The organism is Nonomuraea thailandensis, assembly GCF_024172165.1.
GTDB lineage: Bacteria > Actinomycetota > Actinomycetes > Streptosporangiales > Streptosporangiaceae > Nonomuraea > Nonomuraea thailandensis.
This window is the reverse complement of the sequence record NZ_JAMZEB010000002.1, coordinates 7700168-7815510: the sequence shown is the minus strand read 5'-3', so window position 1 is coordinate 7815510 and position 115343 is coordinate 7700168. Positions and strand designations below refer to the sequence as shown.

99 protein-coding genes and 3 pseudogenes (2 of these 102 running past the window's edge) are annotated in these 115343 nt (G+C 70.6%); 59 read left to right on the top strand and 43 right to left on the bottom strand.

The annotated features are described in order from the left end of the window. From HD597_RS39595 to HD597_RS39570, 6 genes are all read right to left on the bottom strand, one after another. Window positions 1-472: the start of a DUF2252 domain-containing protein gene (locus tag HD597_RS39595; protein ID WP_253749363.1), read on the bottom strand. It extends 824 nt beyond the left edge of the window; only the first 472 of its 1296 coding nucleotides appear in the window; its start codon is at window positions 470-472; the stop codon falls past the left edge of the window. A 63-nt stretch (window positions 473-535) separates the two neighbouring features. Next, window positions 536-1636 (bottom strand): hypothetical protein, encoded by a 1101-nt coding sequence (locus HD597_RS39590; RefSeq protein WP_253749362.1) that lies wholly within the window; start codon window positions 1634-1636, stop codon window positions 536-538. Further along, complete coding sequence (locus tag HD597_RS39585; RefSeq protein ID WP_308210786.1) at window positions 1633-1962, bottom strand: PadR family transcriptional regulator; 330 nt, start codon at window positions 1960-1962, stop codon at window positions 1633-1635. Before HD597_RS39585 ends, HD597_RS39590 begins: the two co-directional genes overlap by 4 nt. 32 nt (window positions 1963-1994) lie before the next feature. Continuing rightward, window positions 1995-2768 (bottom strand): SDR family oxidoreductase, encoded by a 774-nt coding sequence (locus HD597_RS39580; RefSeq protein ID WP_253759658.1) that lies wholly within the window; start codon window positions 2766-2768, stop codon window positions 1995-1997. Between the two features lie 72 nt (window positions 2769-2840). After that, window positions 2841-3968, bottom strand: coding sequence for an acyl-CoA dehydrogenase family protein (locus tag HD597_RS39575; RefSeq protein ID WP_253749360.1), 1128 nt, complete (start codon window positions 3966-3968; stop codon window positions 2841-2843). Further along, the gene (locus HD597_RS39570) at window positions 3955-4476 is read right to left on the bottom strand and encodes a flavin reductase family protein (protein WP_253749358.1); all 522 of its coding nucleotides are present in this window, start codon (window positions 4474-4476) and stop codon (window positions 3955-3957) included. The genes HD597_RS39575 and HD597_RS39570 overlap by 14 nt, the downstream gene beginning before the upstream one ends. 233 nt (window positions 4477-4709) lie before the next feature. Between HD597_RS39570 and HD597_RS39565 the strand changes: the two genes are divergently transcribed. From HD597_RS39565 to HD597_RS39530, 8 genes are all read left to right on the top strand, one after another. Further along, on the top strand, window positions 4710-5873 hold the full coding sequence (locus HD597_RS39565) for a thiolase C-terminal domain-containing protein (RefSeq protein WP_253749356.1): 1164 nt from the start codon (window positions 4710-4712) through the stop codon (window positions 5871-5873). Continuing rightward, entirely contained in the window at window positions 5873-6307 is a 435-nt protein-coding gene (locus HD597_RS39560) for a Zn-ribbon domain-containing OB-fold protein (RefSeq protein ID WP_253749354.1), read from the top strand. Before HD597_RS39565 ends, HD597_RS39560 begins: the two co-directional genes overlap by 1 nt. A gap of 821 nt (window positions 6308-7128) precedes the next feature. Then, complete coding sequence (locus tag HD597_RS39555; RefSeq protein WP_253749353.1) at window positions 7129-7866, top strand: GntR family transcriptional regulator; 738 nt, start codon at window positions 7129-7131, stop codon at window positions 7864-7866. 203 nt (window positions 7867-8069) lie between these two features. After that, complete coding sequence (locus HD597_RS39550; RefSeq protein WP_253749351.1) at window positions 8070-8672, top strand: GNAT family N-acetyltransferase; 603 nt, start codon at window positions 8070-8072, stop codon at window positions 8670-8672. A 185-nt stretch (window positions 8673-8857) separates the two neighbouring features. Further along, on the top strand, window positions 8858-9832 hold the full coding sequence (locus HD597_RS39545; protein WP_253749349.1) for a hypothetical protein: 975 nt from the start codon (window positions 8858-8860) through the stop codon (window positions 9830-9832). Window positions 9833-9979: 147 nt separating this feature from the next. After that, window positions 9980-12895, top strand: coding sequence for a peroxidase family protein (locus tag HD597_RS39540; protein ID WP_253749347.1), 2916 nt, complete (start codon window positions 9980-9982; stop codon window positions 12893-12895). Between the two features lie 14 nt (window positions 12896-12909). Next, on the top strand, window positions 12910-14298 hold the full coding sequence (locus HD597_RS39535) for a hypothetical protein (RefSeq protein ID WP_253749345.1): 1389 nt from the start codon (window positions 12910-12912) through the stop codon (window positions 14296-14298). Next, window positions 14295-16022: a thiamine pyrophosphate-binding protein gene (locus tag HD597_RS39530; protein ID WP_253749344.1), complete on the top strand. Its 1728-nt coding sequence runs from the start codon at window positions 14295-14297 to the stop codon at window positions 16020-16022. The genes HD597_RS39535 and HD597_RS39530 overlap by 4 nt, the downstream gene beginning before the upstream one ends. Before the next feature lie 53 nt (window positions 16023-16075). Here HD597_RS39530 and HD597_RS39525 read toward each other — a convergent pair whose 3' ends face one another. Beyond that, a complete protein-coding gene (locus HD597_RS39525) occupies window positions 16076-18136 on the bottom strand; it encodes a trypsin-like serine peptidase (RefSeq protein WP_253749342.1) in 2061 nt (686 codons plus the stop codon). A gap of 248 nt (window positions 18137-18384) precedes the next feature. On the opposite strand from HD597_RS39525, the gene HD597_RS65090 reads away from it, so the two are divergent. From HD597_RS65090 to HD597_RS39505, 5 genes are all read left to right on the top strand, one after another. Then, complete coding sequence (locus tag HD597_RS65090) at window positions 18385-18507, top strand: hypothetical protein (protein ID WP_276083135.1); 123 nt, start codon at window positions 18385-18387, stop codon at window positions 18505-18507. A 37-nt stretch (window positions 18508-18544) separates the two neighbouring features. Next, entirely contained in the window at window positions 18545-19819 is a 1275-nt protein-coding gene (locus HD597_RS39520; protein ID WP_253749341.1) for a YcaO-like family protein, read from the top strand. A gap of 72 nt (window positions 19820-19891) precedes the next feature. After that, window positions 19892-22033 carry an NACHT domain-containing protein gene (locus tag HD597_RS39515; RefSeq protein WP_253749339.1) on the top strand — a complete coding sequence of 714 codons (2142 nt, stop codon included), beginning with the start codon at window positions 19892-19894 and terminating at the stop codon, window positions 22031-22033. A gap of 147 nt (window positions 22034-22180) precedes the next feature. Continuing rightward, complete coding sequence (locus HD597_RS39510; protein WP_253749337.1) at window positions 22181-23398, top strand: S8 family peptidase; 1218 nt, start codon at window positions 22181-22183, stop codon at window positions 23396-23398. A gap of 177 nt (window positions 23399-23575) precedes the next feature. Further along, on the top strand, window positions 23576-24256 hold the full coding sequence (locus HD597_RS39505) for a copper homeostasis protein CutC (RefSeq protein ID WP_253749335.1): 681 nt from the start codon (window positions 23576-23578) through the stop codon (window positions 24254-24256). 8 nt (window positions 24257-24264) lie between these two features. Here HD597_RS39505 and HD597_RS39500 read toward each other — a convergent pair whose 3' ends face one another. The 6 genes from HD597_RS39500 to HD597_RS39475 are packed head-to-tail and all read right to left on the bottom strand — an operon-like array spanning window position 24265 to window position 31575. After that, on the bottom strand, window positions 24265-25407 hold the full coding sequence (locus tag HD597_RS39500) for a DUF6986 family protein (protein WP_253749333.1): 1143 nt from the start codon (window positions 25405-25407) through the stop codon (window positions 24265-24267). Further along, entirely contained in the window at window positions 25391-26692 is a 1302-nt protein-coding gene (locus tag HD597_RS39495; RefSeq protein WP_253749332.1) for an FAD-dependent oxidoreductase, read from the bottom strand. The genes HD597_RS39500 and HD597_RS39495 overlap by 17 nt, the downstream gene beginning before the upstream one ends. A 9-nt stretch (window positions 26693-26701) precedes the next feature. Next, complete coding sequence (locus tag HD597_RS39490) at window positions 26702-27913, bottom strand: class I adenylate-forming enzyme family protein (protein ID WP_253749330.1); 1212 nt, start codon at window positions 27911-27913, stop codon at window positions 26702-26704. 9 nt (window positions 27914-27922) lie between these two features. Then, window positions 27923-29431, bottom strand: coding sequence for an AMP-binding protein (locus HD597_RS39485; RefSeq protein WP_253749328.1), 1509 nt, complete (start codon window positions 29429-29431; stop codon window positions 27923-27925). Window positions 29432-29443: 12 nt separating this feature from the next. Further along, window positions 29444-30505 (bottom strand): phenylacetate--CoA ligase family protein, encoded by a 1062-nt coding sequence (locus HD597_RS39480; protein WP_253749326.1) that lies wholly within the window; start codon window positions 30503-30505, stop codon window positions 29444-29446. Beyond that, a complete protein-coding gene (locus HD597_RS39475; protein WP_253749324.1) occupies window positions 30505-31575 on the bottom strand; it encodes an LLM class flavin-dependent oxidoreductase in 1071 nt (356 codons plus the stop codon). The genes HD597_RS39480 and HD597_RS39475 overlap by 1 nt, the downstream gene beginning before the upstream one ends. A gap of 94 nt (window positions 31576-31669) precedes the next feature. Here HD597_RS39475 and HD597_RS39470 point away from each other — a divergent pair, with 94 nt between their 5' ends. Next, window positions 31670-32152 (top strand): hypothetical protein, encoded by a 483-nt coding sequence (locus HD597_RS39470; RefSeq protein WP_253749322.1) that lies wholly within the window; start codon window positions 31670-31672, stop codon window positions 32150-32152. Between the two features lie 92 nt (window positions 32153-32244). Here the strand turns inward: HD597_RS39470 and HD597_RS39465 are convergent, their stop codons facing one another. After that, on the bottom strand, window positions 32245-33189 hold the full coding sequence (locus HD597_RS39465) for an acyl-CoA dehydrogenase family protein (RefSeq protein WP_253749320.1): 945 nt from the start codon (window positions 33187-33189) through the stop codon (window positions 32245-32247). Window positions 33190-33324: 135 nt separating this feature from the next. On the opposite strand from HD597_RS39465, the gene HD597_RS39460 reads away from it, so the two are divergent. Together HD597_RS39460 and HD597_RS39455 are read left to right on the top strand one after the other, a co-directional pair. After that, on the top strand, window positions 33325-33996 hold the full coding sequence (locus HD597_RS39460) for a hypothetical protein (RefSeq protein ID WP_253749318.1): 672 nt from the start codon (window positions 33325-33327) through the stop codon (window positions 33994-33996). 105 nt (window positions 33997-34101) lie between these two features. Next, complete coding sequence (locus HD597_RS39455) at window positions 34102-35847, top strand: proline--tRNA ligase (protein WP_253749316.1); 1746 nt, start codon at window positions 34102-34104, stop codon at window positions 35845-35847. Window positions 35848-36179: 332 nt separating this feature from the next. On the opposite strand, the gene HD597_RS39450 is transcribed toward HD597_RS39455, so the two are convergent. Together HD597_RS39450 and HD597_RS39445 are read right to left on the bottom strand one after the other, a co-directional pair. Then, window positions 36180-36650 (bottom strand): ferritin-like domain-containing protein, encoded by a 471-nt coding sequence (locus tag HD597_RS39450; protein WP_253749314.1) that lies wholly within the window; start codon window positions 36648-36650, stop codon window positions 36180-36182. Between the two features lie 17 nt (window positions 36651-36667). Further along, window positions 36668-37159, bottom strand: coding sequence for a hypothetical protein (locus HD597_RS39445; RefSeq protein WP_253749312.1), 492 nt, complete (start codon window positions 37157-37159; stop codon window positions 36668-36670). A gap of 232 nt (window positions 37160-37391) precedes the next feature. On the opposite strand from HD597_RS39445, the gene rimP reads away from it, so the two are divergent. The 8 genes from rimP (at window position 37392) to truB (ending at window position 45324) form a co-directional block, all read left to right on the top strand. Continuing rightward, the gene (gene rimP, locus HD597_RS39440) at window positions 37392-37877 is read left to right on the top strand and encodes a ribosome maturation factor RimP (protein ID WP_253749310.1); all 486 of its coding nucleotides are present in this window, start codon (window positions 37392-37394) and stop codon (window positions 37875-37877) included. A 12-nt stretch (window positions 37878-37889) separates the two neighbouring features. Beyond that, complete coding sequence (gene nusA, locus HD597_RS39435; RefSeq protein ID WP_253749308.1) at window positions 37890-38894, top strand: transcription termination factor NusA; 1005 nt, start codon at window positions 37890-37892, stop codon at window positions 38892-38894. Further along, entirely contained in the window at window positions 38878-39189 is a 312-nt protein-coding gene (locus HD597_RS39430) for a YlxR family protein (protein ID WP_253749306.1), read from the top strand. The genes nusA and HD597_RS39430 overlap by 17 nt, the downstream gene beginning before the upstream one ends. Before the next feature lie 112 nt (window positions 39190-39301). Further along, window positions 39302-42502, top strand: a complete 3201-nt coding sequence (gene infB / locus HD597_RS39425) for a translation initiation factor IF-2 (RefSeq protein WP_253749304.1) — start codon at window positions 39302-39304, stop codon at window positions 42500-42502. Between the two features lie 117 nt (window positions 42503-42619). Further along, complete coding sequence (locus HD597_RS39420) at window positions 42620-42916, top strand: DUF503 domain-containing protein (protein WP_253749303.1); 297 nt, start codon at window positions 42620-42622, stop codon at window positions 42914-42916. Between the two features lie 39 nt (window positions 42917-42955). After that, complete coding sequence (gene rbfA / locus HD597_RS39415) at window positions 42956-43414, top strand: 30S ribosome-binding factor RbfA (protein ID WP_253749301.1); 459 nt, start codon at window positions 42956-42958, stop codon at window positions 43412-43414. Next, on the top strand, window positions 43411-44451 hold the full coding sequence (locus HD597_RS39410) for a DHH family phosphoesterase (RefSeq protein WP_253749299.1): 1041 nt from the start codon (window positions 43411-43413) through the stop codon (window positions 44449-44451). Before rbfA ends, HD597_RS39410 begins: the two co-directional genes overlap by 4 nt. Further along, entirely contained in the window at window positions 44452-45324 is an 873-nt protein-coding gene (gene truB, locus HD597_RS39405; RefSeq protein ID WP_253749297.1) for a tRNA pseudouridine(55) synthase TruB, read from the top strand. Window positions 45325-45330: 6 nt separating this feature from the next. Here truB and HD597_RS39400 read toward each other — a convergent pair whose 3' ends face one another. Then, window positions 45331-46350 carry a TRM11 family SAM-dependent methyltransferase gene (locus HD597_RS39400; RefSeq protein WP_253749295.1) on the bottom strand — a complete coding sequence of 340 codons (1020 nt, stop codon included), beginning with the start codon at window positions 46348-46350 and terminating at the stop codon, window positions 45331-45333. A 93-nt stretch (window positions 46351-46443) separates the two neighbouring features. Between HD597_RS39400 and HD597_RS39395 the strand changes: the two genes are divergently transcribed. After that, window positions 46444-47370, top strand: coding sequence for a bifunctional riboflavin kinase/FAD synthetase (locus HD597_RS39395; RefSeq protein WP_253759656.1), 927 nt, complete (start codon window positions 46444-46446; stop codon window positions 47368-47370). On the opposite strand, the gene HD597_RS39390 is transcribed toward HD597_RS39395, so the two are convergent. Next, window positions 47360-47959 (bottom strand): TetR/AcrR family transcriptional regulator, encoded by a 600-nt coding sequence (locus HD597_RS39390; protein WP_253749293.1) that lies wholly within the window; start codon window positions 47957-47959, stop codon window positions 47360-47362. The two genes, HD597_RS39395 and HD597_RS39390, sit on opposite strands and share 11 nt — an antisense overlap. A 79-nt stretch (window positions 47960-48038) precedes the next feature. On the opposite strand from HD597_RS39390, the gene HD597_RS39385 reads away from it, so the two are divergent. The 11 genes from HD597_RS39385 (at window position 48039) to HD597_RS39335 (ending at window position 61288) form a co-directional block, all read left to right on the top strand. Then, window positions 48039-48446, top strand: coding sequence for a VOC family protein (locus HD597_RS39385; protein ID WP_253749291.1), 408 nt, complete (start codon window positions 48039-48041; stop codon window positions 48444-48446). A gap of 158 nt (window positions 48447-48604) precedes the next feature. After that, entirely contained in the window at window positions 48605-48874 is a 270-nt protein-coding gene (rpsO, locus tag HD597_RS39380; protein WP_090945762.1) for a 30S ribosomal protein S15, read from the top strand. Window positions 48875-49171: 297 nt separating this feature from the next. Further along, window positions 49172-51505 carry a polyribonucleotide nucleotidyltransferase gene (locus tag HD597_RS39375; protein WP_253749289.1) on the top strand — a complete coding sequence of 778 codons (2334 nt, stop codon included), beginning with the start codon at window positions 49172-49174 and terminating at the stop codon, window positions 51503-51505. Further along, entirely contained in the window at window positions 51502-52812 is a 1311-nt protein-coding gene (locus HD597_RS39370; protein WP_253749287.1) for a M16 family metallopeptidase, read from the top strand. Before HD597_RS39375 ends, HD597_RS39370 begins: the two co-directional genes overlap by 4 nt. A 51-nt stretch (window positions 52813-52863) precedes the next feature. Beyond that, window positions 52864-53601: a 4-hydroxy-tetrahydrodipicolinate reductase gene (dapB, locus tag HD597_RS39365; protein ID WP_253749285.1), complete on the top strand. Its 738-nt coding sequence runs from the start codon at window positions 52864-52866 to the stop codon at window positions 53599-53601. Window positions 53602-53741: 140 nt separating this feature from the next. After that, window positions 53742-54224, top strand: coding sequence for a GNAT family N-acetyltransferase (locus HD597_RS39360; RefSeq protein WP_253749282.1), 483 nt, complete (start codon window positions 53742-53744; stop codon window positions 54222-54224). A gap of 139 nt (window positions 54225-54363) precedes the next feature. Continuing rightward, window positions 54364-55977: an ABC transporter substrate-binding protein gene (locus tag HD597_RS39355; RefSeq protein ID WP_253749280.1), complete on the top strand. Its 1614-nt coding sequence runs from the start codon at window positions 54364-54366 to the stop codon at window positions 55975-55977. Continuing rightward, a complete protein-coding gene (locus HD597_RS39350; protein ID WP_253749267.1) occupies window positions 55977-57800 on the top strand; it encodes an alpha/beta hydrolase family protein in 1824 nt (607 codons plus the stop codon). The genes HD597_RS39355 and HD597_RS39350 overlap by 1 nt, the downstream gene beginning before the upstream one ends. Further along, window positions 57797-58711: an ABC transporter permease gene (locus HD597_RS39345; RefSeq protein ID WP_253749264.1), complete on the top strand. Its 915-nt coding sequence runs from the start codon at window positions 57797-57799 to the stop codon at window positions 58709-58711. Before HD597_RS39350 ends, HD597_RS39345 begins: the two co-directional genes overlap by 4 nt. Next, entirely contained in the window at window positions 58708-59511 is an 804-nt protein-coding gene (locus HD597_RS39340; RefSeq protein WP_253749262.1) for an ABC transporter permease, read from the top strand. Before HD597_RS39345 ends, HD597_RS39340 begins: the two co-directional genes overlap by 4 nt. A gap of 1 nt (window position 59512) precedes the next feature. Further along, window positions 59513-61288 (top strand): ABC transporter ATP-binding protein, encoded by a 1776-nt coding sequence (locus HD597_RS39335; RefSeq protein ID WP_253749260.1) that lies wholly within the window; start codon window positions 59513-59515, stop codon window positions 61286-61288. Here the strand turns inward: HD597_RS39335 and HD597_RS39330 are convergent. The 7 genes from HD597_RS39330 to HD597_RS39300 form a co-directional block, all read right to left on the bottom strand. Further along, the gene (locus HD597_RS39330) at window positions 61285-61878 is read right to left on the bottom strand and encodes a helix-turn-helix domain-containing protein (RefSeq protein ID WP_253749258.1); all 594 of its coding nucleotides are present in this window, start codon (window positions 61876-61878) and stop codon (window positions 61285-61287) included. The two genes, HD597_RS39335 and HD597_RS39330, sit on opposite strands and share 4 nt — an antisense overlap. 132 nt (window positions 61879-62010) lie before the next feature. Continuing rightward, window positions 62011-62730 (bottom strand): GAF and ANTAR domain-containing protein, encoded by a 720-nt coding sequence (locus HD597_RS39325; protein WP_253749256.1) that lies wholly within the window; start codon window positions 62728-62730, stop codon window positions 62011-62013. Between the two features lie 57 nt (window positions 62731-62787). Beyond that, window positions 62788-63786 carry an adenosine deaminase gene (locus tag HD597_RS39320; protein WP_253749254.1) on the bottom strand — a complete coding sequence of 333 codons (999 nt, stop codon included), beginning with the start codon at window positions 63784-63786 and terminating at the stop codon, window positions 62788-62790. A gap of 9 nt (window positions 63787-63795) precedes the next feature. Then, window positions 63796-64671, bottom strand: coding sequence for a 1,4-dihydroxy-2-naphthoate polyprenyltransferase (locus HD597_RS39315; RefSeq protein WP_253749252.1), 876 nt, complete (start codon window positions 64669-64671; stop codon window positions 63796-63798). 15 nt (window positions 64672-64686) lie between these two features. Further along, a complete protein-coding gene (locus HD597_RS39310) occupies window positions 64687-65175 on the bottom strand; it encodes a GNAT family N-acetyltransferase (RefSeq protein ID WP_080042081.1) in 489 nt (162 codons plus the stop codon). A gap of 164 nt (window positions 65176-65339) precedes the next feature. Continuing rightward, entirely contained in the window at window positions 65340-65852 is a 513-nt protein-coding gene (locus tag HD597_RS39305; RefSeq protein ID WP_253749250.1) for a CGNR zinc finger domain-containing protein, read from the bottom strand. A 9-nt stretch (window positions 65853-65861) separates the two neighbouring features. Further along, window positions 65862-67262 carry an aminotransferase-like domain-containing protein gene (locus tag HD597_RS39300; protein WP_253749248.1) on the bottom strand — a complete coding sequence of 467 codons (1401 nt, stop codon included), beginning with the start codon at window positions 67260-67262 and terminating at the stop codon, window positions 65862-65864. Here HD597_RS39300 and HD597_RS65085 point away from each other — a divergent pair. From HD597_RS65085 to HD597_RS39285, 3 genes are read left to right on the top strand one after another with little or no spacing between them, the layout of a single operon-like run. Continuing rightward, window positions 67162-68541: a DMT family transporter gene (locus HD597_RS65085; protein ID WP_308210782.1), complete on the top strand. Its 1380-nt coding sequence runs from the start codon at window positions 67162-67164 to the stop codon at window positions 68539-68541. The genes HD597_RS39300 and HD597_RS65085 overlap by 101 nt on opposite strands. A gap of 46 nt (window positions 68542-68587) precedes the next feature. Next, window positions 68588-69610 (top strand): hypothetical protein, encoded by a 1023-nt coding sequence (locus HD597_RS39290; RefSeq protein WP_253749244.1) that lies wholly within the window; start codon window positions 68588-68590, stop codon window positions 69608-69610. A gap of 9 nt (window positions 69611-69619) precedes the next feature. Then, on the top strand, window positions 69620-70033 hold the full coding sequence (locus HD597_RS39285) for an ASCH domain-containing protein (RefSeq protein ID WP_253749242.1): 414 nt from the start codon (window positions 69620-69622) through the stop codon (window positions 70031-70033). Window positions 70034-70614: 581 nt separating this feature from the next. Here HD597_RS39285 and HD597_RS39280 read toward each other — a convergent pair. From HD597_RS39280 to HD597_RS39265, 4 genes are all read right to left on the bottom strand, one after another. Further along, window positions 70615-71091, bottom strand: a complete 477-nt coding sequence (locus HD597_RS39280) for a GntR family transcriptional regulator (protein WP_253749240.1) — start codon at window positions 71089-71091, stop codon at window positions 70615-70617. A gap of 40 nt (window positions 71092-71131) precedes the next feature. Then, on the bottom strand, window positions 71132-71599 hold the full coding sequence (locus tag HD597_RS39275) for a winged helix-turn-helix domain-containing protein (RefSeq protein WP_253749238.1): 468 nt from the start codon (window positions 71597-71599) through the stop codon (window positions 71132-71134). A gap of 1886 nt (window positions 71600-73485) precedes the next feature. Further along, a complete protein-coding gene (gene radC, locus HD597_RS39270) occupies window positions 73486-74142 on the bottom strand; it encodes a RadC family protein (RefSeq protein ID WP_276083131.1) in 657 nt (218 codons plus the stop codon). A gap of 1086 nt (window positions 74143-75228) precedes the next feature. Next, complete coding sequence (locus HD597_RS39265) at window positions 75229-75945, bottom strand: GntR family transcriptional regulator (protein WP_253749234.1); 717 nt, start codon at window positions 75943-75945, stop codon at window positions 75229-75231. A gap of 1208 nt (window positions 75946-77153) precedes the next feature. Here HD597_RS39265 and HD597_RS39260 point away from each other — a divergent pair. From HD597_RS39260 to HD597_RS39250, 3 genes are all read left to right on the top strand, one after another. Continuing rightward, window positions 77154-77597: a GNAT family N-acetyltransferase gene (locus tag HD597_RS39260; RefSeq protein ID WP_253749232.1), complete on the top strand. Its 444-nt coding sequence runs from the start codon at window positions 77154-77156 to the stop codon at window positions 77595-77597. 325 nt (window positions 77598-77922) lie between these two features. Beyond that, window positions 77923-78840, top strand: coding sequence for a 4-hydroxy-tetrahydrodipicolinate synthase (dapA, locus tag HD597_RS39255; RefSeq protein WP_253749230.1), 918 nt, complete (start codon window positions 77923-77925; stop codon window positions 78838-78840). Between the two features lie 54 nt (window positions 78841-78894). Then, window positions 78895-80580: a ribonuclease J gene (locus tag HD597_RS39250; protein ID WP_253749228.1), complete on the top strand. Its 1686-nt coding sequence runs from the start codon at window positions 78895-78897 to the stop codon at window positions 80578-80580. A gap of 456 nt (window positions 80581-81036) precedes the next feature. On the opposite strand, the gene HD597_RS39245 is transcribed toward HD597_RS39250, so the two are convergent. From HD597_RS39245 to HD597_RS39235, 3 genes and pseudogenes are all read right to left on the bottom strand, one after another. After that, window positions 81037-81813, bottom strand: a complete 777-nt coding sequence (locus HD597_RS39245; protein WP_253749226.1) for an ABC transporter permease subunit — start codon at window positions 81811-81813, stop codon at window positions 81037-81039. Between the two features lie 278 nt (window positions 81814-82091). Continuing rightward, complete coding sequence (locus HD597_RS39240) at window positions 82092-82856, bottom strand: ABC transporter permease subunit (protein WP_253749224.1); 765 nt, start codon at window positions 82854-82856, stop codon at window positions 82092-82094. Window positions 82857-82879: 23 nt separating this feature from the next. After that, window positions 82880-83572: pseudogene (locus HD597_RS39235) on the bottom strand (ABC transporter ATP-binding protein); the annotation flags it as partial. A gap of 145 nt (window positions 83573-83717) precedes the next feature. On the opposite strand from HD597_RS39235, the pseudogene HD597_RS67035 reads away from it, so the two are divergent. Beyond that, window positions 83718-84419: pseudogene (locus HD597_RS67035) on the top strand (sensor histidine kinase); the annotation flags it as partial. 432 nt (window positions 84420-84851) lie between these two features. Here HD597_RS67035 and HD597_RS67030 read toward each other — a convergent pair. Beyond that, a pseudogene (locus HD597_RS67030) lies at window positions 84852-84911 on the bottom strand (hypothetical protein); the annotation flags it as partial. Between the two features lie 36 nt (window positions 84912-84947). Between HD597_RS67030 and HD597_RS67025 the strand changes: the two are divergent. Further along, on the top strand, window positions 84948-85412 hold the full coding sequence (locus HD597_RS67025; protein WP_372513640.1) for a sensor histidine kinase: 465 nt from the start codon (window positions 84948-84950) through the stop codon (window positions 85410-85412). Next, the gene (locus HD597_RS39225) at window positions 85409-86050 is read left to right on the top strand and encodes a response regulator (RefSeq protein ID WP_253749218.1); all 642 of its coding nucleotides are present in this window, start codon (window positions 85409-85411) and stop codon (window positions 86048-86050) included. The genes HD597_RS67025 and HD597_RS39225 overlap by 4 nt, the downstream gene beginning before the upstream one ends. Window positions 86051-86107: 57 nt before the next feature. Here the strand turns inward: HD597_RS39225 and HD597_RS39220 are convergent, their stop codons facing one another. The 3 genes from HD597_RS39220 to HD597_RS39210 form a co-directional block, all read right to left on the bottom strand. Next, on the bottom strand, window positions 86108-86605 hold the full coding sequence (locus tag HD597_RS39220) for a DUF402 domain-containing protein (protein WP_253749216.1): 498 nt from the start codon (window positions 86603-86605) through the stop codon (window positions 86108-86110). A 571-nt stretch (window positions 86606-87176) separates the two neighbouring features. Further along, a complete protein-coding gene (locus HD597_RS39215) occupies window positions 87177-88349 on the bottom strand; it encodes a glycoside hydrolase family protein (protein WP_253749214.1) in 1173 nt (390 codons plus the stop codon). Window positions 88350-88649: 300 nt separating this feature from the next. Continuing rightward, the gene (locus HD597_RS39210) at window positions 88650-89906 is read right to left on the bottom strand and encodes a glucarate dehydratase family protein (protein WP_276083130.1); all 1257 of its coding nucleotides are present in this window, start codon (window positions 89904-89906) and stop codon (window positions 88650-88652) included. Between the two features lie 103 nt (window positions 89907-90009). On the opposite strand from HD597_RS39210, the gene HD597_RS39205 reads away from it, so the two are divergent. Beyond that, window positions 90010-91479, top strand: coding sequence for an aldehyde dehydrogenase (NADP(+)) (locus HD597_RS39205; RefSeq protein ID WP_253749210.1), 1470 nt, complete (start codon window positions 90010-90012; stop codon window positions 91477-91479). Between the two features lie 535 nt (window positions 91480-92014). On the opposite strand, the gene HD597_RS39200 is transcribed toward HD597_RS39205, so the two are convergent. Next, window positions 92015-92761: an NADPH-dependent F420 reductase gene (locus tag HD597_RS39200; RefSeq protein ID WP_253749208.1), complete on the bottom strand. Its 747-nt coding sequence runs from the start codon at window positions 92759-92761 to the stop codon at window positions 92015-92017. A gap of 361 nt (window positions 92762-93122) precedes the next feature. On the opposite strand from HD597_RS39200, the gene HD597_RS39195 reads away from it, so the two are divergent. Together HD597_RS39195 and HD597_RS39190 are read left to right on the top strand one after the other, a co-directional pair. Further along, window positions 93123-93281, top strand: coding sequence for a hypothetical protein (locus tag HD597_RS39195; protein ID WP_253749206.1), 159 nt, complete (start codon window positions 93123-93125; stop codon window positions 93279-93281). Continuing rightward, window positions 93281-93799, top strand: a complete 519-nt coding sequence (locus HD597_RS39190; protein WP_276084603.1) for an MmyB family transcriptional regulator — start codon at window positions 93281-93283, stop codon at window positions 93797-93799. The genes HD597_RS39195 and HD597_RS39190 overlap by 1 nt, the downstream gene beginning before the upstream one ends. A gap of 315 nt (window positions 93800-94114) precedes the next feature. Here the strand turns inward: HD597_RS39190 and HD597_RS39185 are convergent, their stop codons facing one another. The 5 genes from HD597_RS39185 to HD597_RS39165 all read right to left on the bottom strand — a co-directional run bounded on the left by HD597_RS39185 (window position 94115) and on the right by HD597_RS39165 (window position 98938). Beyond that, entirely contained in the window at window positions 94115-95023 is a 909-nt protein-coding gene (locus HD597_RS39185) for a 5-dehydro-4-deoxyglucarate dehydratase (protein WP_253749202.1), read from the bottom strand. 13 nt (window positions 95024-95036) lie between these two features. Further along, complete coding sequence (locus HD597_RS39180; protein WP_253749200.1) at window positions 95037-95807, bottom strand: IclR family transcriptional regulator; 771 nt, start codon at window positions 95805-95807, stop codon at window positions 95037-95039. Between the two features lie 67 nt (window positions 95808-95874). Then, window positions 95875-96735 (bottom strand): carbohydrate ABC transporter permease, encoded by an 861-nt coding sequence (locus HD597_RS39175; protein ID WP_253749198.1) that lies wholly within the window; start codon window positions 96733-96735, stop codon window positions 95875-95877. Beyond that, entirely contained in the window at window positions 96732-97661 is a 930-nt protein-coding gene (locus tag HD597_RS39170) for a carbohydrate ABC transporter permease (protein ID WP_253749196.1), read from the bottom strand. The genes HD597_RS39175 and HD597_RS39170 overlap by 4 nt, the downstream gene beginning before the upstream one ends. Beyond that, window positions 97658-98938, bottom strand: coding sequence for an ABC transporter substrate-binding protein (locus HD597_RS39165; RefSeq protein ID WP_253749194.1), 1281 nt, complete (start codon window positions 98936-98938; stop codon window positions 97658-97660). Before HD597_RS39165 ends, HD597_RS39170 begins: the two co-directional genes overlap by 4 nt. A gap of 165 nt (window positions 98939-99103) precedes the next feature. Here HD597_RS39165 and HD597_RS39160 point away from each other — a divergent pair, with 165 nt between their 5' ends. The 3 genes from HD597_RS39160 to HD597_RS39150 all read left to right on the top strand — a co-directional run bounded on the left by HD597_RS39160 (window position 99104) and on the right by HD597_RS39150 (window position 101887). Further along, window positions 99104-99898: an NAD-dependent epimerase/dehydratase family protein gene (locus HD597_RS39160; RefSeq protein ID WP_253749192.1), complete on the top strand. Its 795-nt coding sequence runs from the start codon at window positions 99104-99106 to the stop codon at window positions 99896-99898. 94 nt (window positions 99899-99992) lie between these two features. Next, the gene (locus HD597_RS39155) at window positions 99993-100955 is read left to right on the top strand and encodes a LacI family DNA-binding transcriptional regulator (RefSeq protein WP_253749190.1); all 963 of its coding nucleotides are present in this window, start codon (window positions 99993-99995) and stop codon (window positions 100953-100955) included. Then, window positions 100952-101887 carry an aldose epimerase family protein gene (locus HD597_RS39150; RefSeq protein ID WP_253749188.1) on the top strand — a complete coding sequence of 312 codons (936 nt, stop codon included), beginning with the start codon at window positions 100952-100954 and terminating at the stop codon, window positions 101885-101887. Before HD597_RS39155 ends, HD597_RS39150 begins: the two co-directional genes overlap by 4 nt. On the opposite strand, the gene HD597_RS39145 is transcribed toward HD597_RS39150, so the two are convergent. After that, the gene (locus tag HD597_RS39145; RefSeq protein WP_253749186.1) at window positions 101880-104342 is read right to left on the bottom strand and encodes a SpoIIE family protein phosphatase; all 2463 of its coding nucleotides are present in this window, start codon (window positions 104340-104342) and stop codon (window positions 101880-101882) included. The two genes, HD597_RS39150 and HD597_RS39145, sit on opposite strands and share 8 nt — an antisense overlap. A 95-nt stretch (window positions 104343-104437) precedes the next feature. Here HD597_RS39145 and HD597_RS39140 point away from each other — a divergent pair, with 95 nt between their 5' ends. The 8 genes from HD597_RS39140 to HD597_RS39105 all read left to right on the top strand — a co-directional run. After that, window positions 104438-108457 (top strand): HAMP domain-containing protein, encoded by a 4020-nt coding sequence (locus tag HD597_RS39140; RefSeq protein WP_253749184.1) that lies wholly within the window; start codon window positions 104438-104440, stop codon window positions 108455-108457. After that, the gene (locus HD597_RS39135; RefSeq protein WP_253749182.1) at window positions 108454-109068 is read left to right on the top strand and encodes a response regulator; all 615 of its coding nucleotides are present in this window, start codon (window positions 108454-108456) and stop codon (window positions 109066-109068) included. The genes HD597_RS39140 and HD597_RS39135 overlap by 4 nt, the downstream gene beginning before the upstream one ends. 70 nt (window positions 109069-109138) lie before the next feature. Then, window positions 109139-111646, top strand: a complete 2508-nt coding sequence (locus HD597_RS39130) for a DNA translocase FtsK (protein WP_253749180.1) — start codon at window positions 109139-109141, stop codon at window positions 111644-111646. Between the two features lie 83 nt (window positions 111647-111729). After that, window positions 111730-112491, top strand: coding sequence for a helix-turn-helix domain-containing protein (locus tag HD597_RS39125; protein ID WP_253749178.1), 762 nt, complete (start codon window positions 111730-111732; stop codon window positions 112489-112491). A gap of 60 nt (window positions 112492-112551) precedes the next feature. Further along, on the top strand, window positions 112552-113964 hold the full coding sequence (gene rimO / locus HD597_RS39120) for a 30S ribosomal protein S12 methylthiotransferase RimO (RefSeq protein ID WP_253749176.1): 1413 nt from the start codon (window positions 112552-112554) through the stop codon (window positions 113962-113964). Continuing rightward, the gene (pgsA, locus tag HD597_RS39115) at window positions 113961-114533 is read left to right on the top strand and encodes a CDP-diacylglycerol--glycerol-3-phosphate 3-phosphatidyltransferase (protein ID WP_253749173.1); all 573 of its coding nucleotides are present in this window, start codon (window positions 113961-113963) and stop codon (window positions 114531-114533) included. The genes rimO and pgsA overlap by 4 nt, the downstream gene beginning before the upstream one ends. Window positions 114534-114536: 3 nt before the next feature. After that, on the top strand, window positions 114537-115028 hold the full coding sequence (locus HD597_RS39110; protein ID WP_253749171.1) for a CinA family protein: 492 nt from the start codon (window positions 114537-114539) through the stop codon (window positions 115026-115028). Window positions 115029-115314: 286 nt separating this feature from the next. Further along, on the top strand, window positions 115315-115343 hold the 5' end (the start) of the coding sequence (locus HD597_RS39105; RefSeq protein ID WP_185112531.1) for a helix-turn-helix domain-containing protein. 328 nt of this gene lie beyond the right edge of the window; the window shows 29 of its 357 coding nt (coding positions 1-29); its start codon is at window positions 115315-115317; the stop codon falls past the right edge of the window.

Here is a 115343-nt window from a genome sequence, read left to right as displayed (position 1 = left end):
CGATCGCGTCGTCCCCGCCCGCCGCGATGGCGGACAGCTCCACCAGGTAGGCGCCGGCGAAGTCGGTCACGAGCATGCTGATCGAGTCGTCCGACAGCGCCTTGGCGTACCCCAGCAGGGCCACGCTGGCCGCGAAGCGCTTGAGGTCCCAGGTGTACGGGCCCACGTACGCCTCGTCGAAGTCGTTGACGTTGAAGACCAGCTCGCCGGAGGCGTTCATGTACGTGCCGAAGTTCTCCGCGTGCAGGTCGCCGTGGATCCAGACCCTGCTGGTCGGGCCGTCGAGGTGGGACTCGTCGGCGTACGCGCCCACCATGTCCGCGTAGAACAGGCAGGCGCTGCCCCGGTAGAAGGCGAACGGCGAGGCCGCCATCTTCCGGAACTTCCGCCTGAACGCCGCGGGATCGCGCTTGATCGACTCGCCGAACTCCGTCATCAGGACATCGAGCAGGAAGGAGGAGCGTGTGCCCATGCTCGGGACACTAGATCCCGGATCCCTTGCCGCCTACCCTGATCTTTCCCTGACCCGGCCGGGTCAGGGCCGGAACGCGGGCCGCCGGGCCGGCAGGCTCCGCGCCCCCACCCAGGCCAGCGCCACGGCCAGGCTCCACACCAGCGCGCACTGGGCGCAGACCGTCAGCCACGCGGAGCCGTCGGGGAGGTTGCCGAGCAGCGGCACCCGCATCAGCAGCAGGAGCAGCCCGGCGGCCGACATCGCCAGCGCCCACGGCGGCGAGCCCGGCCGGGTGAGCACGACCACGGCGCCCACGGCCCACACCGGGATCGCCGTGCCGAGATCGAGCCACAGGTAGAGCCAGTCGGCGTCGGGCAGCCGCAGCGCGATCAGCAGCCACGTGCAGCCCACCACCACCGCACCCGCGGCCAGGGGCGCCAGGGCCAGCGCCCATGAGCGGCGCGGCGGCGTGACGTCGCGGTGGAAGCCCAGCAGCAGCGCGATCACCGGCACCGCCGTGAACACCAGGGTGGCGGGCTCCGACAGCGGCCGGTCCACCAGCGGCCCGGCCAGGATCATCGGGATCAGCGTGTAGACCAGTGTCGGCGCCGCGCCGACGACGGCCGTGATCTTCGCCGTCCTGACGTGACCGCGCATGATCGCCATGAACGCGACCGCCGAGCAGAGGTGCGCGACCGAGACGGCGACGGCCACCAGCCGCTCGAAGGAGCCGGGCGCGCCCGCGAGGCCGGGCTCCACCTGGAAGACCAGCGTGCGCAGCAGCTCCACGCCCGTGTAGAGGCCGCCCATGGCCTGGAAGGCCAGCCCGAGCACGGCGAGGAGCCGTACGGTCTCGCCCCAGGCGAACAGCCGGGGCTCGGCGCCCGCGCCGCCGAACCGCAGCCGCAGCGCGAGCGCCACCACGCTGGTGATCTCGCCCCACCGGGGCCGCGGGTTCAGCTCGTCGGGCACGTCGCCGGACATCTCCATGAACGCGTCCACCATCTCCTCCTCGCGCTCGGCGCGGTAGGAGGCGGGCAGCAGGCGCAGCACGGAGCGATAGCGCCGTTCGAGCAGGCTCACGCGGCTCCTCGTAACGGCGGGCGGCAGGCTCGTGCCGCTCCGCGCGGCGGCGGGCGGCAGGCTCATGCGGCTCCCCTCGTCGTCCATCGGCACGCTCATGTGGCGCCTCCCGCCATCCTGGCGCGCAGGCGCGTGGTGGCGGCCTCGGCGGTGGCGGCCATCCTGGCGGCCTCGTCGCGCAGGGCCGCGGCCCCGTCGTCGGTCAGCCGGTAGTAGCGCCGCAGCCGCCCCTGCTGGGCCTCCTCCCGGTCGAGCGCCACCAGCCCGGCGGCGGAGAGCCGGTCGAGCACCCCGTAGAGCGTGCCGATCTTGAGCTGGACGCGCCCCGCGGACAGCCGATCGACCTCCTGGACGATCCCGTAGCCGTGCCGGGGCGCGTCCACCAGCGCGGTCAGCGCCAGGAACATGGGCTCCGTCATATTCATGCGCCCACGATATCCTGTCCCGCAAGATATCGTCAGGGGTGCTGGGAGGAGACCGACACCACCTCGCCGGTCATGTACGTGGAGTAGTCGCCGGCCAGGAAGACGATCACGTTCGCCACCTCCCACGGCTCGGCCGAGCGCCCGAACGCCTCCTTGGCCGCCAGCTCCGCCAGCAGTTCCTCGCTGGTCACCTTCGCCAGGAACGGATGCACGGCCAGCGACGGCGCCACCGCGTTGACCCGGATCCCGTGCTCGGCCACCTCCAGGGCCACGCACCTGGTCAGCGCCATCACCCCGGCCTTGGCCGCCGCGTAGTGCGCCTGCCCGCGCTGGGCCCGCCAGCCGATCACGGAGGCGTTGTTGACGATCGCGCCGCGGCCCTGCGGGATCATGTGCCGCAGCGCCGCCCTGGTGCAGCGCATGGTGCCGTTCAGGGTGACGTCGATGACCGCGTGCCACTGCTCGTCCGTCATCTCGGCCAGCGGCGCCGTACCGCCGAGGCCGGCGTTGTTGACGAGCACGTCCAGCCGCCCGTGCGTCTCCATCACCGCGTCGAACAGCGCCGTCACCTGCGCCTGCGACGTCACGTCGCACGGGACGGCGAGCGGCTTGACGCCGGTGAGCTCGGCCAGCGACTCGGCGGCGGCGGCCAGGCGGCGCTCGTGCCGGTCCGAGACGACGATCGTGGCGCCCTCCTCGGCGCAGCGCCTGGCCGTGGCGTAGCCGATGCCCGCCCCAGCCGCGGCCGTGACCAGCGTGACCTTGCCGTCGAGCAGGCCGTGGGCCTTGGGGTACGGCGGCGGCATCGGCGGCTCCGAGGGGTGCGGCGGCGGCATCGGCGGCTCCGAGAGGTGCGGCGGCGGCATCGGCGGCTCCGGTCAGCGGGGAAGGCCCAGGGTTCGTTCGGCGATGACGGTGCGCTGGATCTCGCTGGAGCCGGCGTAGATGGTGTCGGCCCGGCTGAACAGGTAGAGCCGCTGCAGCTCGCCGAGCTCGCCGCTCGCGTCCGCGACCAGCCCGGCCCTGCCCTGGACGGCCTGCGCCAGCTCGCCCAGCCTGCGGTGCCACTCCGACCAGTACAGCTTGGCGATCGACGTCTCGGGGCCGGGGTCCGGGCGGAGCACGCGCAGCGCGTTCAGCCGCATGATCCGCAGCTCCAGCCACGATCTGACGAGCCGGTCGCGCAGCACCGGGTCGTCGATCGCGCCGGTCCGCCGCGCCGTCGCGACGACCTCGCTCAGCTCCCGGCCGAACCCGATCTGCTGCCCGAGCGTGGACACGCCGCGCTCGTACCCGAGCGTGGCCATGGCGACCCGCCACCCCTCGCCGGGGGCGCCGAGGATGTTGCCCGCCGCGGTGCGCGCGCCGTCGAAGAACACCTCGTTGAACTCGGAGGTCCCGGTGAGCTGGACGATCGGCCGGACCTCGACCCCCCGCTGCCGCATGGGCACCAGCAGGTACGACAGCCCGTGATGCCGCCGCGAGCCCTCCTCGGTCCTGCACAGCACGAAGCACCAGTCGGCCCACTGCGCGAGGGACGTCCACACCTTCTGGCCGGTGATCACCCAGTCGCCGCCGTCGAGGCGGGCCCTGGTCTGGACGTTCGCCAGGTCGGAGCCGGCCTCCGGCTCGGAGTAGCCCTGGCACCACAGCTCCTCGCCCCGCTGGACGGGCGGCAGGAACCGGTCCTTCTGCTCGTCGGTGCCGTACTCGAGGACGGTCGGGCCGATGAGGCCCTCGCCGATGAGGCCCAGGCGGGCGGGGGCGCCGGCCCTGGCGTACTCCTCGTGGAAGGCGACCTGGTCGGCGAGGGAGGCGGCGCGGCCGCCGTAGCGCCGCGGCCAGCCCAGGCAGGTCCAGCCGTGCTCGCCGAGGTGGCGCTCCCACGCCCGCCTCAGCTCGAAGCCCTCGTGTTCACGCCCGGGGCCGCCCAGCCCCCTGGCGCCGGCGAACTCGCCGCCGAGGCTCTCCTCCAGCCAGGCCCGCGCCTGCTCACGAAGGCTCAACGAACCCCCCGTAGCCCCCCCGGAAGAACACCAGGGGGCCACCTTCCGCGTGGGTGTCGAGCTGCAGCACCCGGGCCACCACGATCATGTGGTCGCCCGCCGGGTGCTCGGCCTCGACGGCGCAGTCGAGCCAGGCCAGCGCGCCTTCGAGCACGGGGCTGCCGCCGGGGGAGACCGTCCAGGACAGGCCGGCGAACTTGTCGCCGCCCTTGGTCGCAAGCTGAGCGCACACGGCCTGCTGGCTCTCGGCCAGCACGTTCACGGTGAGCGCCTTGGCGCCGCGCACCCGCGGCCAGCTCGTGCTGGTGTAGGCGACGCAGAACGCCACGAGGGGCGGGTCGAGCGAGACGGAGGTGAAGGAGTTGGCGGCCAGGCCGCACGGCTGCCCGTCCCCGGGGTCGACGGCCGTGATCGCGACCACGCCGGTCGCGAACCTGCCGAGCACCTGCCGGAAACGGCGGCTGTCGAGCTGGCCGTTCTGGCTCTGGTGCGACTGCCCCGTCGGCATGGCGGCTCCGTTGCGAATCCTGCTGCGCTGATGGGGCGTCGGAAGGCTGCGACAGCCGTCCGGCGTGATGAGCCGGGCAGCGTGTGTGCTCATGGTCCGCCTCCTCGATCCGCCGACTGGATTCATCTTACCAAGCGCTTGCTTGGACGGTAGGGGGAACGCCGAGAAGGTGTCAAGTCACACTCCTGGACCTGCGTTGACAGGCCGGAAAAAGCCTGCCTACCGTGACGCATGTGCCCAAGCGCTTGCTTGAATTCTCGGAACGCACCGCCGTCGCCGGGGTCGGCTACACGCCCTTCTCCAAGGACTCCGGCGTCAGCACCCTCACCCTGGCCTGCCGCGCCGTGCTCGCCGCGCTGGAGGATGCCGGGCTGACCCCGGACGAGGTGGACGGCCTGGCCACCCACCGGGTCGGCGACTCGGCCCCGCCCACCCTGCTCGGCCCCGCCCTGGGGCTGACGGACCTGTCCTGGCACCTCGACCAGTTCGGCGGCGGCAGCGTCTCCCACGCGGTCGTCGGCCAGGCCGCGCTCGCCGTGGCCGCCGGCCTGGCCGAGACCGTCGTCTGTTACCGGGCGATCAACGCGCGCTCGGAGTTCCGCATGGGCGGCACCGGGCGGGGCGTGCCCGCGAGCCCTGAGGTGCAGTACCAGGCGCCTTACGGGTACGTGGCCCCACCCCAGCAGTTCGCCATGTACGCCCGCGCCCACATGCTGCGTTACGGCACCACCGCCGAGCACTTCGGCGCCCTGGCGGTCACCCAGCGGGCCAACGCCACAAAGAACCCGCGCGCCCTCATGCGCGCCCCCATCACCCTCGACGACTACCTGGCCAGCCGGTGGATCGCCGAGCCTTTCCGCCTCCTGGACTGCTGCCTGGAGACGGACGGGGCCTGCGCCGTGGTCGTCACCACGGCCGAGCGCGCCCGCTCCCTGCGCCGCCCCCCGGTCCTCGTCTCGGCCGCGGCCTGGGGCGGCGGCACCTCGCACCTGTCGTGCGACGACCCCACGGTGACGGCCGCCGCCTCCCTGGCGCCCCGCCTGTACGCCCAGGCGGGCCTCGGGCCGGAGGAGATCGACGTGGCCGAGCTCTACGACTGCTTCACGTACTCGGTGATCGTGCAACTGGAGGACTACGGCTTCTGCCCCAAGGGCGAGGGCGGCCCGTACGTGGCCTCGGGGGCCACCGCGCTGGACGGCGCGCTGCCGGTCAACACGCACGGGGGGTTCCTGTCGGAGGGGTACGTCCACGGCATGAACCACATCGCCGAGGCGGTCTCGCAGCTCAGGGGCGAGGCCGGGGACCGCCAGGTGCCGGGCGCCGAGGTGGCGCTCTCCACGGCGCAGCCCGGCTACATCCTGCCCGCCACTTCCGCGCTGATCCTGAGGAGGGCGTGATGCCCGGCTACCGTCCCGAGCCCGACCGTGACTCGCGCGCGTGGTGGGAGCGGGTCGCCGGGCGGGAGTTCGCGGTGCAGGAATGTGACGCCTGCGGCACTCTTCGGTTCCCGCCGCGGGCGTTCTGCGCGGCCTGCCGTACGGAGGGGTGGCACTGGCGGGAGCTGGAGCCGGAGGGAAAGGTTGAGAGTTGGATCGTCAACCGCCGGGCCTTCGTTCCGGGGCTTCACGATCCATACCTAGTGGTAATGGTTCGTTTGGAGGCCGTTCCCGGAGCTCTGATGTACGGGAACTGGCGCGCGGAGCGGCCCCCGGAGGCCGGGGAGCCGGTGCGCGGGGTGTTCTCGCAGGTGGACGAGTCGTTGATCGTGCTCGACTGGATACCGGAAAGCCGTATTTCCCACCAACTCAGTGAAAATCACCCCGCTGATTGAGCTCGCTCAGGAAATTCGATTGGTACCGGTAAATCCCACCAGTCCCACCATCACGAAGCTGCCCCCGGGTCGGGCTCCGAGGGTCGATGATTGGGGCAGCAGGCGTCGTCGAGGAGGACGACCCGGACTGGGCGGCAGACGTGAACGGTACGGAACCGGCAGCGGGCGTGACCCGGAGGTCGCGCGGCCCGCCCGCGGGCAGAGAAAAAGCCCCCATCGGAAGATGGAGGCCGAAGGCTCAGGCAGGTCCTCGGAGGAAAGCGCGTCCTGGCGGGCGTGGGGGACCCGCCAGGACGCGCTTCCTGCCCCGCGTGCGACGGCGCCAGGACTCCGGCGAGGGATGGAGTCCTAGACCGTTGACTCGCACACGGAGTCGATGGGGGAGCGCGAAGGTCCCTGTTGCCGGCGACGTGCGGCGATGCGTTGAGCTGCACCGACCGGGTCATCGAAGTGATGCGTGACGGGGGCGCCACCCTCCTTGTTCCCGACTAAGGATCCGTCGTCGCAACACACGGTCAGCTCAGTCAGCACCGATGGCTCGGGCATGCCGTCGCCAATGCTCTGGTAGGTGTGGGTGAACCCCTGGCGAGTCAACGCGTAACGCAGTAAACGTGTTGCTTCGCGGGGGTCATGCCAGGGCAGGTATGGCGTACCCGTGCGGACCGGCAACACTGGCCTTCACCCCCTCACCGGCCTTTAGATGGATTTGTACCAACGAATGGATGATGGGCCGGTGGAGGTGGTTCGGTCAAGGGGTTGTGGCCTGCTAGAACCAGATCGTCTAAATTGTTGGAACAAAAGGGGTGAAAGTGGCAAGGTCGGTGCTGTATCAGCAGGTGGCTTCGGAGTTGCGACGAGCCATCTACTCGGGTGTCCTCGGCCCCGGGGCGCAGCTGCCGACCGAGGCGCAGCTCATGGAAGACCATGGGGTGAGCAGGAACACGGTGAGGCTGGCCCTCGGCGAACTCGTCAACGAGGGTCTGGTCACGCGCACGCCGCGGCGCGGCACCGTGGTCAGGGACCGCAGACCGCTGCTGATCTATCCGCAGCGGGAGCTGGAGCCGCAACCCAGCGGGGAACTGCGCGAGGCGTTCGCCTACGCCGTCGGGCAGGAAGGCCGTGCACCCAGCCAGTACATCGAGGTGCTGACGGTGTCTCCCGTCGAGGAGATCGCCAGCAGGCTGGAGTTGGCCGACGGGGAATTGGCGGTGGTGAGACGCCGTCTGCGTTTCGTGGACGGGCAGCCGTACAACACCAACGATTCCTACTTCCCCCGCGATCTGGTTGCCGACTCCGAGATCGCCAGACCCGGAGACATCGCGCGAGGGGCGAACCGGGTGCTGGAAGACCTGGGCCATGCGCAGGTGCGCGTCGTCGACGACATCTGGGCGCGCATGCCCAACCAGGAGGAGGCCGAACGCCTCCAACTCGAACTCGGTACGCCAGTCATGGTGTACGTCCGAGTGGGGTACGACGGGGCAGACATGCCAGTGCGTGTCGCCGTGTCGGTTTTGCCAGCCGACAAACATTTGATCAGATACGAGCTCGATCGCCGCTGACGAGCTCGTGGGTGAAGGGGTGATCCCGCCGGCCGGGTGCAGCGAGAAATAGCCGCCTCGCTGGCCTGGGGGAGTCGTGCATACTCCCCTAAATCGCCATTTATCCATATATATCGGGTTGAGGCCCCATTTCGCCCCCATGCGACATTGCGTCATCACGCTGTGCGCAGGCGCGGACACCCAACGCAACGAAGGGTACTACTATGCACACCAACACCCTGCTGCACCCGCTCTCACTCCGCAGAGCGGAACCCGCGGACCTTCCCGGCGTCCTCACGCTGCTCGCCGACACCGCCGAGTGGCTCCACACGCAGGGAGTGCGGCAGTGGCCGCGGGCAGGGTTCGGCCCCGAGCGGATCGAGCCGCTCATCGAGGATCGCGTGTTGTTCCTGCTGGACGACGAGCTCAGATACCTCGACCCCGACGAGTCGGCCCCGCCGGTGGCCACCATGGCCCTCGACGACCACGCGGACCCCGAGTTCTGGACCTCCGGCGACGATCCGGGCGCGGCGCTCTACATCCACAAGCTGGCCGTCGCCCGCCCCTGGTCGGGCTCCGGCCTCGGCGACGCCCTGCTCGACTGGGCGTGCGCCGCGGCCTTCTCGGCGGGCCTGCCCTGGGTCCGCCTCGACTGCGCCAAGGCCAACCCGCGGCTGCAGGGCTACTACCGCGACCGCGGCTTCCGCCACGTACGCACGGTGGACCTGCCGCACCGGTCGTCGGGCGCGCTCTTCCAGCGCCCGTCGGAGGACGTGCAGCCCACGGTCTTCCGCGACCTCACGCTCGCCGAGCTGATCAGCGCCTAGATCCGGTGCGGGCGAGGCCCGGCCCCGCCCGCCGCGGGGCCGGGCCCGGCATCGCCGCGGGAAGGAGAGAACGTCAACAACGGGCCCGGATTTCCCCGTGGTTGAGCAGATGGTCGTTCCTCCGCGTGCCGTCCCGGGCAACCCGTGGGTAGACAGCGGGAGCGCACGCGGAGAGACGCACAGCGATGCAGGATGTGGCCGGTGAGAAGGCGTTCTCGTGGCGGCAGCGCGCGCTGGCCTACATCGCCGAGCTGCAGAGCCAGCTCGACGGCTACGACGACGGGTCCGCGCCGGCCAGGGGCGCCCAGCGACATCTCGACGCGGCTCGTGAGGCCGCGGCGGGCCGGGCGAGCCTGCGCGGGGCCTGGTCCGGCCTCGCCGTGGACCGCACCTGGGCGAACATCAACAAGGTGGAGGTCGCCCTGCTGAAACTCCTGCCAGAGGCGGAGCTTCCCTGGTGGGGCAGCGACGTGCTCGCACGGGCGTTGCAGCACCTGGGGCCGCAGGACCCGCGCCGGACCAAGCTGGAGGAGCATCTTCGCGGCCAGGACGGCAAGTTGTCGCCGCAGGACCGCACCCTGGCGGTGATCACGCTTCAGGCGGCCAACATCGCCGCCCAGCAGGAGAAGGTGCGGCTGCGCAGCTTCCGCAACACGATCCTGATCTCCACCTTCGTCCTGATCGCCGTCGCCGCGGCCCTGCTCGTGGTGGGGGCCATCCACCCCCATGCGATCAACCTGTGCTTCGACGATCCCAAGGCCGGCCCCGCGTGCCCCATCGGGCTCACCCCGACGGCCTGGGACGTGGCCATCGTGGAGCTCATCGGCCTGTCCGCGGCCTCGCTGGTGGGCGCGATCGGCCTGCGCCACATCCACGGGACCTCGGCCCCCTACACCCTTCCCATCGTGCTGGCGCTGTTGAAGCTCCCGGCCGGAGCGGTGTCGGCGGTCATCGGGCTGATGCTGATCCAGGCGCGCTTCGTCCCGGGGCTGAGCGACCTCGACAGCAGAGCGCAGATCCTCGGCTGGGCGGCGATCTTCGGCGCCGCGCAGCAGCTCATCACCCGGCTGGTGGACGAGCAGGGTCAGAACGTGCTCAGCAACGTGCGGGACGCCTCACGCGGCGTGGGCAGGGCCGCCGAAGCGACAAATCCCGACTGACCGGGGAAGATACCCGTTCTCCCAAGAATAGGCAGCGCTGGGGGAAAGGGGCGCATTGTCCGGCCGGGCGGAGGGAATAGCGGACAAAGATCCCGCGCCGCGATCGCTCATGCCCGGCGCGGCGGCCGCATTCTCGGGGGAGTTCTCATGGCCAAGCAGCAGGAGCGCATCGTCGACGAGCCTCCGGTGGTGCGCGAAACCTCCACGGCCGAGCAGTACGAGCGTTACGTCGGAGGCTCGCCCGAGGCGGAGCGGGTGATCCTGGAACGGCTCGCCGGTGACCTCATGCGCGTCCAGCTCAAGATCAAGGAGCGCAGCGGCGCCGCCGGGATCGACCGGGCCTTCCACGCGAAGGCGATCCTCGGTGTCGAGAACGCCAGACTGAGGTTCCACACCTCGCTGCCCGAGGAGCTGCGGACCGGATTCGCCCAGCCCGGCGCCGAATACCCGGTCATCGTCCGCCTGTCGAACGCGAGCGGCGTCCGCCAGCCCGACTCCGCCCCCGACCTGAGGGGCGCGGCCCTGCGGATCCAGGTGGGGGCTGAGGAGACCCACGACCTCCTCATGACGAACCACCCGGTCTCCCACGCCGCGAACGCGCGCGAGTTCGTGGTGTTCGCGCAGGTCATGGCCGGAGCGACCACCACCCTGCGCAAGGCCGTGGCGTTGTACGTCAAGCTGCCCTGGGCTCTGGGCTGGTCCACCGCCGCCCGCATGCGGCGCAACGTGCTCGCCGGAACCCGGCGTGAGGTGCGCAGCCTCGCCCTGGAGACGTACTGGAGCCGGGGCGCCATCCTCTGGGGCCAGGCCGGCCCCGTCCGCTACCGGCTCCGGCCGGCCGCGGTGTCCCCCTCGGCGGTCCCCGTGCCGCGGGAGGACGCCGACTACCTGTCGCACGAGCTCGCGGCCCGGCTGGCCAGTCAGGACGTCGTCTTCGACCTGTGCGTGCAGCGCTACGAGGACGCCGGCCTCACGCCCGTCGAGGACGGAGCCGCGGACTGGCCGGACGCGGACGTGCCCGTCGTTCCCGTGGCCACGCTGACGATCCCGCGCCAGGACGTCGGCACCGCGGACGCGCGGGCCGCCGGGATCCGCATCGACCGGCTCGCCTTCGACCCGTGGAACACCACCGACGAGTTCCGCCCCCTGGGCAACCTCAACCGCGCGCGCAAGGCCGCCTACGAGGCCGGCAGCGCCCATCGCCGCGGACGCCGCTTCGTCACGCCCACGCCGCGACGCAACCTCGTCGTCGGCGCCCTGCTGCGCGGCGCGTTCGGCGTGCTCAACCGGTACGTCCCCTGGCACAGGCTGCCGACCTGGATCGGCCTGCTCAACGTCGCGACCATCCGGCAGGTGCTGCGCCGCGACAACCTGATCGACACCGAGGTGCGTCAGGCCCCTCCCCGGGCCCATCCGGTGCCCCCGCCTCTCGACGAGACCCTGCTCGTCAGGCGCACCTACGACGGCACCTGCAACGACCTGTCCGACCCCGCCATGGGAGCCCTCGGCTCGGCCTTCGGCCGCAACCTCCAGCCCGTCTACCGGCCGGACCTGTTCGACGAGCCGAATCCGGTGGTCGTCAGCAGGGAGCTGCTCCACCGTGACAGCTTCATCCCGGCACGGTCGCTGAACGTGATCGCCGCCGCCTGGATCCAGTTCCAGGTGCACGACTGGGTGGACCACAAGCGCTGCCCGCCCGGGACCAGGAGCGTCGAGGTGCCGCTCCCGTACGGCATGACGTGGGCCAACACCCCGGGAGGCACGCCCGAGAATGTGATGCGCTTCGCCGAGAACGACGACCTGCGCCCGGCCGGCGGGACGGGGCCGCCGATCCTGTCCGCCAACGCGGCCTCCCACTGGTGGGACGGCTCGGAGGTCTACGGCGGGGACGAGACCGTCGCGCGATCCCTGCGCGAGCCGGACGGCGGCGCGTCGCTGCGCCTGGAGGACGGCCACCTGGTGCCAGGACCGGACGGCATCCCGATCACCGGATTCCGCAACAACTGGTGGCTCGGGCTCAGCGTCATGCACACGCTCTTCGCCCGCGAGCACAACGCCGTGTGCCGGGCCCTGCGCGAGGAGTATCCCGGCCTGGACGAGGAGTCGGTCTACCACACGGCCAGGCTCGTGGTCTCCGCCCTCATCGCCAAGATCCACACAGTGGAGTGGACACCCGCCATCCTCGCCACCGAGCTGATCGACATCGGGCTGACGGCCAACTGGCAGGGGCCGCCGAAGAGCTGGCTGACCCATCTGGGGCTGTGGCTGGCCGACACGCACGCGCTCACCGGCATCCCGCGGACGCTGCCCGACCATCACGGCGCGCCGTACTCGCTGACCGAGGACTTCGTCACCGTCTACCGCATGCACCCGCTGATCCCGGACGACTACGAGCTCGCCGACCACAGGAGCGGGCGACGGCTGGAGACGCTCGGCTTCAACGACGTGCAGGGCGCCGCCACCGAGCCGGTCATGCGCCGGACCGGCCTGGCGAACTCGCTCTACTCGTTCGGCATCGCCCATCCGGGGGCCATCACGCTGCGCAACTTCCCGCGCGCGCTGCAGGCGTTCGAGCGGGACGGCGAGATCATCGACCTCTCCGTGGTCGACCTGGTCCGCACGCGCCGCCGCGCCGTGCCGCGCTACAACGACTTCCGCGCCGGCCTGCACCAGCCGCGCCTGCGGCGCTTCGAGGACCTCACCTCCGACCCCGACAGCCTGGCCCGGCTACGGGACGTCTACCGTTCGGTCGACGACATCGACACGATGGTCGGGCTCTTCGCGGAGAACCCGCCCGAGCGCTTCGGGTTCAGCGACACGGCGTTCCGCGTCTTCATCCTCATGGCCAGCCGGCGGCTGCAGAGCGACCGCTTCCTCACCGTCGACTTCAGGCCCGAGATCTACACCCCGCTGGGGATGGACTGGATCGCCCGCAACGGCATGACGAGCGTCATCCTGCGGCACTGCCCCGAACTGGCGGCGGTCCTGCCCCGGACCACGAGCGCCTTCGCGCCGTGGCGCCCGGCCAGGCCCGAGGCGAACACCGGCACCACGCACGACTGAAAGCGAGCCCGATCATGGACGTCAAGCCCGCCACCAGGCAGGAAGGGCTGGAAGCGCTCCTGTCCCGGCCGCTGATGGAGACCATCTGGAAACGCCGGACCCACCGCGTCAGCCGCGGCGCGGCCGTCCCGGCGGGTTCGATGAGCTACCGGTCACCACACCCGCCGATGCCGCTGACGGAGCTGGAGGAGGCGCTGCTCATCGCGCTCACCGGCTGCTCCGGGCTGACCATGCCCGACCGGCCGTTCGAGGATCCGCGGGACGGCGACCCCATCATGGCCAAGCCCAACCTCACCATGGCCGGCCGGACTGCGGGCAGCCCCGACAACGCCCAGGGCACCCACTTCTTCATGATCAACGACACCGGCACGTACTACCTGAGGAAACTCCCACCCGCCGCGGACCTGCCCTTCACCGCCGAATCGCTGATCGAGCGGGCCCGCCAGGCCAAGGTGCGGGTCCTCGACCGCCGGCTCGACGTGGCCGAGGGGCGGCGGGACTTCCCCGCCTACCTCGATGCGAACCGGTTCCTGTCCAACCTGCCCGGCACCACGATCTTCCTGCCCGTGGTGGACCTCTCCCATCAGTACATCAACTGCCTGATGTTCCTGCTCACCCAGCCGGAGGGGGCCAGGCCGACGTTGGTCGACGACCGCAACCTCTATCGCCTGGCGGGCGTGGGCAAGTGGGTCAAGAACGGGTTCCTCAACCCGGACGTCAAGGTGCCGCTCGGCGCCATGGGGACGATGCGCACCCAGATCGAGGCGGACCTGCTCGTGCAGAACCTCATGCTGGCCGCCGACGCGATGGGGCTGGGCGCCTGGATCCACGGCACGATCCATCCGCAGATCATGCTGGGCGACCCGAAGTTCTCCCGCGCCTACGGCCGGATGCTCGGCTTCGACTTCGTCACGCCGCGCTTCCGCCTCGCCGACGTCCTGCGCTGGCACGTGCCGCTGCCGAAGTACGCCACCCTGCGCTCCCACCCGGTCGGCCTGCGGGTGGATGGGGAGCACCTGATCAAGGCCGCCTGCCCGCCCAACTTCCCCTCGATGGAGGCGGCCGTGGACAGCGTCGTACGGGCGAAGTTCGGCCCAGGCGGCGTCTACACCGACGAGAAGACCTTCTCCCACATCTACAAGGGCGACTACGGGCGGCGTTACCTGGCCGAGGCGAGCGCGTACGAGCAGGAGGTGATCGACTGCGCGCGGGACGTCTGCGTCTACATCCACCGCACGCACGGCCGTTTCCCCGCCCACACCGACGCCGTCCACGTGCCCGGCATCTGGCTGCAGACCCATCACGTCGAAACCGAGTACTACGAGCGGTTCTTCGCGAACGGGATGACCGACGCGCATCAGCGGCATGCCGCGCGCTGGCACGCGGACGGGACGCGTCCATGAGGGTCTACGAGGCCATCGTCGCCGGGCTGGAGGACGTCGGGGTCGAGGCCGCCTTCGGGGGAGCGGGAGAGAACGCGGCGGGCCTGATGCTGGCGCTGAAGCATTCGCGGCGGATCCGGCCGATCATCACCCGCCACGAGCAGGCGGCGTCCTTCATGGCCTGCGGGTATGCGATGTACAGCGGGAAGCTGGGCTTCTGCTTCGCCACTGCCGGGCCCGGCGCGTTCAACCTGTTCTCCGGGCTGGCCATGGCGATGTCCGACTCCTACCCGGTCCTGGCCGTCTCGGGATACGCGCCCAGGAAGTGGCAGGGCTGGGGCTCGCTGAACGAGACCTCGGGGCTCGGCGGGACACCCGACTCCCGGGCCATGTTCGCCGCCACGACCAAGAAGTCCTTCCTGCTGGAGTCCGCCGAGGACACCTTCGGCGTGCTCGAGGAGGCCGTCAACACCGCCTTCGAGGGGCGGCCCGGCCCCGTTCACCTCCACGTCCCCCTCGACCTGACCGAACGCGGCATCGACGTCGCGAGAACGCGGCCCGTCCGGCTCGACGTCCCACCGGTCCCGCCCGACCCGGAACGCGTCGAGGAGATCGCGTCGGTGCTCGCGGACGCCCTCCGGGAGCGCCGGCGGATCGTCGTGCTCGCCGGGTTCGGCGCGATCCGCAGCGGCGCCGGCCCGCAGATCAAGCAGCTGATCGAACGGTTCCAGATCCCGCTGCTGACCACGCTCGACGGCAAGGGCGTCGTGTCGGAGACGCACCCCCTCGCGCTGGGAGTCTTCTCCGACAGCGGCCACGCGAGCGCCTGGAAGGCGTTCCGGGAGGCGGACGTCGTCCTGTGCGTCGGCAACTCCCTCAACCAGCACGCCACCTTCAACTACCGCCGGGACCTGTTCGACGGCAAGGTGCTCATCCACGTCAACATCAGCGAGATCGAGTTCCGCAAGGCGTACCAGGCCGAGCACACGCTCCTGTCCGACGCCCGCCCGGCGGTCGCCGCCCTGGTCGAGGCGCTGGAAAGGAAGGTCGGGGACGTGCCGGCCGCCGACGTGAGCGGCAAGGACTACGAGGCCAGGCACATCACCCACCTGACCGGCAGGATCCATCCAGGGGAGCTCGCCCAGGCGATCGGCCGGCTGCTGCCGGCGCGCGCCGTCCTCCTGGCCGACGCGGGCGCCCACCTGGCGTGGCTCGGCTACTACGTGGACGTCGAGGAGGGCCAGAACTTCCGCAAGGCCGGCTCGTTCGGGCCGATGGCCGGGCACGTCAACGGCGCGATCGGGCTGAAGGTCGCCCACCCGGATCGTACGGTCGTGGTCGGCTGCGGTGACGGGTGCTACTCGCTGTCCGGCTTCGAGCTGATGACCGCCGTCGAGCATGACATCGCCGTCATCTGGATCATCTTCGACGACCAGGAGTTCAAGCTGATCAAGCTCTACCAGCTCTCGGAGTACCTGGAGACCGGCCTGGTCGAGTTCAGGAACCCGGACTTCGCCGCCTACGCCCGGGCGTGCGGAGCGGACGGGTACCGGGTGGAGACTCTTGCGGAGTTCGAGGACGCCTTCCGCGCGGCGCTGGGCTCGGGCCGCCCCACGGTGATCGACGCCAGGATCACGCGGTGGGCGATCCCGCACTACAGCCCCTCACCCCACGGCGTGATCGCCGGCCTGGTGGAGACCATCGAGGACCGCCTGCGTGGCCGGGACGGCGCCAGGCACGAGTGAGCAGCACGCCGGCCGCCTTGCCTCCTACCCCGTCCGCCGGGCCGTCTCGCGGCCTATCCTGTCCGCCCGGCGGTGGCCGGGGCCGGGGCGCCCAGCGCGGCCCCGATCGGATGGGCGACCTCGGGATGGGCGAGGTACTCCTCGATGTCGTGGGCCTTGCTCACCGGATTGGCGACCGCGACCTCGTCAGGACCGTCGGTCCAGTGGTCGCTCAGCGGGCACCCGAGGGCGACCGGGTCGAGGGGACACCAGGCGTTGAACCAGCGCGTCACCCGTTCAGGCCGGTGCGGCCCGCCGCTGAGCAGGCGCCGGTGCACGCCGTCGAGCCCGAGCGGGCTTCCCGCGGTGACGAGCAGCTCGACCTCCACCGCCGGGTCGAGCCGGGTGAGCAGGTCCATGGCCACCACCGTGCCGAGGCTGTGGGTGACGAGCACCAGCCGGCCGGCGCGCGGCATGTCCTCGAGCACGCAGCCCAGCACGGCCTCGCGGACCCGCTGGTCGTCGAGGTAGGCGGCCACATCGGCGAAGATCGCGGCGATGAGCAGCCGGTCCAGGTCGGTGGTGTCGGCGAGCCAGCCCAGGCCGCGGCGCACCGAGTCGCCCAGCCCCTCCGCGCTTGCGGGCCCCCCGGGCCGAGCCCCCGGCATGCCGGCCCGGCCCGCCGCCTCCACGATCAGCTGCTCGTACAGGCGCCGTGTGGAGGGCGGGCCCGGCGCCACCGCCTCGACGGCCCCGCGGGGCGGGCCCGGCAGGGCCTCCAGCGGCTGCATGGCCGACAGGAGTCGCTTGGCGTAGAAGGGGAAGCACACGTCGTCCGGCGTGATCGTGGCCAGCCCCGCCCGGGTGAGCCCGCCGTTCAGCCCCGCGGTCCAGTACCGGCGCAGCCGCTCGGGATCCCCTTCCTCCTGACCGCGGCCGTGCAGGAAGACCACGTGCCTGGACCCGCCGAAGGCGCCGGGGGCGGCGGGCACGCCGGCACGGAGGAGGACGCTCCGCGCGTCCGACTCGACGACCAGCCCGTCCATCGGGGCGGCGGGCGGCGGGACGACGACGGCCGCCCGCGGGGCGGCGGCGTCCGCGAGGCCGGACTCGGGCCCCATCTCCGCCAGGTACGCCCGCCGGGCATCGTCGAGGGGCAGGGCGGCCAGGTGCTTGAGGATGACGCTGATCCGCACCCCTTCGTTGGAGACCCAGTCGACGGCGTCGTCGCCGTCTCCCTCCCGCCAGGGCTGCCCGTCGCGGCGCAGGATGCGTCCCTGGCCGTCCGTCCTGGGCACGCCGCTGTGGTGCAGCGCCGTGACCTCCCACTGGTCGTTGAACACGGGAGAGCCGGAGCTGCCCGGCTCGGTGTCGGTCTGGTACTGGAGGAAGTCGTCCAGCCGCGCCTCCAGCCGGTTCTCGCGGATGGAGATCTCCTTCAGCCTGCCGCTGGGATGACCGATGATGTTGACCGGCTCGCCGATGACCAGCTTGCCCGTCTGGACGCTGAGCCGGTTCCAGCCGAAGGTCTCCCCGGCCTGGCGGCCGTCGGCGTCGGGGCTCAGGAGCACGAGGGCGAAGTCGAGGGCGGCGTCGGCGACGAAGATCGCGTCGGGGGCCAGGACGAACCGCCGGGAGACCTCGGGGACGTTGTCCACGGTGACCTGGGCGTCGAACTCCACGACGACGGAGCCGGCCGCCGTGGCGTCGGGCAGCACGTGATGGTTGGTGAGCAGCAGCCTGGGAGAGACCAGGAACCCGGTGCCGATCGGCAGCTCGCGGCCGTTCTCGGCGACGGAGATCCGGGCGACCGTCCGCGCGGCCCGTGCCCCTCGGGGCAGGAAACTCCATGACTGCAGGTCCTTGGCCACGCCGAGGATGCGCTCGTACATCTGGGGCTGGTCGAGGGCGTCGGTCCTGGTGGCCTCCAGCGCCGCTTCGACCGGGAGCCCGTTGCGCTGGATGAGACGGGCGGTGCGGGCGGCCAGCATCTCCGGTGAGTCGGGGAACGCCTCGCCTTGCTCGCGCCTGCGCCAGGCCTCGTCGCGTTCGGAACCGCTCCAGCGATACCGTTCGGCGGCGGCCCTGGTCTGCCGGGCCCTGCTTTCGCTGACTTCCGTGGATATTTCCATCATGTTCCGCCGCCCTCATATAAAGCAGGCATCTCATCTCGAATGTGTGCGCCGGTTCGCATCGCCGTCCAGATGTCCGGCAGGTAATTGACCACTTGTTGGCTCATCTTTCGGCATCTGGTGCCCGTGCCCGTCGTTCGCCGGAAGTCAAGTGAGCTCATTAAAGATGTCATTGTGATGACTTATTTCTTCTTTTCTGGTCTTCCGCCGCGCCATGGCTACCGTGAGAAGCGAGGAGGAAGGGGAGCCTCATGGGTAACGTGATCGACTACGTCTCTGTCGCATCCCTGGACAGGCGGAGCCAGCACCTCACCGAGGCCGAGGCCGACCATCTGGAGGAGCTGACGGCGGCGGCCGGGGATGAGGAGGAGTAGATCCGCCCGTCCCGCACGCTGTCCGACGGAGCGGGAGGTGCCGCTCACCGAGGCCGGACGGCGCTCGACGGCGGCACTTGCCGCGCTGGGACTGCGGGCCGAGCTCGTCGACGTGGGCGGGGGTCGTGATCCGGCCGCCTGGTGGTGCGGGCTGAGCCGGGCGGACCTGGCGCCGGTCGCGTGCGGGATGGGGAAGGGAGGGCGGGAGGAGGCCCGGCTGGGCGCGCTCTTCGAGGCCATCGAGCATCACCTGACGGGACCCGCCGGATTCGATCCGGCCGCCGTGGAGCCCGCCGCCCCCGCCGCGATCGCCGCGGGGCCGCTGCGTGCGGACGCCTGCGCGCCGTTGCTGGCCCCCATGCCCGGGCGGCGGATGGCCTGCCGGCGGTACCGCGCCCTCGCCGGCGGCGACGACGTGCTCGTGCCCCTGTTCCTGTCCTCTCCGTGGTACCTGGAAGCCGGCGCCGCGCCGCTGCGCGAGCGGGCCCGCGACGACAGCGACTACGCCCATCTCATGCGTTACAGCTGCAACAGCGGATCGGCCGTCGGTGTCACCGCCGCCGAGGCCCTGCTGCACGCCCTCAACGAGGCGATCGAGCGCGACGCCCTGTCCCTGCTCCTGGTACGGGCCTTCCTCTGCGGGCGCCGGTTCCGGCCGAGACTCATCGACCCGGGGACGTTGCCCCCCGATGCCGCCAGGGCGTACTCGGTGGCGGCGGAACTGACCGGATCCCCGGTGCACCTGCTCGACATCACCAGCGACCTCGGGGTCGCGACCATGCTGGCGTACACGCCTCCCACCTCCCTCCGTCCGCACCGGCGTGGCACCGGCACGTCGCTGAGCCCGGCCCACGCGGCCTGGCGCGCCCTCACCGAGCTCGTCCAGACCACCCTGGGCGAGGAGCTGGGAGGGGGCGCCCGGGGCGATCCGGCCGCGCTGGCCGCGCACCCCGTTCTGGCCGCCTGCGGGCGGTTCGAGCTCACCGGGGTCCTGCGCCGGGCGCGCGTGATGCCGCTGCCCGCCGCGGAGCCGGACGTGGGAACGCCCCTCGCCCAGCTACGGACGGTGTCCTCGGCACTGGTGGCGCGGGGCTTGCGTGCCTACGCCCGGACGGTGCGCGCCCTCCCGGGAGGTGTGGTCGCGGTGCACGTGATGGTGCCGGGCCTGGAGAGATTCATGCTCGTCACGGACGGCAACCTCGTCGTGCCCGGGCCCAGGGGCCGGGCGGCCGCGAAGGAGCGCGCCATGGCCTTTCATCCATGTGGCGAGGTTTCCGGAGACCTGCCGCACGATTGGCCTCTCGGTGAATGACCTGGCCCGCTTTTGTCGTGGGCATGCATTCCCAACGCCCTTACGAGACGCCATTCCACACATACTGGAAATATGAGTGGACAATATTCGCAGCGGAAATTCGGCGCCGGTAAAACGCTCGTCTGGGGCATCGTGCTCCTGGCCGCGGCCGTCGTGCTTTTGATCGTCGCGATGAAGCTGCCGCGTTCGCAGGCGGGAGCGATGGGAAGTGTCCAGATGCTCACCGCGGTCACCAGCGTGATCACGCTGGGTAACGGCCTGGTGCAGCTCCTGTCCTGGTGGCGTGGGTTCCGTGCGCCCGCGCGCGCTCCCACCTCCGCCGACATCGACACCGCCAAGGACATCCTGGCGGGCCTGGTGGCCGAGCAGTGGCGTGATGAGACCGTCCTGCGCTCGCTGGGTGATCCGGAGCCCATGCCGCTGCCCTGGCGCTCGACCGAGCGGCGGGAACTCGTCGACCATCCAGGGATCATCGCCAAGGGCACCGTCGCCTTCCCCGGCCTGCCGATGCACATCCACGACATGGCGTCCAAGTTCCGGGCCCTGCCCTCGCGGCGGCTGGTCATCCTGGGAGGGCCGGGGACAGGGAAGACGACCCTGGCCGTGCAACTGCTCCTGGAGCTGCTCCGCACGCGGGAGCCGGGCGAGCGCGTCCCGGTGCTGGTCTCGGCCGCCCGCTGGGACGAGCGGGTCCATCCGCGGATGCAGGACTGGCTGGCCTCGTTCCTGGCGATGGACTATCCCGCGTTGCGCGCGGAGGCGCTGGGCCCCGGCATCCCCGAGGCGCTGGCGGCCCGCGGTGAGCTGCTGCCCGTCATCGACGGGCTGGACGAGCTGCCCGAGCGTGCCCGTACCGACATGCTGCGCGCGCTGAACCACTCGATGTGCGAGAACGACCAGCTCATCCTCACCTGCCGAACGGAGCAGTTCGCCGAGTCGGTCGACGAGCTCGGCGACGTCCTCACGGCGGCGGCGGTCATCGAGCCGCAGCCCATGGAGCCCGGCGCCGCGGCCGACTACCTCGAGGCGTGCCTGCCACCGGTCCCGCGTCCCGGCTGGACCCAGGTGCTGGAGTCGCTGCGCACGGGCGCCGCGCCCGCCCTGGCCCGGGTGACCTCGACGTCCCTGGGCCTGTGGCTGGTCCGGGTGACGTACATCGCCACCCGCGCGGATCCGGCGCCGTTGCTGGAGTACGGGCGAGGCAGCGCCGCCGAGCTGCACGACCACCTGTGCGACGAGCTCATCCCCGCCCTGGTGAGCACGCGCCCGCCGGCCGACGGCCCCGCACAGCCCTTCCGCCCGCAGCACGCCTGGACGCCGGAGCAGGTCGACCGCTGGCTGACGTACCTGTGCCGCGAGCTCTCCGTGGGCGAGGTGGACACGCGGGACCTGGCGTGGTGGCACCTGGCCCGCTACACCCCCAACTGGTCGGTGCGGTGGTGGAGCGGCATCGCGGTCGGTGCCGTGGTGTGCGTGCTCTACACCGGCATGGGCGGCGTCCCGCAGATCGGCGCGGGGCTCGGCGTGCTGTCCATGCTCCTGATCGTGCTCACGACCGGTTCCTGGTTCAGGGAGACGCCGGGGCACGCGGACTTCCACCCGCGGGGCGGGCTCGTCGGCCTGGTCCGGGCGCTGCCCGCCGGGATCTTCGTCGGTCTCCTGGGCGCGGCGATCGGGTGGCTGACGGGCACCCTGCTCCTGAACGCGGAGGCCGGCATGGAGGCCGCGAGGCAGGTCGGGCTGTTGTCGGGCATCGGGTTCGTCATCGTGCTCAGCCTGATCCGGTGGGTCGAGCGTCCGGCCACGGACGCCAGCGCGAGATCCCCGCGCTCGACCTGGCGGGCGGACCGCAACCTGACGGTGGTGCGCAGCGTCAGCGGGCTCGCGGTCGGGGTCATCGGCGCGTTCATCGTGTGGAGGGCCCAGCTCGGCCCTGTCGCCGTCATCGGGGGCGGGCTGGCGGGCCTGCTGATCGGGCTCATGCTGGGCAGCCACCACGCCTGGCTGGCCTACAACCTGACCGTGCCCCGCCTGGCCACCAGGGGCAGCCTGCCGCTGCGGGCGATGGACTTCCTGGACGACGCGCACCGCCTGGGCCTGCTGCGCACGGAGGGGCCGTACTACCAGTTCCGGCACGTCGAGCTCCAGCAACACCTGGGCAGCGAGCTGGCGGCGAAGAAGAGCAGGCGCCGGGAGCCCACACCGCTTCCTTGAACGGCGGATGGTGGAAGGGCGCGTCCTGTTGGGCGGCATTTCGGCGTGGCTTGGCAACCGGCGGAACCGGTCGGGGGCACTGTTCCCGTGGGGCCGGAGGACCGGCGCCACGTCCTGGGGGGACGGCGTCGAGCGGGGGCAAAAGCCATGGGTGAGAGATACAGCGTGCTGCGCGACATGAGCGGCGTACGCACGGCGAGTCCGCTGGAGTCGGCGCGGGCGGGCGGCGCGGTGCCGCCGCAGGCGCTCGGCGCCGGCAGCGAACCGCACGTGGAGGTGGTCGAGCTCGGCAAGCGTGAGCTGCGTGACGTGTCGCGCGACCCGGAGGTGCGGGCGGTGGCGCCGGTCATGCCGACCACGCTCATCCAGCCGATCGAGGACGGCGCCGACGGGCGGGCGGAGGCCGAGGCGACCGCCGCCGCGGCCACGTGGGGCGTCAAGGCCGTGGGCGCCGACGTCACGACGCGGACGGGGGCGGACACCGTCGTGGCCGTCCTCGACACAGGCATCGACGCCACCCACCCCGCCTTCACCGGGGTGACGCTCATCCAGGAGGACTTCAGCGGCTCAGGTGTGGGCGACAAGCAGGGACACGGCACCCACTGTGCCGGCACCATCTTCGGCCGGGCGGTCGAGGGCACCCGGATCGGCGTCGCTCCAGGAGTGAGCCGGGCGTTGATCGCCAAGGTGCTCGCCGACGACGGGAGCGGCGACACCGAAGGGCTGCTGCGCGGCATGGAATGGGCGCTGCACCAGGGCGCCCAGGTGATCTCGATGTCGCTGGGGTTCGACTTCCCGGGCATGGTGCAGCGGTTGGTGGACATGGGACGGCAGCCGAGGTTCGCCACGTCGCTCGCCCTGGAGGCGTACCGGGCGAACCTGCGGCTCTTCGACGCGCTCATGCGGATGGTGGCCGCCCGAGGGGCGGTCGGCCCCGGCACCGTCGTCGTGGCGGCCGCCGGGAACGAGAGCGAGCGCCAGATCGGGCCGGAGTTCGAGATCGCCGTGTCGCTGCCCGCCGCCGCGGAAGGCGTCATCGCGGTCGGTGCGCTGGCGCAGTCGCCGACGGGCAACGGCCTGGTCATCGCGCCCTTCTCCAACACCTTCCCGCAGATCAGCGCCCCCGGGGTGGGCGTGGTCTCCGCGCGGAACGGGGGCGGCCTGCGTTCCCTGAGCGGTACGAGCATGGCCACGCCGCACGTCGCGGGCGTGGCGGCGCTGTGGTGGGAGGACGTGATGAAGTCGCCGCTGCCGGCGGCCTCGTCCACCGTCACCGCACGCCTGCTCGCCGGCGCCGTCGTCAGCCCGCTGGCGTCCGGTGTCGACGTGGCCGACCGGGGCGTCGGCCTGGTGCGGGCCCCTTAGAACCCGCGCGTCCGGCCGGCGGCCGTCGCCGGCTTCGAGATGGAGCACGGACTCACTGGCCGGTGTCCCCGCCTGGGGCGCCGGCCCGGTCGTATGACCGCCCTGGCCGTCCTCCGGCCGAGGGTTAGGGTCAACTCTCTGGCACAAGGGCGCAAAGCGCCATATAACCTCTCCTCCATGACCGGATCCCTGCTCGAGGTGATCGCGCTCAACGTGCGCGACGCCGTGGCCGCCGAACAGGGCGGAGCCGACCGCCTGGAGATCGTGGCAGACATGGCGGCCGACGGGCTGACCCCCTCACCGGAGACGGTCGCCGCGATCGCCGCCGAGTGCCCCCTGCCCCAGATGGTGATGCTGCGCTGCGACGCGAACTTCGCCGCCGACCCCGACGTCGTCGAGCGGCTCAGCCGCGACGCCAAGGCCCTCAAGCAGGCCGGGGCGGCCGGGTTCGTGTTCGGGTTTCTCGACGGCGCGGGAGCCGTCGACCTGACCGCCACCGAGGCGCTCATCCACGCGGTCTCGCCGCTGCCGTGGACGTTCCACCGCGCCGTCGACCACGCCGCCGACGTCCAGGCCGCCTGGCGGGCCGTGCGGCTGCTGCCGAACCTGGCCACCGTGCTCACCTCCGGCGCCCCCACCGGCGTGGGGGACGGGCTGCCCGTGCTGAAGGCGCGCGCCGACGCCGGCGACGGCTCGATCGTGCTGGCCGGCGGCGGCCTGCGGCCCGCGCACGTGCCCGCCCTGCTCGACTACGGCATCCGCGCCTTCCACGTCGGCTCGGCCGTGCGGGCGAGCTGGTCCGACCCGGTCGAGTGGCGCCTGGTCCGCCAGTGGCGGTCCCTGGTCGAGCGCGACTGAGCCACCCCTCAGGGCAGGGCGGCGTCCGCGCGGCGCAGTGCGGCCGCCAGGGTGCGGATCGTGGCGGGCTCGTCCATCACGCCGCCTCCGGCCGAGCGCTGCTCCTCCCAGGCCAGCACCCGCTCCCGGTAGGAGTCGTAGCGGGCCAGATGGAAGGCGTAGACGGTGGCGAACCGGCTCACCAGATGGGACGGGTGCATGTCCCACCCCTGGTAGTAGCCGTGCCGCAGCGAGTGGCGGACCAGCTCGGCGTGCCGCCGCCACAGCCCGTGCACGTCCGCGGCGCGGTCGGAGGCGGGCGAGGCGGCCAGCGACCCGTCCGACAGCTCCACCCCCGTCCCCGCGAACGCCGTCTGCATGACGTGCCGCGCGTGGTCGCAGGCCGGATGGTCGAGCCGCTGCTCGTGCGGCGGCAGCCCCAGCGCGGCCGTGTAGTCGAAGACCCCGAAGTGCGCCGCGGCCAGCCGCCCGCCCAGCGACTCGTTCAGCTCCGCGCGCAGGAACGGCAGCGTCTGCGGCGCCTCCACCTGCATCTCGAAGCGCAGCCGCACCCCGAGCTCGGCCTCCAGCTCCTCCAGCACGCCCGCGAACTGCCCGAGGTAGGCCTCCATCAGCACCTTGGGGAAGGTCACCGTGAACCCGGCCGGCAGCTCACCGGCCCGCTCCACCACCCCGGTCACGAAGCCGTGGAGCGTGCGCACCGACCGCTCGGGATCCCCGTCGGCGAACGACTTCACCCGGGGGCCCCACCGCCGGGGCAGCGCGCCGGCGGCGTGCATCGCCGCCACCGCCTCGACGGCCTGCCGTACGTGGCCGTCCTCGACGTGGCCGGGGCGCACGCCGTACCCGTCCTCGAAGTCGACGCGCAGGTCCTCGACCGGCTCGGTGGACAGCTTGCGCACCGACATCTCGTGCACGACGGCGGCGAGCCCGGAGGGCACGCCGAAGACCTCGGCCACCTCGTCGGGGCCCGCCAGGTGCGCCTTGAGCAGCGCCAGCGCCTGGCCGCCCCACTCGGCGACCGTGCGGGCGGAGAAGCGGTCGGCCGGCACGTACACGGTGTGCACGGGCTGCCAGCCCGGCGGAGCCTCGGGGTAGCGGGCCTGCTGCAGCCGGTACGTCCCGGCGAAACCCTCAGGAACGGCAGGCACGGAGCATGGCCTCCAGACCGACGAGCTTGACGCGTTCGCCACGGCTGAGCGACTGGGCGAGCTCCGCCTCGGCCGCCTCGATGGCCAGCCACTCCCCGTACGTGATCGGCCGCACCCCGCGCCCGGCCAGCAGCGCGTCGACGCCGCCCGAGCCCACCCGCGCGCCGCCGTCGAGGTCGGCCAGCAGCGTGCGGACGGTCTCCGCCGCGTCGGACTTGTTGGTGCCGATCACCCCGGTGGGCCCGCGTTTGAGCCAGCCCGCCACGTACTCGCGGTCGCGCACCCGCCCGGCCTCGTTCGGCACGGTCATGGTGCGCTCCGAGAACGGCACCCCGGGCAGCGGGACGCTCTGGTAACCGACCGAGCGCAGCACCATGCCGACCGGCAGCGTCTCGTACTCGCCGGTGCCGACCACGCGCCCCTCCTCCGACAGCCGGGTGCGTTCGAGCTTGAGCCCCTCCACCCGCTCGGTGCCGAGGATCTCGACGGGCCGCAGCCAGAAGCGCACGTCCAGGCGGCGCGGCCGGCCCACCGGCTCGCGGTCCGCCCAGCCCTGGAGGACCTTGATGTTGCCCTGCACCTGGCGCGGGAAGTCGCCGCCCAGGACGACGGCCTCGTCGGGGCGCACGCACACGTCGGCGTTGGCCAGCTCGCCCAGCTCGCGCAGCTCCTTGAGGGTGAACTTGGCGTGCTCGGGGCCGCGCCGCCCGACCATGTGGATGGCCTTGACCTCGCTCTCGCCGAGCCGCTGCAGCACCTCGTGGGGCACGTCGGTGGCGCGCAGCTCCTCGGCGGTCTTGGCCAGGACGCGGACGACGTCCACGGCGACGTTCCCGACCCCGATCACGGCGACCTCGGAGGTGTCGAGCGTGAACCGGCCGGGGTCGACGTCGGGATGGCCGCAGTACCAGTTCACGAAGTCGGTCGCGGCCACGCTGCCCGGCAGGTCCTCGCCGGGGATGCCGAGCCGCCTGTCGACCATCGCGCCCGTGCAGTAGACCACCGCGTCGTAGACGCCGAGCAGGTCCTCCACCGACACGTCGGAGCCCAGCGTGACGCCGCCGAGGAAGCGCACCTGGGGCAGCTCCAGCACTTTGCGCAGGTAGTTCGCGATCGACTTGATCGAGGTGTGGTCGGGCGCCACGCCGTACCGGACCAGCCCGTACGGGGTCGGCAGCCGCTCGATCACATCGACCTCGACCGGCTCCGCCGACTGCTTGACCAGTGCCTCGGCCGTGTAGATCCCGGCAGGGCCCGACCCGATGACCGCCACGTGCAACGTCACGCCGCCTCCCTATGCCGGTCTACGTGCGACACGTCCCACTAGACGCAACCGGCCAGTGTGATCGATGTATCCCCGGTCGCCGGTGCGGATGAACCCGTCCCTGGCGAATACCGCATGATCGGGGCTCCTGCCAACGTAACCGCTCATGACGGCTTCCGAGCGGAGGAGCACCTCGCCGTGATCCTCGGCGGGCAGCGCGCGGCCCTCTCCGTCCCTGATCGAGACGTCCACGCCGGCGCGTGGCCTGCCCACGCTGAGCTCCGCGTCCTCGGGCGGGTCGTCGGGCCGGGTGCCGAGGCCGAGCCCGGCTTCTGTGCAGCTGTAACGGTTGCAGACAGGCACGCCGTACCTGGTGCGCAACGCCCTGATCAGCGCCGGTGCGGCGGGGGCGCCGCTGCACAGGATGAGCGTCAGCCCCGGCAGGTCCTCGCCCACGGCCAGGATGCGCGAGAGCTGGTGCGGGCTGCCCTGCAACACGGGAAGCTTGTGCTCGCGCAGCACGCGCAGCACCGCGTCGGGCGTCCACTCGGGCACGACGTGGCAGGTCCGCCCGGTCTGCAGGAACACCGGCAGGCGGGTGGCGAACCCGAGCTGCCCCAGCGTGTACGGCACCAGCCGGGCGTCCCCCGTGCCCCACCGCAGCCCGGCCCCGTGGGCGCGGATCGCCTCGAGCTGGCGGTTGCCGAACACCACGCCCTTGGGCGGCCCCGTCCTGCCCGCCGTGAACGTGATCACGACGGGCCGCGCGGGGTCCGGCGGGAACGGCGGCGGGGGCGGCTCGGGCCGGCGCAGGCCGGTGAGCCGGACGGGGTCGTACAGCTGCGGAGAGCGCCGGCCCCGATCGATGGGCAGGGTCACCACGTCCAGCCCGGACAGCGGCGGCAGCACGCTCGGCGCGGTGATGACGAGGGCGGGGTCCAGGCCGGCCAGCAGCCCCAGGCGCTCGACGCCGATGCCCGCGGTGACCGCACCGATCTTGGCCGCCGCCACGTAGCAGATCACGAACTCGGGCCCGTCGGGCAGCGCCAGCACCACGACGTCGCCGATGCGGGTGCCGCGATGGGCGAGACCGGCGGCGACCTGGTCGGAGAGCCGGTCGAGGTCGGCGAAGGACAGCAGAGCGGAGCCGGTGACCACGGCCGCGCGCCCCCCGAACCTACGTGCGGCCTCACCGGCGAGCAGGCGCAGCATGGCGGCTCCCGTGCGAGGGCGTACCTCCACGCTACTCCGCTACGCCGGGCGATGCCGCAGGGCGAGCTTGTCCACCTTGCCGTTGGCGTTGGTCGGCAGGGCGTCCACCACGACGATCCGCCTGGGCACCTTGTAGCCGGACATGTTGGCGCGCGCCCACGCCGCCAGGGCGCCGGGATCGGCCGCCGTACCCGGCCTGGGCACGACGTAGGCCACCCCCGACTCCCCGGAGACCGGATGGGGCACGCCCACGACCGCGGCCTGGGCCAGCGAGCCCTCCCGCAGCAGCAGCGACTCGACCTCGGCGGGGGAGACGTTGAACCCGTTGACGATGTAGAGGTCCTTCTTGCGGTCCACGACGGCCAGGTTGCCCGCCTCGTCCAGCACGCCGACGTCGCCGGTGTGCAGCCAGCCGTCCGCGTCGATCACCTCGGCCGTCCGCGCCGGCTCGCCCCAGTAGCCGCGCATCACGCCGTAACCGCGCTGCAGGATCTCGCCGCGCTCGCCGGTCGCGACCGGCTTGCCGTCGTCGTCCACCACCTTCACCTCGATGCCCGGCACGGGCCTGCCGGTGGTGTTCGCGATCACGTCGATGGGGTCGCCCGCGCGGGTCATGGAGACGACCGTGCCCTCCATCAGCCCGTACGCGTTGATCATGCGCTCCAGGCCGACCTGCCCGACCAGCCGCGTGATCAGGCCGGCCGGCACGGCGGCGGCCCCGCAGATGGCCACCCGCAGCGACGACACGTCCCAGGCCGCGCGGTCGAGCTCGTCCAGCAGCCGGTGGAACAGCGTGGGCGGCCCGGCCAGCACGGTGACCCGCTCCTCGGAGATCAGCGACATCAGCGCGTCCGGCGTGAAGACCGGGACCGGGATCATCGTGGCCCGGCGCAGCACGCAGGCGACGAGCCCGGCGTTGAGCCCGAACCCGTGGCTGAACGGCGCGATCACCGGATAGCGGTCGTGCTCGTCCAGCGTGACGATCTCCGACCAGTCCCAGTAGCCGCGCAGCACCTGGGAGTGGTCGATCATCACGCCCTTGGGCGTGCCGGTGGTGCCGGAGGTGGACATGATCTCGCACAGGTCTCCGGGCCGTACGGCCAGTGCCCGCTCCTCGGCCTGCCGCACGGGCACCTCCGCGGCGGCGGGCACCTCGGGGACGACGTGCCGCAGGCCGGGCAGCGGGGGCAGCAGCGAGGCCAGGGAGCCCTGCGCGATCAGCACCTCCGCGCCCGTATTCTCGACGAACTGGGCGGCCTCGATGCCCTTGTACCGCGGCGACAGCGGCACGATCGCCGCCCCCGCGTCCCAGATCCCGAACGCGTGGATCACCCAGCTCGCCGCGTTCGCCCCCCAGATCGCCACCCGGTCACCCGGCCGCACGCCGAGCGCCACGAGGCCGCGGGCGACCCCGGAGGCCGCCTCGCGCAGCCCGGCCAGCGTCAGCCGCGGGCCCGCCGGATCGGCCACCACGAGGTCGTCGGGATGGCGTTCGGCCTGGTCACGCAGCATGCGGGGGAGCGTCCCCCAGTCCGGCATCGATCCCATCGGCTGCCCCTCTTAGGTGATGAGCGCTCTGTCCCTTCCGAGGTGGTGGCCGCGCAGGTCGTTCACCGTGCCGGGCGCGGGCGTCTCGGAGACCTCCTGGGCGATCTCCACGGCGACCGACACGGGGGTCAGCGCCCGGACGGCCTGCTCGATCCGCCCCTTCCACATGGGGTTGCCGACCAGGCTCCGCCGGGCGAACGTGACCCTGAGCACCGCCGTGTCCAGCGTTCCCTGCCGGCTGACCGCCAGCTCCCATCCCGACACGCCGTCGATCCGCGACAGCGCCTTCTCGATCCGCGGCAGCGCCAGCCACACGCCCCTGACCAGCACGTGCTCGCCGACCGTGTGGGCGGGCGCGGGGATGTCCCCGGCTCCGGCGGTCCTGGCGACCAGCCCGGTCCTGAGCACGGCGTCGCCGAGCGTCGAGTGCGCGGACGGGGTGACGACCAGCTCGGCCGGCCCGTCCGCCGTCGCGGGGACGTCCTTGTCCAGCGCCGCCAGCCCCAGCACGCCGTCCGCGAGCGGCCGCAGCGGATCCTCCTCGGCCGCGCGCCAGGCGAGCGCGCCACCTCCGAACGGGCTGGCCAGCACCTCCGTGACCGTGGCCCCGAACTCGCCGGCCAGGTGCCCGAGCGTGCGCTTGGAGGCGATCTCGCCGGTCAGCACGATGGTCCTGAGCCCGAGGTCCAGCGGGTCCAGCAGGAACTCCAGATGCAGGCGGGACAGCAGGTCCATCGCGCCCGTCGGGGTCGCGACCAGCGTGGTGGCCCTGAGCGTGCTCAGCGCGTGGTGCAGGCGCATCCGGCCGCGCGGGCCCACGCGGGCCGCGGCCCGCGCCACGTCGGCCGCCGCCGCGGTCCACAGCGCGCCGGCCGGTTCCGCCAGGGCCACCACGACGCGGTCGCCCTCGCCGACCCCCGACTCCCGCAGCGCGGCCCCCGTCAGCCCCACCGCGGCCGTACGGTCCTCGGGCGACAGGGGGAAGACGCTGGACACGTCAGGGGAGACCAGCAGCAGCCCGGTGGCGGAGCCCGCGGCGGCCCCGAGGTCGTCCCGGGTCAGCCAGCGCGCCATCAACGCATCACGTCCTTCATGAACAGGGAGATCGACTCGCACACCCGCTCGTGCGCCAGGCCGCCCACCTGCGCCTGGATGATCAGGTCCGTCGCGCCCGCCTCGGCGATCCTGGCCAGGGCCTTGCGCGAGCCCTCCACGTCGTCCACGACGACCATCAGGTGCTCGCGCAGCGTGGCCATGGCCTCGTCGGGCGGCAGCCCGGCGGCGAGCTGCCCGAGCACGCGGTGGGTGGCGTGGCGGGCGTCGTAGTAGTCGGGCGGGGTGACGAGGTTGACCTGGCGGCGGATGTACCACAGGACCGGGTCGGCGGCCGTGGCGGTGGCCTCGTCGCGGGTGGGGGCGACGTACCAGGGGATCATGAGCGCGACGCGCCGGGTGGCGGGGTCGAAGCCATGCTCGCTCAAGCATTCCCGATATTTCGCGATGTCGGCGGCGACGTCGTCGATGCCCTTGAGCATGGTCATGCCGAGCAGGTTGTACCCGTGCCTGGCGGCGGCCAGATAGCCCTCCAGGGAGGTCGAGGCCACCCACACCGGAGGGTGCGGGCGCTGGGCCGGGCGCGGGTAGACGGCCACGTCGGGGATCTCGAAGAACTCGTTCGACCGGCTGACCGGCTCGCCGTCGGCCTGCCAGATGGCCAGCGTGGCCTCCAGCGAGTCCTCCCAGATCTGCCGCGACTTCTCGAACGGCCGCTGGAACGCCTGGTACTCCAGCGGCGACGCACCCCGTCCCGTGCCGAACTCGACCCGGCCGCCGCTCAGGACGTCGAGCGTGGCGACGCGCTCGGCCGTACGGATCGGGGACTGGAACGGCAGCAGCACCACCCCGAGCCCCAGGCGGATGCGCTCGGTGCGCTGCGAGATGGCGGCCAGGACCAGGTCGGGGGCGGAGGAATGGGAGAAACCCCTGGTGAAGTGGTGCTCCACGAACCAAGCGGCCTCGCAGCCCAGCAGGTCGCCCAGGACGACCTGGTCGATCACGTTCTGGAACGCCTGCTGCTCGACCTCGCGGGTGCGACCGCGGACCTCCAGCTCATACCCCAGGCTGATCCGTAGGGACGACGTCATCGCGCCTCCGGCATAGTAGGAAACCAAGCGCTCGCTTGGTAGAGCGTATCAGCGGCAAAGACTTGCGGGAAGGGCGCGGCGGCGATCAGAGTGGATGCCTGTGAAGCGAAAGCACGCGTTGCGGCGGCCGAAGAGCGGCACGTCTCCGGACCAAGGCGGCGAACTCTCGCTCACCAGCGCCCGCCGGTACGAGGCGTTCGGCCGGGTGATGGCGGCACTGGCCTCCGAGGCCGACTTCATCGAGTCGTGCCGCGACCTGACGTGGTGGCGCGGGTCCGACCACAGCTGGCACGTCGAGTGGCGCGACGGGCCGTACGCGTCGGAGGTGGCCTCCCTGCTGGCCGAGCAGGTCCGCGACCCCGACTACGACGGCTCCCTCGTCACCCAGGCCGGGCCGGGCGACGGGGCCTCGGCGGTGCTGGACGTGATGGGGGTGCGCTTCGAGTTGCGCGCGATCGACCCGATCGGCCGGGCGACCGTACGCGCCCGGCCGGGCTTCTGGCGCCTGGCCGAAGCCCTCGACACCACCCGCCGCACCAACACCCGCCACCCCTGGGAAGAACTCCTCGGCGGCTGACCCCACCCCGCCTTCCGCGTCTGGCGTGGCCCTTTCGCCTTCCCTCCCCAGGGGCCTCGGCCGAAGTGCGGCCGATCGGGAACGGGCGGGGCTCAGCCCGGACCGAGGGCGTGGGGGGCGAGCCGGGCGCGATGGGCCTGCGGCGGCCCGAAGAGCTGCGCGTCCGACGTGGCCCGCTTGAGGTACCGGTGCGCGGGATGCTCCCACGTGATCCCGATCCCCCCGTGCACCTGGATGTTCTCCCCGGCCACCGCGAGATAGGCCTCCGTGCAGTACGACCCCGCGACCGCCGCCGCCACCTCGTCCTCGGCCGCCACCCCCGCAGCGGACCGGGCCGACTCCACGAGCAGCAGCGCATCCGCCAGCTTGTGCTTGATCGCCTGGAACGCCCCGATGGGCCGCCCGAACTGGTGCCGCCGCTTGGCGTGCTCCACCGCCATCTCCAGGCACCGCTGCGCCCCGCCCACCTGCTCGGCCGCCAGCGCCGCGATCCCGAGGTCCCGCACGCGGGACCACCCCGCCCCGTCCCCCAGCCGCCGCACGGGCACGCCGTCGAAGCCGAGCCGCTGCAGAGGCCGGCTCTCGTCCATCGTCACGTACGCCGCCCGCCGCGAGGGCACGGCCTCCACCAGCGCCCCGCCGGCGTACACCAGCACCAGTTCCCCCTCCAGCGCGTACGGCGCCACCCCCGTGAGCAGCTCCCCGTCGAGGCGCAGCTCCCCGTCGCCCGGCAGCACCACGGTCGCGCTCACCCCGCCCGCCAGCGCCTCCAGCAACTCGTCCGCCCCGCAGGCGGCAGCCGCCTCGACCGCCATGACCGCCGACTGGAGGAAGGGGTGGGGCGACAGGACCCGCCCGAGCTCCTCCGCCACGGCCGCCATCTCGACCGGACCGCATCCCGTGCCGCCGTGCTTCTCGGGCACGAGCAGCCCGGCGATCCCCACGTCCCGCGCGAACTCCCGCCACGAGGCGCCGGGACGCCCGGCCAGATAGTCACGGACGGCGGCGCGAAGCTCATCGGCGAGTGCGGGTGCCACACCACGGATCATAACCAAGCGATTGCTTGTTTTGGTATGGACATGACCGAAATTTGCCTTTTTTGTACGGACACATAATCTGGATGCGGTCATCCCCAGACGATTCCAGGGGAGGGGTTGACCAGGGAAATGGACATGAACGACACCACCATCGACTACGCCGACTTCGCCGAATACGACCGGCGCCAGCGCGGCATCGAACGCCATTTGGTTGCGGCCTTCCTAGGAGGACTGGCCGTCGGCCTGATCGGCATGCTCATTTCCGGAAACGGCCCCGGCTGGCTCGGTCAGATCTACGACCCGTACGCCTATCTCGCCCTCTCGCTGACCGTCGGCGCCACCGCGTCCGGGTTCGGATGGGCGCTGGTGACGACGTTCCTGGCGGCGGTGTCCACACTGGTCTCCGCGATGGGCGCGAGCGCGCTGACCGGCGACGAGGCCTTCGACGTGATCGGCGGCAGCCCCGCCGGGCTCAACTGGACGCTCGGCCTGCTCGTGGGCCTGGGACTGCTGGCGTACGCCACCCGCAGGCAGGACGGCTGGGGCGACGTGGCGGCGGGCGCGGTCGGCGCGGCGCTGATCGCCGACGTGGTGGACCGGGCGACGCCCGGGTTCATCGACAGCGACCAGTCGTTCTGGCCGGGGCCCGCGATGGTGGTCGGCCTGGCGTCCGTGGCCCTGGTGCCGGTGCTGCGCAGGAGCAGGCGCGGACGGGTGCGCGCGCTGGGGATGTCGGCGGTGTTCGCCGGTCTGTTCACGGTCTGCCTGGCCGCCTTCGTCGCGGGCTGGATCCCGCTCGCCGTCTGAGCCCGCCCGGATAAGCCCGAGCGCGGCGCTCCTTGGACTCGATAGCCTGTAGACCTCTGTAGTCCTCTGCAGTCCTCCACATCCGGGTTCGAGCAAGGAGTAGCCGTGTTGCTGCGCATGTCGTCGTTGTTTCTTCGCACCCTGCGGGACGACCCGGCAGACGCGGAAGTGCCGAGCCACAAGCTCCTCGTCCGCGCCGGCTACGTCCGCCGCGTCGCGCCCGGAATCTACTCCTGGCTCCCCCTGGGCAAAATGGTCCTGGAGAACGTCGCGAAGATCGTCCGTACGGAGATGAACCGTATGGGCGGCCAGGAAGTGCTCTTCCCCGCCCTGCTGCCCCGCGAATACTACGAGGCGACCGGCCGCTGGACCGAATACGGCGACACCCTCTTCCGGCTGCAGGACCGCAAGGGCGCCGACTACCTTCTCGGCCCCACGCACGAGGAGCTCTTCACCGAGATGGTCAAGGGCGAATACTCCTCCTACAAGGACTATCCGGTCACCCTTTACCAAATTCAGACCAAATACCGCGACGAAGCGCGGCCCAGGGCCGGCATCCTGCGGGGCCGCGAGTTCCTGATGAAGGACTCCTACTCCTTCGACCTCGACGACGACGGCCTCAAGCGCTCCTACGAGCAGCACCGCGAGACCTACATCAGGACCTTCGACCGCCTCGGCATCAAGTACAAGATCGTGTTCGCCACGTCGGGCGCGATGGGCGGCTCGGCGTCGGAGGAGTTCCTGGCCCCCACGCCCACCGGCGAGGACACGTTCGTGGCCTGCCACTCCTGCGGTTACGCGGCCAACGCCGAGGCCGTCGTCACGCCCGCGCCCGCCGCGCGCCCGACCGGCGACCTGCCCGCGCTGCAGGTGATGGACACCCCCGACACCCCGACCATCGAGACGCTGGTGTCGTACGTCAACGAGCACCACGGCCTGTCCGTCACCGCCGCCGACACGCTCAAGAACGTCGTCGTCAAGGTGGCCACCCCGGGCTCCGACAAGGTCGAGACGCTGATCGTCGGCGTGCCCGGCGACCGCGAGGTCGACTTCAAGCGCCTGGAGGCGGCGCTGGCGCCCGGCGAGCCCGCCATCTTCGAGGCCGCCGACTTCGCCAGGCACCCCGGCCTCGTACGCGGCTACATCGGCCCGCAGATCCTGCGCGAGCTCGGCATCCGCTACCTCGTCGACCCCCGCGTCGTCACCGGCACGTCCTGGGTGACGGGCGCCAACGAGCCCGGCAAGCACGCCGCCAACGTGGTCGCGGGCCGCGACTTCACCCCCGACGGCACCATCGAGGCCGCCGAGGTGCGCGCCGGCGACCCCTGCCCCCGCTGCGGCGCCGAGCTGTCCATCGACCGGGGCATCGAGATCGGCCACATCTTCCAGCTCGGCCGCAAGTACGCCGACGCCGCCGGCCTCGACGCGCTCGGCCCCGACGGCAAGCCCATCCGCATCACCATGGGCTCCTACGGCATCGGCGTGTCCCGCGCGGTCGCGGTCATCGCCGAGCAGGCCCACGACCAGCTGGGGCTGGTGTGGCCGCGCGAGGTCGCGCCCGCCGACGTGCACATCGTCGGCACCGGCAAGGAGAACCAGGTGGAGGCCGCCCTGGAGCTGGGGGCCGAGCTGGAGTCGCGCGGCCTGCGGGTCCTGGTCGACGACCGGCCGCAGGTCTCGCCCGGCGTGAAGTTCAAGGACGCCGAGCTGCTCGGCCTGCCGACGATCGTGGTCGTCGGGCGCGGGCTGTCGCAGGGCGTCGTGGAGCTGCGCGACCGCGTCTCCGGCGAGAAGTCGGAGATCCCCCTCGCCGAGGCCGCCGACCGCATCATGGCCGCCACCGGCGCCTGAGCCCAGGAGCCCTCCCCACCCGGGCGGGCTCCACCCCTCAGCCAACCCGGGCCCGCACAACGCCGCCCGCACACCCGGCCGGCAGGCGGCGTGCCTGACACCACCCCGCGCCGGCCTCCGCCCGCACGGCCGGTCCGGCCGAGGTCTGCCTGACGTCACCCCGCGCCGGCCTCCGCCCGCACGGCCGGTCCGGCTGTCACGGGTGGGCGTCGCTCCCGTGCGGCCGGCCGGTTGTCACGGGCAGGCCTCGGGTCATGCGGGCGAAGTGCGTCGCGCCCGGTCGGGCGTCGTCGGGCGCGCCGGAGGCGGGACCGGGCGGGCCACGAAGGGCGTCAGCCGCCCGCCTGCCCCGCCGAGGGCGAGGCGGGCGGGGACGCCGCCGCGGCGGGCATGCCGGGAAAGGCCGCCGGTGGATCGGGCCGGAACGCGTACGACCGCTTCACGGCCTCCTGCACGGCCAGCGCCGCGTGCTCCCGCACCTTCGGGTCCCGCGCCGACACCAGCTCCAGGTAAGCCGCCGCCACGCCGTTCTCCAGCCGCACCGCCAGCTTGACGGCAAGGGTGGCGTTGGAGGGGAAGAACGGCAGCGCGTACGACGCGTCGGGCTCGGCCGGTTGCCCGCCCCGCGCCGTGATGAGCGTGCGGAGCTGGTCGCGGCGCGCCCGGTGCGCCTCGAAGGCCTCGCTCATCCGCCGCCGCACCGTCCCGGACGTGCGCGCGGCCAGCAGCCCGTACGCGAACAGCGCCGCGTGCTCGGCGGCCAGCGCCTTGCGCAGCTTGTCGATGTCGTCGGCGGAACTCACAAGGACCTCACAGGGGCCTACAGGGACCTCGGAAGGGCGACGGCGTGGGCGGCCTCGCACGCGCCGATGCTGGCGATGAGCTGGGCCACCCCGGGCGAGACGCCGCCGAGCTGGCGCGGCCGCTCGGCGGCGGCCGCACGCTCGAGTTCCCGCAGCCGCGACAGCGACGCCTTGCCGGCCGAAGCGGTGGCGGAGGGGCTGGGCGACGGCGGTGCGGAACCGGCGGGGATGTGCTTGCGCAGCTCGTTCAGATGGGCCTGGTGCCGGTCGCGGAACGGCACCAGCTTCTCCGCCCCGCCGGCGATCAGCGACGAGTAGAGCGCGATCGTGCGTTCCTTCTCCGCGACGAGACCCTTCAGCAGGACGGTCTCGGGGGAGTCGGAAGGGGGCGCGGCCGGCGGTTGCGGCGGCTCGGAGCCGGTGCAGGCGGTCAGCGCGGCCGTCCCGCTCGCCAGCAGGGCTCCCCCGGCCGCCAGAAAGGCCCGACGGGACAGCTGACGCGCGCGCACGGACTCGAACCTCCTGGTGTCACCGGCCTCGTTGGGGCCTCGGTAGCATCGTACGGCCAGTGCCCGCGATCGCCGTCCGGCGACGCTCCGCCATTCGACCGTGACGAGTGGCGCTCTCTCCGTGCCCTCGTACGGATAGGGTGTCAACTGTCGTCGCTGGCTGAGCGGCCAGACGGCGGAGAGCCAGAGGCGAGGTCCGCCCGGCTGAGACATGACAATAGGGGAGGTCGATATGGGCAGCGCATCACCCCGCGACCACCTGATGAAGCTCCTGGAGCCCGTGGTCAGCGCGGAGGGCCTCGACCTGGAGGACATCACGGTCACCCAGGCAGGCAAGAGACGGCTGTTGCGCGTGATCGTCGATCGTGACGGCGGCGTGAGCCTCGACGACGTCGCCGACGTGAGCCAGGCCGTCTCCACGGCGCTGGACGACGACGACGCGATGGGCCAGGCCGCTTACACGCTGGAGGTGTCCTCGCCGGGCGTCGATCGCCCGCTCACCGAGCCGCGCCACTGGCGCCGTGCGGCCAAGCGGCTGGTGAAGGCGGAGCTGAAGGACGGATCCGTGGTGGAGGGCCGCATCATGGCCGCCGACGACAGCGGCGTCGAGCTCGACGTCTCCGGCGCGCTGCACAAGCTTGGTTACGAGGACCTGACCCGCGGAAGGGTGCAGGTGGAATTCCGCCGCTTCGACGACGTCGACGGCGACGAAGGCTAAGGGGGAGCCGTCGTGGACATCGACATGAGCGTCCTGCGCAGCCTGGAGCGGGAGAAGGACATCTCCTTCGACCTGGTCGTCAAGGCGATCGAAGACGCGCTGCTGATCGCGTACTTCCGCACCGACGGCGCGGCCTCCAAGGCGCGGGCGGAGCTCGACCGCGGCAGCGGTCACGTCACGATCTGGGCGGCCGAGCTCGACGAGGACGGCGAGGTCGTCAGGGAGTTCGACGATACGCCCAACAACTTCAGCAGGATCGCCGCGACCACCGCCAAGCAGGTCATCCTGCAGCAGCTGCGCGACGCCGAGGACGAGATCAACTTCGGCGAGTTCGCCAGCCGCGAGGGCGAGCTGGTCTCCGGCGTGATCCAGCAGGGCAAGGACCCGCGCCTGGTGCTGGTCGACCTGGGCAAGATCGAGGCCGTGCTGCCGCACGCCGAGCAGGTGCCCGGCGAGGAGTACGTGCACGGCGAGCGCATCCGCGCCTACGTGGTGCAGGTGAAGAAGGGGCACAAGGGCCCCTCCGTCACCCTGTCGCGCACGCATCCCGGGCTGGTCAAGAAGCTGTTCGCGCTGGAGGTGCCGGAGATCGCCGACGGCACCGTGGAGATCGCGGCGGTGGCGCGCGAGGCGGGCCACCGGACGAAGATCGCCGTCAGGTCGCGCAAGCAGGGCGTGAACGCCAAGGGCGCGTGCATCGGCCCGATGGGCTCGCGGGTCCGCAACGTGATGACCGAGCTGCACGGCGAGAAGATCGACATCATCGACTGGTCGGAGGAGCCGGGCGAGTTCGTGGGGAATGCCCTGTCGCCCGCACGCGTTTCCCACGTCGAGGTTCTCGATCTCGAAGGCCGTGTCGCGCGGGTCACGGTGCCCGACTACCAGCTCTCGCTGGCCATCGGCAAAGAGGGACAGAACGCCCGGCTTGCCGCGCGACTCACGGGATGGCGGATCGACATCCGGCCTGACACCCAAGCCGAGGACGCCGCCGGTTCCGTAGATGCGTCAACACGGTAAGCTGGAATATGGTGGCCAAGCGGTCCCACAGCGCACCTGTGTGGGCTGTAGGTCTCGCGAGGCTAAGACCGAGCTGCTCCGTCTGGTGCGGGTCGAGGGCCAAGTGGTCCCTGACCTGCGCGGACGGCTCCCGGGGCGAGGTGCATCGCTGCATCCGTCCCTGAGCTGTCTGGAGCTTGCCGAGCGGCGCCGAGCGTTCCCGCGCGCGTTCCGCGTGCCGGGGCCGCTTGACAGCTCGCCCGTGCGAGCGCACCTGGAGGGAGACCAAGAAATGTCATGTAGGACGCCGAGTTGATGGGCGGAGTCAGATTGCTATGAGCGCCTGATGAGCACGCGGCGATGAAGACGTCAAGGTAGCGACGGTCCGGACGGCACAGCCAGCCTCCCGGGCCGAGTAAGGGAGTGCAGTGGCGAAGGTCCGGGTATACGAGCTCGCTAAGGAGTTCGGCGTCGAGAGCAAGGTCGTCATGGCCAAGCTCCAAGAGATGGGAGAGTTCGTCCGTTCGGCGTCCTCCACCATCGAGGCGCCGGTGGTCCGCAGGCTCACCGAAGCGCTGGGGGCATCCAAGGGTGGCCCCTCCAGGGGCGGCGGTCAGCCGTCCAACAAGCCGCAGCCGCCAAGGGCTGCGCCCCGGCCGGCCGAAGGCCAGGCCGGTAACGGCGCCGGGCAGGCGCCTGTCCCAGCTCCGCCGCGTCCCGGCCCGGGCCCCAAGCCCGGTCCGCGTCCCGGCCCGCAGGCTGGTCCGCAGAGTGGCCCGCAGGGCGGCGGTCAGCCGCGCCCGCCGGTGGCGATGCCGCACCAGCAGCCGCAGCAGCAGCCCGAGGCCGCGCGCGGTGAGACCTCCGGTGCCCCGCAGGCACGTTTCGAGAGCGGCGCGCCCGCTCGTCCGGCCCCGGGCCCGCGTCCGGGCCCGCAGGGCGGTGGCCCGCGTCCGGGTCCGGGTCCCAAGCCCGGTCCGCGTCCCGGCCCCGCCGGTGGCGAGCGCGGTGACCGTGGTGACCGCGGCGGTGACCGTGGTGGCGAGCGTGGTGGCGAGCGCGGCGGTTCCGCGCAGGCGCCGCGTCCCGGCGCGCCGGGCGGCGGCGGTCCGCGTCCCGGCCCCGGTCCGAGGCCGGGTCCCCGTGGCCCGCGCCCGGGCAACAACCCGTTCTCTTCCAACGCCAGCGGCATGGGTCAGTCCCGTCCGCCGCGTCCGGGCGGCAACCGCGAAGGCGGCGGCCCCGGCCAGCGCGAGCGTCGTGACGGTCCGCCGCGCGACGGCGCGATGCCGCGTCCGCCGCAGGGCCGCGGTGGCGACAGGCCCACTCCGGGCCCGCGTCCCGGCCCGCCCCCCGGTGGCCCGCGTCCGGGTCCCGGCGGCGGTGGCGGTGCGGGCGGTCCCCGTCCTGGTGGCCCGCGTCCCAACCCGATGATGATGCCGCAGGGTCGCCCTGCCGGCCCCGGCGGCGGTGGCCGTCCGGGTGGCGGCGGTGGCGGCGGCGGTCGTCCCGGCGGTGGCGGCGGTGGCCGTCCCGGCGGTGGCGGTGGCGGCGGTCGTCCCGGTGGCGGCGGCGGTTTCGCCGGTCGTCCCGGTGGCGGCGGCGGTCCCGGCGGTCAGCGCACCGGCACCGGTGGTCCCGGTGGCGGCGGCGGTGGCTTCGGCGGCCGTCCCGGTGGCGGTGGCCGTGGCCGTGGCGGCGGCACCGCGGGAGCCTTCGGGCGTCCCGGTGGCCGTCCCGCGCGTGGCCGCAAGTCCAAGCGTCAGAGGCGCCAGGAGTTCGACAACATGTCGGCGCCGGCGATCGGCGGTGTGCAGGTCGCTCGCGGCAACGGCGCGACGATCCGCCTGCCGCGCGGCGCGTCGCTGTCCGACTTCGCCGACCGCATCGGCGCGAACCCGGCCTCGCTCGTGCAGATCATGCTGCACCTGGGCGAGATGGTGACCGCGACGCAGTCGGTCAACGAGGAGACGCTGCAGCTCCTGGGCGCCGAGCTCGACTACGACATCCAGGTCGTCAGCCCGGAGGAGGAGGACCGCGAGCTTCTCGAGGCCTTCGACATCGAGTTCGGCGAGGACGAGGGCGACGAGGCCGACCTGGCCGCGCGTCCGCCGGTCGTGACCGTCATGGGTCACGTCGACCACGGTAAGACCAAGCTGCTCGACGCCATCCGCAAGACCAACGTGGTGGCGCGCGAGGCGGGTGGCATCACCCAGCACATCGGTGCCTACCAGGTCTCCACGACGCACGAGGGCGAAGAGCGCAAGGTCACCTTCATCGACACCCCGGGTCACGAGGCGTTCACCGCCATGCGTGCCCGAGGCGCCAAGTCCACCGACATCGCGGTGCTGGTGGTCGCGGCCGACGACGGTGTGAAGCCGCAGACGATCGAGGCCCTCAACCACGCCCAGGCGGCCGAGGTGCCGGTCGTGGTCGCGGTCAACAAGGTCGACAAGGAGGGCGCGGACCCGAACAAGGTGCGGGCCCAGCTCACCGAGTACGGCCTGGTGGCGGAGGAGTACGGCGGCTCGACGCTGTTCGTCGACATCTCGGCCAAGAACGGTACGGGCATCGAGAACCTCCTCGAGGCGATCCTGCTCACCGCCGACGCCGAGCTCGACCTGCGGGCCAACCCGTCGATGGGCGCCCAGGGCATCGCGATCGAGGCGCACCTCGACAAGGGCCGTGGCCCTGTCGCGACCGTCCTGGTCCAGCGCGGCACGCTGCGCGTCGGCGATTCGATCGTGTGTGGCGAGGCCTTCGGCCGCGTCCGCGCGATGCTCGACGACACCGGCGAGGCGGTCGAGGAGGCCACGCCGTCCTACCCCGTCCGGGTGATGGGTCTGACGGCCGTGCCGGGCGCGGGTGACAACTTCATCGTCGTCACCGACGACCGCATGGCCAGGCAGATCGCCGAGCAGCGCGCGGCGCGCAAGCGCAGCGCGGACATGGCGAAGTCGAGCCGTCGCCGCACCCTCGAGGAGCTGTTCAGCGACCTCGAGAAGGGCCGCGTCGACGAGCTCAAGCTCATCATCAAGGGTGACGTGTCCGGTTCGGTGGAGGCTCTGGAAGACGCCCTGCTCAAGATCGACGTCGGCGACGAGGTCAGGCTCCGTGTCCTGCACCGCGCGGTCGGCGCGATCACCGAGTACGACGTCAACCTGGCCGTCGCCGACGACAACGCGGTCATCATCGGCTTCAACGTCCGGCCTGAGCCCCGGGCGCGCGACCTGGCCGAGCGCGAGGGCGTCGACATCCGCTACTACTCGGTCATCTACCAGGCGATCGAGGAGATCGAAGCGGCGCTCAAGGGCATGCTCAAGCCCGAGTTCGAAGAGGTCCAGATGGGCACGGCCGAAGTCCGCGAGGTCTTCAAGGTGCCGAAGATCGGCAACGTCGCCGGTGCTCTGGTCCGCTCCGGTCTGATCGTCCGCAACAGCAAGGCCAGGGTCATCCGCGACGGCGTCGTCATCGCGGACAACCTGACCGTCTCGTCCCTGCGTCGCTTCAAGGATGACGCGACCGAGGTCCGCGAGGGCTTCGAGTGCGGTATCGGTGTCGGCTACAACGACATCAGGCTCGACGACGTGATCGAGACGTTCGAGATGCGGGAGAAGCCGCGCGTGTGACGCACGGCCGGGCGCCCGGCGGGACATCCGCCGGGCGCCTCTCGCACGCCCTGGCCTGCTTCCCACCGCAGCAGGCCGGTCGTGCTCACACACCCAGCCAAGCGGTGGTTGCCAACGATGTATGTGGGTTCTCTGACCCTGGACATCCTGCTCGGCGACGTCAGATCGCTGAAGCAGAAGCGCTCTGTCGTACGGCCGCTGATCGCCGAGCTCCAGCGCCGTTATCCCAGCATCGCGGTGGCTGAGACCGGCCATCTCGATCTGCATCGCAGAGCGGAGGTCGGCGTGGCGGTGGTTTCCGCCTCCGCGGGTAACTGCAAGGAGGTGCTGGACGCCTGCGAGCGCATGGTGGCCTTCCGCCCCGAGATCGAGCTGCTGTCGGCCCGGCACCGGCTCTACAACGACGAAGACTGAACGACTGCACGGCCTGGTCGTGCGTGAGGGGGAGCCAACATGGTGGATGCCGCACGAGCGCGCAAGCTCGCCGACCGCATCCAGCAGATCGTCGCCGAGATGCTGGAGCGCCGGATCAAGGATCCGCGTCTGGGCTTCGTCACCGTGACCGACACGCGCGTCACCGCTGACCTGCGCGACGCGACGGTGTTCTACACGGTGTTCGGCTCCGAAGCGGAGCGGTCCGACAGTGCCGCCGCCCTCGAAAGCGCCAAGGGGATCATCCGCTCCGAGGTGGGCCGCCAGACCGGGGTGCGGTTCGCTCCGACGCTGACGTTCAAGCACGACCCGCTGCCCGACAACGCGCGCCACCTGGACGACCTGATCAACGCTGCCAGGGCGCGCGACGCCGAGGTGGCGCGGCAGGCCGAGAGTGCCGCCTACGCCGGCGAGGCCGACCCCTACCGCAAGCCCGACGACGAGGAAGACGTCGAGGTGATCAAGGACGATCAGGCGTGACGCCCGACGTGCGCGACAGGACGGGCCGCCCGGCGAGCCTGGAGCGCTTTCCCGAGGAGGGCTGCCCGATCCCCGAGGCGTCGTGGGATCGGGCGTTGCGGCTGATCGGCGGGCACGACGAGATCGCGCTGGCCTGCCACGTGAACCCCGACGGCGACGCTCTGGGGTCGATGCTGGCCGTGGCGTTCGTGCTGCGCTCGATGGGCAAGCGGGTGGTGGCCTCGTTCGGCGACCGGATCTTCGCGGTGCCGAGGCTGCTGGGGTTCCTGCCAGGCCAGGAGATGCTGGTGCCACCGGACGAGTTTCCGGAGGCGCCCGACCTGATGATCGTCTTCGACTGCTCGACGTTCGAGCGGGTGGGGCTGCTGGGGGCCAACGCCGCTTCGGCGCGCGAGGTCATCGTGGTCGACCACCATCCGTCGAACACGGGGTTCGGCACGCTCGACCTCATCGACGCGAACGCGGCGGCCACGGCCATGCTGGCCGAGCAGCTCGTCTACCGGCTCGGCGGGCGGCTCGACCGCGACATCGCCACCTGTCTGTACGCGGGGCTGGTGACCGACACCGGGTCGTTCCGCTACTCCTCGACCACGCCCGCCGTGCACCACATGGCGGCCAGGCTCGTGGCGACCGGGCTGCGCACCGACGAGATCGCCCGCGAGCTGTGGGACCGCTCGCCGTTCGGCTACCTCAAGGTGCTGGCGAACGCGCTGGAGCGGGTGACGCTGGAGGGCGGGCTGGTGTGGACGTACGTGTCGCGGGTCGACCGGGCCGCGTACGGGCTGCCGTACTCCGAGCTCGAAGGCATCATCGACATCGTGCGCCGCGCCGACGAGGCCGAGGTCGCGGTCGTGCTCAAGGAGGACGACCACGGCGACTGGCAGGTCTCGACCAGGTCCAAGGGCACCGTGGACGTGGCGGCCGTGTGCGCGGCCCTCGGGGGCGGCGGCCATCACAACGCGGCGGGCTACACCTCGTACGAGACCGTGGAGGAGACCATGGCGAAGTTCCGGCGCGAGTTGCGGAGGCTTTCCTAGATGGCCGAGAGCGGTCTGATCATCGTCGACAAGCCCGGCGAGTGGACCTCGCACGACGTGGTGGCCAAGATGCGGCGCATCGCGGGCACCCGCAGGGTGGGGCACGCGGGCACGCTCGACCCGATGGCGACGGGCGTGCTGGTGGTCGGCGTGGAGAAGGCGACCAGGCTGCTGGGGCACCTGACGCTGACCGAGAAGGTGTACGAGGCCACGATCCGGCTCGGCGTGAGCACCAACACCGACGACGCCGAGGGCGAGGTCGTCGCCACCGCCTCGGCGGGGGGCGTCACCGCGGCCGAGGTCCACAAGGGCGTAGCGGCGCTGACCGGGGAGATCATGCAGGTCCCGCCGCAGGTCAGCGCGATCAAGGTGAACGGCGAGCGGGCCTACAAGAAGGCCCGCGCGGGCGAGGAGGTCGCGCTGGTGGCCAGGCCGGTCACGGTGCGGCAGTTCGACGTGCTCGACATCAGGGCGGGCGGCGACGTCGTGGACGTGGACGCCGTCGTCACCTGCTCCAGCGGCACCTACATCCGTGCGCTGGCCCGTGACCTGGGCGCGGCACTCGGCGTGGGCGGCCACCTGACGAGCCTGCGGCGCACCCGGGTGGGGCCGTACGACCTGTCGCTGGCCAGAAGCATCGACCAGCTCGCCGAGAAGTGCGTGATCCTGCCCATCGGAGAGGCGGTGGCGGCGGCCTTCCCGCGCCGCGACGTCACGGCCGACGAGGCCCGCGTCATCGGGCACGGCGGGCGGCTGCCCTCCGCGGGGCTCGGCAAGGGGCCGATCGGCGTGTTCGGGCCGGAGGGCGAGCTGCTGGCGCTGGTCGAGGAGCAGGGCCGGACGGCCAGGCCCCTCGCCGTCTTCGTGGGCTGAGTACGGCTAGGCCGGTCTGCGGGCGACGATGATGTCGCGCACGATCGCCTGGTCCACCCAGTGCTCGAAGTCGGGGTAGTCCATCACCTGGAGGCCGGCGTCCGTGAGGATCCTGGCCAGCTCCTCGCTCTTGCCGCCGTAGGTGTTCCAGGCGATGCCCATGGCGCCGCCGGGGCGCAGCAGCTCGGCCCAGCCGGGCACGGCCTTGGCCAGCAGCTCCAGGGGGCTGCGTGAAAGGCCGGCGCCGCCCTTGCTGCCGTGCTGGACGCCGTAGGGGGCGTCGGTGGCCAGGACGTCGAACGAGCGCGGCTTGAAGAACTCGCGGCTCTTGAGCGTGTCGGCGTTCACCACGGTCAGGTGCTGCACGTCGCCGGCCTTGACGGCCTCCTTCGACAGGCCGAACGTGACGTTGAGCCGCCGCCCGGCCAGGGCCCGCTCGCGGCGCACCGGCACGATCTCGGCGGTGTGCTTGAGCCGCTTGTTGCGCAGCCAGGTCTTGATGAAGCCGGTGTAGGCCTCGAAGTCCTTGCCGTCCACGTCGAGGCCGTAGGCGTCGTAGCCGTACATGAGGGCCTGGTTGAGGGTGGTGCCGCGGCCGCACATCGGGTCGAACACCTGCAGCCCGTCGCCCAGCCCCTTGTCGCCCGCCAGCGCGGTGACGTTGAGCAGCAGCTTGGTGAAGTGCTCGTTGGTCTTGCCCGCGTACTTCTGGATCGTGATCAGATCGCTGCTCAGCCGGTCGCGCGGGCGCATGCCGAGGGGCCTGAGCAGGTCGCCTTCGAGGCCGAACACCGCGTAGACGGACGACAGGTTCGACAGCAGGTGGACGTCGGGCTCGCTCAGCGGCTGAGAGGTCTCGAACGTCACGTACGGCACGCCGCCGATGCGCGTCTCGTCGCTGCCCAGGATCTCGCCCTCAAGGGCCCGCGCGCTGAAGACGGCCAGCTCGGCACGGGTCAGCCGGATGGAGCTCTCGCCGTAGACCCGGTTGAAGGCAGGCAGGATCAGAAGCGCGTAACGAGGCATGATGCCCGATGATAGTCCCCTCGATTGGAGGGAAGGCCGCGGCGCATGGCAGGCTTGTACGGGTTGTTCCGCGAACGAGCAGATGACGAGCGAATGGGGCCTGGCGTGCAGGGTTCGGAGAGGTCTGTCGTCACCATCGGCGTGTACGACGGGGTCCACCGCGGGCACCAGCGGGTGGTCGAGCGCGCTGTGGCCGTCGCCCGTGAGCGGGGGCTGCGCAGCGTGGCCGTGACGTTCGAGCCGCATCCCGACGAGGTGGTGCGGCCCGGGTCGCATCCGTACCGGCTGGGCAGCGCGCGGCGCAGGAGCGAGCTGCTGGCGGGGCTCGGGGTGGACGAGGTCGACGTGGTGGAGTTCACGCTGGGGCTGTCGCGTACGACGCCCGAGGAGTTCGCGCACGGCGTGCTGGCCGAGCGGTTGCGGGCGGCGGTCGTGGTGGTGGGGGAGGACTTCGCGTTCGGCCAGGGCGCCAAGGGCGATGTCGAGACCTTGCGGACGCTGGGCGAGATGTACGGCTTCGAGGTGGAGGCCGTGCCCCTGCTCGACGGCGTCTCCTCGACCCTGATCCGGGAGCTGCTGGCCGAGGGCGACGCGGCGCGGGCCGGGGAACTGCTCGGCCGGCCGCACCGGGTGGAGGGCGTGGTCGTGCGCGGCTACCAGCGGGGGCGTCAGCTCGGCTTCCCCACCGCGAACGTCGAGACGCCGCAGTACACCGCGATCCCGGCGGACGGGGTCTACGCGGGGTGGCTGGAGTGCGTGCCGGTGGCCAACCTGCCCGTGGTGTACGCGGGGGAGCGGTGGCCGGCGGCGATCTCGGTCGGCACGAACCCGACGTTCGAGGGGGTGCCGCGCACGGTGGAGGCGTACGCGCTGGACCGCGATGACCTGGAGCTGTACGGGGTGCACGTGGCGGTGGAGTTCGCGGCGCGGCTGCGCGGCAACACGCGCTTCGACTCGATCGAGGCGCTCATCGCGCAGATCCACGCCGACGTGGACGCGACCCGCCGCCTCACGAGCTGAGAGCCTCCTGCCGGCGGAGCCCCTCCAGCAGCGTCGACAGCGCGGCCAGCGTGTCGGGCAGGTCGGCCGGGCCTGCGGACTGGGCCAGCCACAGGGCGGCCTCGTTCATCGCGCCCGACAGCAGCCGGGTCAGCGGCGCCACCGGTTGCGGAGGGATCACGCCGCCGTCCACCAGCTCCGCCAGCGCCTCCGCCAGGTGGGAGGCCGACGTGGCCTCGTCGATGGCGCGCCACTCGGCCCAGCCCAGCACCGCCGGGCCGTCGATCAGCATGACGCGCTGCGCCTCGGGCCCGGCGCTCGCCTCGACGAACGCGGCGCAGCCCGCCTTGAGCCGCTCCCACGGATCGCCGGCCGCCTCCGCCGCGGCCACCACCCGCGCCGCGACCTCCTGCTGCACCTCCTCCAGCACCGCGCGGAACAGCGCCGTCTTGCCGCCCTCGAAGTGGTGGTAGAGGGCCCCCTTGGTCACCCCGGACTCGCGCACGATCTCCGCCAGGCCCACCGCGGCGTAACCCCTGGACGCGAACAGCCGCCTGCTCGTCGCCACGAGCGTCTGCCTGGTGCGTTCCTTCTGCTCGGCCCTGTTCACCCGCGCCCCCCTTTGACATACCGATGGTAGGCGAACTAGCGTACCTTCGCATACCGTTGGTATGCGAAAAGGAGAACGCATGCGGCTCAGCAGCTTCTATCCGGTGATCTGCACCGCCAAGGTCGCCGAGTCCAGGGACTTCTACGTGCGGCTGTTCGGCTTCGAGGTGACGTTCGAGGCCGACTGGTACGTGAGTCTGCGCCGCGGCCCCCACGAGCTGGCCCTGCTCGACCACGCCCACCCCACCCTGCCCGCCGCCTACCGAAGGCCGGTCACGGGCCTGCTGCTCAACTTCGAGGTGGACGACGTGGACGCGGAATGGGGCAGACTGGTGGAGCGGGAGGGGCTGAATCCCGAGCTGGCCCTGCGTGACGAGGCCTTCGGGCAGCGCCACTTCATCGTCGCCGACCCCAACGGCGTGCTGGTGGACGTCATCACGCCCATCGCGCCGTCCGGCGAGTTCGCGGGCGCGTACGTGTCCACGTGAGTCCGCGCATTGGACATGAGGTGGTAACCTTGCATGTCGGCTCTGTAGCGGCGGCGCTGCGCGCTGCCCATGACGGCCTTCACGCGGCGACTGTAGGCACGCACGGTCGTTCGCGCTTCCGATCTCATTCGCGCGTGTCCGTAGATTGAAGGAGAGCCGTGTCCCTCGACACCGCTGCCAAGAAGACCATCATCAGTGAGTACGCGACGGCCGAGGGCGACACCGGTTCGCCCGAGGTGCAGATCGCGCTGCTCAGCAAGCGCATCAGCGAGCTCACCGAGCACCTGAAGACGCACAAGCACGACCACCACAGCCGTCGTGGTCTGCTGCTGCTCGTCGGTCGCCGGCGCCGCCTGCTGAAGTACCTGCAGAAGGTCGACATCCAGCGCTACCGTTCGCTCATCGAGCGGCTCGGCCTGCGCCGATAACATGAAAGGGAGCGGCGTCCGCGCCGCTCCCTTCTCATATGGGGTAGGACCCCATACGGTCGGACGCGTGGCGGCGTGAATCGCCCCCGCGCCTGACGTACAACTGAAGATCCGAGACACACAGCCCCCGCGTCCGCTCAGCACCATGCGACCCGCGACGCCTGCGGGCCGGTCCTCGGTAGTGGCTTCCGGTAAGACACGCACTTGACCGGGCGCTTCGATCGAAGACCGGCGCTGCACCTAACGAGGGTGCCGGTGAGAAAAGGGCGCGGGAGACCGACCACAAGGAGGTCCCCCGTGGAGGGTGTCCACACTGCTGAAGCCGTCATAGACAACGGCTCATTCGGCACGCGCACGATCCGGTTCGAGACCGGTCGTCTCGCGCGCCAGGCGGCGGGCTCCGCCGTCGCCTATCTCGACAACGACACGATGGTGCTCTCGGCCACCACGGCCTCGAAGTCGCCGAAGGAACAGTTCGACTTCTTCCCGCTGACGGTGGACGTCGAGGAGCGCATGTACGCCGCGGGCCGCATCCCCGGCTCGTTCTTCCGTCGCGAGGGCCGTCCCTCCGAGGACGCCATCCTCACCTGCCGCCTGATCGACCGGCCGCTGCGCCCGTCGTTCGTCAAGGGCCTGCGCAACGAGGTCCAGGTCGTCGCCACGGTCATGGCGCTCAACCCCGACCACCTCTACGACGTGGTGGCCATCAACGCCGCGTCGCTGTCCACCCAGCTTGCCGGCCTGCCCTTCTCCGGGCCGATCGGCGGCGTGCGGGTGGCGCTGATCGACGGCCAGTGGGTCGCCTTCCCGACGCACCCCGAGCTGGAGCGGGCCACGTTCGACATGGTCGTGGCGGGCCGCGTGCTCGACGACGGCGATGTCGCGATCATGATGGTCGAGGCCGAGTCCACCAAGGACACGCTGAAGCTGGTCGCCGAGGGCGCCGTCGCGCCGACCGAGGAGACGGTCGCGCAGGGCCTGGACGCCGCCAAGCCGTTCATCAAGGTGCTGTGCGAGGCGCAGTCGCGCATCGCGCGGGTCGCGGCCAAGGAGACGGCCGAGTACCCGGTCTTCCTGGAGTACCAGGACGACGTCTACGCCGCCGTCGAGGCCGCGATCAAGACCGAGCTGGCCGCCGCGCTGACCATCGCCGGCAAGCAGGAGCGCGAGAACGAGCTGGAGAAGGTCAAGGCGCTGGCCGCCGAGAAGCTCCTGCCCGAGTTCGAGGGGCGCGAGAAGGAGATCTCCGCCGCGTTCCGCTCGGTCATGAAGAAGCTCATGCGCGAGCGGGTCATCAACGAGGGCATCCGCATCGACGGCCGCGGCACCAAGGACATCCGCGCCCTGTCGGCCGAGGTGCACGTGGTGCCCCGGGTGCACGGCTCGGCGCTGTTCGAGCGCGGCGAGACCCAGATCATGGGCATCACGACGCTGAACATGCTGCGCATGGAGCAGGTCATCGACACGCTCAACCCCGAGCGCACCAAGCGCTACATGCACAACTACAACTTCCCGCCCTACTCCACCGGTGAGACCGGCCGGGTGGGCTCGCCCAAGCGCCGCGAGATCGGTCACGGCGCGCTGGCCGAGCGGGCGCTGATCCCGGTGCTGCCCACGCGCGAGGAGTTCCCGTACGCGATCCGGCAGGTCTCCGAGGCCCTCGGCTCCAACGGCTCCACCTCGATGGGCTCGGTCTGCGCCTCCACGATGGCGCTGCTCGACGCCGGTGTGCCGCTCAAGGAGATGGTCGCGGGCATCGCGATGGGCCTGATCGGCGAGGGCGACTCCTACGTCACCCTGACCGACATCCTCGGCGCCGAGGACGCCATGGGCGACATGGACTTCAAGGTCGCCGGCACCAAGGACGTCATCACCGCCCTGCAGCTCGACACCAAGCTCGACGGCATCCCGGCCAGCGTGCTGGCCGGCGCGCTCAAGCAGGCCAAGGGCGCCCGCCTGGCGATCCTCGACGTGATGCAGGAGGCCATCGACTCCCCGGCGGAGATGAACCCGACGGCGCCGCGCATCATCACCATCAAGGTCCCGGTCGACAAGATCGGCGAGGTCATCGGCCCGAAGGGCAAGATGATCAACCAGATCCAGGACGACACGGGCGCCGAGATCACCATCGAGGACGACGGCACGATCTACATCGGCGCCACCGACGGGCCCTCCGCCGAGGCCGCCCGCTCGGCGATCAACGCCATCGCCAACCCGCACATGCCGGAGGTCGGCGAGCGTTACCTGGGCACGGTCGTCAAGATCGCGGCCTTCGGCGCGTTCATCTCGCTCATGCCCGGCAAGGACGGCCTGCTGCACGTCTCCCAGATCCGCAAGCTGCACGGCGGCAAGCGGATCGAGAACGTCGAGGACGTCATGAGCGTCGGCGAGAAGGTCCAGGTCGAGATCGCCGAGATCGACGGCCGCGGCAAGCTCTCGCTGGTGCCCGTCGAGGTCATCGAGAAGGAGGCCGCCGAGAAGGCCGCCGCGGGTGACGCGGCTCCGGCCGACGCGCCCGAGCAGCCCGAGTCCGCCGCCCCCGCCGGCGAGGACAAGTCGGAGCGGCCCCGCCGCACCCGCACCCGCGTGCGCACCCGCGGCTCCTCCGAGGGAGACGACCGGAACTCGTGACGACGACCACGCTGCACCCCGGCAAGGACGGAGCCGGGGTGGTAAGGCGCACCGTCCTCCCGGGTGGGCTGCGCGTGGTGACCGAGACCATGCCGACCGTGCGGAGCGTCGCGGTCGGCATGTGGGTCGGCATCGGCTCGCGTGACGAGGCCCCCGAGCACATGGGGGCCACCCATTTCCTCGAACACCTGCTGTTCAAGGGCACGCCCACGCGGGACGCGATGGAGATCTCGGCCTCGATCGAGGGCATCGGCGGTGAGATCAACGCCTTCACCGCCAAGGAGTACACCTGCTACTACGCGCGGGTCCTCGACGAGGACCTGCGGGTCGCGGTCGACGTGCTCGCCGACGTCGTGACCAGCTCGCTGGTGACCGAGGACGACGTCGAGTCCGAGCGGGGCGTGATCCTCGAAGAGATCGCCATGCACGACGACGACCCGTCCGACGTGGTGCACGAGCAGTTCGCGGCCGCGCTCTACGGCGACTCGCCGATCGGGCGGCCCATCCTCGGGACGGTCGATTCGATCAACGCCCTCGGGCAGGAGCGGATCGCCGAGTACTACCACCGGTACTACCGGCCCCGGGCCACGGTCGTGTCCGTCGCGGGCAACGTCCGGCACGAGGAGGTCGTCGAGCTGGTGACCAGGGCGTACGAGCGGGCGGGCGCGCTGAGCGGCCCCGCCGAGTTCGCGCCTCCGCGCACCAGCGGCCCCGGCGCCGAGACGCGCTCCGGCGTCGCGGTGCTCGACCGGCCCACCGAGCAGGCCAACCTGGTGCTCGGCACGACCGGCCTGGCCCGCACCGACGATCGCAGGTTCGCGCTCGGCGTGCTCAACGCGGCGCTGGGCGGCGGCATGTCGTCCAGGCTCTTCCAGGAGATCAGGGAGAAGCGAGGCCTGGCCTACTCGGCCTACAGCTACACCTCGGCCTACGCCGACACCGGGCAGTTCGGCATCTACGTGGGCTGCCTGCCGTCGAAGATCGACGACGTGCTCAAGATCTGCCGGGACGAGGTGTCCAGGGTGGTGGCCGAGGGCCTGAGCGCCGACGAGATCATGCGGGGCAAGGGCCAGATGCGGGGCGGGCTCGTGCTCGGCCTGGAGGACACCGGCTCGCGCATGTCCCGCATCGGCAAGAACGAGCTGGTCTACGACGAGCTCATGTCGGTGGACGAGGTGCTGGCGCGCATCGAGTCCGTCACCCCCGACGAGATCTCCGAGGTCGCGCGCGACGTGCTCAACCGGCCGCTCACGCTGGCCGTGATCGGGCCGTACGGCGACAAGGACTTCGGCGACGCCATCCGCTGAGTCGTGCCGCCGCCCGAGCTCGCCGGGGCGGCGGCACGATAGGCTCAGCCTGTGATCAGGGTAGGTGTGCTCGGCGCCCAGGGGCGCGTGGGCGTCGAGGTGTGCAAGGCGGTCGAGGCGGCCGGCGACATGGAGCTGGTGGCCGCGCTCGACAAGGACGACCCCGTCGAGGGCCTGGAAGGCGCCGAGGTGGTGGTCGACTTCACCCATCCCGACGTGGTCATGGGCAACCTCGAGTGGGCCATCGGCCACGGCATCCACCCCGTCGTCGGCACGACCGGGTTCGACGAGGGGCGCCTGGCGGCCGTACGCGGGTGGCTGGCGGCCAAGCCCGGCACCAACTGCCTGATCGCCCCCAACTTCGGCATCGCCGCCGTGCTCATGATGCACTTCGCGCAGCAGGCGGCCCGCTACTTCGAGTCAGCCGAGATCGTGGAGCTGCACCACCCCAACAAGGCCGACGCGCCGTCCGGCACCGCCCGGCGCACGGCCGAGCTCGTGTCCGAGGCTCGCGCCAAGGCAGGGCTCGGCGCCATGCCCGACGCGACCAGCACCGCGCTCGACGGCGCCCGCGGGGCCGACGTCGGCGGCGTGCACGTGCACGCGGTGCGCCTGTCCGGGCTGATCGCGCACCAGGAGGTGCTGCTCGGCGGTGACGGCGAGATCCTCACGATCCGGCACGACACGATGAGCAGGGCGGCGTTCACCCCGGGCGTGCTGCTCGGCGTGCGCAGGGTGCGCGAGCTGCCCGGTCTCACGATCGGCCTCGAGCCGCTGCTCGACCTCTGATCCGCACACGACGTGCCCACACCCGTCCTGGGCATGGGCACGTCGTGAGGAGGGGGCCCCGGCTCCGCACAGCCGGGCCTACGATCATCAACCCTAATAACGGGAGGCGGGATCCGCCCCGCACATGAGATCGTGTCGCCATGGTGCGCTGGGCTGAGAAGAGCGAGCTGCCGGGGCTGGTCGCCGTCGAGTTGGCCGCCGATGCTCTGTTCGAGCAGGTGGGCATCGTCTTCCCGCCCGGCACCACGCAGATCGAAGAGGTGCACGACCCCGGCGCGGTGCTGGTCGAGGGGGAGCCGCCGGTCGGCTTCGCGCTGGTCGGCCGGGTTGACGGCAACCTGCACCTGGAGCAGCTCGCCGTGCGGCCCGATCACATGCGGCAGGGGATCGGCGGGCGGCTGATGGCCGCCGTGCTCGACCACGCCGCCGCTGCCGGGGCTCCCGCCGTGACGCTGACGACCTTCCGTGACGTGCCCTGGAACGCGCCGTGGTACGAGCGGCACGGCTTCTCGGTGATGGCCGGGGAGCGGTGGGGGCCGGAGCTGCGGGCGCTCGTGCGGCAGGAGCGCGACCTGGGGATCGAGGTCGCGCCGCGCGTCGTCATGCACCGCCCCTCCGCCTGAGGGCCCCGCTATTTCCCCTTCGACCGGTGGGTTTGACCGGTGACGCAACCAGCGAATACTCTCATGTGCCAGTTGGATTACACCGGTAGACACTGCAGCTAGGCGGGTTGCCGGTCGGTGCGTGAAAGTAGGATCCCCGGTGGCCGAACTGCCCCTCTCCCGGCGTTCTCTCCTGCGGGCCGCCGCGCTCGTCGCGGCGCTCCCGGCGCTGGCGACCGCCTGCGGCTCCGACGACCCCGCCGCGCCGCCCGCCGGTGACGGCTCCCTGGACACGCTGCGGGTCGCCCTGCCGTCGTCCATCGGCTCGCTCGACGCGGCCAAGGAGGCGGGCATCATGAACTACGTCGTCGCCCTCCTCGTCCAGGAGGCCCTGGTCGGAGTCGGCCAGGACGGCAGCCTCCAGCCGTCCCTGGCCGAGTCGTGGGCCAGGAAGGACGCGACCACGTACGTCTACAAGCTCCGCTCCGGCGTGACCTTCGCCGACGGCGCCCCGCTGACCGCCGCCGACGTCGTCGCCAGCCTGAACCTGCACGCCAGGAAGGGCTCCACCACCGCGTTCGCCTACGCCTACGCCAACGTGGACCGGATCGAGGCCACCGGCGACGCCGAGGTGACGATCACGCTCAAGGAGCCCGACGCGTCGTTCGCCTGGACGCCCTCGCCCGGCACGCTGCTGGTCACGAGCGCGAAGTTCATCGAGGCCACCGGCGAGCGCATCGGCACGCCGGAGGGCGGGCTGCTGGGGACGGGGCCGTACAAGGTGGCCGAGTTCGCCCCCGACTCGCACGTCACGCTGGAGCGCAACGACACCTGGTGGGGCGGCAAGGCGCCGTTCAGGCAGATCAGGATCGACTTCATCCCCGAGGAGTCGACCCGGCTGCTGGCCATGCGCGGCGACTCCGTGGACGTCGCGCTGAACGTGCCCGCCGAGCAGATCGACCAGTGGAAGTCCATCCCCGGCGTGCAGCTCATGACCGCGGGCGACCGGTCGCTGGTCACGCTCGCGTTCAACACGGCCAAGAAGCCGTGGGACGACGTCCACGTGCGCAGGGCCGTCGCGCACGCCGTGGACCGGGACGGCATCGTCAAGAGCGTCCTGCGCGGGCACGGCAAGGTGGCCGCCACCATCCCCGACCCGGCGCAGTGGGGCGGCGTCCTCGACTCCGCCGCGGTCACCGACCTGTACTCGACCATCCCCCAGTACGGCTTCGACCTGGCCGAGGCCAAGGCCGAGCTCGCCCGCTCGGCCACGCCGCAGGGCTTCTCCGACGTGCTGACCTACCCCGGCAGCGGCCCCCAGCTCGGCCGCGCCGCCCTCACGCTGGCCGAGAACCTCAAGGGCATCGGCATCACCCTGGAGGTCAAGGAGGTCCCGCTGGAGCAGTGGATCGCCGACCTGGGCAAGCACGAGTCCGGCATCTACCTGGGCTGGTACTTCGCCACCACCGGCGACCCCGCCGAGTACGCCCAGCAGCTCCTGCACGGCGGCGCCACCGGCGCGAACGGCACCAACATCGCCGAGTACGACAACGCCGAGGTCACCGGCCTGCTCGACCGGGCCAAGGCGAGCACCGACGACGCCGCCAGGGGCGAGCTGCTGGGCCAGGCCCTGGTCAGGGCCGCGGCCGACGTGCCGTACCAGCCGCTGTGGTGGGGCGAGGCGGCCACCGCGTTCGGCAAGGCCGTCACGGCCGGCGGCTTCGGGCCCTACTTCTTCGTCGGCCCGTGGGCCTCGAAGCTGGCCGCCCGCTGATGAGCGATCCTCTGGAGGTGCACGCCGCGCTGGCCGGCCTGCGCTACCCCGAGTCCGTCGCGCTGCACCCGGACGGCGGGCGCGTCGCCTGCGTGATCGACGGCGTGGCGCACGTGGCCGGCCTGGACGGCACGCTGACACCGCTGCCGGGCGGCGAGCACGCCCTGACCCGGTGGCTGCCCGACGGCCGCCTGCTGCTCGCGTCCGGATCGCACACCCTGCGGGTCCTGGACGCCGGGCTGCGGCCGCTGTGGCAGGCCGAGGTGGCCGGCGAGATCGAGGACCTCGTGCCGGACGCCGACGGCACGGTGCTCGTCCGCCACGCCGACCCCGGCAGCGAGCGCGACGGCAGCCACCTCGGCCTGCGCGTGCACGACCCGAGCGACCCCTTCGTCAGGACCCCTGGCGGCCGCCTGCGCCGCCTGTCCTGGCTGAGGATCGGCGACGACCGGCCGCGCGAGATCGTGCTGCCCGGCCTGACCGCCTGGGACGCCGATTGGCGCGACGGCCGCGCGCTCGCCGTCACCTCCTCCGACGAGACCCCCGCCGGTTACTACCGCCCACGGCTCGACCTCGCCGACGCTCGCACCGGCGAGGTCAGAACGCTCCACCACACCCCCTGGCAGCTCAGCCGTCCCAGACTGGCGCCGGGCGGCCGGGCCGCGGTCGTGGTCGAGGGCCTGTCGATCGTCTCGGGCCGCGTCATGCACGCCGACCTGGAGACGGGCGACGTCCGCCCGATCCCCGACCTCGACGACGTCACCGACCTCGGCTGGCTGGACGAGCGCACCCTGTGGTTCACCGGCTGGTCGGGCACCGGGGTGCACGGCGGCGTGATCGAGGACGGCCGCGTGACGAGCCGGTGGACCGCCTGGGGCACGCTGGGCGGGCGCGGCGGCCAGCCCTCGCTCTCCGTCGCGGGACGGCTGGCCGCCGCCACGTGGGAGACGGCCGAGCGCCCGCCCGAGATCGCCGTGGCCTCGCTGGAAGGCGGGGACTGGCGCCAGATCACCGCGCTCAACACCGACCTGGCGCCGCTGGCCGTGCACCAGGAGGAGATCACCTGGTCGGGCCACGACGGACTGCCCGTCTCCGGCCTCCTCCTGCGCGCCGGCCCGGCCCGCAGGGGGCCGCTGGTCGTGATCGCGCACGGCGGCCCCACCTGGCTGTGGTCCAGCGCGTTCGCGCCCGCCGAGTCCAACCAGCTCGCCCTGCCGCTCGCGCACGCAGGCGCCACCGTGCTGCTGCCCAACCCGCGCGGCAGCAGCGGCCGGGGGCAGGCGTACGCGCGGGCCGTCATCGGGATGGTCGGCGACGCCGACCTCACGGACCTGCTCAGGGGAGTGGACCACCTGGTCGCGACCGGCGTGGCCGACCCGGAACAGCTGTCGATCATGGGGCTGAGCTACGGCGGCTACCTGTCCGCCTGGGCCGTCACCCGCACCGGCCGCTTCCGCGCCGCCGCCGTCCTGTCGGGCGTGAGCGACTGGCTCAGCTTCGCCACCGCCAGCAACCTGGCAGGCGGCTTCGACCCGCTCTACCACGCGGGCGCCGACCCGGCGACGCCCGAGGGCAGGGAGAGCCTGGCCGCCCGCTCGCCGGTCTACCACGCCGCCGGGGTCACCACCGCGACGCTCATCGTGCACGGCGACCAGGACAGGACCACCCCGCTCGGCCAGGCCGAGCAGCTCTACCGGGCGTGGTCGGCCGCGGGCGTACGCACTGAGCTGGTCGTTTACCCTCGTGAGGGGCACGAGCTGGTCGAGCCCGCACACCGGGCCGACGCCGCACGGCGGGTGATCAGCTGGCTGGGGGTGACGTGAGGTTCCTGCTGCGCCGGCTCGCGGGCACCGCCGTCGTCGTGCTGCTGCTGTCGATCGGCGTCTTCTGCCTGCTGTACGTGGCTCCGGGATCCATCCAGCAGACCCTGCTGGGCACCCGCCCCGCCACCCCCGACACCATCGCCGCCATCCAGGCCCGCTACCACCTCAACGACCCCGTCGCTGTGCAGTACCTGCGCTGGCTCGGCGGCGTGCTCGGCGGCGACCTGGGCACCTCGATCAGGACGGGCGCCCCCGTCGCGGACATGCTGGGCCAGCGGCTGCCGCTCACGCTGGGACTGGTCGGCTACGGCACGCTGCTGGCGGCGCTGGCCGGCCTGCCGCTCGGCGTGCTCGGCGCGCTGCGGCGCGGCCGGATCGCCGACCGGCTGGTGGTCACCGCGGGGGTCGTGGGGCTGAGCGCGCCGCCGTTCGCGGTCGGGCTGCTGCTGCTCGTGGTCTTCGCGCTCTGGCTCGGGTGGTTCCCCGTCTACGGCACCGGCGGGCTGTGGCACCTCACGCTGCCCGCCGCCGCGCTGGCGGCCGGGGCGGTGGGCATGCTCGTCAGGTACAGCAGGGCCGCGCTGGTGCGGGAGCTGGAGCAGGACTACGTCGTCTTCGCCCACGCCCGGGGGCTCAGCGGGCCGCTCGTGCTGTACTACGCGGCCCGCAACTCGCTGGTGCCCGTGCTCACCGCGACCGGGCTGGTCGTGACCGGGATGCTGGCGGGGACCGTGCTGGTGGAGGTCACGTTCGCGCTGCCGGGGATGGGGTCGCTGCTGGTGGACTCGGTGACCTTCAAGGACGTGCCCGTCGTGCAGGCGCTCGCGCTGCTCCTCACGCTGCTCATCGCCGCCGTCAACCTGCTGGTGGACGTCGGCTACTCGCTCGCCGACCCCAGGGTGCGGCTGTGAGGCGGCCACCGTACGTCGCGCTGGCCGTGCTCGCGGTCGTCGGCGTGGCAGCGGCGTTCTCGCCCTGGATCGTGCCCGGCGCCACCGCGCAGGACCTCATGACCGGCATCACCGGGCCAGGCCCGGGACACCCCCTGGGCACCGACGACCTGGGCCGCGACGTGCTGGAACTGCTGGTCGCCGGGGCACGCACGGCCGTGCCCGGCGCGCTCGCCGTGGCCGCCGGGTCGATGCTGATCGGGAACCTGATCGGGCTGGCCGCCGGCTACTTCGGCGGCTGGGCGGACACCCTGGCCATGCGCTGGGCCGACCTGATGTTCTCCCTGCCCGCGCTGCTGGTCGCGATCGTCGTGGCGGGCGTGCTCGGCGGCGGCTACGCGCTGGCCATCGCCGTGCTGGTGGTGCTGTTCGCGCCGACGGACACGCGGGCCGTGCGCGGTGCCGTGCTGGAGCAGCGCCACCGCCCCTACGTGGAAGCGGCCCTGCTCAAGAACCTCTCCTCCTGGCGGATCATGACCAGGCACATCTGGCCCAACGTCGCCTCCGTCAGCCTGGCGCAGGCGTTCGTGAACTTCGCGTACGCGCTGGTCTCCCTGGCCTCGCTGTCGTTCCTCGGCCTCGGCGTGCCCGCCGGGTCGCCGGACTGGGGGCGGACGCTGGCCGACAACCGCACGCAACTGCTGGCCAACCCGTGGGCCGTCATCGCCCCCGGCCTGGCCGTCATCGCCACCGCGGTCGCGCTCAACGTCGTGGGCGACTGGCTGCACGAGCGCGTCGAGCGGCGCGGAAGGGCACGCTGACATGCTGAGCGCGAACGGCCTGACCGTCCGGCAGCCCGCCACCGGGCGCACCCTGCTGTCCGGAGTGTCCTTCGAGGCCGCGCCGGGGGAGTCGGTGGCCATCGTGGGCGAGTCGGGCTCCGGCAAGTCGCTGACCGTGCGGGCGCTGCTCGGGCTGCTGCCGGCCGGGCTGGAGTCGTCCGGCGAGGTGCGCATCGACGGCCACCGCGTGGACGGCGACCCGCGGACGCTGCGCCGGCTGCGCGGCGGCACCGTGTCCCTGCTCATGCAGGACCCGTTCACGCTGCTCAACCCGCTGCGCAAGGCGGGCAGGCAGATCGCCGACGGCCTGCCCGCCGGCGCGGGCCGCGAGGCCGAGGTGACCAGGCTGCTCGCCGAGGTGGGGCTCGGGGCCGAGGTGGCGGGGCGGTACCCGTTCCAGCTCTCGGGCGGGATGCGGCAGCGCGTCGGGCTCGCGGCGGCGCTCGCGGCCGGGCCCCGGGTCCTCGTGGCCGACGAGCCGACCACCGCGCTGGACGCCACCACCCAGCGGGAGGTGCTGGCGCTCATCCGGCGCGTCCAGCGGGCGCGGGACATGACGTTCCTGCTGATCACGCACGATCTGCGGGTGGCGTTCTCGATGTGCGACCGGGTCGTCGTCATGTACGCGGGGCGCGTCGTGGAGGTCGGCACGGCGGCGGAGCTGCGCGCCGAGCCGCGGCACCCCTACACGCGGGCGCTGCTGGCCGCCGAGCCGCCCGCCGACCGGCGGCTGGCGGTGCTGCCCTCGGTGCCCGGCTCCGTGCCGGCGCACGACGCGGTGGCGGGACGGTGCGGCTTCGCCGACCGGTGCGCCCACGCCGCCGACGACTGCCGCACCGCCACCCCCGAGCTGCGGCCGGCCTCTGCCGCGGACCCCGGACCGTTTCCCGGTGGCGCGGGCTCCGGGCGGCTGACCGCCTGCGTGCGAGCCGGCGAGCTGCCCGCCTCGCCCCCGCCCCCACCGGCCGTCGCCGCCCCCGTCCGGGCACCTGCCGGCGCGGTCCTGGAGGTGCGGGAGCTGCGCAAGACGTACCGGGGGACCACCGGGCCGGCCCTCGACGGGATCGGCCTGACCGTCGCCCCCGGCGAGATCGTGGCCGTCGTCGGTGAGTCGGGATCCGGCAAGACCACGCTGGCCCGCTGCGTGACCGGCCTGGAACGGCCGGACTCCGGCACGATCCTGCTCGGCGGCGAGGACTGCTCCGACTACACCCGCATGTCCCGCCACGCGGTCCGCCGCGCCCGCCGTACAGTCCAGATGATCTTCCAGGACCCGTACTCGACCCTCAACCCCGCCCGCACCGTGCGCGCCACCCTCAAGGAGGCCCTGGAGGCCGACGGCCGCCCGCCGGACGTGGCGGGGCTGATGGAGCTGGTGGGCCTCGACCCAGCGCTGGCCGGGATGCGCCCCGCCGGCCTGTCGGGCGGCGAGCGGCAGCGGGTCGCCATCGCCCGCGCCGTGGCGGGCGAGCCCCGGCTGCTGGTCTGCGACGAGCCCGTGTCGGCGCTGGACGTCTCGGTGCAGGCCCAGGTGCTGACCCTGCTCGCCGGGCTGCGCGAGCGGCTGTCGATGGGCCTGCTGTTCATCACCCACGACCTGGCCGTGGTCCGGCAGCTCGCCGACCGGCTCTACGTGCTGCGGGCCGGGGAGTGCGTGGAGAGCGGTGAGGTGGCGCGCGTGCTCGACGACCCGTCGCACGCCTACACGCGCGAGCTGCTCGCCAGCGTGCCCGACGGCTCCCGGGCCTGGCCCTAGTCCTCGGAGAAGGAGATCAGGGTCAGCACCCGGCAGCCCGTCTCGCCGGTGACGTAGACGTGGTCCAGCTCGGCCGCGAACCGCACCGCGTCGCCCGCGCGCAGCGGCACCGCCCACGCCTCGGTCTCCACGCTCACCTCGCCCGCCACGACGTACGCGTGCTCGATCGAGCCCCGCCCGTGCGCGCTCTTGGCGCTGCGCGTCAGCGGCGGCAGGTCGCCCTCGGCCAGCTCGAACCGCCGCCGGTCGGCCGCCGCGAACAGGCTGCGCACCGTCGTGTCGCCGACCATCTCGGTGACGCCCTCGCCCCGCCTGACCACCTCGGGCTCCAGCAGGTGGGTCCTGGTCAGCTCGGCGAACGTGAGCTCCAGCGCGCCCGCCAGCCTGGTCAGCACCTCGATCGTCGGGTTGGCCACGCCGCGCTCGATCTGCGAGATGAGCGCCTTGCTCAGCCCGGTCAGCTCGGCCAGCTCCCGCACGCTGTGGCCGCGCGCCAGCCTGGTGCGCCGCAGGTTGCCGGCGATCGCGCCCCTGACCCCCGCGGCCGGCCCCGGGGTCACCGCCAGGACGGAGCTCTTGTCGTGCCGCACGTGGTCAGGTTCCTTCCTCGGGTCGCTTCCTCCATGATGCCCGGTACGGCCCTCACCAGGGCCGCCCATGCCGTCAGACGCGACAGCGCGGGCCAGGCCCGCAGCGGCGTCCTGAGCCGGGCACAGGGGCCATTATGTCCTGCGGCTGGAGGTGCGCTGCGGCGGTTCCTCGAAGCGGGGGCGCTGGGGCGGCTGGCCGCTGACCTTCTCCACGATCGAGGCCGCGAGCTGGTGCACCTTGACGTTCCTGTCCTGGGAGACCTGCCGCAGGATCTCGAACGCCTCCCGCGCCGTGCACCGCCGCTGCGCCATGACGATGCCGAGCGCCTGATCGATGATCGCGCGAGTGGAGAGCGCCTCCTTGAGCTGCGCCGCGACCTCACGCATGCGGGCCGCGTCCAGCGCCGTACGGAACAGCACGGGTACGTGCGCGGCCGTGACATGTAAGGCCGTCCACGCCTCCACGGGCAGCCCATCGGCGTGCCCGGAGTAGACGGTGAGCACGCCGAGCAGCGCGTCCTCGTACTCCAGCGGCTCGCAGTGCACCCCGCGGACCTCGGGCGCCCCCGCGGCGAAGCGCGGCCAGCGCGAGTCGGCGGCCAGGTCGGAGACGGTCACCGGCTTGGCGGTGTCGATCGCGTCGAGCACCGGGCCCTGCCCGGTGGCCTGCTGCAGCCCGTCGAGCAGTTCGGCGCGCGCGTGCGAGGAGGCGGCGGTGTGGATGTCGTCATCCGCGCACAGGGCGATGCTGACCATCGCGCAGTCGGGCATCGCCTGCCCGGCGATGATGACACAGTCAGTGAGCGCCCGCTCGAACTCCTCGATGTCCGTCGGCAAGCTCGGCCGGTTCACCACGATCCCTCGCGATCGCTGTTCGGTTGCCTCCAGGCTAGCCGCTCGGCGCCGCCGTCACGAGATGTAGGCGTCGATCTCGGCCAGAAACGCGTCCTTGAGGTGCCTGGGCAGCCAGGTGATCTCGAAGGCGTTGCGCTCCAGCCGGGCCAGCTCCTCGCGGGTGAGCTGGAGCGCCTCCTGCAGGGCGATGAGATTCTCCTGCACGTAGCCGTCGAAGTAGGCCGGGTCGTCGGAGTTGATCGTCACTCGCACGCCCAGGTCCATCAGCTTGCGGATGCCCTCGGCCTTCATCGAGTCGGTGACGAAGCCGTTGGAGATCGGGCAGCACGTCAGCCCCGTGCCGCGCGCCAGCACCACCTCGACCAGCCGCTGGTCCTCCAGGATGTTGACGCCGTGGTCGATCCGGTCGACGCCGATCTCCTCGACGGCCTGCCGGATGTGCTCGATCGCGTCGTCCTGGTCGACGTCGCAGTGCATGGTCAGCAGGTAGCCCTCCTGCCTGGCCCGCTCGTAGACGGCCGCGAACTTGCGCGGCGGGTTGCCCCTCTCGTCGGAGTCGAGCCCGACGCCGGCGATCCACTCCTTGTACGGCAGCGACTCCAGCAGCGTCGCCATCGCGTACTCGGCCTGGAAGTCGCGCAGGAAGCACATGATGAGCTGGGCCCGCACCCCGAGCTGCGCGTGCGCGTCCATCAGCGCCCGCCGCAGCCCCCTGATCACCACGTCGAACGGCACCCCGCGCGACGTGTGCGCCTGCGGGTCGAAGAAGATCTCCGCGTAACGCACGTTCTGCTCGGCGGCCCTGCGCAGGTAGGCCATGGCGAGGTCGTAGAAGTCGGGCTCGGTGCGCAGCACCTTCATGCCCTCGTAGTAGATCGTCAGGAAGGAGGACAGGCTGTCGAAGGTGTAGGCGGCCCGCATCTCCGCCACGCTCGCGTACGGCAGCTCCAGGCCGTTGCGCGCGGCCAGCTCGAACTTGAGCTCGGGCTCCAGCGTGCCCTCGATGTGCAGGTGCAGCTCGCACTTGGGCAGACCGGCGATGAAATCCTTCACCGTCCCACCCTAGAAGATGATCGCGAGCCCCACCGCGAAGAGTGTCCCGTAGGCCAGCTGCAGCTTGCCCGTCTGCTGCAGCACCGCGATCAGCGCCGGGCCCACGGCCTTGCCCAGCACCGCCCTGATCGGGGCGATCGCCAGAGGCGCGGCCAGCAGCACCAGAGCCGCCCACGGCGTGATCGGCACCATCGCCAGCGCCACCGCGAACGGCACCACCTGGCAGGCCACGTACAGCGTACGAGTGCGCTCGGGCCCCAGCAGCACCGCCAGCGTGCGCTTGCCCGACCGGCCGTCCGTGCCGACGTCGCGCAGGTTGTTGACCACCAGCATCGAGCACGACAGCAGCCCCACCGGGATCGAGGCGAGCAGCGCCGCCCAGCTCAGCTGCTCCGTCTGCACGTACGCCGTGCCCACCACGGGCACGATCCCGAAGAACACGAACACGGCCACCTCGCCCAGGCCGCGGTAGCCGTACGGGTGCTTGCCGCCGGTGTAGAACCAGGCGGCCGCGATCGCCGCCGCGCCCACCAGCAGCACCCACCACGCCCGCGTGACCAGCACCAGGACCAGGCCCAGCACCGCGGCGAGCGCGAAGCAGGCCACCGCCGCGGTCAGCACCGCGCGCGGCGTGGCCGCGCGCGAGCCGACCAGCCGCATCGGGCCGACCCGCTGGTCGTCGGTGCCGCGGATGCCGTCGCTGTAGTCGTTGGCGTAGTTGACGCCGATCTGCAGCGACAGCGCCACGAGCAGCGCCAGGACCGCCCGCCACCACACGAAGCCGCCTTCGCCGATCGCCACGCCGGTGCCCACCATGACGGGCACGACGGCGTTGGGCAGCGTGCGCGGGCGGGCTCCGGCGATCCACTGGGCGGGAGTTGCCATGGTGTCGTTCTACCTCTAGCTGATGTCGGTCGTGAGCCTGATCATCCGGACCGGGCGGCCCATGTCGAGGACGCGCTCGGCCATGTCCTCGCCCCAGCCCGCCGACTCCAGGAAGCCGAGCATCGCGTAGTTCTCCGCGAACACCCAGGTGACGATCTGACGGAAGCCGTCCTCGCGCATGTAGTCGACGGTGGCGTTGAGCAGGCGGCTGCCGTGGCCACGGCGGACGAAGTCGGGATCGACCAGCAGCGTCAGCATCTCGGCCACGCGGCCGGGGTCGAGATCGGGGTCCTCGGCGGGCGCGTGCGAGACGAGCCCGACCACGCGCTCTCCACCGCGCGGCGTGACCAGGGCGGCGCTGCCGCCCGCGCCGAGGGCGGGAAAGCCCTCGGTGTCGAGGATGGTCTCCACCGCCACCAGCACCCGGTGCATCGGGCTGGGCGGGGCGACGATCGCCTCATCCCACTGGCGCAGCCACATCTTCTCGGCCGCCGCGCCGGTCATCTGCTCGAGTGGGCCCTCCGGTAGGAAATCCCGATAGCCGTAGCGCCAGGCGCGGATCTGACAATTCGCAACCTGGAGCACATCCTCGCGCCGGGCCGCCCGGACGCCTACGTCTGCCATCTCGGCCCGCTCCTTCGCCTGCCGTTCATGCCACAAGGCACGAGTTACACCGTATCGGTGTTTGAGCCTTGTGGACGACGCGAACCCCGCTTCCTCGCCCGGTAAGCCCGCGTCTTGGTGCGGTTACCGCATACACGCATGGAACACCACGAGCGGGAACGGTTCTTCGACAGATCGATGAACGCCCACTGACAGGTTCCCTCCGCGCAGACCTTGAGCCGGTCCCACGACGCGCCCAGCGACGCCGCCGCGATCCGCGCCAGCCCGCCGCGCACGCCCTCCACGGCCGGGACCAGCTCCGGCCCCTCGCCCCGCACCTCCACCCGCAGCGGCAGATCCGGCAGGTCCGCCGGCTCGCGCCTGAGCGCGGCCCGCAGAGCCTCGCGCAGGGCGTGCGCGGTCTGCAGGTCGTCGTCGGTGGCGCGGTCGCGCGGGCCGGCGAGGCCGCGCTCGCGCAGCCACACCGCCAGCTCGGCGGGGGAGGACAGCTCGTCCGCTTGGGCTTCGACGTCGAACGTGTTCACGAAGTCTCGTACGAGCTCCGCGGAGAACGGCATGCCGTCACTCTACTGGCCGATGATCGTCAGTGCCTCGGCGAGCCTGCGCACTCCCTCCCGCAGCTCCGCCACATGGGCGGCGGCCATGTGCGTGACCCTGATCCGCGGCCCCGGCGGCTCCGACGGGTAGTACAGGCGGCCGGCGCTGACCAGCACCCCGTTCCGTCTGGCGGCCTCCACCAGGGCGGCCTCGTCCACGGCGGCGGGCAGCCGTACCCACAGGTGCATCCCGCCCGCGGGCAGCAGGTGCGGCTCGGCGTCCGGCATGCGCTCGGCCAGGGCCGCCGCCAGCGCGTCGCGGCGGGTCGCGATCTCGGCGTGCACCGCCGCCAGGTGCCGCCGCCAGACCGGCGACCCCACGAACTCCAGCGCCGTCTCCTGCAGGGGCCGCGCCACGAAGAACGACTCCACGAGCTGGCTCGCCCGCAGCCGGTGCGCCGCCGGGCCCCTGGCGATGACGGCCGCCACCCGCATGCTCGGCGACAGGATCTTCGTCAGCGACACGATGTGCACCACGGTGCCGTGCCGGTCCATCGAGGCCAGCGACGCGGGCGGCTGCGGGGTCAGATAGCGGGCGAAGTCGTCCTCCACCACGAACGCCCCCGCTGCCCTGGCCACCTCCAGCACCTGCTCCCTGCGCTCCGGTGGCAGGGTGGCGCCCGTGGGGTTGTGCAGGGTGGGCTGGCAGAAGAACACCCGCGCCCCCGTCACCGCGAACGCCTCCGCCAGCAACTCCGGGCGCACGCCCTCGCGGTCCATCGGCACCGCCGTGGCCCGCAGCCCCGCCGCCTTGGCCGCCGCCAGCGCGCCCGGATACGTGGGCGTCTCGACCAGGATGGGCGTCCCAGGGGCCGCCAGCGCCCTGAACGCGTGCGTGAGCGCCGCCTGGCCGCCGCTCACGATGAGCGCGTCGGCCTCCGTCGCGTCGCTGCCCGCCTGCGTCGCGAACCACCGCCGCAGCTCCCGCAGGCCCGCCAGCGGCGGCATGGCCCAGGCGTCCGGCCTCCGCACCGCCCGCGCCGCCGCGGCCGCCAGGTGCTTGTCCGGGCGCAGGCCCGGACGCAGATACCCGCCGGTCAGCGGCACCACCCCCTCAGGGTGGGGTCCCAGCAGCGCGGACACCGGGCCCTCGTCCACCACCCGGTCACCCAGGGCGACGGTCTGCCAGGACAGGTCGGGGGCGTCCTGGGTGTGCCTGGACCGTTGGGTCACGAAGGCTCCGCTGCCCGGTCTCGTCACCACGCGGCCCTCTGCCGCCAGCTGGCCGATGGCTCTGGAGACGGTGACGGGGCTGACGTTGTGGCGGCGCATGAGCTCGCGGCTGGAGGGGAGGCGGGCGCCCGGGCCGAGGCGGTCGGCCTCTTCGCGCAGTATCGCGGCAATCTGGGCGATACTGCTATCGTTGTTCATGAAAGTTGAGAATAGCGCTACTGGAGTCGGGGGAGTAGCGGTCCCGCCTGGTGCCGGCGACCAGCCCGTACGCCGGCACGGGGATGGCGGGCGGTCCTTGCACCCGGACGGCGCCCAGTCCGCGCACCCGGACGGCGCGCAACCTGTCCATCCGAACGGCGCGGAACTCCTTCGCCCCGGCGGCGCGCAACCCGTTCATCCGAACGGCGCGGAACTCCTTCGCCCCGGCGGCGCGCGGCCTGGGCGCCCGAACGGCGCGTCCTCCGGCCGGCGAAATGGCGCCCTCAACGACCGGTCGGGCGGCGCCCTCCTCGACCGGCGGGGTGGCGCCCTCTTCGGCCTTCGGGGCGACAGCCTCCTTGGTCTTCGGGGCGGCACGTTCTTCGGCCGGAGGGGCGATGGGCAGCCTGCCCGTCGTGGGGGCGGTGGCACGGGCCTGGCCTTCCTCGGCGTCCTGGCGTTCTCAGGCTCCATGCCGGCCACCGTGTACGCCATCCGCGGCTTCGACCCCTGGCTGGTGGCGGTAGGCCGGGCAGTCATAGCGGGCATCATCGCCCTGATCTGCCTGAAAGCCGCCAGACACCCCCTCCTCCCTCCAAGGTCCCAGTGGCCCGCCTACGCCCTGATCATCCTCGGCGTGGTCATCGGCTTCCCCGTCTTCAGCAGCCTCGCCCTGGGCCTGGGCGCCAGCACCGCCCACTCCGCCGTGATCGTCGGCCTCCTCCCGGCGGCCACGGCGGCGTGCGCCGTCCTGCGCGCCTCGGAACGTCCCCGCCCCCTCTTCTGGGCAGGCTGCACGGCGGGCGCCGCCGCCATCACCGCGTTCACCCTCGTCCAGCACCAGGGCAGACCGTCCTGGCCCGACCTGCTCCTCCTCGGCGCACTCGGCTCGGCGGCGATCGGCTACACGGAAGGTGGCCGCCTCGCCAAGCACACCCCGGGCTGGCGGGTCATCTCCCACGCCCTGGTCCTCTCCCTCCCTCTGACGACTCCGATCACGGCGGTCCTCGCCTTCACCACCCCGATCACGATCACGGGGGAGGCCCTGGCGGGCTTCGCGTACGTGTCGGTGATCTCCATGTTCGTGGGCTTCATCCCGTGGTACGCGGGCCTGGCCAGAGGCGGGATCGCCAGAGCCGGCCAGACCCAGCTCACCCAGCCTCTGATGACGCTCGTCTGGGCATGGTTCCTGATGGGCGAGCGGTTCGGGCCGTTGACCGTGGTGGCGGCGCTGGCCGTACTCGTGTGCGTGGCGATGACGCAGCGTGCCCGTACTTGAAAGCCGTGACGCCGCCCAGCAGGATGGCAGAGGAGGTGTCACAACCATGGCGGACCTCACGATCCCAGAGGGCGGCTTCTGGCCTGCGCCGGAGATCCCGCAGCCCAATATCTATCCGATGGAATGGCACGTGGAGACGGAGAAACTCGCCGCCATCTACGAGAAGTCCAAGCGCGAGCTCTGGAACCCGGCCGACCTGCCCTGGGACGGCCTCGACCCGGACGACTTCACCAGAGAACAGCGTCTGGGCATCATGTACTGGTTCGCGGTGCTGGCGAATTTCGACGCCTCGGGGCCGGCGGTGTTCGCCCGCGCCACCATCCAGGCCTTCGAGAAACACGAAGAGGACCCGGTCAGGAAGTGCTTCTTCTCGATCACCCGTGACGAGATGAACCACGAGGAATGTTGCCAGCGCACCATCGCCAGGCTCTGGCCGGGCGGCCCGCTCGACTGGACCCCGGCCGACGACCTCGAATCGGCCGCCCACAACAACATCGGCTGGCTCTACCACAACGGCGGCCGCTACTGGACCGGCTACACCTCGGCCGTCGGCAGATACTCGCTGCCGGTGCTGTTCACCAGCTTCATGATGGGCGAGATGGCCGCGTCCACCCTGTTCAGAGGCATGTCGTCGGGCACGCGGCATCCGGTCTTCAGCAAGATGTTCGAGCGCATCGGCCGCGACGAGGCGCGCCACCTGAAGATCTGCATGACGATCCTGGAGAACGAATGGCCGGGCCTCACCGACGAGACCCGCGCCCTCATCACCCGCCAGCTCAGAGCGGGCTTCGTCTTCCTCAGCATGATCCTCTGGGAGCCGCCCGAGGGCTTCTGGGAGCTGCCGCCCTACTTCCTGAACAACCACCGCATCCTCATGGACCACGCCAGACAGGCGGGCCTCGGCGTGCTCTCCTACGACGAGCAGGCGGAGAACTGGCGGGTGGCGATGGCCCACATCCGCGCCATCGTGGAGCGCTGGGGGATCGCGTTCCCGGCCATTCCCGAGCTGGACCTGGAGGGCGTGCCCGTCGACTTCATCGACCCGGAGGAAATCATCCCGGTCTTCTAACATGGCCCCATGTGGCCACGCATCGACGGACTCAGAGTCCTGGAACTCGGCACCCCCGGCAGAGTCCGCACCTTGCTCACCGACCTGGCGCTGTCGGGCGCGAAGAGAGCCACGGCCGGTATTCTGCCGCTCGACTACGAGCCCGAGGGCGAGGACGTGGAGCACGTCGGCGAACATCTCGTTCTCGTGGACGATGCCGGTGACCGGGTGGCCGAAATAGAAATAACCCGTGTGGAGCTGACGCCTTTCGCGCAAGTCGGCTGGGAGTTCGCCGAGGCGGAGGGCGAGGGATACGCATCAACGGCTGAATGGCGGGAAACGCATCGGCGTTATTGGGCGGAGCTGGGGCACGAGGTCGATGACACCACGACCGTGGTCTGCCTCTGGTTCCACCTCCTACCACCCACCCCACCAGCCCCATAACCCGGCGCCATCCCGCCCTCAGCCCCTCAGCGCCACTCGCGCCTTCGACACCACCGGGCCTTTGGTGCCTCAGCGTCACTCGCGCTTTCGGCGCCACCGGGCCTTTCGTGCCTCAGCGTCACTCGCGCTTTCGGCACCATCGGGCCTTCCGCGCCCCAGCGTCACTCGCACACCTTCAGCGACGCGCACCCTCAGTACTCCGCCGTTACTCGCACGTCTTCAGGGCCACTGCGCCCTCAACACCTCAGCGCCATTCCGCCATCAGTGCCATCCCACCCTCACCGCCACCGTGTGCTCGGCGCCATCGGCCCGAAGGGCGCATCCGGCAACGCCACCGCATCGCCTCTCGACCGCGGCTCCGTCGCCTGCCCTACGAACAGAACCCCATCGGCAACGAGCCCACCTCGCCACCACACCATCCTGAACCGTCGCTTCGCCGCTCCCGCTCAGGGGAACCTCTGCCCGCCGCCCCTCACCCTGGCCACGTCCACGTCCACGTCCACGTCCACGGACGCTGCCCCGCCCGCTCCTCGCAACCGGAGACCCTGCCCGACATCTCGGGTTCCGCCCCGCAAGCCGCCTCAAACAGGCCATTGCTCCTGAGGCGCGACAAAACTCCCTCGATGCGGAACGCTGTACACCCACCCCTCTTCTCGCAGCAGCGCGATGGCCCTCCGCACAGTCTCGCGAGCGGCGCCGTACTCCCGCACCAACTCGACCTCGCTCGGAATCTGCTGCCGTGACACGAGCTCATGCCGCCTGATCCGCTCCCGGATTTCCCCGGCGATATGCCGATAGAACGGCGCCCGCCGCCCCAAAGGCCCTGACTGCCCGGGAACATTGACGAACGTCCCCTCACCCTGCCGCGTATGGACCAGCCCTTGATTGCGCAGCACCCGGATCGCCCGGCGCGCGGTCGTACGCGCGACCTTGAACTCCCGCTGGATCTCCGCCTCACTGATCACAAGGTCTCCCGGCGCAAGCTCCGCCGTGATACGCGATCTGAGAACTTCGCTGATCTGGAGATAAAGGTAGGTGTCGCCCTCGCGATTCAGCACGCCTCAAGGGTATCCAAGGACGCGGTCAAGGGGAGGGAAATCAGGAACCCGAATTTATGGGCCATTTTTCGCGGTCGGCTACGAATGTTCCCCGATACGGCACGGTGAACACCCACCCCAGCTCCCTGAGATGCGCAACGGCCTGCCTCGCCGTCACCTTTGCGACGCCATATTGCCGCATCATCACTTTCTCGCCGGGAATTGGCTTGTTCGGCGGGATCTCACCACGCTGGATGCGTTCGGCAACCTCTGCGGCGATCTTCCGATAGATGGGCACCTTCCAGGGCGACCGGGGAGTCCCAGGCGACCCCACGTACGAGCCCTCACCCTGAATCGTGTACACCAGCCCCTGCTCGCGCAGGTCCCGCGCCACCCGCCGGGCGGTCGTCCGTGCGATCTCGTACGTCTTCTCGAACGTCGCCTCGCTGGGCAGAGGATCGCCGGCTTTGAGCTCACCGCGTTCGATCTGATCGCGAACCAGATCAGCGACCTGCTTGTAGAGGGGCACAGGGCCCTCGCGATGTAGCACGCCCGAATCTTAGAGGACCCCACTCCGACCTGCACGCACAACGAGTGTCTAGACACGGCCTATAGACCAGCAGACACGCATACAACTCCACCACGCAGCGTCGCAGCCTCACGCCGCCTCTGCCGCAGATGCACCGCGTAACCGCGCACACCACACCGCCCAGGCCATAAGCACGCCTCGGCCGCACACACCCAACCCGCTGCCCCCGACCTCTTACCGCGCCCTCACGCCGGCCATCTCGCTCAGGCTGCCCACGCCGTGCATCGCTCAGGCTGCCCACGCCGCTTTCTCGCTCCACGCCCCGCATCTCGCCCAGGCTGCTCAGGCCCCCGAATTGCGCCCGGCTGCCCACGCCCCGCATCGCGCCTACGCCGCCCATCTCGCCCAGGCCGCCGATCCCGCTCCCGCCCGCATCTCGCCCAGGCCGCCGATCCCGCTCCCGCCCGCATCTCGCCCACACCGCCCCATCCGGCGACGCCATGCAGGCCCCCGATCCCGCAAGCAAGCCGCCAGATCAGCGTTTCGCCACACCGCCCGCGCTTCCATCCCACGCAGGCCGTGCCCCCAAGCAGGCCATCATCGCTGGCCTGCGCATCCTGTGGCGCCCGGGTCGAGCTCGGTGTCCGCCCCACACGTGGTACCAAGACCGCACCACGCCCCAGCGCCCCGCGCCCAGACACGGCAGAGCAGGGCAAACTCCGACTTCTGCAGGAGGCCGTCATGAAAGTCGGAGTTCCCGATGCCGCATTCCCGTGCCGACCCTGCCCCCAGACGCCAGAATCGATCCTGCGGCCATCGTGTTGCTTCCCCTTCGATCTCGACCAGGCCCTCGAAGGAAAGCGCGATGGCCGTCACCATCTGGCCATCCTCACAACATTCCGCGAATGACACGGGCGCCTGCAGTGCCGCTACCACAGGCGCCCGATCTCGTCACACCCTTGCAGACAAGCCGCAAACGGGTCTGTGCCGATGCAGCCGCCGCTAACTCTCCCTCAAGCAACGATTCAAGGCGAAGGAGAACAGCGGCGGCCGCATGCCTAAGTCTGCTGCCAACAGAGGGTTCGGCGCAGGAAATCCAGCATGATGACGAAAAAACATGTGCCCTCATGCACCGACACTGCACAAATCCCACGAAGTGTGCCCATTCCGTGGACGGGTAGACTCTCATTAATGCAAGAGAAAGACGGTATGTCCGACAATCAAGACAGGAAGGGATAAGTGACGCTACCCGAAGCCGCCAAGCATCGCCCGACGTTCCCGGACATGCGCACGCGGCGAAGAGAAATACCGTCATGAGAAATGGTGACGGCCATCGCGGCCCTCCGAAGACGCAGTTCTAGAGGACACGAGCGCGATGGCCGCAAACAACATTGTGCCGCCTGCGCACCGCCCAGTGAAGCATTTGATGACCGGTGGCTCCGACTTCTGTCGAATCTCTCCAGTGAAGGAGGGAACGCATTGTCGCCGGACGGGTGTTGCCGCCCGTCCGGCGACAAGGCGCGCCGAGCACCCTGTTCGTGCCATGCCACCGCTTATGCGAACCGGACACCGCTGGCGACGACACCATCAGGGCAACCACGATCGACGCACCCCGCGTTCACGCAGAATCCCGAGCAACGCGCCGGCCCAACCCTCGATACGACGCCATGGGCCTAACTCGGAACCTACGCGAGACCAGGGACGTGGCCCCCTGCTTCCACGAGGCATGGGGCCACGTCACGACGAGTAGCAGCCGGCTGACGTCCGTAACGGCCTACCCGCGGCATTAGGCTCTCATGGCCACCCCTTGGAAAACCGCTGTTCGGCGCTTTAAGCGGGATGTTGCCTTTTGAGTGTGCTGTGTTCATGATCCGCCATGGAATGCATTACAGGGGAATTCGCCTCCATGCCTCGTCCGCGATGATGAGGTGATCGAGCAGCCGCAACTCGACCGTCTGCGCCGCCTCGAGCAGCTTGGCCGTCGCCTCCAGGTCCTCCCGGCTGGGGTCGAGGGACCCGCCGGGGTGATTGTGGGCAAGGCCGAACATCGCCCCACCGGAGGTGAGCACTTCGGTGATCACCTCCCGTATGGGCATCGCAGTGTGATCGCTCCCTCCCTCCGTCAGCACCGCACGCTTCAGAATCCGCCCGCGGGTGTCGCACACCACCATGACCAGCCGCTCGTGCTTCCGATCCCGCAGCAGCGGAGCACACGCATGGGCCAGATCCGACGTGCTGGTGATGCGCTCCCGCTCGGGCCACGCCTCCGCCCGGCGTACGAGATGGAAGGCCGCGGCAACTCGGGCGGCCTTGGCGGGGCCGATGCCGCGCATGGTGAGTAACCGGTGCGGGTCGGAACGGCTGAGGCCATGGAGATCTCCACAGGTCTCGATGACCTGTGTGGCCAGGTCGAGGGCGCTCGCCCCGCGAAACCCCGAGCCGAGCAGCACGGCCAGCAGTTCCCGGTCCGCCAGCGCGGCGGCACCGTTGGACATGAGCCGTTCGCGCGGCCGGTCACGTTCGGACAGGTCTTTGACTCGCATCGGCAACCTCCGCAACCGTTGTATCAACGCGCACCGACATTCTTGACCTGCAGATTCGCGGTGGGGCTGCGGAGCGCGAGACCACCTCGAGCCGCGGTGAGCCGGTGAGGGTGGCAGCCAGTCGCGGAACGGTGAATTCCGGAGAGGCGTGAATCAGTACGGGGCCTGGGGAACACGGGCGAGTTCCGGCGAAGCACTTCAAGCATTCGCAAGGTCGCCATTGCGGGTTAAAGGTTCCGGCGTGAGCGCGGGCCTTGCGGAGGACCAGGCCGGCCAGAGTACGCGCTCCAAGCACGGGCTTTGCGGGCGGCCAGGCTGGCCAGGGCACGCGCTCCAAGCACGGGTTCCGAGCGTTACCGGCTTCGTGGTCTGCACCGCGACGATTCCACTCGCGCCCAGTAGCTCGAACCGCGCTTTGTCCGTCTCCCCTCCGTGCTGCGTCCGTGCTCGGGCGACGGCAAGAGACCGCAACCAAAGCAGGAAGCCACATCTACGACCACCTCGCTGTCCTCTGCCATGACCTACCGCGCCGTGATCTCCCGCACTGCCCCGACACCTGACATCGACCAGCAACTTGGAACCGACGATGGTGACGCAGGGCCAGCACGGAACACCGCGCGGGAGCGTCGGCACCCTTGGCCGCCGATGGGAAGGGCCCGCAGTGGCAAGGCCGTGGTCGCAATCGCGTAGAACCCGCGCCGTGAGGCGCGCGGCGCGTGGACCAAGGGAGGCGGCTGCGGGGAAGGCGCTCGTTCACGAGCGCGAGGGCAGGTCTGATCAGGTGCGCCCACACTCACGTATGAGGAGGCGGGGAAGCCTTGTCACGTGCCGTCCCCGGGTGCGACGGGGGCGGTCTCGTGAAGGTGCACCTCGTGGGGCGGCACCGGAGAATCTCGTGAGGGTGTGCGCCGTTGGACGGCGACCCCGGATGGTCGGAGAGTCGTACACGAGGCGGGATATGACGAGGTGACCGCGCACTCGCAGCATCAAGCCCCTGAGCGGCCAGTACCCACACCCTCCAACCGGTACGAACTCATCAGGGCCGAAAGCTCCGGGCAAGATGGTGCTCACCCGGAGCTTCCCGCCCTAAATAGGCATGCTGTACATGATCCGGAACCGGTCGCCCGGAATCACGATGTCGCTGGTCTCCACCGGGCGATCACCTGCCCAATGAGTACGTTCCACATGCAGAACATGCACGCCCGCCGCCAGATCCAGCGCATCGCTCTCCACCGGCCGGGGGATGCGAGTGTGAACGCTCTCCACGATCTCGGTGATCTTTATGCCGTGCGCGTACATGCGCGCCACCAGGCTCCGCCGTTCATCCTCCGTGTGAGGAGTGAACTCCCGCAGCTCATAGGACGTGGCGAGCTGGAGCGGCCTGCCGTCACCGCGGAAGACGTAATGCGTCTTGGTCAGCGTTGCCGTCTCGGGTAGCCGCAGCCGTCTGCCGATGTCGGGGCCCGCTTCGGCGGGCTCGCTGTGCCAGTCCCATGTGACTCGCCTGCCTTGGGATTGCAGGTCGGCGGCGAACGGGGCGGGGTGATCGAGAAAACGCCATCGGTGAAGCGGTGTTAGGTCGGGGCGTTCCCTGACGTAATGGCCCGAGCCCACGCGGCCGATGATGAGGCCCTCGCCCGCCAGCACGCGTAGCGCGTGGCGGGCGGCGGTCTCACCGACCTGATACTTACGGGTCAGTTGCGCGCGTGAGGGGATCGGCGCGCCGGGGGGAAGGGTGCCGTCGGTGATCTGTCGCCGGATGTCTTCGACGACACGCAGGTAGACCGGATCTGAGGTGGCCACTAGTCCATCCCTGGGGGTTCGTGTGAGGCGTTGCCCCATGTTGCCGTATTCGGCAGGTAACCGACCGTCATCGATGACCGCTGGAGCCCCAACTTTGCGATGGCGGAAAATTATCGGAGAAACCTTGTAACGCCGATGTAAGGGGTGGCGATTCTCCGGTAGAGGTCGTCGATGTGTGTACCCCCGAGCACATATCGGCGACCTCTTCCATGTCCGCCCACCCCTACCGCCACCTCGGACGGCTCTTACAGCCCAGGTCGAAGGCCGGTCAACCGACGAACCCGAAGCATCTTCAAGTGCGAACCACCTCGCCGCCGGCCGCCTCGCCCTACCTCCGCCGAACTCTCCCGGCGCCCGGGTTCCCTGCCTGCGCCGCACTCTTTTGGCCGCCGGCTCGCTCGGCTCCGCCGGGTTGCCTGCCTGCGCCGCACTCTCCCGGCTGTCACCTCGCTCGGCTCCGCCGGTCCTTCCGTCGCTGGCTCCTATGACTCCGCCGGCTCCTTCTCCGTTGTCGCCTCCCTTGGCTTCGCCGGGCACCTCCCGTCGTCACCGCCCTTGACTCGGCCGGGCTCTCCACCAGTCGCCTCGTCCTGGCTCCGTCACACCCTCGCGCCCGCCGGCTCGCGGTCCGGCAGCTCTTCCAGATCATCGCCTCGCACGGCGGCCCTGCACCATCGCTTGGCATGGCGGCCCTACCCCGTCGCTTCGCCTTGCCGCCCCACCCTGTCGCCTCGTAGGGCCGCCCCAGCTCTCGGACCAGTCTCCTCGTCCTGGCACTGCCGGCTCTCCTGCACCGTCACCACGCTCATTGCGGTGCCACGCCCTCTGCGCCCATCGAGTAGCTCCCGCCTCGCCGCCATCCGCAGCCGCTGCGATTACGCGACGTTCATTCGTGGCGAACTGCCGATCCTCGCACTCAGCACGTTCCTGGGCTCGCTGTCTTGCCCGGCAACGGCCCGTGCGCGATGCCAAGCTCCGTCTACCGGTACCTCGGCCCTCGAAGACGCCCCTGCTCAACGCCGGCACTGCGGGAGGCCTGCAAAGTGGTCACCTGATATCGCAGCCGAGTGGCCGTACCTCGCCTCGTGGTCTCTCCCTAAGTTGTGACAGCGACCCCGTTCGTCCCGTTGCTAGACCAGATCCCTGCATTTCCGTATAAGTCCAGGCCTGTTCCGATTCGGGCCGGGATGCACCACCAAGAGGACAACATGATCGACATCGGCAAGCTCCTCCCCTCCGACCGGAACGCATGGGAGGGCTTGTTCCGTGGGTACATCGACTTCTACGAGCGCGTCGAGCCGGACGAGATGTACGACCGGGCATGGACGGAATTCCAGGCGGACACCCGCTTGCATGCCCTGGTGGCCAGGTTGGACGGACGCCTGGTCGGCATCACCCACTTCCTGACTCACGGGAGCACTTCCGCGCCCGACGCCGATGTCTGCTACCTGCAAGATCTGTTCACCGCTGCGGAAGTCCGAGGCAAAGGTGTGGGGCGTGCGTTGATCTCGGCCGTCGCGGACTGGGCGCGCGAGCGAGGCTGCTCACGCGTGTACTGGAACACGCACGAGTCGAACAGGACGGCACGGCAGCTCTACGACAAGGTCGCGGAGAACCGTGGCTTCATCCGTTACCAGATGGAACTGCGCTAATCAGGATCCCCGGCGAAGCTCAGCGGCTCCGGAGGCGGCCGAGCCGATCTCGGCGGCTTCCGAGCCGGGCCAGTGGGGTTTATGTGACCTCGGCGACAATGAATTCGGTCGCTCGAGCCAGTTACGGCCTCCCTGAAACCTGGAGAGGGCTGCCCTCTCGGCGAACGACTCCCACCTCGGGCTGATCTATCGGCTCGCGCGAGCCGATAGACTCGGTGTGACCGCCTATCCCAAGGCTGGTGGAGGCGGGCAAAAAGCGGCTCCGGGCAGGCGAAGCGGGGTGGCGACGTCCAACGGTTTTCCGAATCCAGGTAGCGTTCGCACTATGGCATCGCCAACTGGAACCACCGACGCACCCTTCGGCCGTATGCTGACCGCGATGGTCACGCCGTTCACCTCCGACGGCGAGGTCGATTATGTGGCTGTGCGACGTCTTGCCACCTATCTGGTGGACGAGCAGCGCAATGACGGACTGATCGTCAACGGGACGACCGGAGAGTCGCCCACCACCTCGGACGAGGAGAAGCAGCGCATCGTGAGCGCCGTCCTCGATGCGGTCGGCGACCGCGCGACCGTGGTGGCCGGGGCCGGTACCAACGACACCCGCCACAGCGTCGAGCTCGCGAAGCAGGCGGCACGGGTCGGTGCCCATGGCCTGCTGGTGGTGACGCCTTACTACAACAAGCCTCCGCAAGAGGGGCTGTACCAGCACTTCACCGCCGTTGCCGACGCAACCGACCTTCCGGTGATGCTGTACGACATTCCCGGACGTAGTGGCGTACCGATCAAGACCGAGACGCTGCTCCGGCTGGCGCAGCACGAGCGCATCGTGGCCGTGAAGGACGCCAAGGGCGACCTGTTCGCGGCCAGCCAGGTGATGGCCGCGACCGATCTCGCCTTCTACTCCGGCGACGATCTGCTCAACCTGGCCTGGCTCTCCCTCGGTGCGGCCGGGTTCGTCAGCGTTGTCGGGCATGTAGTGGGCGCCGAGCTGGCACGCATGATCCACCTGCACAAGAACGGCGACGTCGCCCAGGCCCTGGCCGTACACAGCCAGGTGGCCCCCGTGGTGGACGGGGTCATGCTGCGTGCGGGAGGCGCGATCATGGCGAAGGCCGCGCTGAGCATGGTGGGGGTGCCGGTCGGTCCAGTACGGCTGCCGCTGGTGGACGCCACAGAGAAGCAAATCGCCGAGCTGCGCGCTTGCCTGGTAGCCGGCGGGGTGAAGTTGACAGACGCATAGGAACGGGGAGGAACCGGGAGTTTTGAGAACAAGATCTGACCGTGGGGGCCAGGCATGAGCCATCCGCATCCTGAGCTTGGCCCCCCGCCGGTGCTGCCTGAAGGCGGCCTGCGCATTGTCGCGCTCGGCGGGCTGGGGGAAATCGGCAGGAACATGGCCGTCTTCGAATATGACGGTCGCCTGCTGGTCGTCGACTGCGGGGTACTGTTCCCCGAGCCCGACCAGCCGGGTGTCGACCTCATCCTGCCCGACTTCGAATACATCAGGGACCGGCTCGACGACGTCGAAGCCGTGGTGCTGACGCACGCCCACGAGGACCATATCGGGGCGGTGCCGTACCTTCTGCGCGAGCGGCGCGATATTCCGCTCATCGGCTCCAAGCTCACGCTTGCCCTGATCGAGGCCAAGCTGACCGAGCACAGGATCCAACCGACCAAGCACGAGGTCGTCGAGGGCGAGCGGCACGTATTCGGGCCATTCGACTGCGAGTTCCTCGCGGTCAACCACTCCATCCCCGACGCCCTCGCCGTCGCCATCCGAACGCCGGCCGGCATAGTCCTGCACACCGGTGACTTCCGGATGGACCAGTTGCCGAGCGACGGCCGCCTCACCGACCTCGGCGGCTTCGCCAGGCTCGGCACCGAGGGCGTCGACCTGCTGATGTCCGACTCCACCAACGCCGAGGTGCCGGGATTCGTCACCAGCGAGCGGGAGATCGGGCCGGTCATCGAAGAGGTGATCCGCACCTCCGAGCAGCGGGTCATCGTGGCGAGCTTCGCCTCGCACGTACACCGCATCCAGCAGGTCATGGACGCTGCGGCCAAGCACGGCCGCAAGGTGGCCCTCGTCGGCCGCTCCATGGTGCGGAACATGGGGGTGGCCCGCGACCTCGGCTACCTGAAGGTTCCGCCGGAGCTGATCGTCGACTCGCGCGACATCGAGGAGTGGCCGCCGGAGGACGTGGTGCTGGTCTGCACCGGCTCCCAGGGCGAGCCGATGGCGGCGCTGTCGAGGATGGCCAACCGCGATCACCCGATCCGCATCGCCGAGGGTGACACCGTCCTGCTGGCATCGTCGCTGGTGCCGGGTAACGAGACCGCGGTCAACAAGGTCATCAATGGCCTAACCCGGTGGGGCGCCCGCGTCGTGCACAAGGGCAACGCCAAGGTGCACGTTTCGGGACACGCGGCTGCGGGCGAGCTCCTCTACGTCCTCAACCTGACGCGCCCCTCGAACTTCATGCCCGTGCACGGCGAATGGCGTCATCTTCGCGCCCATGCCAAGCTGGCCGCTCTCACCGGCGTGCCCGAGGACCACATCGTGATCGCCGAGGACGGCGTCGTGGTCGACCTCGTCGACGGCCGTGCGCGGATCGTCGGTGCGGTCCACGCCGGGTACGTCTACGTCGACGGCTCGTCGGTGGGGGAGATCACCGACACCTCCCTGAAGGACCGCAGGATTCTCGGGGACGAGGGCTTCATCTCCGTGGTCGTCGTGGTCGACTCGAACACGGGCAAGCTCACGGCCGGCCCGGAGATCCACGCTCGCGGGTCCGGCATCGATCCTCGCCAGTTCGACGAGTTCATCCCGCAGATCGAACGGGCCCTCGCGGAGAAGGCCGCGGACGGTGTGGTGGACATGCAGGAGATCCGCAGGGTCGTACGTCGTACGGTGGGGCGCTGGGTGAGTGACACCTATCGCCGCCGACCGATGATCATCCCTGTGGTGCTCGAGGTCTGAGTCTCCGGGCGGTACGGCAGGCGACCTGGCCTGACGTACCGCCCGGAGTGCCTCGCGATGCTTGTAACCCACGATGACGCGCGCAGGGGTGATCGCGCGGGTGCGAGCGAGGCTGCTTTCGTGATCGTTCGTCACGACGCTCCTGTATCTGCGTGAGGCAGTGATCGCGCTCGCGTGTGTGTCCGTCACGGGTGTTCGCGCGTCCCTGCGCCGCTGTGAGTCGTCCGTCTCCGCCAGCGGAATCGGCGACCGGGATGTCCGTTCTCATGATCGGTGGATGTCTGCGCGCTCCTTCGAGGAGGGCGCAGCGACGCCACCCACGCTGGCTGGGCGTTGGTCAGCCCTGCTGCGCGCCGTTGGTGGACGGACTGCTGACCTTGCTGGCGCCGGACGGCGGCGCCCCGGTGGGCGGCAACCTGGCGGAGTCGAGGCTGCGGGATTTCCACGGGCCGCATGTCAGGCGTCCCTTCGGCGTAGCAGCCACATGGCGGCGCACACAGGGATGGCCGCATACGCGATCATGACTGCGCCGGCCGCTGGGGGCGACAGGAGCGAGCCGTACACCGAGGTGGTGATGGTGTCGCCGGTGATCTCGCGGGGTAGGGCGCCGATCATCAGCGAGCCGAGGCGTTCGCTCCACGGTTCGGGAAGTCTGCCGACGATCATGGGGAGTACGTAGACGAGGCCGACGATGATGGCCGTGGCGCCCGTCACGGACCGCAGGATCGCGCCGATACCCACGCCCAGCAGCGCGAACACCGGCACAGTGAGGCTGAGCGCGATCAGAAGCGGCACCCGGTCGCCGAAGGCGGTCGTGTAGGCGCCGGAGAAGCGGTCGCCGAGCGCACCGCGGGCCGCGACATAGGTGCCGAAGACCGACACGGCACCGATGAGCAGGCCCAAACTGCCGATGATCACGGCCTTGGCGGCCAGGACGGGCCAGCGACGGGGAACGAGGGCCAGACTCGTTCTGATCAAGCCCGTTGTGTACTCGGATGTGACGGTCAAGGCGCCCATGATGCCCATGCAGAGCTGCGGGATGATCGTGAACACTTCCTCCAGGTCCGCGATCCGGGCGCGAGCTTGCTGTTCGGGAGAAGCGGCGTCGTACATGCCGGCCGCCGCCACGGCGAGTGCAAGGCCCAGAAAAATGGTGCCGATACTGAGCCCGAGGACCAGGTAGGTCGAACGGACCGAGCGGATCTTCAGCCACTCGGAGGTGAGGACGGTCATGCCTGCGTCCTTTCGGGCGGGCGGTGAGGCCAGGGACACGTGTGGTGGAGGGCGTGGCTTCGTCGCACGTACGGCCTTGAGGGCGCGAAGAGGTGCAATCGCTCGGTCATTGAGGGGGACGGATGCGTACAGGGTGGGAGAGGAGACGTTTCACGGATGCGTCCGACCCGGCGGGAGGCGCTGTGTCACGTGCGTCTGCTTCCTGCTCGATGCCGACGCGCGATGTCGGATTGCACCGCCGTGCCTGCGTGGACGGGAGCGTTTGGGAGCGCGTACGGTCATGCGTCTCTTCGCCTGAGCTGGTAGTAGCCGATGGCAAGGGCGACGAGTGGGTAAGCGAGCAGCAGGGCCAGTGCTGCCCAGGACGGTAGGAAACCGTCTCCCAGACGGGATGAGAGTCGTTCGCCCGCCACCTGTGGGACGAGGTTCGGCAAGAGGAAGGTGGAGACGTGGGTGTTCCACGGGGCAGGCAGATAGGTGGCAACACCGGGGAGCACGAACAGCAGGGCGACCACCGACATGATCGCGCCGGCCGTGGAGCGCATGGCTGCGCCCAGCCCAAGGCCTACCAGCGCCAGGGCGGTCACCGACAGACCCGACGCGAGCAGCATGGGCAGGTCGTCAGTAAGAGGAACCTGATTGAAGCCCAGACTGCGGTCGTTCGCGATCAGGCGGCTCGTGGCGTACGTGAGCAGGAGGATCGTGTTGGCGGTCACGAACGTGGCCATGCCGATGATCCCCGCCTTGGCCAGGAGTAAGGTGCTGCGCTTCGGAACGATGATCAAGCTGGTCCGGACCATGCCCGTGGCGTACTCAGAAGTGATCGCCAGCACGCCGAGCACCGCCAGACTCACCTGGACGAGCGGCAGGAAGCCCTGCTCAGGGGCGGCTGCGCGTAGCGTGCCGCGCTCGTCGGCGAGAGCAGCCACGTACAGCGTCCACGCGACGCCGAGCGCCACCGTCAGGGCCGCCGCCCCGATTGCGTGGTACGTCGAGCTCACCGAGCGGAGCTTCAGCCATTCGGAAGAGATGACCGACTTCATCGGGCCGCTCCGTATTGCACGCTGTCGGCGGTCAGGGCCATGTACGCGTCTTCCAGGGATGGATAGCGAGCGGTCAGCTCGGCGACGGTGGCCTCGGCGATGAGCCGGCCACGGCCGACGATGACGATGCGCTCCGCGGTGAGGGCCATCTCGCTCATAAGATGGCTGGAGAGCAGGATCGTCCGGCCCTCGGCGGCCAGCGAGCGCATGAGGTCGCGAATCCAGCGCACACCATCGGGGTCGAGGCCGTTGACCGGCTCGTCGAACATCAGGATGCCGGGATCCCCGAGCAGCGCGGCCGCGATGCCGAGCCGCTGTTTCATGCCCAGAGAGAACCCGCCCACCCGCTTGCGCGCCACACCCGCCAGGCCGACCTGCTCAAGCACCTCGGCGACGCGTGTGCGGCCGATGCCGTTGGTGAGGGCCAGGCAGAGCAGATGGTTGTAGGCGCTGCGGCCGCCGTGGACGGCGCTTGCGTCGAGAAGCGCTCCGACCTCGCGCATCGGCTCGCGCAGCGCGGTGTATCTCCGGCCATTGACCAGTGCCTGGCCGGACGTCGGCGCGTCGAGACCGAGGATGAGGCGCATCGTGGTGGACTTGCCGGCGCCGTTGGGGCCCAGGAACCCGGTCACATGGCCGGGCTCGACCCTGAAGGAGAGGCCGTCCACGGCGAGTGTGGCACCGTAGCGCTTGGTGAGGTGCTGGAGTTCGATCACGCCGTAAGGATGCGGGGCGGCGAGGCGGTGGCGCGTCGGATCACGGTTCGAACTTCAAGGTCAGACCCTGGGTTGACGTGCTCGGCCCGCTGCAGCGGCTACGGTTCAACGCGTGAACGACACGCACCCCTTCTTCGCCAGACGCATGAGCCGCCGTGAGTTGATCATGCTTGATGCGGTTGCGGGCGTGTGTGCGGCGTTCACCTTCGTCACCATGACCGTCCATGCCGAGCCGCTGCCGCCGTGGATGCGGCTCGCCCTTCCCGCCGGCCTGGGGCTGCCGCTGGCACTGCGCAGGCTCTGGCCGGTGCCCGTCTTCTGCTTCACGCTGGTGCTCGCCGTCTACACCGCGCTGGTGGGAGCCGTGGGGCTCGTGTACCTCGCGCCCGCGTACGCCCTGTACATCGTCGCGCTGTCCGACAAGCGAGGCCCGGCGATCCCGACGTCGGCCATCGGATTGGTGAGCTTGATGACCGTCGTGGGCATGACGGTGGCAGGCATTCCCCGTGACCGAGCCCCCGACTGGCTCCTGCACCTCGACCAGCCGCTCATGGGCATCGCAGCGCTGGGAGGAGCGTGGACGATCGGCCGGGCCGTGCAGGAGCGCAGGTCCTATGCCGTACGTGACGCCGAACGGCTGGCGGCACAGGCGGTGGCCGAGGAGCGGTTAAGGATCGCTCGGGAGCTGCATGACGTGGTCACGCACAGCGTAGGGCTGATCGCGGTCAAGGCCGGGGTCGCCAACCACGTCATGGCGACCAAACCCGAAGAGGCGCACGACGCCTTGCGAGTGATCGAGACTGCCAGCCGCAGCGCCCTTGTCGAGATGCGGCACCTGCTCGGTGTGCTCAGGTCTACGACCGTGCCTGACCGCGTGCCCACACCCGGCCTGGCGGGGATCCACGGCCTGGTGGTTCAGGCTCGGCTGGCCGGGGTGGACGTACAGCTCGATCTCCACGTAGAGGGCGGTGACGGGAGACGATCCGGGACGGCGTCGCAGGACAGAGCGACGGGGAGAGAAGCGGCGACCCTCCGAGAGCTCGGACGGGCGCAAGCCTTGCCGCCTGAAGGGGCGGCGCTGGGAAGAGCTGAGGCGGTGCGAGAAGAGGCGGCCTCGGCAAGCGCGCAGGCCGCAGCGCGGGAAGCAACGGCGGCGCAACGTACGGAGGCGAGGGGATGGGCAACAGCACTGGGACGTGCAGGCACGGTGCGGGGAGCTGCGGCGCCGGAGCGCATGAGCGCAGTGCAGGGAGGTGTGGCGCAGGGAGGTGTGGCGCAGGGAGGTGTGGCGCAGGGAGGTGTGGCGCAGGGAGGTGTGGCGCAGGGAGGTGTGGCGCAGGGAGGTGTGGCGCAGGGAGGTGTGGCGCAGGGCGGCATGGACTCGGTGCGGGGAGGCGCGGCGCGAGAGCGTATGAGCGCGGTGCGAGGAGGTGCGGCGCAGGGAGAGGCGGAAGCCTTGCGGCAGGAAGAGGGCGGGTCAAGGGCGGATTCGGCGCTGGAAGGAGGGGCGGCGCGAGGAGTGGAGGAAGCCTGGGGGCGGCTCCCCGATGGTGTGGGGTTGGCGGTGTACCGCATCGTGCAGGAGGCGCTCACCAATGTGGTCAAGCATGCCGCGCCGGCTCGGTGCCGAGTGTCCGTCGTCGACGATGGGGTGGAGGTACGGATCGAGGTGGTCGATGACGGGCCGGGGCGGCGTACGTTGCCGGGTGAGGGCGCTGGGCACGGCCTGATCGGGATGCGAGAGCGGGTCATGATGTACGGCGGAACGTTCGAGGCCGGAACCCTGCCTGGGCGGGGCTTTCGAGTGTTCGCCCAGTTGCCGTACGAGGAGGTGTCGTGATCCGAGTGGTCATCGCCGACGATCAGGCGTTGCTCAGGGGGAGTTTCAAGGTGCTGGTCGACTCCGAACCCGATCTGGAGGTGGTGGGGGAGGCCGGGACGGGGGCCGAGGTTGTTGACGTCGTGCTGGAACGACAGCCGGATGTGGTGCTCATGGATGTGCGAATGCCCGGCATGGACGGGATAGAGGCCACTCGCCATATCAGGGATGTTGCTCGGGTTCTCGTGGTGACGATGTTCGATCTCGATGCCTATGTTTATGATGCGCTCCGGGCGGGAGCAAGTGGATTTTTGCTGAAAGATACTCCACCTGCCGATTTGCTCGCCGCCATACGCGTGGTGGCCGCAGGAGAGGCGCTACTGGCGCCCACGGTTACGCGTAAGCTGATCGAGGAGTTCACGCGTACGCCCGTCCTGCCTCAGGTGAAAGGGCTGGAGGGTGTCACGGAGCGGGAACGGGAAGTGTTGGTGTTGATCGCGCGAGGGCTGTCGAATCGCGAGATCGCTGCACATCTGCAGGTCAGCATGGCTACGGTGAAGACGCACATCACGCGACTGCTGGCCAAGCTGGAGGCCCGTGATCGGGCTCAACTTGTTATTGCGGCGTATGAGAGCGGGCTGGTTTCAGCTGCCGCGTGATGGCACGTAGTTTGTGCAATCTGCTGTCGGTTGTTTTCGTGTTAGAGTGTAGATCGTTCAGAGCGTTTTTGAGAGCCAATCCAAGTGTGCGCCGCCGAACGGGCCTTTTCTCTCGCCTACTGCGTCGAGTAGCCAGTGCGCTGCTTCTTCTGCTTGTGTGATCAACTCGGGTGGATAACGCAGCAAGATCTGATGTTCTGCGAATTCGTCTACGTCGTCCAGGATGAGTCGCCCATCTCTCATGCGGATCACGTCCAGGTCGAGGTCGAGCATGGTGACCTCGTCGTCTTTCCATTCCGGAATGGTTGTGACGTCGACGTAGATTTCGCTTCTGTGGGGTGGGGTGTTGAAGGACGCTGTCCACCAGGCGTCCCGGGGAAACAGCATGATCGCGGTCGTCTCCCACGTGACAGGCGGGCCTTCGCCCTTCCTGGCGACCGTCCCACCGGGGACTTCGGCCCAGACGCCGTGCTCGTCCTCACCTAGTAACCGAGCGGGATGGTTCCAATGCAATGCGCCGCCGTATTTTCTGAAGACGATTCGCACATCGGTCATATGAATAAACCTATCCATGCTGGATGGTTGTCACACGCGGCGCTGGTGAAGGGCACGGGGCAAGTCGGTGGTGCGTGCTCGTGCGTGGGGCGATGGCCCGCAGATTGTGGCGGTCGCAAGGTCCATGGTGTAAGTGCCTGTGCCCGGTGGCGACGCTCAGGTGGTGTTGTGAGTGACTGGTCGGTGTGGTCGGTGTGGTCGGTGTGGTCGGTGTGGTCGGTGTGGCCGGTGGTCCCGTGAGTGCGTTGGGCGGGCGTGTTGACGGAGTGATGGAGCCTTGGTCGGCTCAAGCGGGTTGAGTGGAGCAGCACGTCTCACCGGCTGGCTGGGTCGGCACGCGGAGATTGTGGTGGGTGTCCGTCGAGCCGGGGAGGCGGAGGGTGTGAGTATGGGCACGGCCCGCTGGGTGGGGCTGCACCAGGGCTGATTGGACGGGCCCGCACCAAAGCGGGTTGGAGGGCCCGTGCCAGGGTTTGTTGGGTTGGGGCCGCGCAGGGGGCGTTGGGTTGGGGCCGCGCCAGGGGCTGGTCGGTTGGAGTCAGCAGCAGGGGGAGTTGGGGTCTATTGCTGATCAGCCGTGGAGGCGGAGGGCCTTGGTGAGGGCGGTTAGGCGTTCGGGGGAGGCTAGGCCTGCGTGGTAAAGGTGGAATTCCGTTGCGCCGGCCTTGGAGTAGGTCCTGAGCTGGTCCGCCAGGACCTCCGGGTCGGCGGGGCGGGGCGGGAGGGCCAGGACGTAGGCGCCGACTCGCTGGTCAGGGGTGGACAGGTCCTTGAGCCGGGCCAGGCGGGTGGCGTCCGTGGCCGGGTCGCCCCAGCAGTTGGCCACCAGGACGTCTGCTCCCGGTTCGCCCGAGGGGAGTGGGGCGAAGGCGCCCGTGGCCCAGGGGTCCGGGTTGGCGTGCAGCGTGATGGGGACGTCGGCGGCGGTGTCTCGGGCGACGGAGATGAGGCGCTGGCGGAGGGTCGTCGTCTGGGCTGCTCGAAGGGTGCGTACCTCGTCGGAGAGGTGACCGAGTGCCTCTTCGATGGTGCTGGAGGCGTGGACAGCGCTGGTGGTGGGCGCTGGGGCGGTGCGGTCGATGGCGGCGCGGACGGCGGCTCGGGTCGGCTCTGGGTAGAGGGGGGCGCAGTTCGTGCAGAAACAGAGGGAGAGGAGGTCGATGTCCGTGGGGGTCCAGTCCGCACCGGATGTCTTCTCGTGGACGGTCTGGTGGCCGAAGCCCATGGGGCCACAGGCCTCCAGAATCAGGCCGTCGGGTTCGCCTACTTCGAGGATCTCCTTGACCAGGCGTTCGCAGTACTCGATGACGTCCTCGTGAGCCGGGCAAAGGGCGTAGGGGTACGGGTCGCCGAAGGCGTTGCGGACGACGAGATCGGGGTTGGCCGAGCCCAGGTGCGAGTTGTGTGTGAGGACGGTCCAGGCGTGCACCTGGAGGCCGACCGCCTTCAGGGCGTCCCTGGCCTGGAGGTAGGCATCGGCAGGGGTCCACGTGGGGGAGGCGGGGACCAGGCGAGACCAGGACGACGGGCGGATCGGGAGGTAGAAGGCCGGGTGCGGGACGTCGAGGACGCGATGAGCGGGGTGGTACGGCGTGGCTGCCCTCGTTGAGTGGTACATGGCTGCCAAGGCGACCGTCTGGACGCCGAGGTCGGCCAAGCGGCCGGGGGCTGATGGGTCTCCGACCACGTCCCAGGGGTAGAGGTAGGCGACGTTCATCAACGGGGTCTCCTTGCCGACGGTCATCAGTAGGTCGTCTCGCGGGCATTCAGCAGTGGGTTGTCGTGTTGACGTGTAACCGCAAGTCTCCTGGTCGGTGTTCGTCAGGGGGTGTTCAGGGTGGGCTGATCAGGGAGCTTGCGGGCGAGATTGCTTCTTCCATGGAGCGCCCCGCGGAAGCGTGCGCGGGGCGCTCGATGGAGTTGTGGCCGGGTTTGGCGCTTCGGCCGATTTGTGGCTTGTAGGTGGTTCATCCAATGCGGTTGAGGGTGCGGTTCGCCCCGGGCGGTTCGAGGTGACGTTCACTCGGCGGGATCGAGGTGGGGTTCACCAGCGGGGTTTGTTCGGTGAGAAGGAGGGGTCGAAGCGTTGGATGTACGCCGTGTCGTCGCGGGAGCGGATGCCGCACTTCTCGTACTGCTCGTTCATCACTGCCAAGGCGTCCCTGTCCAGCTCCACGCCGAGGCCCGGGGTGGTGGGCACCGGGACGGCGCCGTTCACGAAGCGGAGGGCGCCCGGCAGGACCACGTCCTGGCCGTCCTGCCACGGGGTGTGGGTGTCGCAGGCGAACGTGAGGTTCGGCGTGGCGGCGGCCAGGTGGGTCATGGCGGCCAGGCTGATGCCGAGGTGGGAGTTGGAGTGCATGGACATGCCCAGGCCGAAGGTGTCGCACATGGCGGCGATGTGCGACGAACGTACGAGACCGCCCCAGTAGTGGTGATCCAGGAGGAGAACGCCGATGGCACGGGAGGCCATCGCCGGAGGGAAGTGCTCCGGGGTGACCACGCACATGTTGGTGGCCAGCGGCATGGGGACGGAGGCCGCCACCTCCGCCATGCCGTCGATGCCGGAGGTCGGGTCCTCGAGGTACTGGAGGACGCCTTCGAGTTCTCTGCCGACGCGGATCGAGGTGGCTATCGACCAGGCGGCGTTCGGGTCGAGGCGGAGCGGGGTGTCCGGGAACGCCTCGTGCAGGGCCCGGGTCGCGGCGATCTCCTGGTCGGGTGGGAAGACGCCGCCCTTGAGCTTGACGGACTGGAAGCCGTACTCGTCGATCAGGAGTTTCGCCTGCTCGATGAGGCCGGTTTCGTCGAGTGCGGCGCCGAACCTGTCCGGGTCCTGGCCCGGGTGGCCGGCCCACTTGTAGAAGAGGTACGCGCTGTACGGGACCGCGTCCCTGACCTTGCCGCCCAGGAGGTCGGAGACCGGGACGCCTGCCGCCTTGCCGCGGATGTCCAGGCAGGCCACCTCGAAGGGGGAGAAGATGCGGTCGACGCTCTTCTCCGTGGTGCCGGCGCCGGTGAGCCCGTGCAGGTCGTGCACTGTTCCGCCGACGAGGGCGGCGATTCGGGCGTACATCGTGTTCAGGGCGTGGACGTCGAGGCCGATCAGGGCCTGGGCGCATTCGCGTACTTTGCCGAGGTGGTCGAGATCGCCGTAGGTCTCACCCAACCCGGTCAGGCCTTCGTCTGTGACGACCTCGACAATGGTACGGAGAGCCCAGGGCTCGTGAACTCCGGCGGCGTTCAGGAGAGGCGGATCCCGGAAAGCGACAGGTGTGACGTGGATCTGCCTGATGATCATTGCATGCCGTCCATATATGTGAACGATAGCCAGATTTGTGGACAAGTAGCCGCAACTGTAAGAATCAGATTGAAGAAGTGTCAAGACTCCGAAGGGCCATTCGATGATCTACGGACACGACCCCAGGACCGGCGAGACCGTGGGCACCGCCCTGCCCGAGACCGACGGCGCCGGGGTCGACATGATCGTTTCCGCTGCGGCCGCCGCCGGCGCGGCCTGGCGGGCGACCCCGGCCGCCGAGCGAGCCGTCGCGCTGGAAGCCGTTGCCGATGCGCTGAGCGCGCATGTGGACGAGCTGTGGCAGCTCGCCGACCAGGAGACCGCGCTCGGCGAGGTGCGGCTGCGGGGCGAGGTGGCGCGTACGGCGGGGCAGTTCCGGCTCTTCGCCCAGGTGATCAGGGACGGCGGTTACCTGGAAGCCATCATCGATCACGCTGACCCTTCCCTCACGCCGCCCAGGCCGGACGTGCGCCGGATGAAGCACGCGCTGCAGGGTGTCGTGGCCGTGTTCGCGGCCAGCAACTTCCCCTTCGCGTTCTCCGTGGCCGGCGGCGACACCGCTTCCGCGCTCGCGGCCGGCTGCCCCGTGGTCGTCAAGGCGCACCCCGGGCACCCGAACACGTCCGAGCGGGTGGCGAAGATCGTACGGGAGGCACTGCCCTACCCCGACCTGCTCGGGCTGGTGCAGGGCATGCAGGCCGGTGCCGACCTGGTGCAGCACCCGAGCGTGGTGGCGGCCGGGTTCACGGGGTCCGTGGCCGGTGGCAAGGCGATCCAGAAGCTGATCGACGAGCGGGAGGTGCCGATCCCGTTCTACGGCGAGCTCGGCAGCGTCAATCCCGTCGTCGTGCTGCCGTCCGCGCCGGTGAAGGAGGTGGCGACCGGGTTCGCCGCTTCGCTGACCCTCGGGGTCGGGCAGTTCTGCACGAACCCGGGGCTCATGTTCGTGCCCGAGGGTGACGAGCTGCGCAAGGCTCTGGTGGAGGCCGTCGAGGGGACCGCCGGTGGGCCCATGCTCGCCGAGCGGATCAGGGACGGGTACCTCGGAGGCGTCGAGCGGCTGGGGCAGCTGCAGCTGCTCGCCGAGGGCAAGCCTGGGCAGGGAAGCCTGGCGGTCACGCCCAAGGTGTTCACCGCTGATCTCGAGACGTTCGCCTCGAAGCTGCCGGAGATCGGTGAGGAGTGCTTCGGCCCCGCGTCGATCGTGGTGACGTACCGGGACGTCTCGGACCTGCGGCCGGTGCTCGAGCAGCTCGACGGGTCGTTGACGGCGACCATCCACGGCACCGAGCCGGGGGAGGCCGGAGAGGTCGCCGAGGTGCTGGGCAAGCGGGCCGGGCGGCTCATCTGGAACGGGTGGCCGACCGGGGTGGCCGTGTGCTGGGCCATGCATCACGGCGGGCCGTGGCCTGCCGCTACGACGAGCTACACGTCCGTGGGGGCTACGGCGATCGGACGGTGGCTGGCGCCGACCGCGTACCAGGACTGGCCGGAGGAGCTGCTGCCGGAGGAGCTCAAGGACGCGAACCCGCTGTCCATTCCTCAGAGGGTGGATGGTCGGCTTCAGGCGTGAGTGCCTGAATGACGGGCTTACCCGGGTCGAGAGGGACTGCCGGCCTGGTGATGCGGTGACGTGGTGATGCCGGGGGTGTGCTGACCGGTCGCCGTGGGCCAGGCTGGCGATGCCTTGGGTTGGGGGCTCGGGCTCGCGCTGGTGGTTGGTAGTGCGGTTGGGGTGAGTGACTCGGGCTCGCGCCGTTGGCCGGTGGTGTGGGTGGGCCGAGTGACTGGGGCTCGCGGGTGCTGGCGGTCTGTGGGGTGGGTCGCAGGGTCTCGTGCTGGGGCGGGGTGGCCAGGTCGGGGGTAGGTCGGTTTGTGCTGGTCCTGGGCTGGCCAGGTCGAGGGTATGACGGTCGATCCGGTGGTGGTCTCGGTCGGCTGACGACGCTGGTGCCGGGCTGGGTCGTTGGCTGAAGGTGTCCGGTGCCGGCCCTGGTGGGGTCTGGGGTGGGGTGACAGGTGGGACTGGTGCGCGGGCGCTCAGGTATGGCCCAGGCTTGGGGTGGGCCGTTGAGTGGTGGGTGTTGGCGGGGCTGGCGGTGTTCCGGTCAGTCGTTGCTTGGGAGTCTGGCTTCGCCTGCTGGGCGGCGGGCCGCGGTTTCGATGAGCTTGCGGAGCTGTGCGGTGGGGACGGTCAAGCCGGGTGATCGGCGGGTCCAGCTGAGGAAGTCCTCGACGTTCATCGGGGGTATGTCGCCGAGGTAGGGGCGGATGTAGGCGGGTGTGTTCGGCTCGACGCGCCAGCTTTCGGTGAGCGGGCCGATGTCCACCGTGTCGTAGCCGAGGGTGTTCAGCAGTTGGGCGGCCTCCGCTTTGGCTGCTGGGTTGTCGCCGGCGATGGGTAGGGCGCTGCGGTCCGGGGCGTTTGTGGGGCGGGCGAGGGAGAGCAGCTGGTGCGGGGTGATGGTGTTGAACGCCTTGACCACCTGGGAGCTCGCGAGGTGGCGTTGTAGCAGGGCGCTGGAGGTCAGGGTGCCTGTGTCCAGTTCGGGCAGGTGGCCGTCTCGTTCGGGGTAGTAGTTCGCCGTGTCCAGCACGGTTTTGCCGGCCAGGGCTTCAGCGGGGAGTCGGTGGTAGGCCTTGAGGGGGATGGCCGCCACAACCAGGTCCGCGGCGTGGGCTGCTTCTGCCGGGGTGGCGGTTTTGACGCGTCCGCCTAGGTCGGCGGCGAGGTCGGCGAGGGTTTCCGGGGCTCTTGAGTTGCTGAGGATGACTTCGAGGCCTGCTGCGACGGCGAGGCGGGCCAGGGAAGAGCCGATCATTCCGCTGCCGATGAGGCCGAGGGTTCGGGGCACGGTTTCTCCTGTTTGTTGGGGTGGGGTGGGGTGGGCTCGGCGGGCGTATGGGGTCCTGATGACCGCCGCGCATGGGTGGATGGGTGGTGGGGCTGAGGGCCCGGCGTGGGTCGGTTAAGTGGGGCTGCAGGTAGGTGGATGGCGTTGGGGCGGGTGCACAGGGTTGGTTTGCCGGTCGGTGCGGGGGTGCGGGGTGCGGGGTGGTGTTGGGCCTCGGGAGTGGGTGTTTGGGATGACGGCGTGGGGTGGCGTGGCGGGGTCGGGAGACAGTGTGCGGCAGCTGTGATTCGTCGAACCAGGGCCGTGGCGTGCGTACTCACGGCGTGATCACCCGTACGACGCCCGGACGTAGAGTTGGCGCGTGGACGATCGGACCGAGTTGAGTGGCTTCCTCAAATCGCGCCGGGCGCGCCTGCGGCCCGAGGATGTCGGGGTGGTCGACTACGGCGGGGTGCGGCGGGTCGCGGGGCTGCGGCGGGAGGAGCTCGCGCGGGTGGCGGGGGTGAGGCCGCGCCGGTGATGCCGCAGAGCTTGCGGTACTTGCTGGAGTCGTTCGTGATGACGCCGGCGCTGGTGGTGGGGCGGCACACCCAGATCGTCGGCTGGAACCGGCTTGCGGTGGCGGTGTTCGGCGACTTTCCGTCGTTGCCCGAGAGCCGCCGCACGCTCTCACATCTGCTGTTCACCGAGACCTACCTGCGGGAGTTGTATCGGGCCGGTTGGGAGCGGGTGGCGCGTGAGCACGTGGGGCACTTGCGTGTGCTGTTCGGGAGGTATCGCGGTGATTCTGGGCTTGCGGCGCACATCGGCCATTTGCGGGAGGTGAGTGCGGACTTTGCGCGGATGTGGGCGGAACATCCTGTTGCGCGGGTCAGGTCGCGGGTGTACGTGCTGCATCATCCGGTCGTGGGGGAGATGACTCTGCACGGGGAGATGGTCAAGCTTCCTGAAGAGTCGTCCTGTTACGGGCTGGATCTGTTCGCGGCTGAGCCGGGGTCGGCGTCCGAGGAGGCGCTGCGGAAGCTCGCCAGTGCCTAAGCCGACGGTGGCAGGCATGGCTGTGGGCCGACGGTGGCGGGCACGGCGTGAGGATGTCGAGCCGGGGGAGGGGCAGCGCTCCCCTCAGCGAAGGCGGTGGGGCGTACGTGTTCCCTCCCCCTCGGGCGGTGGGCCGCAGCTGTTCCCTTCCGCTCGGGCGGCGGTCGGGGGCAAGGGGTGGCTTTCAGGCTCGGGCGGTGTCCCGGTGGCGGTCCGCGTGCTGGGGCCGTACGGGAGCTCGGGCCGTCCGGGGTGACGGTGTGCCGGAGGCCCGCAACGTCGTGAGCGCCGTCGCAGATGAGGTGAACGCCGGTGTCAGGTGCCCGCGATCTCCAGCCCCGTCCGGACCAGGCGCTCCAACGCCCGCAGATGCTCGTCCGAAGGATCGACCAACGGCGCACGAACCCCGCCCACATCCAGCCCCCGCATCCGCACGGCAGCCTTGACCAGCGACACCGCATACCCGGGCACGAGGTCACGCAACCGCACCAGCGGAAGGTAGAAGTCGGTGAGCAGCCGCTGGACCAGCACCTCGTCCCCACCGGTGACCGCCTTGTAGAAGGCAAGGGAGATCTCGGGGGAGAAGGCGAAGACGGCGCTGGAGTACAGATTCACCCCGAGCCCCCGATAGGCGGGGACGGTCAGCTCAGCGGTGGGCAGGCCGTTGAAGAAGGTGAAGTCCTTGCCGGTGCTGCCGCGCACGGTGAGGATGATGCGTTGCAGAAGGTCGAAATCCCCCAGACCATCCTTGAACCCCACCACGTTCGGCACGTGGGCGGCCAGCTCGGCCACCGCTTCGGGGGTGAAGCGGGCGTTGCCGCGCTGGTAGACGATGACGGGCAGGCCGCCGGCCTCCGCGACCTCGCGGACGTAGCGGACCAGGCCGGCGGCGGGCCCGGTGACCAGGTAGGGAGGCATCACCAGCAGGCCGTCGGCGCCCTCGGCGGCCGCTGCGCGGGCGAGGGATCTGGCGGTCGGCAGGGGGCCGCCGGCGCCGGCGACGACGGGGACGCGGCCGGCGGTGGCCGTGACCGCGGTCGAGACCACCCGGGTGTACTCCTCGTGGTCGAGGGCGTTGAACTCACCGGTGCCGCACGCGGTGAACACTCCTCCCGCCCCTGCTGCGACCCCCTGCGCGACGTGGCGGGCGAGGGTGGGCTCGGCGAGGGCGCCATCGGGGCCGAACGGGGTGACCGGGAAGAAGAGAACGCCGTCTAGCCGCATCAACGGATCCTTCCTAGCGGATGCCCTCCCTGCGGAGGGTGGCAGCCAGCTTTCGGGTGTGTTTGATGATCGCTTCGGTGATCGGCTCCACGTCGGCGGGCGCGAGCGCCGCCGGCATCGAGCAGCTGATCGCGTCGGTGGCCGGGATGCGGTAGTCGACCGCCACGGCCACGCAGGCCACGCCCGGCGTGCCCTGCTCGCGCTCGTACGACCAGCCGCGGGTGCGTACCTGGTCGAGCTCGCCTGTCAGCTTGGTGAGGTCGGTGATGGTGTGCTCGGTGAGCGCCCCCAGCGGCTGCGGCAGCAGCGCCTCCACCTCGTCATCGGTGAGCTGGGCGAGCAGGACCTGGCCGAGCGCGGTGACGTGGGCGGGCAGCCGCCTGCCCACCCGGGGGATGATGTGGTCGGCCTCGCGCGACTCCCTGGTGGCCAGGTAGAGGACGTGCGCGCCGTCACGCCGGGCGAAGTGCACGGTCTGCCCGATCTCGTCCCGCAGGTCCTCAAGGCAGTCCTGGGCGAACGGCAGCGCGGGGTCCTTGTCGAGGTAGGCCGTGCCGGTGAGCAGCGCGTGCGGCCCGATGCCGAACGCGGACCTGGCCGAGTCGGTCTCCACCCAGTTGAGCTCCACCAGCGTGCGCATGAGGGCGTGCAGGCTGCTGCGGGGGAAGCCGGTCCGCTGCTGGAGCTCCGAGAGGGTCAGGTGGTCGTGCGACTCGGCGAGCGTCTCCAGGATGCGTACGGTCCGCTCCGCGGACTTGACCAGCGGGGGCTGCTCCATGCTCATCCCATCTCGTGTCCTTCGGCGGCTTTGATGATCCAGGATATGGGATACCGTCCAGATACATGGACGCCTAACCCTTGACCGCGCCGCTGGTGAGGCCGCGCATGAACTGCCGCTGGAACGCCAGGAACGCGATGATCGACGGCAGCAGCGCCAGCAGCGAGGCCGCCAGCAGGACGCCGATGCCGACCTCCTCGTCCGACCGGAGCGAGCGTAGCGCGATGGGCAGCGTCCACATGTCCGACTCCGTCGAGACGATCAGGGGGAGCAGGTACTGGTCCCAGATCATGGTGAAGCCGAAGACGCCGATCACGCCGAGGGCCGGGCGGCACAGGGGCACGATGATCGTGGCGAAGATGCGCAGCTCGCCGGCGCCGTCGATGCGGGCCGCCTCCTCCAGCTCGACCGGCACCTCCTTCATGAACTCCGTCATGACGAGGATCGAGAAGCCCCAGGCCCCGACCGGGAGGATCATGCCGGCGTACGTGCCGATGAGGTTGAGGTGCAGCACCGGCAGGTCGGCCAGGACGAGGGAGAGGGGGATCGCGATGATCTCCTCGGGGAGCATCATCGTGGTGAGCATGAGCAGCATCACGAACGTCATGCCGCGGAACTTCTTGCGGGCCAGCGAGTAGGCCGCGAACACGCTCACCAGCATCTGCAGCAGCAGGCCGAAGCCCACGACGATGAAGGAGTTGAGCAGGTAGAGGTAGACGTTCTTGTCCTTGGCCTGGACGAAGTTCTCCAGGGTGAACTCGTCCGGCCACAACGAGAACGAGGTCGGGTCCAGGGTCTTGTTGAAGGCGCTCATGAGAAGGCCGATCAGGGGGCCGGTGAAGACGACCACCATGAGGCCATAAATCAGGATCTTTCCGGTGGTCGCCAGCGGGCCGCGCCGTGACTCCAGGCCCAGGGCGCTGTCGAACCTCATGATGCCTGCCTCTTCCGCAGCGCCTGCACGATGACCGTGAGCACCAGCGTGGCCAGGAACAGCACGATGCCGCCCGCCGAAGCCACCCCGAGCTCGTTCTTCTGGAACCCGAGCTTGTAGATCAACGTCATCAGCACCTCGGACGACCCGTTCGGCCCGCCGTTGGTGAGCACGTACACCTCGACGAACACCCGCAGCCCGCGGATGGCGGCCAGCGTGAACAGGATCCAGAACACCGGCCGCAGCGCCGGCAGCGTGATGTGCCGCAGCCGCCGCCAGGTCGAGGCCCCGTCCACGGCGGCGGCCTCGTACAGGGTGCGATCCACGCCGACCAGCCCGGCCAGGAAGATCATCATGTCGTACGGGGTACCGCGCCAGATGCTCATCAGCATGATCGACCACAGCGAGGAGTCCTCGCTGGCCAGCCAGGGCTGAGGATCGACGCCCACCCAGCCGATGACGATGTTGAGCATGCCGTTGTCGGCCGGGTGGAACATGATGCGCCACACCTCGGCCACGGCCGCCATCGTGGTGACGACGGGCAGGAAGGCCGCGGTCCTGACGAACCACAGGTAGCGGGCGGGGCCCTCGATGAGCAGGGCCAGGCCGAGGCCGAGCACGATGGAGCCGACCGTGGTGCCCAGGGCCAGCACGATGCTGTGCCAGATGGCGGCGCCGAACTCCGAGTCGGAGATGATCGTCTCGTAGTTCTGGAACCCGACCCACTCGTCACCGAGGAACGTCTGGACCTTGAACAGGCTCTTCCACAGCCCCACGAACATCGGGATGAACTTGAAGTACAGGAAGAGCAGCAGCGCGGGCGCCAGGAACAGCCAGGCGATCAGCGGCCCCCGCCACCGCACCGATTTCGGCGGGTGGGCGGGGGACGACGTCCGGCGGGGCGCCGGGGCGAGGGTGGAGGTCATGACGCTTTCTGGCTCTGCAGTTCCTGGGTGAGCTTGGTGTTGAGCTCATCCATCGCCGTCTTGACGTCGGCGGTGCAGTCGGCCCAGACGGCGTTGATGGTGTCGGCGGAGGTCTGGCGGATCGGCGCCCAGTTGGGCACCGGCGGAGCGTAGACGGCGTGCGCGTACGACTCCTGGAACACCTTCCAGCGCGGGTCCTGGCGCTCGGCGGACATGTCCACCGTGGTGTTCACGGGCAGGCGGACGATGGCGCCGTTGGCGTCCTTGTTCATGCCGATCCGCTGGCCCTCGGGGGAGATCGCGAACTCGGCGAACTTCTTCTGCGCGTCCTGGTTCTGCGAGCCCGCCATGAGGTAGACGTTCTCGCCCTCGCCGAGGGTGCCGGGGCCGCCGGACGGGCCCTTGGGCACGGGCAGCACCTCGATCTTGTCGGTGCCGATGCTGTTGACGAACCGGGCCAGCACGTACGGGCCCACCAGGTAGATGCCGCCCTGGCCCTTCTCGAACACCTCGTGCGTGACGGTGGTGTCGTTGCTGACGGCGCCGGGGTTGACGGTCTTGGTCTTGCAGAACTGGTCCTGCAGGTACTGCACGGCCTCGACGGTCTTGGGGTCGTTGACGGTGGCGGTGTACTTGCCGGCGCCGGCGGCCTTGATGAAGTCGCCGCCGTTGGCGTAGACGAGCGAGGAGGCGTACCAGGAGGCGTAGCCGCGCTTGGTGCCGGCCGGGGCGACGAAGCCGGCGGTGTCCTTCTGGCCGTTGCCGTCGGGGTCCTTCTCGGTGAAGGCGACGGCGAGCTCGGCCAGGTCCTCCCAGGTCTCGGGCGGCTGCGCGCCGACCTTCTCGCGCCAGTCCTTGCGGACGATCAGCGCGAACGACTGGGCCGAGAACGGGGCCGCGTAGAACTTGCCGTCGGCTCCCGTGGCGGCCTTCCACGCCGTCTCCGCCAGTTGGTCGCCGCCCTTGAGCGCGGCCTTGTCGACGGGCTGCAGCCAGCCCTGCGACACCATGTTGCCCAGCTGGGCGGTGTCGTTGATGACGATGTCAGGAAGGTCTTTCTGCGCCGCCTGCTGGTTCAGTTTGGTTTCGAAGTCGTCGAATAGGGCCACGACTTTCGTTTGCACCCCACTGGCCTTGGTGAAGGCGTCAGCGAGCTTCTTGGCGGTCTTGGCGGAGTCCGAATCGGGCGCCTGCCTGATCCAGATCTCCAGAGTGTTGTCCGAACTTGAGGAATCACCGGAACCGCAGCCTGTCAGTCCAACGGCCAGAGTCGTCATGATCGCGACTCCAAGCAGACGACGTGACATCAGACCGCCTCCTGTTCACATACATGGACGTGAGTCGAAGACTTGGATGTGTGCCTGCGAACGTAACTAGTGACATGGTTCACGGTCAATATTCAAGGATGTGAAAGTCGCCCAGATTCGTGTACATCATGAGGCATGCGCATTCTCATGACAGGGGCCTCTGGAAAAGTCGGGACGCTGCTCCGCCCGCGTCTCGCACAGGAGGGCCGTACGCTGCGGCTCTCCGACCTCCATCCGGTCGACCCCGGGCCCGGCGAGGAGTGGGTGACGGCGGACCTGGCCGATCCCGACGCCATGGCCGAGGCGATGAAGGGCGTGGACGCCGTGCTGCACCTGGGCGGCCAGAGCCGGGAGCATCCCTGGGCCGACATCGTGCACGCCAACATCAACGGGACCCAGGTGCTGATGGAGGCGGCGTACAGGGAGGGCGTCCAGCACGTCGTGCTCATGGGCAGCCACCACGCGGCCGGTTTCCAGACCCGGCCGGAGGGCGGCGCGGAGCTGCCCGACTACGCCTTCCCCCGCCCCGACACCTTCTACGGGGTCAGCAAGGTCGTCATGGAGGCGCTCGGCAGCCTCTACCACGACCGCTTCGGCATGAACGTCACCGTGATCAGGCTCGGCACCTGCAACGAGGGCCCGGCCGACACGCGCGGGCTGGCCACGTGGATCTCCGCCGACGACCTGACCCGCCTGGTCGAGGCGGGGCTCGCGGCGACCGGCTACCACGTCGTCTGGGGCGTCTCCGACAGCCCGCGCCGCTGGTGGTCGCTGGAGGAGGCCAAGGCCATCGGCTACGACTCGCGCGACTCCTCCGAGCCCTTCGCCGCCGCCCTCATCGAGGAGCACGGCGAGCCCGACCTGACCGAGCCGCTGCACGACCGCGCGGGCGGCATCTTCACGCTGAACGAGCTCGGCGGGAAATGGTGAACTGAACGCCCGGCAACCGGTTGCAAGAACCTTGACGGCACGACCCCCGAAGGTCAAGGTTTAGTCTGGCAACCGTTTGCAAGGGAGGGCGGCGATGGCGTCAACGATCAAGGACGTGGCTCGCGCCTGCGGCGTTCATGTGTCCACCGTGTCCCGTACCTTCTCCGCACCGCACCTGGTCAATCCTGCCACCAGGAGCCGCGTGCTCGCCGCGGCCGACGATCTCGGCTACCGGCCCAACCGGGCGGCCAGGGCGCTGACCACCGGACGCACGTTCAACATGGGCCTGATCGTGGCCGACATCTCCAACCCGTTCTTCCCGCCCCTCATCAAGGCCGCGCAGGCGCAGGCCAGGGGGCGGGACTACCACGTGTTCGTGGCCGACACCGACGAGGACCCGCGCGTCGAGGAAGAGCTCATCAGGACCCTCACCAAGCAGGTGGACGGGGTCCTGCTGTGCAGCCCGCGCCTGTCGAACAAGATGATCGAGCGCCTGGCGGAGGACGTGCCGTTCGTGGTGGTCAACCGGCGCATCAAGGGCATGCCCGCCGTGCTCATGAACGTCGCCCAGGGCGCCAGGCTCGCCCTCGACCACCTGGCGGGGCTCGGCCACCACCGGATCGCGCTCGTGTCCGGGCCGATCGGCTCGTGGACCAGCAACGAGATGCAGGGCGTGGCCGCCGAGGCGGCCGGGCTCGACCTGGTCTTCTTCGGCCCGAACCAGCCCACGGAGGCCGGCGGCCTGGCCGTGGCCCCCGAGGTGGCCGCCTGCGGGGCGACCGCGGTGCTCGCCTACAACGACCTGGTCGCACTCGGTCTCATCGAGGGGCTGGCGGCGATGGAGATAGGGGTACCAGACCAGATAAGTGTGATCGGGTTCGACGACATCCTGCCGGGGCGGCTCAACCGGCCCAAGCTGACCACGGTGGCCATGCCGGCCGTGCAGGCGGGGAGGATGGCCGTCGATCTGCTGCTGCAGTCGGGAGGCGAGGGCGCGACCGTGACCCTCGACACCGCCCTCATTGTCCGCGAGTCCACGGGAAGGGCACAGACATGATCTTCGGAACGCTGCCATCGGGCCAGCAGGTCGAGCGCGTAGAGCTGTCTTCGGGACGGCTGCGCGCCGAGGTGCTCACCTACGGCGCCATCATCCGCACGCTGGAGGTGTCCGGGGTCAACGTCGTGCTCGGGCTGGACACGCTCGACGACTACCGCACCCGCAGCCGCTACTTCGGCGCCGTCGTCGGCAGGTACGGCAACCGCATCGCCCACGCCGGCTTCACCCTGGACGGCGTCGCGTACACCCTGCCGGCCAACAACGGCCCCAACTGCCTGCACGGCGGCATCGAGGGCTTCGACAGCAAGGTGTGGACGATCGCCGATCGCAGCGACTCGTCGGTGACGCTGACGCTGACCAGCCCCGACGGCGACCAGGGCTTCCCCGGCGAGCTGACCGTCTCGGTCACCTACACGCTGGCCGACGACGCCCTGCGCATCGACTACGCCGCCGAGACCGACGCGCCGACCGTGGTCAACCTGACCAACCACTCCTACTTCAACCTCAACGGCGGCGGCGACGTGCTCGGCCACGTGGTCCAGATGGACGCCGAGCACTACCTGCCGGTGGACGACGACAAGATCCCCACGGGTGAGCCCGCGCAGGTGAAGGGCACGCCGTTCGACTTCACCGAGCCGCACGCGGTGGGCGAGCGGTACGACGGCGCCTACGACCACTGCTTCGTCCTCGACGGCGGCGCCGTCAAGGTGACGGCGGACGAGCTGACCATGGAGGTCACGACCACCGAGCCGGGCGTGCAGTTCTACGCCGGCGGCATGCTGGACGGGGCCGCGACGCCGTTCGGGCCGTTCGCCGGGCTGTGCCTGGAGACGCAGCACTACCCCGACGCGCCGAACCAGCCGCAGTTCCCCTCCACGGTGCTGCGCCCCGGCGAGCGCCGCACGTCCACCACGACGTACCGGTTCATCTGACCGTCCGCAGCCCGGCGTTGGCCTTGATCACCAGCAGGGCCACGTCGTCCTGCGACGGCTCGGCGGCGAACGTCTCGACCGCGTGCCGCACCCGCTCGGCCACCGCGTGGGCGCTCAGCCCCGTACAGGTGGACAGCAGCGCCGACAGCCCGTCGCCGTCGTCCAGCAGCCGGTCGCCGTCGCGCCGCTCGGTCACGCCGTCGGTGACGCACAGCAGCACCTCCTCCGGCGCCAGCTCGAACGACTCCACGTAGAACCTGGCGCCGGACTCGATGCCGAGCAGCAGTTGCGGCGTGGCCACGGCCTGGACCTCGCCGCCTGGCCGCAGCAGCAGGGGCGGCGGATGGCCGGCCGAGGCGATCGTGCACAGCGCGCCGCCCTGCGGGAGCGGGGTCAGCTCCCCGCACAGCAGGCTGAGGAACCTGCCCTCCTCACCCTCGTCCAGCAGCGCGTGGTTGAGCCGGTCGAGGATGTCGGCCACGGTGTAGTGCTCCTTGGCCAGCAGGCGCACGGCGTGCCTGGCCAGCCCCGTGACGGCCGCCGCCTCGGGGCCGCTGCCGCACACGTCGCCCAGCGCGAAGCACCAGTGGTCGGCCACCGTGAACAGGTCGTAGAAGTCGCCGCCGACGTCCGCGCCCTCCTCGGCGGGCTCGTAGACCACCGCCGACTCCAGGCCCGGCATGGGTGCCACCCGCATGGGCAGCAGGCTGCGCTGGAGCACCCGGGAGGTGGTGGCCTGCCGGGTGTAGAGCATGGCCGTGTGCAGGTTGAGCGCCACCAGGCGGCACAGGTCCGCCAGCAGGTCGGCCAGCTCCAGCGGCAGGGTCGGCTCGGCCCGGCCGATCACCAGCGCGCCGTGCGACCTGCCCTGGGTCAGCAGCGGGAAGGCCAGCACGTTCTCCTGGCCGACCGGCCAGCTCACCTCGGTCAGCGCGGTGCGGGGGATGGCGGGCAGCGACTTGCGCAGGTCGGCGTTGTGGCGTTCCTCGCTGTGCCAGACGTGGGCGAGCCTGGTCATGCCGGCCAGATCGGTCAGGTAGACGGCCGCCCACGTGGCGATCTTGGGCACCACGAGCTGCGCGGTCAGCGCCGCGATCAGCTCCTCGTCGTGCACGCCCGCCAGCAGCTCGCCCGCCTCGGCCAGGAACGACAGCCGCCCCCGGTGGGCCCGGTCCTGCTCGGCCAGCCGCTCGCGCTGCACGGTCACCGCCACCTGGTCGGCGATGTGCTGCAGGCTGACCGTCAGCTCCTGGTCGAAGCGGCTCGGCTGGGCGTCCGTGACCACCAGGTAGCCCACCACCTCGCCGGCCACGAGCAGCGGCGCGCACGCCAGGGACCTGGCCCGCAGCTGCTGGGCCAGCTCGACGTCGCCGGCCAGCAGGTCCTCGATCATCGTGGGGGACTTCCTGTCGGCGCCGAACACGCCGGTGGCCAGCACGCCCACCAGGCCCGCCGTCGCGCCCACGCCCGCCGCCACGCCGAACCGGCTGCCGCCCTCCGTGGCCAGCAGCACGTACGCGGCGTCGCCGCCGCTGGACACCTGGACGATCTGGGCGATCGTGGCCAGCAGCTCCGTGAGAGGCATGTCCCGGTCGAGCAGGTCCTTGATCCGCCGACCCGCCTCCCTGCGCAGCGGCGCCGACGGCGGCGTCAGCACGTAGCGGTGGTCGCTGGAGACGATCATCCAGATCGCCCGGCGCTCGCCCGCGTGCCCGCGGGCCCGCAGCTGGGAGACGTAGACAGGGACGAGCGGGCCGTCGCGGTGCCGCATGCGGGCCTCGCCCCGCCAGCGGCCCAGGCTGAGCGTGTCGGTCAGCGACAGCGCGTACGGGCCGTGGCCGCGCCAGGCCACCAGCTCCTTCAGCGACCGGCCGACGGCCTGCTCGGCCCGCCAGCCGAGGAGCTGCTCCGCCTCGGGGTTCCACGACTCCACGACCCCGTCGAGGTCGCAGATCACCACGCCGACGTGCAGGGTCTCCAGGGGTGGCGTGACAGGTCCCGGGACCAGGCACGGCGGGCAGGACACGTGGTCCTGCATGTCGCAGCCCTCGCCGAGCTCCATGCGGACCCAGACGCGCTTGGCGGTCTTGGTGTAGGTGACGCCCCAGGCGTCGGCCAGCATCCCGGCCAGCGCCAGCCCGCGGCCCGAGGTGGGCAGCGTGCCGTCGGCGGGCGCGGGCTCGCCGGACGGCAGGGCGCGCGTGGGGTGGTGGTCGTCGACCTCGATCTCCAGTTTGGGCGGGCTGGCGTCCACGTCCAGGCGGCAGGTCAGCTCGACGCCGGTGCCCGCGTGCACCACGGCGTTGGTGACGAGTTCGCTGGTCAGCAGTACGGCGTCCTCGGCGAGATGGCTCAGGCGCCATTCGCCGAGCACCTGCCGGACGAACTTGCGGGCGTGTGCCGGGGCATGGGGAGTGCCGTCGAAGGCCGTGCTCGACACTCTGGTCGTGTCCACTCTGCGTCCTAGAACATCACTCGATGTGGCAGTTCGGTCACTCTCAGAGTGGCAGACTGATGCCGTTGATACCTCCAGTTGTGAAGAAGGCCGCCATGGTCGCGCAGTTGGACTCCCCGTACGAGGCTGGATCGCTCCACGCCGCGGAGCTCCGCCCGTTGCTCGTGGCCCTGCAGGGGCTGCGTGACGGCAACTTCCGCAACAGGCTCGATCCGCCCGACGACCCGTTCCTCGCCGAGCTGGCGATCACCTTCAACCAGGTCGTCGACCGCAACGAGCACCTGTCGAACGAGCTGACCCGCCTGCGCACCGAGGTCGCCAGGCGCGGGCGGCTCGACGAGCGGCTCGACCCCAGCCCCGGCACGGGCGGCTGGGCGGTCAACGTGGCGGCGGTCAACTCCATCGTCGACGCGCTCGTCATTCCCATGGCCAAGGCCACCAGGGTGCTCAACGCGGTCGCGGACGGCGACCTGTCCAAGAGGGTGGACCTCCAGGAGGACGACCGGCCGCTGCGCGGCGGGCTGCGCCTGATGGGCAAGGCGGTCAACCGCATGGTGGACCAGCTCGCGCTGTTCTCCGGCGAGGTGACCAGGGTGGCGCGCGAGGTCGGCACCGAGGGGCGGCTCGGCGGGCGGGCCAAGGTGCAGGGCATGTCCGGGAGCTGGCGTGACGTGACCGAGGCGGTCAACGCCATGGCCGGCCGGCTCACCGCCCAGGTGCGCGACATCGCGGTCGTCACCACCGCCGTGGCCAGGGGCGACCTGACCAGGCAGGTGACGGTCGAGGCCACCGGCGAGCTGCTGGAGCTGAAGCTGACCGTCAACACCATGGTGGACCAGCTCTCGTCGTTCGCCAGCGAGGTGACCAGGGTGGCCCGCGAGGTCGGCACCGAGGGCCAGCTCGGCGGCCGGGCCGAGGTCAAGGGCGTGCTCGGCACCTGGAAGGACCTCACGGACAACGTCAACTTCATGGCCTCCAACCTCACCACCCAGGTGCGCTCGATCGCCCAGGTGACGACCGCGGTGGCCAACGGCGACCTGTCCAAGAAGATCACCGTGGATGCGCGCGGGGAGATCCTGCAGCTCAAGGACACCATCAACACGATGGTGGGGCAGTTGTCGGCGTTCGCCGACGAGGTGACGCGGGTGGCGCGCGAGGTGGGCACGGAGGGGCGGCTGGGCGGTCAGGCGCAGGTGCGGGGAGTGTCGGGGGTGTGGAAGGACCTCACGGACAACGTGAACTTCATGGCCTCCAACCTCACCGAGCAGGTACGCGACATCGCCCAGGTCGCCACCGCCGTCGCCCAGGGAGACCTCAGCCGCAAGATCAGCGTGGACGTCAAGGGCGAGATCCTGCAGCTCAAGGACACCGTCAACACGATGGTGGGGCAGTTGTCGGCGTTCGCCGACGAGGTGACGCGGGTGGCGCGCGAGGTGGGCACGGAGGGGCGGCTGGGCGGTCAGGCGCAGGTGCGGGGGGTGTCGGGGGTGTGGAAGGACCTCACGGACAACGTGAACTTCATGGCCTCCAACCTCACCAGCCAGGTCCGCTCGATCGCCATGGTCACCACCGCCATCGCCAACGGCGACCTGTCCAAGAAGATCACTGTGGACGCGCGGGGCGAGATCCTGCAGCTCAAGGACACTATCAACACCACCGTGGACAAGCTGTCGGCGTTCGCCGACGAGGTGACGCGGGTGGCGCGCGAGGTGGGCACGGAGGGGCGGCTGGGCGGTCAGGCGCAGGTGCGGGGGGTGTCGGGGGTGTGGAAGGACCTGACCGACAACGTGAACTTCATGGCCTCCAACCTCACCAGCCAGGTCCGCAACATCGCCCAGGTCGCCACCGCCGTGGCCAACGGCGACCTCTACAAGAAGATCGACGTGGACGCCCGTGGCGAGATCCTGGAGCTCAAGACCACGATCAACACCATGGTCGACACGCTCTCGTCGTTCTCCTCCGAGGTGACCAGGGTGGCCCGCGAGGTCGGCTCGGAGGGCAGGCTGGGCGGCCAGGCCGAGGTGGAGGGCGTCTACGGCACCTGGGAGCGGCTCACCAAGAACGTCAACGAGCTCGCGGGCAACCTCACCACCCAGGTGCGCGCCATCGCCGAGGTCGCCAGCGCCGTCGCCCAGGGCGACCTGAGCCGTTCGATCAGCGTCGAGGCCAAGGGCGAGGTCGCCGAGCTGAAGAACAACGTCAACCTCATGGTGGCCAACCTGCGCGAGACCACCCGCGCCAAGGACTGGCTGGAGAGCAACCTGGCCCGCATCGCCGGGCTCATGCAGGGCCACCGCAACCTGGTGGAGGTCGCCGACCTGATCCTGCGCGAGCTGACGCCGCTGGTCAGCGCCCAGTACGGCGCCTTCTTCCTGGCCGACGCCGACTCGGTCGACGGCTCGCTGGCCTACATCGCCGGCTACGGCGCCGCCCATGACGTCCTGCCCGGCCCCGCCACCCCGGGGCCCGGCCTGATCAGGCAGGCCGCGCTGGAGCGCAAGCGCATCCTGCTGGAGGACGTGCCGCCCGGCTACATCACCGTGCACTCCGGGCTGGGCGAGGCCGCGCCCGCCAGCGTGGTGGTGCTGCCCATCGTGTTCGAGGACAAGGTGCTCGGCGTGATCGAGCTGGCCTCGTTCAGCCGGTTCAGCGACGTGCACCTGGCCTTCTTCGACCAGTTCGTGGTCACCATCGGCGTGGCCATCAACACCATCATCGCCAACGCCCGCACCGAGGCGCTGCTGTCGGAGTCGCAGCGCCTGGCGCAGCAGCTCCAGGGCCGCTCCGACGAGCTGCAGCGCCAGCAGGCCGAGCTGCGCAGGTCCAACGCCGCGCTGGAGGAGAAGGCCCACCTGCTGGCCACCTCCTCCCGCTACAAGTCGGAGTTCCTGGCCAACATGTCGCACGAGCTGCGCACTCCGCTCAACAGCCTGCTCATCCTGGCCAGGCTGCTGACCGACAACCCCGAGGGGAACCTGTCGGAGCAGGAGGTCGAGTTCGCCAGCACGATCCACAACGCGGGCAGCGACCTGCTCCAGCTCATCAACGACATCCTCGACCTGTCCAAGATCGAGGCCGGGCGGATGGACGTGCGGCCGGAGAGACTGCCGCTGAGCAAGCTGCTCGACTACGTGGACGCCACCTTCCGCCCGCTCACCGTGGACCGGGGGCTGACGTTCGAGATCGAGGTCGCCCCCGGCACGCCCCGCGAGCTGTTCAACGACGAGCGCAGGCTCCAGCAGATCCTGCGCAACCTGCTGTCGAACGCGGTCAAGTTCACCTCCGTGGGCGAGGTCCATCTGGCGGTCTCCGTCGCCGAGGACAGGCCCGACCCCGACGGCCGGCCGATGCTCTCCTTCGCGGTGCACGACACCGGCATCGGCATCGCCGCCGACAAGCTCCCGGCCATCTTCGGCGCCTTCCAGCAGGCCGACGGCACCACCAGCCGCAAGTACGGAGGCACCGGGCTGGGCCTGTCGATCAGCAGCGAGATCGCCCGCCTGCTCGGCGGCGAGATCCACGCCATCAGCACCCCCGGGCAGGGCAGCACCTTCACCCTGTACGTGCCCGCCGGATGCGTCGCCAGCGGCCCCGAGCAGCAGCCGCCGCCCGAGCCCGTCGAGCCGCGCACGCCGCCGCCCGGCTGGCAGGCCGACGGCGACGACCCGTGGCAGTCCTCCGCCAAGCTGAGCCGGCTCCGGCAGAGCCCTCTCGGGGCGGCGTTCGTCGGCCGGCGGGTGCTCATCGTGGACGACGACATCCGCAACGTCTACGCCCTGACCCACGTGCTCGGCCGGCTCGGCATGGAGATCGTCTACGCCGAGAACGGCAGGGAGGGCCTGGAGGCGCTGGAGCGGGAGGAGGACATCGCGCTCGTCCTCATGGACGTGATGATGCCCGAGATGGATGGCTACGAGACGCTCGTCGCCGTACGGCAGATGCCCAGGTTCGCCGACCTGCCGATCATCGCGCTCACGGCCAAGGCGATGCCGGGCGACCGGGAGAAGACCATCTCCTGCGGCGCGTCCGACTACGTGCCCAAACCCGTGGACCTCGACCAGCTCCTGGAGGTGATGCGCGGGTGGCTCGCGGGTGAACGGAAGGCGGACGGATGAACCGACAGGTCAAGATCCTGCTGGTGGACGACAACGACGAGAGCCTCGTCGCGCTGGAGGCCGTGCTGCGGCCGCTGCAGCAACTGCTGTTCAAGGCCAGGTCGGGGCCGGAGGCGATGAAGCTCATGCTGCGCCACGACTTCGCGGTCGTCCTGCTCGACGTGCTCATGCCCGGCATGGACGGCTTCGAGACCGCCACCCACATCAAGCGGCTCGACCAGACCCGCGACGTGCCGATCATTTTCCTGACCGGCACCGAGCCGAACTCGGGCGCGGCCTTCCGCGGGTACGCGGTGGGCGCCGTCGACTACCTCACCAAGCCGTTCGACCCGTGGGTGCTGCGCTCGAAGGTGGCGGTGTTCCTGGAGCTGTTCAGGAAGACCGCGGTGCTGATGGAGCAGGCGACGCTGCTGGCCCAGCTCGTCAGCGACAACGAGGCCCTGGCCGGGTTCGCGCGGCGGCTGGGGGCGGTCGAGGCGCACCTGGACGGGCTGTCGGAGGGCGCCGGCGGGGACGAGGGGGTGCGGGAGGCGGTCAAGGACCTGGCCGACAGGGTGGCGGCCATGCAGACCGCCTTCGAGGCCGTCTCGACGGTGCGCGCCAGGGAATGATCCTCCCGTCCGTCAGGACATCGGCGAGCCTCCGCGCGTACCGCGGTGTCTCCGTCGTACCTTTGGCATCATGGCCACCCGTACGCCGAAAAGCGCATCGAAGGGGCCGGCGAAGCGGTCGACCTCGTCCCGTTCGACCCCCGCCAAGCGCGGGGCCGCGTCGGCGGGACGACCCAGGGCGAAGGGAGCCGCCTCCGGCCGCAAGCCCTCGATGACCCACCAGGACCCGATCAGCTGGGTCTTCACCATGGTCGGCAGGCTGATCGTCGGGCTGTGGATGTTGTTCGCCAACGGTGTCGGCAGCGCGGCGCGCGCCCTGGGCAAGAACGCCAGGGAGCTCGATCCGGCGCACCGGCGCGACGGAGTGGGCCTGGCGGTGCTGGCGGGCGCGATCGTGCTGGCGGCGATGACGTGGCGCAACTCCGAGGGGGCGGTGGCCGGCGTGGTCAACGCCACCGTGCGCGGCGTGTTCGGCTCGCTGGCGTGGGCGCTGCCGCTGCTGCTCGGGCTGCTGGCCTGGCGTTACCTGCGCCATCCCGACCAGAACGCCGACACAGGGCGGATGGTCATCGGCTGGGCGGCGCTGATGGTGGGCGTGCTCGGGGTGATCCACGTGGCCAACGGCACGCCGTACCCGGCCGGTCAGGGCCAGGGCATGGACAAGGTGTCGCAGGCCGGCGGCATGGTCGGGTTCATCGTGTCGGCGCCGCCGATGAGCATCCTGCCGCCGTGGGTGACGATCCCGCTGCTGCTGCTCCTGTCCGGGTTCGGGGTGCTGGTGATCACGGCCACGCCCGTGCACCGGATCCCCGAGCGGCTGGCCGAGCTGCGGCACATGCTGTTCGAGCGGCACGCCGAGACGGACTCCGCGCCCAAGCCCGCCGCCAGGAAGCGGGCCAGGGCGAAGAAGGCCGAAGAGGGCGAGGGCAGCGTCAAGCCGTACGACACGCCGGTGATCGCGGAGAAGGACAAGAAGAGCGACCACTCGCCGGAGATCGTGCCCGGGCTGACCGACGAGGAGGAGACGCCCGCTCCCGAGGCTGAGAGGCGTCCTGAGCCGCCCCAGCCGACGCCCGCGCCACGCAAGGTCGAGCAGCTCGTCCTGTCCCCGCAGGCGGGCCCCTACAGCCTGCCCGACCTGCAGCACCTCAAGCAGGGCACCGCGCCCAAGCCGCAGACCAAGGCCAACACGACCGTGGTGAACGCGCTGACCAGCGTGCTGGAGCAGTTCACCATCGACGCGCAGGTGATCGGCTTCACCCGGGGCCCGACGGTCACGCGCTACGAGATCGAGCTCGGGCCCGCGGTGAAGGTGGAGAAGGTCACCGCGCTCACCAAGAACATTGCCTACGCGGTCAAGTCCGCCGACGTCCGCATCCTGTCGCCGATCCCCGGCAAGTCGGCCATCGGCGTCGAGATCCCGAACGCGGACAAGGACCTCGTGGCGCTGGGCGACGTGCTGCGCTCCCAGGTGGCGCAGGCCGACCACCACCCGATGATTGTCGGCCTGGGCAAGGACGTCGAGGGCCGCACCATCGTCGCGAACCTCGCCAAGATGCCCCACCTGCTCATCGCGGGCGCCACCGGCGCCGGCAAGTCGGTCTGCGTCAACGGCCTGATCACCTCCATCCTGATGCGCGCCACCCCCGACGAGGTGCGCATGGTGCTGGTCGACCCCAAGCGGGTCGAGCTCAGCGTGTACGAGGGCATCCCCCACCTCATCACTCCCATCATCACGAACCCGAAGAAGGCCGCCGAGGCCCTCGAATGGGTCGTGGGCGAGATGGACCGGCGCTACGACGACCTGGCGGCGTCGGGGTTCCGGCACGTGGACGAGTTCAACAAGGCCGTGCGGGCGGGCAAGCTGCAGCCGCCGCCGGGCAGCGAGCGCGTCTACCAGCCGTACCCGTACCTGCTGGTGATCGTGGACGAGCTGGCCGACCTCATGATGGTGGCGCCGCGCGACGTCGAGGACTCGATCGTGCGCATCACCCAGCTCGCCCGCGCGGCGGGCATCCACCTGGTGATCGCCACGCAGCGGCCCTCGGTGGACGTCGTCACCGGCCTGATCAAGGCGAACGTGCCGTCCCGGCTCGCCTTCGCCGTCTCCAGCCTCACCGACTCGCGGGTCATCCTCGACCAGCCCGGCGCCGACAAGCTGGTCGGCCAGGGTGACGCGCTGTTCCTGCCCATGGGGGCCAGCAAGCCGATCCGCATCCAGAACGCGTTCGTCTCGGAGAAGGAGATCGCCGAGATCGTCTCGCACTGCAAGGAGCAGATGCAGGTCGAGTACCGCGAGGACGTCGCGGCGGCGCCGGTCAAGAAGGAGATCGACGAGGACATCGGCGACGACCTCGACCTGCTGATCCAGGCGGCCGAGCTGATCGTGACCACGCAGTTCGGCTCGACCTCCATGCTCCAGCGCAAGCTGCGGGTCGGCTTCGCCAAGGCAGGACGGCTGATGGACCTGCTGGAGAGCCGCAACGTGGTCGGCCCGAGCGAGGGCTCCAAGGCGCGAGAAGTGCTCGTCAAGCCCGACGATCTGCCGGGTTTGCTGGCGGATCTGCGTGGCGAATGACCCCAATGCACGGTTGCACGGCGATAACTGATTGAATATGTACCACCACGAAGAGTAGCCAGTGTGGTGGGGGGCGGTTCGCTGTGCAGGAGCAGAGCATCGGGGCCATGCTGCGGGCGGCCAGGCAGACGGCCGGGCTGACGGTCGCGCAGGTCAGCGCGGCCACCAGAATTCGCGAGGCCATGATCCATTGCATGGAGCAGGACGACTACGGCCAGTGCGGCGGCGCCTTCTACGCCAGAGGGCACGTCAGGGCCGTGGCCAGGGCGGTGGGGCTCGATCCCGAGTCCACCGTCCATCTCTACGACCAGCAGTACGGCGGGCCGCCGCAGCCCATGCCGGCCTCGGCCGTGTTCCAGGCCGATCGCAAGATCAACCTGCCCGAGCGGCGCGGGCCCAACTGGACGATGGCGCTCGGCGTGGCGCTGGCCATCGTCGTGGTCTTCGGCATGATGCGAGTGATGGGGGGCGCCAGCGACCAGGTGCGCACGGGTGACGTCCGGGCCGCCTCGGCCCGGCCCAGCGTCCCGCCGAACACGCCGATCACCGAGACGCCGAGGCCGACGCCGTCCAAGACGTCGGCCAAGAACACCGTTACCGTGCGTATCAAGGCGAAGCGGTCGTCGTACGTGAGCCTGCACGACGCCGAGGGGCACAAGCTGTTCTCGGGCACTCTCAAGGCGGGCAAGACCTCCACGTGGCGCGCGGCCGAGAAGGTCAACGTGCTGCTGGGGGACGCCGGAGCGGTAACGGTGCACGTCAACGGCAAGAGAGTGAAGGGTCTCGGGGGCAGGGGAGAGGTGGCGCGGCGCTCGTTCGGGCCGCCCAAACCGCAGTCGCGGTAGCCGTGCGGGGGGAGCCAGTGCATCGGGTGGTGGCCAACTCCCGATACCGTAGTGTTCACCATGTCATCCCGCCGAACCGCATCGCTGATCACTCTGGGCTGCGCACGCAACGAGGTCGACTCGGAAGAGCTGGCCGCGCGACTCGAGGCTGCCGGCTGGCAGCTGGGCGACGACGACCCTGATGTCGTCGTCGTCAACACGTGTGGCTTCATTGACTCGGCCAAGAAAGACTCCATCGACACGCTCCTGGCTGCCGCTGACACCGGTGTGAAGGTGGTGGCCGCGGGCTGCATGGCCGAGCGCTACGGCAACGAGCTCGCCGAGGCCCTGCCCGAGGCCAGCGCGGTCATCTCCTTCGACGACTACGCCGAGATCGGTGACCGCCTCGACGACGTGCTGGCCGAGCGGCCGCTGAAGCCGCACACGCCACGCGACCGCCGCACCTTGCTACCCATCTCGCCGGTGGACCGGGCAGGCGCCCCCAAGGCCGGCATCCCCGGCCACGGCGACCTGCCGGAGGGCCTGGCGCCCGCCAGCGGGCCGCGCGTGCTGCGCAAACGGCTCGACGAGAGCCCGGTGGCCTCGCTCAAGCTCGCCTCCGGCTGCGACCGGCGCTGCACGTTCTGCGCCATCCCGGCCTTCCGCGGCTCCTACGTCTCGCGCCGGCCCGACGAGCTGCTCGCCGAGGCCGACTGGCTGGCCCACAGGGGCGTGCGCGAGCTCGTCCTGGTGAGCGAGAACTCCACGTCCTACGGCAAGGACCTGGGCGACCTGCGGGCGCTGGAGAAGCTGCTGCCGCAGCTCGCAGCCGTCGAGGGCATCGAGCGCGTGCGCGTCAGCTACCTGCAGCCCGCCGAGCTGCGCCCGGGCCTGATCGACGTGATCTGCGGCACCGAGGGCGTGGTGCCCTACTTCGACCTGTCCTTCCAGCACGCCAGCGGCACGGTGCTGCGCCGGATGCGCCGCTTCGGCGACCCCGAGCGCTTCCTCGGGCTGCTGGAGACCATCCGCGAGCGCGCTCCCGAGGCGGGCGTGCGCTCCAACTTCATCGTGGGCTTCCCCGGGGAGACCGAGGAGGAGTTCGGCGAGCTGGTCGGGTTCCTGGAGGAGGCCAGGCTCGACGTGATCGGCGTGTTCGGCTACTCCGACGAGGACGGCACGGAGGCGGCCGGGCTGCCCGGCAAGCTGGATCAGGAGGTCGTCGACGAGCGCGTGCGCATGCTCACCGAGCTGGCCGAGGAGCTGACCGCCCAGCGGGCGGAGGAGCGCATCGGCACCGAGGTCGACGTGCTGATCGACGACGATCTCGGCGACGGCGGCTACGAAGGCAGGGCGGCGCACCAGGGGCCCGAGGTCGACGGCTCCGTCACGGTGCAGGGCATCGGCCTGGTCAAGGGCCAGATCGTACGCGCGCACGTGGTCGACGCCGAGGGGGTTGACCTGATCGCGCGCATCAAGGCCGGCGGTCCATGAAAAGGGACGAGCGCCGCGTGGTAAGCCCGTGGAACATCGCCAACGTCCTCACGGTCCTCCGGTTGGTGCTCGTCCCCTTCTTCGTCGTCTGTCTCTTCGTGCCGGGCACGGGCTGGCGGGTGGCCGCGCTGGCGGTCTTCGCGGTGGCCTCGATCACCGATCATCTCGACGGGGAGCTGGCCAGGCGCTACGGCCTCATCACCGACTTCGGCAAGATCGCCGACCCGATCGCCGACAAGGCGCTCACCGGGGCGGCGCTGGTGTGCCTGTCGATCCTGGACGAGCTGCCCTGGTGGGTGACGATCGTGATCCTCGGCAGGGAGCTGGGCATCACGGTGCTCAGGCTCGTGCTGCTGCGCCACGCGGTCATCCCGGCCAGCTACGGCGGCAAGGTCAAGACCGTGCTGCAGATCGCCGCCATCGTCCTCTACCTCCTGCCCTTCGTGCCGGGGCCCGTCCGGTGGGTGGTGATGGGCGGAGCCGTCGTCGTCACCGTGGCGACGGGGGCCGACTACCTCTTCAGGGCCGTGAAACTGCGTAAAGTGGCCAAGCAGGCGCGCGGGGAGTGATCGATGGCGGACATGGCCGGGGTGCTGACGATGCTGGTGGCCCAGAAGGCGACGGTGGCCGTGGCCGAGTCGCTGACGGGCGGGCTCATCGGGGCCGCGATCACCTCGGTGTCCGGGTCCTCCAAGGCCTTCAGGGGCGGAGTGATCTCCTACGCCACCGATCTCAAGCACGAGCTGCTGGGCGTGCCGGAGGACCTGCTGGCGCGTGAGGGGGCCGTGCATCCCGGCGTGGCCGCCGCCATGGCGACCGGGGTGGCCCGGGTGTGCGGGGCGACCTACGGGGTGGCCGTGACGGGTGTGGCGGGGCCCGAGCCGCAGGACGGCAAGCCGGTCGGTCTGGTGTACGTGGCCGTCTCCGGGCCGGGCGGGCAGATTCGGTCTCGGGAATTGAGACTTGGAGGGTCGCGCGAACGTATCAGGGTAGAGACGGTGGACGAGGCAGTCGATCTACTGTCAGGTGTGCTGAAGGCGAACATAGGGGAACATTCCGGGTGATTACCGTGTTACGTCCCGAGCGAACATGCGATGCGCGGTCTGACGCGGTGTCGGTGGATACGGGTACGGTGGAGCTGTGAGTGAGGTCCGTGAGCCAACTGCAAGCACCGAGCGCCCGGCAGGCGGGCCTGATGAGTCGCGCAACGAGCCACGAGCGGCGGTCCAGGGGCGGCGACGTCCAATGATGACGGCGAGGAGTATGCACGAAGCCAAGAAGAACAAAGTGCGGCACGATCCGATCGCGCGGGGCGTGGTGAAGACATCCGCGCCGGGGAGGGAGCGACAGATGATTCTGCTGCGTCAGCTGCTCGGAGA

Bases quoted from the DNA above. Each gene is read 5' to 3' on its own strand.
- HD597_RS39590 (WP_253749362.1), bottom strand. From the start codon at position 1,636: ATGAGCGTGCCGATGGACGACGAGGGGAGCCGCATGAGCCTGCCGCCC.
- HD597_RS39585 (WP_308210786.1), bottom strand. From the start codon at position 1,962: ATGAATATGACGGAGCCCATGTTCCTGGCGCTGACCGCGCTGGTGGAC.
- HD597_RS39580 (WP_253759658.1), bottom strand. From the start codon at position 2,768: ATGCCGCCGCCGTACCCCAAGGCCCACGGCCTGCTCGACGGCAAGGTC.
- HD597_RS39570 (WP_253749358.1), bottom strand. From the start codon at position 4,476: ATGCCGACGGGGCAGTCGCACCAGAGCCAGAACGGCCAGCTCGACAGC.
- HD597_RS39560 (WP_253749354.1), top strand. From the start codon at position 5,873: ATGCCCGGCTACCGTCCCGAGCCCGACCGTGACTCGCGCGCGTGGTGG.
- HD597_RS39550 (WP_253749351.1), top strand. From the start codon at position 8,070: ATGCACACCAACACCCTGCTGCACCCGCTCTCACTCCGCAGAGCGGAA.
- HD597_RS39545 (WP_253749349.1), top strand. From the start codon at position 8,858: ATGCAGGATGTGGCCGGTGAGAAGGCGTTCTCGTGGCGGCAGCGCGCG.
- HD597_RS39540 (WP_253749347.1), top strand. From the start codon at position 9,980: ATGGCCAAGCAGCAGGAGCGCATCGTCGACGAGCCTCCGGTGGTGCGC.
- HD597_RS39535 (WP_253749345.1), top strand. From the start codon at position 12,910: ATGGACGTCAAGCCCGCCACCAGGCAGGAAGGGCTGGAAGCGCTCCTG.
- HD597_RS39530 (WP_253749344.1), top strand. From the start codon at position 14,295: ATGAGGGTCTACGAGGCCATCGTCGCCGGGCTGGAGGACGTCGGGGTC.
- HD597_RS39525 (WP_253749342.1), bottom strand. From the start codon at position 18,136: ATGATGGAAATATCCACGGAAGTCAGCGAAAGCAGGGCCCGGCAGACC.
- HD597_RS65090 (WP_276083135.1), top strand. From the start codon at position 18,385: ATGGGTAACGTGATCGACTACGTCTCTGTCGCATCCCTGGACAGGCGG.
- HD597_RS39515 (WP_253749339.1), top strand. From the start codon at position 19,892: ATGAGTGGACAATATTCGCAGCGGAAATTCGGCGCCGGTAAAACGCTC.
- HD597_RS39510 (WP_253749337.1), top strand. From the start codon at position 22,181: ATGGGTGAGAGATACAGCGTGCTGCGCGACATGAGCGGCGTACGCACG.
- HD597_RS39505 (WP_253749335.1), top strand. From the start codon at position 23,576: ATGACCGGATCCCTGCTCGAGGTGATCGCGCTCAACGTGCGCGACGCC.
- HD597_RS39485 (WP_253749328.1), bottom strand. From the start codon at position 29,431: ATGGGATCGATGCCGGACTGGGGGACGCTCCCCCGCATGCTGCGTGAC.
- HD597_RS39480 (WP_253749326.1), bottom strand. From the start codon at position 30,505: ATGGCGCGCTGGCTGACCCGGGACGACCTCGGGGCCGCCGCGGGCTCC.
- HD597_RS39475 (WP_253749324.1), bottom strand. From the start codon at position 31,575: ATGACGTCGTCCCTACGGATCAGCCTGGGGTATGAGCTGGAGGTCCGC.
- HD597_RS39470 (WP_253749322.1), top strand. From the start codon at position 31,670: ATGCCTGTGAAGCGAAAGCACGCGTTGCGGCGGCCGAAGAGCGGCACG.
- HD597_RS39460 (WP_253749318.1), top strand. From the start codon at position 33,325: ATGAACGACACCACCATCGACTACGCCGACTTCGCCGAATACGACCGG.
- rimP (WP_253749310.1), top strand. From the start codon at position 37,392: ATGGGCAGCGCATCACCCCGCGACCACCTGATGAAGCTCCTGGAGCCC.
- HD597_RS39430 (WP_253749306.1), top strand. From the start codon at position 38,878: ATGCGTCAACACGGTAAGCTGGAATATGGTGGCCAAGCGGTCCCACAG.
- HD597_RS39420 (WP_253749303.1), top strand. From the start codon at position 42,620: ATGTATGTGGGTTCTCTGACCCTGGACATCCTGCTCGGCGACGTCAGA.
- rbfA (WP_253749301.1), top strand. From the start codon at position 42,956: ATGGTGGATGCCGCACGAGCGCGCAAGCTCGCCGACCGCATCCAGCAG.
- truB (WP_253749297.1), top strand. From the start codon at position 44,452: ATGGCCGAGAGCGGTCTGATCATCGTCGACAAGCCCGGCGAGTGGACC.
- HD597_RS39400 (WP_253749295.1), bottom strand. From the start codon at position 46,350: ATGCCTCGTTACGCGCTTCTGATCCTGCCTGCCTTCAACCGGGTCTAC.
- HD597_RS39395 (WP_253759656.1), top strand. From the start codon at position 46,444: ATGGGGCCTGGCGTGCAGGGTTCGGAGAGGTCTGTCGTCACCATCGGC.
- HD597_RS39385 (WP_253749291.1), top strand. From the start codon at position 48,039: ATGCGGCTCAGCAGCTTCTATCCGGTGATCTGCACCGCCAAGGTCGCC.
- HD597_RS39360 (WP_253749282.1), top strand. From the start codon at position 53,742: ATGGTGCGCTGGGCTGAGAAGAGCGAGCTGCCGGGGCTGGTCGCCGTC.
- HD597_RS39350 (WP_253749267.1), top strand. From the start codon at position 55,977: ATGAGCGATCCTCTGGAGGTGCACGCCGCGCTGGCCGGCCTGCGCTAC.
- HD597_RS39335 (WP_253749260.1), top strand. From the start codon at position 59,513: ATGCTGAGCGCGAACGGCCTGACCGTCCGGCAGCCCGCCACCGGGCGC.
- HD597_RS39315 (WP_253749252.1), bottom strand. From the start codon at position 64,671: ATGGCAACTCCCGCCCAGTGGATCGCCGGAGCCCGCCCGCGCACGCTG.
- HD597_RS39310 (WP_080042081.1), bottom strand. From the start codon at position 65,175: ATGACCGGCGCGGCGGCCGAGAAGATGTGGCTGCGCCAGTGGGATGAG.
- HD597_RS39305 (WP_253749250.1), bottom strand. From the start codon at position 65,852: ATGCCGTTCTCCGCGGAGCTCGTACGAGACTTCGTGAACACGTTCGAC.
- HD597_RS65085 (WP_308210782.1), top strand. From the start codon at position 67,162: ATGAGCTCGCGGCTGGAGGGGAGGCGGGCGCCCGGGCCGAGGCGGTCG.
- HD597_RS39300 (WP_253749248.1), bottom strand. From the start codon at position 67,262: ATGAACAACGATAGCAGTATCGCCCAGATTGCCGCGATACTGCGCGAA.
- HD597_RS39290 (WP_253749244.1), top strand. From the start codon at position 68,588: ATGGCGGACCTCACGATCCCAGAGGGCGGCTTCTGGCCTGCGCCGGAG.
- HD597_RS39285 (WP_253749242.1), top strand. From the start codon at position 69,620: ATGTGGCCACGCATCGACGGACTCAGAGTCCTGGAACTCGGCACCCCC.
- radC (WP_276083131.1), bottom strand. From the start codon at position 74,142: ATGCGAGTCAAAGACCTGTCCGAACGTGACCGGCCGCGCGAACGGCTC.
- HD597_RS39260 (WP_253749232.1), top strand. From the start codon at position 77,154: ATGATCGACATCGGCAAGCTCCTCCCCTCCGACCGGAACGCATGGGAG.
- dapA (WP_253749230.1), top strand. From the start codon at position 77,923: ATGGCATCGCCAACTGGAACCACCGACGCACCCTTCGGCCGTATGCTG.
- HD597_RS39250 (WP_253749228.1), top strand. From the start codon at position 78,895: ATGAGCCATCCGCATCCTGAGCTTGGCCCCCCGCCGGTGCTGCCTGAA.
- HD597_RS39245 (WP_253749226.1), bottom strand. From the start codon at position 81,813: ATGACCGTCCTCACCTCCGAGTGGCTGAAGATCCGCTCGGTCCGTTCG.
- HD597_RS39240 (WP_253749224.1), bottom strand. From the start codon at position 82,856: ATGAAGTCGGTCATCTCTTCCGAATGGCTGAAGCTCCGCTCGGTGAGC.
- HD597_RS67025 (WP_372513640.1), top strand. From the start codon at position 84,948: ATGGACTCGGTGCGGGGAGGCGCGGCGCGAGAGCGTATGAGCGCGGTG.
- HD597_RS39220 (WP_253749216.1), bottom strand. From the start codon at position 86,605: ATGACCGATGTGCGAATCGTCTTCAGAAAATACGGCGGCGCATTGCAT.
- HD597_RS39215 (WP_253749214.1), bottom strand. From the start codon at position 88,349: ATGACCGTCGGCAAGGAGACCCCGTTGATGAACGTCGCCTACCTCTAC.
- HD597_RS39210 (WP_276083130.1), bottom strand. From the start codon at position 89,906: ATGATCATCAGGCAGATCCACGTCACACCTGTCGCTTTCCGGGATCCG.
- HD597_RS39205 (WP_253749210.1), top strand. From the start codon at position 90,010: ATGATCTACGGACACGACCCCAGGACCGGCGAGACCGTGGGCACCGCC.
- HD597_RS39190 (WP_276084603.1), top strand. From the start codon at position 93,281: ATGCCGCAGAGCTTGCGGTACTTGCTGGAGTCGTTCGTGATGACGCCG.
- HD597_RS39185 (WP_253749202.1), bottom strand. From the start codon at position 95,023: ATGCGGCTAGACGGCGTTCTCTTCTTCCCGGTCACCCCGTTCGGCCCC.
- HD597_RS39180 (WP_253749200.1), bottom strand. From the start codon at position 95,807: ATGAGCATGGAGCAGCCCCCGCTGGTCAAGTCCGCGGAGCGGACCGTA.
- HD597_RS39175 (WP_253749198.1), bottom strand. From the start codon at position 96,735: ATGAGGTTCGACAGCGCCCTGGGCCTGGAGTCACGGCGCGGCCCGCTG.
- HD597_RS39170 (WP_253749196.1), bottom strand. From the start codon at position 97,661: ATGACCTCCACCCTCGCCCCGGCGCCCCGCCGGACGTCGTCCCCCGCC.
- HD597_RS39165 (WP_253749194.1), bottom strand. From the start codon at position 98,938: ATGACGACTCTGGCCGTTGGACTGACAGGCTGCGGTTCCGGTGATTCC.
- HD597_RS39160 (WP_253749192.1), top strand. From the start codon at position 99,104: ATGCGCATTCTCATGACAGGGGCCTCTGGAAAAGTCGGGACGCTGCTC.
- HD597_RS39155 (WP_253749190.1), top strand. From the start codon at position 99,993: ATGGCGTCAACGATCAAGGACGTGGCTCGCGCCTGCGGCGTTCATGTG.
- HD597_RS39150 (WP_253749188.1), top strand. From the start codon at position 100,952: ATGATCTTCGGAACGCTGCCATCGGGCCAGCAGGTCGAGCGCGTAGAG.
- HD597_RS39140 (WP_253749184.1), top strand. From the start codon at position 104,438: ATGGTCGCGCAGTTGGACTCCCCGTACGAGGCTGGATCGCTCCACGCC.
- HD597_RS39135 (WP_253749182.1), top strand. From the start codon at position 108,454: ATGAACCGACAGGTCAAGATCCTGCTGGTGGACGACAACGACGAGAGC.
- HD597_RS39130 (WP_253749180.1), top strand. From the start codon at position 109,139: ATGGCCACCCGTACGCCGAAAAGCGCATCGAAGGGGCCGGCGAAGCGG.
- rimO (WP_253749176.1), top strand. From the start codon at position 112,552: ATGTCATCCCGCCGAACCGCATCGCTGATCACTCTGGGCTGCGCACGC.
- pgsA (WP_253749173.1), top strand. From the start codon at position 113,961: ATGAAAAGGGACGAGCGCCGCGTGGTAAGCCCGTGGAACATCGCCAAC.
- HD597_RS39110 (WP_253749171.1), top strand. From the start codon at position 114,537: ATGGCGGACATGGCCGGGGTGCTGACGATGCTGGTGGCCCAGAAGGCG.